At 33.8% G+C, this 115,343-nt stretch carries 97 protein-coding genes and 1 rRNA gene (1 of these 98 running past the window's edge); 56 read left to right on the top strand and 42 right to left on the bottom strand.

Features of this window, described 5'->3' with window-relative positions; all coding sequences use genetic code 11:
* A protein-coding gene (locus AC1Q7L_RS06425; protein ID WP_492304770.1) for a HesA/MoeB/ThiF family protein crosses the window boundary here: on the top strand, positions 1 to 615 show its 3' portion. It extends 96 nt beyond the left edge of the window; 615 of the gene's 711 nt are visible here — the last part of the coding sequence; its start codon lies beyond the left edge, outside the window; its stop codon occupies positions 613 to 615.
* A 142-nt stretch (positions 616 to 757) separates the two neighbouring features.
* Here AC1Q7L_RS06425 and AC1Q7L_RS06420 read toward each other — a convergent pair whose 3' ends face one another.
* Positions 758 to 2,977 carry a TonB-dependent receptor domain-containing protein gene (locus tag AC1Q7L_RS06420; protein ID WP_492304769.1) on the bottom strand — a complete coding sequence of 740 codons (2,220 nt, stop codon included), beginning with the start codon at positions 2,975 to 2,977 and terminating at the stop codon, positions 758 to 760.
* Positions 2,978 to 3,046: 69 nt separating this feature from the next.
* A complete protein-coding gene (locus AC1Q7L_RS06415; protein WP_492304768.1) occupies positions 3,047 to 3,886 on the bottom strand; it encodes a DUF5694 domain-containing protein in 840 nt (279 codons plus the stop codon).
* 180 nt (positions 3,887 to 4,066) lie between these two features.
* On the opposite strand from AC1Q7L_RS06415, the gene AC1Q7L_RS06410 reads away from it, so the two are divergent.
* Positions 4,067 to 5,077, top strand: a complete 1,011-nt coding sequence (locus tag AC1Q7L_RS06410; protein ID WP_492304767.1) for a sensor histidine kinase — start codon at positions 4,067 to 4,069, stop codon at positions 5,075 to 5,077.
* Positions 5,070 to 5,756 (top strand): LytR/AlgR family response regulator transcription factor, encoded by a 687-nt coding sequence (locus AC1Q7L_RS06405; RefSeq protein WP_492304766.1) that lies wholly within the window; start codon positions 5,070 to 5,072, stop codon positions 5,754 to 5,756. Before AC1Q7L_RS06410 ends, AC1Q7L_RS06405 begins: the two co-directional genes overlap by 8 nt.
* A 61-nt stretch (positions 5,757 to 5,817) precedes the next feature.
* On the opposite strand, the gene AC1Q7L_RS06400 is transcribed toward AC1Q7L_RS06405, so the two are convergent.
* Positions 5,818 to 8,043, bottom strand: a complete 2,226-nt coding sequence (locus AC1Q7L_RS06400; RefSeq protein ID WP_492304765.1) for a TonB-dependent receptor domain-containing protein — start codon at positions 8,041 to 8,043, stop codon at positions 5,818 to 5,820.
* Between the two features lie 306 nt (positions 8,044 to 8,349).
* The gene (locus tag AC1Q7L_RS06395) at positions 8,350 to 10,617 is read right to left on the bottom strand and encodes an aconitate hydratase (RefSeq protein WP_492304764.1); all 2,268 of its coding nucleotides are present in this window, start codon (positions 10,615 to 10,617) and stop codon (positions 8,350 to 8,352) included.
* A gap of 424 nt (positions 10,618 to 11,041) precedes the next feature.
* Between AC1Q7L_RS06395 and AC1Q7L_RS06390 the strand changes: the two genes are divergently transcribed.
* Positions 11,042 to 11,887, top strand: coding sequence for a hypothetical protein (locus AC1Q7L_RS06390; protein ID WP_492304763.1), 846 nt, complete (start codon positions 11,042 to 11,044; stop codon positions 11,885 to 11,887).
* Between the two features lie 117 nt (positions 11,888 to 12,004).
* Here AC1Q7L_RS06390 and AC1Q7L_RS06385 read toward each other — a convergent pair whose 3' ends face one another.
* Entirely contained in the window at positions 12,005 to 14,785 is a 2,781-nt protein-coding gene (locus AC1Q7L_RS06385; RefSeq protein ID WP_492304762.1) for a bifunctional aconitate hydratase 2/2-methylisocitrate dehydratase, read from the bottom strand.
* Positions 14,786 to 15,253: 468 nt separating this feature from the next.
* Here AC1Q7L_RS06385 and AC1Q7L_RS06380 point away from each other — a divergent pair, with 468 nt between their 5' ends.
* From AC1Q7L_RS06380 to AC1Q7L_RS06340, 9 genes are all read left to right on the top strand, one after another.
* On the top strand, positions 15,254 to 16,024 hold the full coding sequence (locus tag AC1Q7L_RS06380; protein ID WP_492304761.1) for a WG repeat-containing protein: 771 nt from the start codon (positions 15,254 to 15,256) through the stop codon (positions 16,022 to 16,024).
* A 298-nt stretch (positions 16,025 to 16,322) separates the two neighbouring features.
* Positions 16,323 to 18,428, top strand: a complete 2,106-nt coding sequence (locus tag AC1Q7L_RS06375) for a TonB-dependent receptor (RefSeq protein WP_492304760.1) — start codon at positions 16,323 to 16,325, stop codon at positions 18,426 to 18,428.
* Between the two features lie 152 nt (positions 18,429 to 18,580).
* Entirely contained in the window at positions 18,581 to 19,345 is a 765-nt protein-coding gene (locus AC1Q7L_RS06370; protein ID WP_492304759.1) for an HU domain-containing protein, read from the top strand.
* Positions 19,333 to 19,854 (top strand): acyl-CoA thioesterase, encoded by a 522-nt coding sequence (locus AC1Q7L_RS06365; protein WP_066754471.1) that lies wholly within the window; start codon positions 19,333 to 19,335, stop codon positions 19,852 to 19,854. Before AC1Q7L_RS06370 ends, AC1Q7L_RS06365 begins: the two co-directional genes overlap by 13 nt.
* 168 nt (positions 19,855 to 20,022) lie before the next feature.
* Complete coding sequence (locus AC1Q7L_RS06360) at positions 20,023 to 20,403, top strand: GxxExxY protein (protein ID WP_492305343.1); 381 nt, start codon at positions 20,023 to 20,025, stop codon at positions 20,401 to 20,403.
* A 48-nt stretch (positions 20,404 to 20,451) separates the two neighbouring features.
* Complete coding sequence (locus tag AC1Q7L_RS06355) at positions 20,452 to 21,381, top strand: 2-hydroxyacid dehydrogenase (RefSeq protein ID WP_492304758.1); 930 nt, start codon at positions 20,452 to 20,454, stop codon at positions 21,379 to 21,381.
* 127 nt (positions 21,382 to 21,508) lie between these two features.
* Positions 21,509 to 22,765: a serine hydrolase domain-containing protein gene (locus tag AC1Q7L_RS06350; protein WP_492304757.1), complete on the top strand. Its 1,257-nt coding sequence runs from the start codon at positions 21,509 to 21,511 to the stop codon at positions 22,763 to 22,765.
* Between the two features lie 25 nt (positions 22,766 to 22,790).
* The gene (locus tag AC1Q7L_RS06345) at positions 22,791 to 24,545 is read left to right on the top strand and encodes an Ig-like domain-containing domain (protein ID WP_492304756.1); all 1,755 of its coding nucleotides are present in this window, start codon (positions 22,791 to 22,793) and stop codon (positions 24,543 to 24,545) included.
* A 6-nt stretch (positions 24,546 to 24,551) separates the two neighbouring features.
* Positions 24,552 to 25,010: a heme-binding domain-containing protein gene (locus tag AC1Q7L_RS06340; RefSeq protein WP_492304755.1), complete on the top strand. Its 459-nt coding sequence runs from the start codon at positions 24,552 to 24,554 to the stop codon at positions 25,008 to 25,010.
* A 99-nt stretch (positions 25,011 to 25,109) separates the two neighbouring features.
* On the opposite strand, the gene AC1Q7L_RS06335 is transcribed toward AC1Q7L_RS06340, so the two are convergent.
* The 5 genes from AC1Q7L_RS06335 to AC1Q7L_RS06315 form a co-directional block, all read right to left on the bottom strand.
* Positions 25,110 to 25,625, bottom strand: coding sequence for an NUDIX hydrolase (locus AC1Q7L_RS06335; protein WP_492304754.1), 516 nt, complete (start codon positions 25,623 to 25,625; stop codon positions 25,110 to 25,112).
* A complete protein-coding gene (xerD, locus tag AC1Q7L_RS06330) occupies positions 25,622 to 26,536 on the bottom strand; it encodes a site-specific tyrosine recombinase XerD (protein ID WP_410692058.1) in 915 nt (304 codons plus the stop codon). Before xerD ends, AC1Q7L_RS06335 begins: the two co-directional genes overlap by 4 nt.
* Before the next feature lie 9 nt (positions 26,537 to 26,545).
* Positions 26,546 to 26,968 carry a deoxycytidylate deaminase gene (locus AC1Q7L_RS06325; protein WP_410692059.1) on the bottom strand — a complete coding sequence of 141 codons (423 nt, stop codon included), beginning with the start codon at positions 26,966 to 26,968 and terminating at the stop codon, positions 26,546 to 26,548.
* A gap of 42 nt (positions 26,969 to 27,010) precedes the next feature.
* Positions 27,011 to 27,778 (bottom strand): enoyl-CoA hydratase/isomerase family protein, encoded by a 768-nt coding sequence (locus AC1Q7L_RS06320; RefSeq protein WP_492304753.1) that lies wholly within the window; start codon positions 27,776 to 27,778, stop codon positions 27,011 to 27,013.
* Between the two features lie 106 nt (positions 27,779 to 27,884).
* Positions 27,885 to 29,372: a catalase gene (locus AC1Q7L_RS06315; protein ID WP_492304752.1), complete on the bottom strand. Its 1,488-nt coding sequence runs from the start codon at positions 29,370 to 29,372 to the stop codon at positions 27,885 to 27,887.
* Positions 29,373 to 29,504: 132 nt separating this feature from the next.
* Here AC1Q7L_RS06315 and AC1Q7L_RS06310 point away from each other — a divergent pair, with 132 nt between their 5' ends.
* From AC1Q7L_RS06310 to AC1Q7L_RS06270, 9 genes are all read left to right on the top strand, one after another.
* A complete protein-coding gene (locus AC1Q7L_RS06310) occupies positions 29,505 to 30,455 on the top strand; it encodes a LysR substrate-binding domain-containing protein (protein ID WP_072411265.1) in 951 nt (316 codons plus the stop codon).
* A 241-nt stretch (positions 30,456 to 30,696) separates the two neighbouring features.
* A complete protein-coding gene (gene metK, locus AC1Q7L_RS06305; RefSeq protein WP_066754489.1) occupies positions 30,697 to 31,977 on the top strand; it encodes a methionine adenosyltransferase in 1,281 nt (426 codons plus the stop codon).
* 83 nt (positions 31,978 to 32,060) lie between these two features.
* Positions 32,061 to 32,546: a hypothetical protein gene (locus AC1Q7L_RS06300; protein ID WP_410692062.1), complete on the top strand. Its 486-nt coding sequence runs from the start codon at positions 32,061 to 32,063 to the stop codon at positions 32,544 to 32,546.
* A 198-nt stretch (positions 32,547 to 32,744) separates the two neighbouring features.
* Positions 32,745 to 33,335, top strand: coding sequence for an RNA polymerase sigma factor (locus AC1Q7L_RS06295; RefSeq protein ID WP_066754491.1), 591 nt, complete (start codon positions 32,745 to 32,747; stop codon positions 33,333 to 33,335).
* A 199-nt stretch (positions 33,336 to 33,534) separates the two neighbouring features.
* The gene (locus AC1Q7L_RS06290) at positions 33,535 to 34,230 is read left to right on the top strand and encodes a YjjG family noncanonical pyrimidine nucleotidase (protein ID WP_492304751.1); all 696 of its coding nucleotides are present in this window, start codon (positions 33,535 to 33,537) and stop codon (positions 34,228 to 34,230) included.
* A gap of 86 nt (positions 34,231 to 34,316) precedes the next feature.
* On the top strand, positions 34,317 to 34,766 hold the full coding sequence (locus AC1Q7L_RS06285; protein WP_492304750.1) for a PepSY-like domain-containing protein: 450 nt from the start codon (positions 34,317 to 34,319) through the stop codon (positions 34,764 to 34,766).
* Between the two features lie 37 nt (positions 34,767 to 34,803).
* Complete coding sequence (locus tag AC1Q7L_RS06280; protein WP_492304749.1) at positions 34,804 to 34,992, top strand: hypothetical protein; 189 nt, start codon at positions 34,804 to 34,806, stop codon at positions 34,990 to 34,992.
* An 81-nt stretch (positions 34,993 to 35,073) separates the two neighbouring features.
* Positions 35,074 to 35,745 (top strand): response regulator transcription factor, encoded by a 672-nt coding sequence (locus AC1Q7L_RS06275; protein WP_492304748.1) that lies wholly within the window; start codon positions 35,074 to 35,076, stop codon positions 35,743 to 35,745.
* Positions 35,745 to 37,022, top strand: a complete 1,278-nt coding sequence (locus AC1Q7L_RS06270; protein WP_492304747.1) for a sensor histidine kinase — start codon at positions 35,745 to 35,747, stop codon at positions 37,020 to 37,022. Before AC1Q7L_RS06275 ends, AC1Q7L_RS06270 begins: the two co-directional genes overlap by 1 nt.
* A 61-nt stretch (positions 37,023 to 37,083) precedes the next feature.
* Here the strand turns inward: AC1Q7L_RS06270 and trpS are convergent, their stop codons facing one another.
* From trpS to ileS, 8 genes are all read right to left on the bottom strand, one after another.
* The gene (gene trpS, locus AC1Q7L_RS06265; RefSeq protein WP_492304746.1) at positions 37,084 to 38,052 is read right to left on the bottom strand and encodes a tryptophan--tRNA ligase; all 969 of its coding nucleotides are present in this window, start codon (positions 38,050 to 38,052) and stop codon (positions 37,084 to 37,086) included.
* Between the two features lie 228 nt (positions 38,053 to 38,280).
* Positions 38,281 to 38,925 (bottom strand): SanA/YdcF family protein, encoded by a 645-nt coding sequence (locus tag AC1Q7L_RS06260; protein ID WP_492304745.1) that lies wholly within the window; start codon positions 38,923 to 38,925, stop codon positions 38,281 to 38,283.
* Between the two features lie 15 nt (positions 38,926 to 38,940).
* Complete coding sequence (locus AC1Q7L_RS06255; RefSeq protein WP_410692071.1) at positions 38,941 to 39,579, bottom strand: lipoprotein signal peptidase; 639 nt, start codon at positions 39,577 to 39,579, stop codon at positions 38,941 to 38,943.
* A complete protein-coding gene (locus tag AC1Q7L_RS06250; protein WP_054512790.1) occupies positions 39,579 to 39,767 on the bottom strand; it encodes a DUF2683 family protein in 189 nt (62 codons plus the stop codon). The genes AC1Q7L_RS06255 and AC1Q7L_RS06250 overlap by 1 nt, the downstream gene beginning before the upstream one ends.
* Before the next feature lie 18 nt (positions 39,768 to 39,785).
* Positions 39,786 to 40,031: a DUF6576 domain-containing protein gene (locus AC1Q7L_RS06245; protein WP_492304744.1), complete on the bottom strand. Its 246-nt coding sequence runs from the start codon at positions 40,029 to 40,031 to the stop codon at positions 39,786 to 39,788.
* A gap of 80 nt (positions 40,032 to 40,111) precedes the next feature.
* Complete coding sequence (locus tag AC1Q7L_RS06240) at positions 40,112 to 40,492, bottom strand: TraR/DksA family transcriptional regulator (RefSeq protein ID WP_066754506.1); 381 nt, start codon at positions 40,490 to 40,492, stop codon at positions 40,112 to 40,114.
* A 165-nt stretch (positions 40,493 to 40,657) separates the two neighbouring features.
* Positions 40,658 to 43,111 carry a YCF48-related protein gene (locus AC1Q7L_RS06235; protein ID WP_492304743.1) on the bottom strand — a complete coding sequence of 818 codons (2,454 nt, stop codon included), beginning with the start codon at positions 43,109 to 43,111 and terminating at the stop codon, positions 40,658 to 40,660.
* A gap of 18 nt (positions 43,112 to 43,129) precedes the next feature.
* A complete protein-coding gene (ileS, locus tag AC1Q7L_RS06230; RefSeq protein ID WP_492304742.1) occupies positions 43,130 to 46,516 on the bottom strand; it encodes an isoleucine--tRNA ligase in 3,387 nt (1,128 codons plus the stop codon).
* Positions 46,517 to 46,810: 294 nt separating this feature from the next.
* On the opposite strand from ileS, the gene AC1Q7L_RS06225 reads away from it, so the two are divergent.
* From AC1Q7L_RS06225 to AC1Q7L_RS06210, 4 genes are all read left to right on the top strand, one after another.
* Positions 46,811 to 48,490 carry a M23 family metallopeptidase gene (locus AC1Q7L_RS06225; RefSeq protein ID WP_492304741.1) on the top strand — a complete coding sequence of 560 codons (1,680 nt, stop codon included), beginning with the start codon at positions 46,811 to 46,813 and terminating at the stop codon, positions 48,488 to 48,490.
* 326 nt (positions 48,491 to 48,816) lie between these two features.
* Positions 48,817 to 50,109, top strand: coding sequence for a flexirubin biosynthesis putative acyl-CoA ligase FlxY (gene flxY, locus AC1Q7L_RS06220; protein WP_492304740.1), 1,293 nt, complete (start codon positions 48,817 to 48,819; stop codon positions 50,107 to 50,109).
* Between the two features lie 19 nt (positions 50,110 to 50,128).
* Complete coding sequence (locus tag AC1Q7L_RS06215) at positions 50,129 to 50,728, top strand: hypothetical protein (protein WP_492304739.1); 600 nt, start codon at positions 50,129 to 50,131, stop codon at positions 50,726 to 50,728.
* 58 nt (positions 50,729 to 50,786) lie between these two features.
* The gene (locus tag AC1Q7L_RS06210) at positions 50,787 to 51,401 is read left to right on the top strand and encodes a hypothetical protein (RefSeq protein ID WP_492304738.1); all 615 of its coding nucleotides are present in this window, start codon (positions 50,787 to 50,789) and stop codon (positions 51,399 to 51,401) included.
* Between the two features lie 37 nt (positions 51,402 to 51,438).
* On the opposite strand, the gene AC1Q7L_RS06205 is transcribed toward AC1Q7L_RS06210, so the two are convergent.
* Entirely contained in the window at positions 51,439 to 52,689 is a 1,251-nt protein-coding gene (locus AC1Q7L_RS06205; RefSeq protein ID WP_492304737.1) for an NAD(P)/FAD-dependent oxidoreductase, read from the bottom strand.
* Positions 52,690 to 52,787: 98 nt separating this feature from the next.
* On the opposite strand from AC1Q7L_RS06205, the gene flxA reads away from it, so the two are divergent.
* From flxA to AC1Q7L_RS06155, 10 genes are all read left to right on the top strand, one after another.
* Positions 52,788 to 54,305: a flexirubin biosynthesis tyrosine ammonia-lyase FlxA gene (gene flxA, locus AC1Q7L_RS06200; protein WP_492304736.1), complete on the top strand. Its 1,518-nt coding sequence runs from the start codon at positions 52,788 to 52,790 to the stop codon at positions 54,303 to 54,305.
* A 96-nt stretch (positions 54,306 to 54,401) separates the two neighbouring features.
* Positions 54,402 to 55,133, top strand: coding sequence for a flexirubin biosynthesis SDR family reductase FlxB (gene flxB / locus AC1Q7L_RS06195; RefSeq protein ID WP_492304735.1), 732 nt, complete (start codon positions 54,402 to 54,404; stop codon positions 55,131 to 55,133).
* A gap of 181 nt (positions 55,134 to 55,314) precedes the next feature.
* Positions 55,315 to 56,535: a beta-ketoacyl-[acyl-carrier-protein] synthase family protein gene (locus AC1Q7L_RS06190; RefSeq protein ID WP_492304734.1), complete on the top strand. Its 1,221-nt coding sequence runs from the start codon at positions 55,315 to 55,317 to the stop codon at positions 56,533 to 56,535.
* Positions 56,536 to 56,539: 4 nt separating this feature from the next.
* Entirely contained in the window at positions 56,540 to 56,794 is a 255-nt protein-coding gene (locus AC1Q7L_RS06185) for an acyl carrier protein (RefSeq protein ID WP_066759632.1), read from the top strand.
* 137 nt (positions 56,795 to 56,931) lie between these two features.
* The gene (locus AC1Q7L_RS06180) at positions 56,932 to 57,816 is read left to right on the top strand and encodes a lysophospholipid acyltransferase family protein (protein WP_492304733.1); all 885 of its coding nucleotides are present in this window, start codon (positions 56,932 to 56,934) and stop codon (positions 57,814 to 57,816) included.
* 162 nt (positions 57,817 to 57,978) lie between these two features.
* Positions 57,979 to 59,514, top strand: a complete 1,536-nt coding sequence (locus AC1Q7L_RS06175) for a phytoene desaturase family protein (protein ID WP_492304732.1) — start codon at positions 57,979 to 57,981, stop codon at positions 59,512 to 59,514.
* A gap of 100 nt (positions 59,515 to 59,614) precedes the next feature.
* Complete coding sequence (locus AC1Q7L_RS06170; protein ID WP_492305342.1) at positions 59,615 to 61,270, top strand: C45 family autoproteolytic acyltransferase/hydrolase; 1,656 nt, start codon at positions 59,615 to 59,617, stop codon at positions 61,268 to 61,270.
* Positions 61,267 to 61,632 (top strand): hypothetical protein, encoded by a 366-nt coding sequence (locus AC1Q7L_RS06165; RefSeq protein ID WP_492304731.1) that lies wholly within the window; start codon positions 61,267 to 61,269, stop codon positions 61,630 to 61,632. Before AC1Q7L_RS06170 ends, AC1Q7L_RS06165 begins: the two co-directional genes overlap by 4 nt.
* Positions 61,633 to 61,881: 249 nt before the next feature.
* The gene (locus AC1Q7L_RS06160) at positions 61,882 to 62,982 is read left to right on the top strand and encodes a hypothetical protein (protein ID WP_492329377.1); all 1,101 of its coding nucleotides are present in this window, start codon (positions 61,882 to 61,884) and stop codon (positions 62,980 to 62,982) included.
* A gap of 25 nt (positions 62,983 to 63,007) precedes the next feature.
* Positions 63,008 to 65,020, top strand: a complete 2,013-nt coding sequence (locus AC1Q7L_RS06155) for an FG-GAP-like repeat-containing protein (protein ID WP_492304729.1) — start codon at positions 63,008 to 63,010, stop codon at positions 65,018 to 65,020.
* A 75-nt stretch (positions 65,021 to 65,095) separates the two neighbouring features.
* Here AC1Q7L_RS06155 and AC1Q7L_RS06150 read toward each other — a convergent pair whose 3' ends face one another.
* The 17 genes from AC1Q7L_RS06150 to DarG all read right to left on the bottom strand — a co-directional run bounded on the left by AC1Q7L_RS06150 (position 65,096) and on the right by DarG (position 78,224).
* Positions 65,096 to 66,268: a DUF2062 domain-containing protein gene (locus AC1Q7L_RS06150; RefSeq protein WP_492304728.1), complete on the bottom strand. Its 1,173-nt coding sequence runs from the start codon at positions 66,266 to 66,268 to the stop codon at positions 65,096 to 65,098.
* Between the two features lie 4 nt (positions 66,269 to 66,272).
* On the bottom strand, positions 66,273 to 66,749 hold the full coding sequence (locus tag AC1Q7L_RS06145) for a hypothetical protein (RefSeq protein WP_492304727.1): 477 nt from the start codon (positions 66,747 to 66,749) through the stop codon (positions 66,273 to 66,275).
* Positions 66,746 to 67,126, bottom strand: a complete 381-nt coding sequence (locus tag AC1Q7L_RS06140) for an ApeI family dehydratase (protein WP_492304726.1) — start codon at positions 67,124 to 67,126, stop codon at positions 66,746 to 66,748. Before AC1Q7L_RS06140 ends, AC1Q7L_RS06145 begins: the two co-directional genes overlap by 4 nt.
* A gap of 4 nt (positions 67,127 to 67,130) precedes the next feature.
* Positions 67,131 to 67,739 (bottom strand): porin family protein, encoded by a 609-nt coding sequence (locus AC1Q7L_RS06135; protein ID WP_492304725.1) that lies wholly within the window; start codon positions 67,737 to 67,739, stop codon positions 67,131 to 67,133.
* Between the two features lie 8 nt (positions 67,740 to 67,747).
* Positions 67,748 to 68,383, bottom strand: a complete 636-nt coding sequence (lolB2, locus tag AC1Q7L_RS06130; RefSeq protein WP_492304724.1) for a flexirubin biosynthesis protein LolB2 — start codon at positions 68,381 to 68,383, stop codon at positions 67,748 to 67,750.
* Entirely contained in the window at positions 68,349 to 68,975 is a 627-nt protein-coding gene (gene lolA2 / locus AC1Q7L_RS06125; protein ID WP_492304723.1) for a flexirubin biosynthesis/transport protein LolA2, read from the bottom strand. The genes lolB2 and lolA2 overlap by 35 nt, the downstream gene beginning before the upstream one ends.
* Positions 68,976 to 69,063: 88 nt before the next feature.
* Positions 69,064 to 69,801, bottom strand: a complete 738-nt coding sequence (locus AC1Q7L_RS06120) for a polysaccharide deacetylase family protein (RefSeq protein WP_492304722.1) — start codon at positions 69,799 to 69,801, stop codon at positions 69,064 to 69,066.
* A 151-nt stretch (positions 69,802 to 69,952) separates the two neighbouring features.
* Entirely contained in the window at positions 69,953 to 71,014 is a 1,062-nt protein-coding gene (locus tag AC1Q7L_RS06115; protein ID WP_492304721.1) for a beta-ketoacyl synthase N-terminal-like domain-containing protein, read from the bottom strand.
* Positions 71,011 to 72,210 (bottom strand): beta-ketoacyl-[acyl-carrier-protein] synthase family protein, encoded by a 1,200-nt coding sequence (locus tag AC1Q7L_RS06110; RefSeq protein WP_492304720.1) that lies wholly within the window; start codon positions 72,208 to 72,210, stop codon positions 71,011 to 71,013. Before AC1Q7L_RS06110 ends, AC1Q7L_RS06115 begins: the two co-directional genes overlap by 4 nt.
* Before the next feature lie 87 nt (positions 72,211 to 72,297).
* Entirely contained in the window at positions 72,298 to 72,555 is a 258-nt protein-coding gene (locus AC1Q7L_RS06105; protein ID WP_054512816.1) for a phosphopantetheine-binding protein, read from the bottom strand.
* An 88-nt stretch (positions 72,556 to 72,643) separates the two neighbouring features.
* The gene (locus AC1Q7L_RS06100) at positions 72,644 to 73,183 is read right to left on the bottom strand and encodes a 3-oxoacyl-ACP synthase (RefSeq protein WP_492304719.1); all 540 of its coding nucleotides are present in this window, start codon (positions 73,181 to 73,183) and stop codon (positions 72,644 to 72,646) included.
* Between the two features lie 4 nt (positions 73,184 to 73,187).
* Positions 73,188 to 74,342, bottom strand: a complete 1,155-nt coding sequence (locus AC1Q7L_RS06095; protein ID WP_492304718.1) for a beta-ketoacyl synthase N-terminal-like domain-containing protein — start codon at positions 74,340 to 74,342, stop codon at positions 73,188 to 73,190.
* Complete coding sequence (locus tag AC1Q7L_RS06090; RefSeq protein WP_072411195.1) at positions 74,339 to 74,779, bottom strand: acyl-CoA thioesterase; 441 nt, start codon at positions 74,777 to 74,779, stop codon at positions 74,339 to 74,341. Before AC1Q7L_RS06090 ends, AC1Q7L_RS06095 begins: the two co-directional genes overlap by 4 nt.
* The gene (locus tag AC1Q7L_RS06085) at positions 74,754 to 76,025 is read right to left on the bottom strand and encodes an ABC transporter permease (protein ID WP_492304717.1); all 1,272 of its coding nucleotides are present in this window, start codon (positions 76,023 to 76,025) and stop codon (positions 74,754 to 74,756) included. The genes AC1Q7L_RS06090 and AC1Q7L_RS06085 overlap by 26 nt, the downstream gene beginning before the upstream one ends.
* Positions 76,012 to 76,767 (bottom strand): ABC transporter ATP-binding protein, encoded by a 756-nt coding sequence (locus tag AC1Q7L_RS06080; protein WP_066754571.1) that lies wholly within the window; start codon positions 76,765 to 76,767, stop codon positions 76,012 to 76,014. The genes AC1Q7L_RS06085 and AC1Q7L_RS06080 overlap by 14 nt, the downstream gene beginning before the upstream one ends.
* Position 76,768: 1 nt before the next feature.
* Positions 76,769 to 77,764 (bottom strand): BtrH-related acyltransferase DarH, encoded by a 996-nt coding sequence (gene darH / locus AC1Q7L_RS06075; RefSeq protein ID WP_492304716.1) that lies wholly within the window; start codon positions 77,762 to 77,764, stop codon positions 76,769 to 76,771.
* A gap of 55 nt (positions 77,765 to 77,819) precedes the next feature.
* Positions 77,820 to 78,224 (bottom strand): flexirubin biosynthesis protein DarG, encoded by a 405-nt coding sequence (DarG, locus tag AC1Q7L_RS06070; protein ID WP_492304715.1) that lies wholly within the window; start codon positions 78,222 to 78,224, stop codon positions 77,820 to 77,822.
* A gap of 249 nt (positions 78,225 to 78,473) precedes the next feature.
* Between DarG and AC1Q7L_RS06065 the strand changes: the two genes are divergently transcribed.
* Complete coding sequence (locus tag AC1Q7L_RS06065; RefSeq protein ID WP_492304714.1) at positions 78,474 to 81,386, top strand: M16 family metallopeptidase; 2,913 nt, start codon at positions 78,474 to 78,476, stop codon at positions 81,384 to 81,386.
* A gap of 231 nt (positions 81,387 to 81,617) precedes the next feature.
* Here AC1Q7L_RS06065 and AC1Q7L_RS06060 read toward each other — a convergent pair whose 3' ends face one another.
* Genes AC1Q7L_RS06060 through AC1Q7L_RS06040 form a run of 5 tightly spaced genes read right to left on the bottom strand, consistent with a single transcriptional unit; the run spans position 81,618 to position 88,248 of the window.
* Positions 81,618 to 82,061 carry a hotdog family protein gene (locus AC1Q7L_RS06060; RefSeq protein ID WP_492304713.1) on the bottom strand — a complete coding sequence of 148 codons (444 nt, stop codon included), beginning with the start codon at positions 82,059 to 82,061 and terminating at the stop codon, positions 81,618 to 81,620.
* Positions 82,062 to 82,066: 5 nt separating this feature from the next.
* Positions 82,067 to 82,498, bottom strand: coding sequence for a hotdog family protein (locus AC1Q7L_RS06055; protein ID WP_492304712.1), 432 nt, complete (start codon positions 82,496 to 82,498; stop codon positions 82,067 to 82,069).
* The gene (darB, locus tag AC1Q7L_RS06050) at positions 82,498 to 83,637 is read right to left on the bottom strand and encodes a dialkylresorcinol biosynthesis protein DarB (RefSeq protein WP_410692107.1); all 1,140 of its coding nucleotides are present in this window, start codon (positions 83,635 to 83,637) and stop codon (positions 82,498 to 82,500) included. Before darB ends, AC1Q7L_RS06055 begins: the two co-directional genes overlap by 1 nt.
* Position 83,638: 1 nt before the next feature.
* Positions 83,639 to 84,553, bottom strand: a complete 915-nt coding sequence (locus tag AC1Q7L_RS06045; protein WP_492304711.1) for a dialkylresorcinol condensing enzyme DarA — start codon at positions 84,551 to 84,553, stop codon at positions 83,639 to 83,641.
* Between the two features lie 41 nt (positions 84,554 to 84,594).
* On the bottom strand, positions 84,595 to 88,248 hold the full coding sequence (locus AC1Q7L_RS06040) for an MMPL family transporter (RefSeq protein ID WP_492304710.1): 3,654 nt from the start codon (positions 88,246 to 88,248) through the stop codon (positions 84,595 to 84,597).
* A 218-nt stretch (positions 88,249 to 88,466) separates the two neighbouring features.
* Here AC1Q7L_RS06040 and AC1Q7L_RS06035 point away from each other — a divergent pair, with 218 nt between their 5' ends.
* The 4 genes from AC1Q7L_RS06035 to AC1Q7L_RS06020 all read left to right on the top strand — a co-directional run bounded on the left by AC1Q7L_RS06035 (position 88,467) and on the right by AC1Q7L_RS06020 (position 96,915).
* Entirely contained in the window at positions 88,467 to 89,606 is a 1,140-nt protein-coding gene (locus AC1Q7L_RS06035; protein ID WP_492304709.1) for an EpsG family protein, read from the top strand.
* A 329-nt stretch (positions 89,607 to 89,935) separates the two neighbouring features.
* The gene (locus tag AC1Q7L_RS06030) at positions 89,936 to 93,457 is read left to right on the top strand and encodes a T9SS type A sorting domain-containing protein (RefSeq protein ID WP_492304708.1); all 3,522 of its coding nucleotides are present in this window, start codon (positions 89,936 to 89,938) and stop codon (positions 93,455 to 93,457) included.
* Between the two features lie 291 nt (positions 93,458 to 93,748).
* A complete protein-coding gene (gene topA, locus AC1Q7L_RS06025; RefSeq protein WP_492304707.1) occupies positions 93,749 to 96,334 on the top strand; it encodes a type I DNA topoisomerase in 2,586 nt (861 codons plus the stop codon).
* A 122-nt stretch (positions 96,335 to 96,456) separates the two neighbouring features.
* On the top strand, positions 96,457 to 96,915 hold the full coding sequence (locus AC1Q7L_RS06020; protein WP_492304706.1) for a hypothetical protein: 459 nt from the start codon (positions 96,457 to 96,459) through the stop codon (positions 96,913 to 96,915).
* A 44-nt stretch (positions 96,916 to 96,959) separates the two neighbouring features.
* Here AC1Q7L_RS06020 and AC1Q7L_RS06015 read toward each other — a convergent pair whose 3' ends face one another.
* Positions 96,960 to 97,871, bottom strand: coding sequence for an alpha/beta hydrolase family protein (locus tag AC1Q7L_RS06015; RefSeq protein WP_492304705.1), 912 nt, complete (start codon positions 97,869 to 97,871; stop codon positions 96,960 to 96,962).
* Positions 97,872 to 98,080: 209 nt separating this feature from the next.
* Here AC1Q7L_RS06015 and AC1Q7L_RS06010 point away from each other — a divergent pair, with 209 nt between their 5' ends.
* The 15 genes from AC1Q7L_RS06010 to AC1Q7L_RS05940 form a co-directional block, all read left to right on the top strand.
* Positions 98,081 to 99,169: a glycoside hydrolase family protein gene (locus tag AC1Q7L_RS06010; RefSeq protein ID WP_492304704.1), complete on the top strand. Its 1,089-nt coding sequence runs from the start codon at positions 98,081 to 98,083 to the stop codon at positions 99,167 to 99,169.
* Positions 99,170 to 99,338: 169 nt separating this feature from the next.
* Positions 99,339 to 100,409 (top strand): formimidoylglutamase, encoded by a 1,071-nt coding sequence (locus AC1Q7L_RS06005; RefSeq protein ID WP_410692120.1) that lies wholly within the window; start codon positions 99,339 to 99,341, stop codon positions 100,407 to 100,409.
* A 3-nt stretch (positions 100,410 to 100,412) separates the two neighbouring features.
* The gene (locus AC1Q7L_RS06000) at positions 100,413 to 101,417 is read left to right on the top strand and encodes a glycosyltransferase family 2 protein (protein ID WP_492304703.1); all 1,005 of its coding nucleotides are present in this window, start codon (positions 100,413 to 100,415) and stop codon (positions 101,415 to 101,417) included.
* A gap of 110 nt (positions 101,418 to 101,527) precedes the next feature.
* Positions 101,528 to 102,646 carry a glycosyltransferase family 4 protein gene (locus AC1Q7L_RS05995; RefSeq protein ID WP_492304702.1) on the top strand — a complete coding sequence of 373 codons (1,119 nt, stop codon included), beginning with the start codon at positions 101,528 to 101,530 and terminating at the stop codon, positions 102,644 to 102,646.
* A gap of 36 nt (positions 102,647 to 102,682) precedes the next feature.
* Positions 102,683 to 103,567 carry a polysaccharide biosynthesis/export family protein gene (locus AC1Q7L_RS05990; RefSeq protein ID WP_492304701.1) on the top strand — a complete coding sequence of 295 codons (885 nt, stop codon included), beginning with the start codon at positions 102,683 to 102,685 and terminating at the stop codon, positions 103,565 to 103,567.
* Positions 103,568 to 103,569: 2 nt separating this feature from the next.
* Positions 103,570 to 106,059 carry an exopolysaccharide transport family protein gene (locus AC1Q7L_RS05985; RefSeq protein ID WP_492304700.1) on the top strand — a complete coding sequence of 830 codons (2,490 nt, stop codon included), beginning with the start codon at positions 103,570 to 103,572 and terminating at the stop codon, positions 106,057 to 106,059.
* A gap of 214 nt (positions 106,060 to 106,273) precedes the next feature.
* Complete coding sequence (porG, locus tag AC1Q7L_RS05980) at positions 106,274 to 107,167, top strand: type IX secretion system protein PorG (protein ID WP_410692125.1); 894 nt, start codon at positions 106,274 to 106,276, stop codon at positions 107,165 to 107,167.
* A 6-nt stretch (positions 107,168 to 107,173) separates the two neighbouring features.
* Positions 107,174 to 107,923 (top strand): polyprenyl diphosphate synthase, encoded by a 750-nt coding sequence (gene uppS, locus AC1Q7L_RS05975; protein WP_492304699.1) that lies wholly within the window; start codon positions 107,174 to 107,176, stop codon positions 107,921 to 107,923.
* A 28-nt stretch (positions 107,924 to 107,951) separates the two neighbouring features.
* Positions 107,952 to 110,489, top strand: a complete 2,538-nt coding sequence (gene bamA, locus AC1Q7L_RS05970) for an outer membrane protein assembly factor BamA (protein ID WP_492304698.1) — start codon at positions 107,952 to 107,954, stop codon at positions 110,487 to 110,489.
* Positions 110,490 to 110,497: 8 nt separating this feature from the next.
* The gene (locus AC1Q7L_RS05965; protein ID WP_410692128.1) at positions 110,498 to 111,061 is read left to right on the top strand and encodes an OmpH/Skp family outer membrane protein; all 564 of its coding nucleotides are present in this window, start codon (positions 110,498 to 110,500) and stop codon (positions 111,059 to 111,061) included.
* Between the two features lie 66 nt (positions 111,062 to 111,127).
* The gene (locus AC1Q7L_RS05960) at positions 111,128 to 111,628 is read left to right on the top strand and encodes an OmpH/Skp family outer membrane protein (protein WP_123981167.1); all 501 of its coding nucleotides are present in this window, start codon (positions 111,128 to 111,130) and stop codon (positions 111,626 to 111,628) included.
* Between the two features lie 70 nt (positions 111,629 to 111,698).
* A complete protein-coding gene (locus AC1Q7L_RS05955) occupies positions 111,699 to 112,184 on the top strand; it encodes an acyl-CoA thioesterase (protein WP_410692130.1) in 486 nt (161 codons plus the stop codon).
* Positions 112,185 to 112,187: 3 nt separating this feature from the next.
* Positions 112,188 to 113,048, top strand: a complete 861-nt coding sequence (gene rfbD, locus AC1Q7L_RS05950; protein ID WP_492304697.1) for a dTDP-4-dehydrorhamnose reductase — start codon at positions 112,188 to 112,190, stop codon at positions 113,046 to 113,048.
* A 12-nt stretch (positions 113,049 to 113,060) separates the two neighbouring features.
* Positions 113,061 to 113,747: a hypothetical protein gene (locus tag AC1Q7L_RS05945; protein ID WP_492304696.1), complete on the top strand. Its 687-nt coding sequence runs from the start codon at positions 113,061 to 113,063 to the stop codon at positions 113,745 to 113,747.
* 1,326 nt (positions 113,748 to 115,073) lie between these two features.
* A 16S ribosomal RNA gene (locus tag AC1Q7L_RS05940) occupies positions 115,074 to 115,343 on the top strand; the annotation flags it as partial.

Here is a 115,343-nt window from a genome sequence, read left to right as displayed (position 1 = left end):
CTTGTGATTGGAGCAGGTGGATTAGGAAGTCCTGTTATTCAGTATTTGGCAGCGGCGGGAGTTGGAGTTTTAGGGGTAATGGACTTTGATGAGGTAGAATTACATAATTTAAACCGACAAATCATTCACAATGAAAATTCGGTTGGAATTTCTAAGGTGAAAAGTGCAGAGCAATTTGTGAAAAACCTCAACCGTCATATTCAATTTATAGGAATTGAAAAGAAATTAGACGTTTCCAATGCAGAAGAAATTATATCTCAATTTGATGTTGTCATTGATGGTTCAGATAATTTTAAAACGAGATATTTAGTTAACGATGTTTGTGTAAAGCTTAACAAACCTTTAATTTATGGGAGTATTTTAGGATTTTCAGGGCAGGTGGCTATTTTTAATTATCAGGAAAGTAAAAATTTAAGAGATTTATTTCCTGAACCTCCTTTTGATGAAGATCTTCCGGATTGTGATAGCCTTGGAGTTTTGGGCGCATTGCCGGGAATTGTAGGAAGTATGATGGCCAATTTAACCTTGAAATTAATAACCGATTTACCATTAAATATCAATCAAATCACATTAATTGATACATTGAACTGGAGGTTTCAAACTGTTGATTTTTAATTTTAAAAACAATATTTAATAAGTTTCGGCTAAAGCCAATTTGATTTTTTGCAAAAAAAACGGGCTAAAGCCCGTTCCTATTGATAAAATATTCGTGCTATTCGTGCAAAATATTCGTGCAGATTTGTGTTTAAACAAAAAATTACTGTGCCTGCTGCATCACACCAGCATCTTCTTTTTTCGTCTGATTAAGAATATTGGCGTCTTCTTTTGCCAATTTATTTTTCGTCGGAATTTTATAATTAATGGAAAGCCCGAAATTTCTTGTATCATATTTACTGCTAATGATTACCGGAGTTCCAGACGGTGGATTAGAACGAACCTGCATCACCTGTCCGTTGAAAATATCATTGGCAAAAACAGAAACCGTCAAACGATTATCCATGAATTTTTTCGTTAAAGTAAGATCGAATGAATTGTTGAATGGTTTTTCTGCCGTAAAGTAAAAATACCCTGCTTTTGGCGTTAAATAACTGTAATTTGCCGTCAATTTAATGTCTTTCGGCAAAATAACCTGTGCCATTGCATTTAAAATCCAGAAGCCTTTATTGTTCAGATTATCAATTTCATGCTTTTGATAACCGGCGTATAAATACATGAAATTAATCTTATCAGGATTAAAATTAAACTTCATAATTTCGCTCAACGGTTTACTGAAAACCATAAACGGAATCGGAAGTCCAATATTGAAATTGTGAATTCTCATACTTGAAATATTCACCTGTTCATTAAATAATTTTCTTCCGTCTTTTCTAATGATCTGTGCGACCTGATTACTTGCTGAACTTACGCTGTAACCAATAAATGCATAATCAAAAGCCGAAATTTTTATTTCATAATTATTAAAGATCGTAGGCTGTAAATTTGGATTTCCGGTTACTTCCGTGCTTGGACCAGAGAACGTTACGTTGTTTGGGTTTAAGGCTGATATACTTGGTAAGCTGATTTTTTTGTTATAATTTGCAGCAATATACACCTGATTCATCAAGTTATATTGAACACTCGCATTCGGAAATAATTTGAATTTATTAAATGGAATTAAATCAGCCTGAACAAGATTTCCATTTTTATCAAAAAATCGCGTAATACCGGAAATATCATAATTCTCAGCTCTTGAACCTAAAATGAAATCAAATTTCTTCAATTTAGCCTGAAATTCTAGATAGGTTGAAGCAGTTTGTCTTTGATAATCTAAATTTGTGATTCCAAAGCTTTCTGTATCATAATCCTGTTTTTCATATAAACCTCCAAAACTTACTTTTCCACCATCCAAAAGCTTTATGGGTTGCGAATAATCTACTTTAAAGTTGGCAATATTCATCACAGATTTGTTATTCAGAACATCTTTTTGACCGTTGCTTTCTGTTGTTTGATTGGGGTCAAATGCGAAATAACCATCTTGAGAGAAGTTGTCCTGAGCAAATTTACTGTCCGATCTTGTATATCCAAATTGGAAATCTAATTTTTGAGATTTATCGGCAAAACGTTTTTGATACGTTGCCACCGCTTCCTGTCTTAAATTATCGGTGCGTGCAGCATCTGAAGAGTTATAAAATGCTTCTCTAAGATCTTTTGGATCGTTTTGAAAAGGTAAATCTCCATGTCCCTTACTCAAAGTATAATTGTCATTATTATTGTGGTATATGTCGTAGTTTACCAATAATCTGTCTTGTCCAAGATCAAAAGTCAATCCTGATTTTGCAAAATATCCTCTTGCAATTCGGTCTGTATTACTTGTTAATAGTTCGTCTTGTTGACCGTTCAACATACTTTCACGATAATTCTGACCAACATTCAACTGCCATCCGAAGAGTTTATTTCTTGCATTTAGGTTTAATGAATTCGTTGTTCTGCTTCGGAATTTATCATAATTCGTGAAAGAATAATTCCCTGAATAGGTTGCTGTTAAATATTTATTAGCATTTTTATTCGTAATAATATTCATGATTGCTCCACCTGAAGTTGCAGGGAATTCAGCGCCGGGCTGGGTGATCACTTCAATTCTGTCAACGGAGTTTGCGGGCATTCCTTCAAGGAAAGAATTTAATTCGTTAGAAGTGATATTTAAAGGTCTTCCGTTCAAATAAACATCAAGAATTTTACCTTGATACATCATTCCTGCGATGTCTGTAGAAACAAGACCCGGAAGTTTTTTAATTCCTTCTAAAACGTTTCCGTTATTAAGCTGAGGTTGTTCAGAAAAATCAAAGATCGTACGATCTGCTTTTTGTTCAACGGCTTTTTTAGTTTTGGTGAGTACGACACCTTCAATTTCCTTTTCTTTTATCTGACTATTGGTCTTCTCCTGTGCATAAGTAAACATAGAGCCTAGCACAGACAGAACGAATATAGTTTTTTTCATAATGTTTTTTTTCTACTATTCAGTTAGACGCAGAAAAGGAAATTTTGTTACAAAAAAGCTTTTTCCTATTTATTTAAGACTATTGAATTCTGTATATTCAAATTCAGGAGATGAAGAAAATAGTTGTCTTAATACTGATGCATGACCATTTCCTGCGATAACAAGTATTCTGTCTTCGGTATTGTGAGGAATACTCTGGATATTACGGAACATTCTCAGGTTTCTGTTGTACCAATACAATGAAAGCATATCTGCACCGTCGTGGTCTCTTAGTTTAAAATCTCCTGTAAGATAAGCACCATATTCATATTGATGGAATTCTTTGCTGTTCATATATTTAAAACTTTCCAGAATAGATTTAAAGTTTTTAGGTTCAGTACTTTTGAAGAATGTAGTATATTGATTAGATATCGCATCATCACTCTGAAAATCATAGTCTTGGCTGATCTTATTAAAATAGGCAGAATCTTGTTTCCCAAATTTTTCTTCAAGGTCACCCCAAGCAGATGACGCATCTATGCTGAAAAGTTCATTAAGTTTGAGTTCGTTGGCAATACGCATTGCAAGCTGATAACGTTCGTCTCTTTTTTCTCTGTGTTTTCCTTCGCTGTATTCTTTTAGTTTTTGATTGGCGTTCCATTTTGGCCATGCTTCTATGGCTATTTTTGTAGGCTTAAATTTTTTAATGTACTCAACAAGTTCCGTTACTTCTTTGGCCGTTTTGGGAGCAAGAACATCTACTTGATCACTTTTGTCTGTTTTATGAGCATCAAGATTTGGATAATCGAAATGGAATGATCCAACGATCAAAACTTTGGTTTTAGGATTGCTAAAATACTCCGATGGTTTTTTCTGAGCCGAAACAAAAGTAGAGAAGCATACAAGTAGGCTATAGATAAATGTTTTCATAATTATTTTTTTGTTAGTTATTTTATTTTGATACTCCAAAGGTAGATTTACGGGAAAATCTATGAAATAGCGTTTAGATGAAGCCTTTGTTTATCGCGGTTAAAAGATTTTCGTCGGAGAAAAGCAGCCGTTCATCGGAAATTAGAGCTCATAATTTAACAGATATCCTATTTTTGTTTTATGAAAGCGAACAAACTCATTTATCTGCATATTTTCTTCTGGGGTATTTATGCTATCGGCTCGGTTCTTATTCCCTATTTTGTATTTCATACGGAGAGAATTATCCTTAATATTACGTTCTTCCTCACAAGTTTTATTTGCTTTTATGTGAACTATTTTCTGGTAGCTCCTAATTTTTTTGATGCAAGCAAATGGTATAAATCTGTGATTGCATTTTTATTGAGTGCCTCCTGTTTTGTCCTTGTTCGATATTCTGTTGAAGAGATCTTGCTGCCTGCGACAGTGGGATTAAGGAACTATAGGGAAGGAACCAATTTTGGATTTTACTTTTTTGATAATATTTTCTACAGCAGCACCACTATTTTTATCAGTACCACTTTCTGGTTTTTTAAATACTTTGTTGATGTAGAAAAAGAGAAAGCAGAGTTGATTGAAGCCAGAAAAACCGCAGAACTACAGGCGTTGAAAACACAGATCAATCCACATTTTATTTTTAATTCTTTGAATAATATTTATTCTCTCGTTTACCAAAAATCTGATAAAGCGTTGCCCGCGCTTGAAGAATTAAGTCAGTTGTTGAGGTACAGTACCAAAGATCTGGAAAAAGATGTGATTACTTTAGATAAAGAAATTGGGTATATTGACAGTCTGACGGCTCTTGAAAAATTACGATTAAAACAACCTGAATTATTAACTGTCGAGAAGAATATTAATCATCCCAAATTGAATATTTCACCGATGATTTTAGTTCCGTTTGTAGAAAATGCTTTTAAACATGGAGATTTCCGCGAAAAAGGATTTGACATGAAACTTTCTGATGACAATCAAATCTTACATTTTTATCTTTTAAATTTTAAAAAAGATAGAATGAAAGATTCCACATCAGGAATCGGGATTGATAATGTGAAAAAAAGACTGGAAATTTTATATCCAAAAAAATACGAATTGAATATCAAAGATTCTGAAACAGAATTTATTGTAGATTTAAAAATTGATTTGCGAAATGAATAAAATTAAATGTATTGTTGTAGATGACGAACCATTAGCGATTTCGCTATTAGGAAGTTATGTGCAGAAAATTCCTTTTTTTGAATTGGTTTTCTCTTCTGAAAATCCTATAGAAGCTTTAGATTTTATTCAAAATAATGAAGCTGATCTGGTTTTTCTTGATATTCAAATGCCTGAATTGACGGGAATTAATTTCATGAAAATTGTTGGAGATAAATTAAAATACATCTTAACAACTGCCTATTCTGAGTATGCTTTGGAAGGATACGAACACAATATTGTCGATTATCTTTTAAAGCCGGTTTCTTTTGAACGGTTTTATAAAAGTGCTTTGAAAGCTCAGGAACGGTTTTCTTTTAATGAAGATAAAGCAGATTCCCATTTCTTTGTAAAATCTTCCGGACAGCAGCACAGAATCAATTTTGAGGATATTCTTTATATCGAAAGTATTAAAGATTATGTGAATATTAAAACTGCCAATCAGGAGTATATTGTTTTGGATACTTTAAAATCTCTTGAACAACAGCTTTCTGAGTTTTCCTTTGCCCGTATTCATAAATCGTTTATGATTAATTTAGATCAAATTAAAAGTATTGCCGCGAAAAAAATAATATTGTCATCTGATCATGAAATTCCGATAGGAGACAGTTACAGGACAAATTTTTTAAGCAAACTCAAATAAAAAAGCAACTTCAATTGAAGTTGCTTTTTTTTGATAATTTATGATATGTTTTTGAAAAGCATTATTGAGGACGTTGTATCAGATCTCCATTTTCTTCTTTTTTCATACTGTTCAAGATGTTCGGATCTTCTTTTGCCAGTTTATTTTTTGTAGGAATTTTATAATTAACGGAGATTCCGAATCGTCTGCTGTCACTTGCGCTTTTTATTATTACTTTTTCTCCTCCATTCGGTACATTATAGCTCATAGCCATATTTTGCTGTCCATTGAAAATATCATTTGCAAAAACAGAAACCGTTAAGCGTTTATTCATGAATTTTTTAGAAAGCGTTAGATCAAATGAGTTAGCGAACGGTTTTTCTGCAGTAAGATAGAAAAATCCTCCATTCGGTGTGATATAGGTGTAATTTGCATTAAGCTTTATATCTTTTGGTAAAATGAAATTTCCCGTCACATTAAAAATCCATAGACCTTTATTTTTCAGATTATCAATATCATGTTTTTGATATGATGCAAAGAAGTATAAAATATTGGTTTTATCGGGATTAAAGTCAAATTTCATGACCTCACTCATAGGTTTACTAAAAATGCTGAGAGGTATGGGAAATGATAAATTATAATTATACATTTTCATACTCGGGATATTTATTTGTTCATAGTAAAGATTGTTTCCTTCTCTTCTGATAATTTGCGTTGTTTTATTTTTTGCGATACTTATATTATAACTCGCAGATATGTAATCAAAAGCTGAAAATGATAGTTCGTAATTATCAAAAATAGACGGTTGAAGATCAGGGTTTCCGCCTATCTGAACATTAGGGTTTCCGAGTATGGAATTATTGGGGTTAAGTGCAGATATGCCCGGAAGATTGATTTTTTTATTATAATTCGCTGCAAAATTAATCCTGTCTGTTAGATTATATTGAATACTTGCATTGGGAAAAAGCTTGAATTTGTTGAAAGTTCTTAAATCTCTTTCAACGATAGCATTGTTGTTGTCTAATGTTCGTACAACGCCTGAAATATCATAATTTTCTGCTCGTGTACCTGCAATAAAATCAAACTTTTTCAGACTTGCCTGAAATTGCAGATAAGTAGATGCCGTCTGTCTTTGGTATTCTAAATTGGTAAGACCTCTGCTTTTGGTGTCAAAATTTTGTTTTTCATACAAACCTCCGAAACTCACTTTTCCTCCATCAAAAATTTTGAGAGGTTGAGAATAATCTACCTTAAAGTTGGCAATTCTCATGTTGGAACTGTTGCTTAAAACATCTTTTTGACCGGGATTGTTTATTTCTTCATTGGTTAGGACGAAATAATTCTTTTCAAAATAATTATCCTGAGAAAATTTATTATTTACATCTGAATATCCAAACTGAAAATCCAGTTTTTGCGATTTGTCACTGAAACGTTTTTGATAAGTAACAACCGCTTCCTGCCTCAAATTGTTTGCACGGGCAGCATCCGAAGAATTATAAAATGCTTCTCTCAAATCATTGAAATTATTTTTATAAGGAAGATTTCCATAGCCGTCACTTAAAGTATAGGTATCGTTATTATTATAGTAAATATCGTAGTTTAATAATAATTTATCTTTTCCAAGATCGAAATTTACTCCGGATCTTGCAAAATATCCTCTCGCAAATCTGTTGCTGTTAGTTTTTAATAATTCATCCTGTTCGCTATTCTGTAGACTCTCATTGTAGCTCTCACCAACATTCAATTGCCATCCGAAAATCTTATTTCGGGCATTTAAGTTTAATGAATTATTGGTTTTACTTCTTATTTTATCATTATTGGTAAATGAATAATTTCCGGAGTAGATTGCTGTTAAATATTTATTAGCATTCTTATTTGTGATAATATTCATGATTGCGCCGCCTGAAGTTGCAGGGAATTCTGCGCCGGGCTGGGTAATTACTTCAATTCTGTCGACCGAATTGGCGGGCATTCCTTCAAGGAAAGAAGTCAAATCATTGGATGTGATATTTAAAGGTCTGCCATTAATGTAAACGTCAAGCGCTTTTCCTCGGTACATAATTCCGGAAGCATCAGTAGAAATAAGTCCGGGAAGTTTTTTAATTCCTTCTAAAAGGTTTCCGTTGTTAAGGTATGACTGTTCTGAAAAATCAAATATAGTACGATCTGCTTTTTGTTCTACCGCTTTTTTTGTTTTCGTGATAGTAACTCCTTCTATTTTCTTTTCTTTAATCTGATCATTAGATTTTTCTTGAGCATAAGAAATGATGGAGCTCAAAAAAGAGATGGCAAAAATTGTTTTTTTCATTGTTTGTGTTTTATAACTTTATTCCTTAGTGTTTAACATCCGGTTAGTTTTATAGATGCAAATAGAAATAAAATTCGCTCCACAACAAAAAAAAGGGTATACCATTTATATACTATTTTGGTTTATTGTGTTGGTAATCAGTTTTGTATACTTTGAATTAAGTTTTTGTTATTAATTAAAATTGTAAAAAATAGTATGTAAAAACAAAAAAACCAGAACAAAATTAGCTCTGGTTTAATTATTTATTTTGTCTTTTTTTTAATCTGTATTGATTTTTTAAAGACTATTCATTAAAATTAGTGAAAATTAATTTTCCTGTCTTTTGATTAAGTTCAATGCAGAACCTGCTTTAAACCAATCAATCTGCTGATCGTTATACGTATGATTTGCCATAATAACGTCTTTCGTTCCGTCTGCATGTACAAACTCTAAAGAAAGTTGTTTTCCTGGAGCGAATTGATCTAAATCTAAGAAGTTTACCGTGTCATCTTCCTGAATTTTATCATAATCAACTTCATTAGCGAAAGTTAATCCCAACATCCCTTGTTTTTTAAGGTTGGTCTCATGGATTCTCGCGAAAGATTTTACCAATACTGCTTTTACGCCAAGGTGTCTTGGTTCCATGGCAGCGTGCTCTCTTGAAGAACCTTCACCATAGTTTTGATCTCCAACAACAATCGTAGGAATTCCAGCAGCTTTGTAAGCTCTCTGTACAGCAGGAACTTCGCCGTGTTCACCTGTTAACAGGTTTTTCACATTGTTAGTGTCCATGTTGTAAGCATTTACAGCTCCAATCAACATGTTGTTTGAGATGTTATCTAAATGTCCTCTGTATTTCAACCATGGTCCAGCCATAGAAATGTGGTCGGTTGTACATTTTCCGAAAGCTTTAATTAAAACTTTAGCACCTACAATGTTTTTTCCATCCCAAGCAGGGAATTCTTCTAACAACTGAAGTCTGTCCGAAGTTGGACTTACTTTTACAACAACAGAAGATCCGTCCTCAGATGGAGCTTGGTATCCGTTATCATCTACAGCGAAACCTTTTGCAGGTAATTCAAACCCTTGAGGTTCGTTTAATCTTATCTGTTCTCCAGATTCATTAGTTAATGTATCTGTGATAGGGTTAAAGTCTAATCTTCCAGAAATTGCAATAGCAGCTACCATTTCAGGAGAAGCAACGAATGCGTGAGTATTTGGGTTACCATCAGCTCTTTTCGCAAAGTTTCTGTTGAAAGAGTGAATGATTGAGTTTTTCTCTCCTTTTTCAGAACCTTCTCTATCCCATTGTCCGATACAAGGTCCACAAGCATTAGTAAAAATTCTAGCATTTTCAAATTTTCTGAAAGAATCTAAGAAACCGTCTCTTTCTGCTGTGAATTTCACCTGCTCAGAACCTGGGTTGATTCCTAAGATAGCTTTAGGCTTAACACCTTTAGCAACAGCATCTTCAACGATAGAAGCTGCTCTTGATAAATCTTCGTAAGAAGAGTTCGTACAAGAACCAATCAATGCCCATTCTACTTCGATAGGCCATCCGTTTGCTTCAGCTTTAGCTTTAAATTCAGAAACTGGCGTTGCCAAATCCGGAGTGAAAGGTCCATTTAAATGTGGAGCCAATTCAGAAAGGTTGATCTCGATTACTTGGTCGAAATATTGTTCCGGGTTTGCATAAACTTCTGCATCACCTGTTAAGTGGTCAGCAACTTTGTCAGCAGCGTCTACAACATCCTGTCTTCCTGTAGAAGCCAAATATCTTCTCATAGAATCATCGTATCCGAAAGTAGAAGTTGTAGCTCCAATCTCAGCACCCATATTACAAATTGTCCCTTTTCCTGTTGCAGATAAAGATTGAGCGCCTTCTCCGAAATATTCTACGATACATCCTGTTCCACCTTTTACAGTAAGGATTCCTGCAACTTTTAAAATAACATCTTTTGCGGAAGTCCAACCGGACATTTTTCCTGTTAACTTAACACCAATTAGTTTTGGCATTTTAAGTTCCCAAGCCATTCCAGCCATTACATCAACGGCATCAGCACCTCCAACTCCGATGGCAACCATTCCTAATCCTCCTGCGTTTACCGTGTGAGAATCAGTTCCGATCATCATACCTCCTGGGAATGCATAATTTTCTAATACGACCTGGTGAATAATACCAGCTCCCGGCTTCCAGAAACCGATTCCATATTTATCACAAACAGAACCCAGGAAATTGAAAACTTCTGAATTCTTATTAAGACCTTCCTGTAAATCTGCCTGCGCACCTACTCTCGCCTGAATCAAGTGATCGGCGTGAGCAGTTGAAGGAACAGCCACTTTAGCTTTTCCTGCCTGCATAAATTGTAACAGCGCCATCTGAGCAGTTGCATCCTGCATTGCTACTCTGTCCGGTGCGAAATCTACGTAAGAGTTTCCTCTTTCATGTGCTGATGTAGCATTACCTTCCCATAAGTGGGTATAAAGGATTTTTTCTGAAAGGGTAAGAGGTTTTCCCACGATTTGTCTTGCCGCTGCAATTCTTTCTGGGTAACGCTCGTACACTTTTTTGATCATGTCAATGTCGAAAGTCATATCTGTTTTAATTTTTTCTTTTTCTATAAATTTTCCGGACTTTAATTTAGAATTAAAAGCGGAAATTTTCTTAATATGGACTCATCAAAATCTATTCCTACCATCTATAAAATGGTATAAATAAGATGAATCATTAATATTTTTAATACCTATCAAGTTAAGGAAAAAATAATTTTTGAGTCATTGACATAGGTTAAAATAATATTAACGACTCTTAAATGGAAAGGTTCTAAATAAAAAATGGGAGACTTGAAAAAGAAATCAATCTCATTCTATCTTATTTCTGCTTTGATAATTTTGTTTGTCTATATTTCTTTCAATTTTCCAACATGTTTCTGCAATTTTATTTTCCTTTTATTAAAATGACTAAATAGGTAGAGTATAACAGACAAAAAAATGTAATTTTGGAGTTTTCCAAAAGCTTATGAATGACATTCCAGATAAATTTGACGAACTTTCAAGCGAACATTTTTCAATTAATTTTGTTGATGCATCACCTTCTGAATTAATTCATAATTCTAATGAAAAGTTTATTTCTATTGTGTCTGTACACTTTTTTCATCTTAATAGAAGTAAGTTAAAAAAGATTAGTCAATTTAAGAAGACTAGAGGAATTAAAAGAAAATTACAAACTCAGAAATATATTATAGATTCTGTGGATAATAATTTAGTTAACTTATCAGGAATTTCGAATTGGAATTTAAGAGAAGTGGCATTGAAAAATGGAATACATATTCTAGAATTAGCTAAAATTATTGACAAGGATAAAGATTTTAGCGAGAATATTTTAATAAATAACATTTCAGTTAATTATGGATTATGTATAAGTTTAGGTTGGTATAGTATAGTTTTAGCTATTTTTATGTCACAAATTGGCCAGATTGCAAGAGCTACAAATAAAAAAAATGCAGCAATTCTTTTAGATTTATTACCAGGCGATAATATTTCTAATTTTAGAAATATGAGAATTGTTGAAAACATAATTGATAATTCAATTTTATCTGATTTTCAGACTGATGCTATTCAAAATAATGAATTGGAAACTTTAGGCTTTGGTTATGGACAAAAAAATGGTACTACAAAAGACCTTAAAAATGACTTTGAGTATGTCATTGTTGATTGGATAGTACAATCTTTTCATTCACTTCTTCAATTTGAAAAAAACAATTTGAAAACAAGCAGTGAAGAGTATCAATTATCAGAATTAGCTAGATATTTGCTAAAAAAAGAGAAATTTAAAATAATTGATGCATTTCAAATAATTGATTAAAAATCAAGTGTAAAACATTGCCTTTTCAAAATCTACTAAACAAAAATGGAAGACTTCAAAAAGAAATCTTCCATTTTTAATATTTAAAACAGTCTTTCGACTTATCGTTTAATTCTATTAGTGACCAACTGTAACCAATTCTTTTATTGAAGGGACAAAACTTGTAAGGTCAATGCCTTCTACAGCAGTTTTGTATTCGTCGATATTAGGAATTCTTCCCATAATCGCAGAAAGTACAACAACCGGAGTTGAAGCCAATAAAGATTCTCCTTTTTTACGCTCAGAATCTTCCACAACTCTTCCTTGGAACAGACGAGTAGAAGTAGCTAAAACAGTATCTCCTTTTTCAGCTTTTTCCTGGTTACCCATACAAAGGTTACATCCAGGACGCTCAAGGTACATCATGTTCTGGTATTGTGTACGAGCTTCACCTTTTGGAGTGTTGTCGTTGAATTCGAAACCTGAATATTTTTCTAAAAATTCCCAGTCACCTTCAGCCTTTAATTCGTCAATGATATTGTAAGTAGGCGCAGCTACCACCAATGGAGCTAGGAATTCTACTTTACCATTTTGCTTTTCAAGGTTTCTAAGCATTTGAGAAACGATTTTTAAATCTCCTTTGTGAACCATACAAGATCCAACGAATCCAAGATCTACTTTTTTCTCACCTCCGTAATACGTAAGGTCTCTGATAGTGTCGTGAGTATATCTCTTAGAAACATCATCATTGTTTACATCCGGGTCAGCAATCATTGGTTCAACGATGATATCAAGATCAACAACAACTTCAGCATAATATTTAGCATTAGCATCAGGAGTTAAAGCAGGTTTATCGCCTGATCTGATTTCCTCGATTCTTTTATTAGCTTTATTAATTAATCCTTGAAGAACCTGGTTGTGATTATCCATTCCTTTGTCGATCATAATCTGGATTCTGCTCTTAGCAATTTCCAATGATTCGATCAAAGTATCATCCTCAGAGATATTGATTGAAGCTTTAGCTTTCATTTCTGCCGTCCAGTCTGTAAATGTAAACGCTTGGTCAGCAGGAAGTGTTCCGATGTGAACCTCGATAATTCTACCTTGGAATACGTTTTCCCCATCAAATTGCTTCAACATCTGAGCCTGAGTTGCGTGAACTACATCACGGAAATCCATATGCTCCTTCATATCTCCTTTGAAAGTTACTTTCACAGATTCAGGGATTGGCATAGAAGCTTCACCTGTTGCTAAAGCTAAAGCTACTGTTCCAGAATCAGCTCCGAAAGCAACACCTTTAGACATTCTCGTGTGAGAGTCACCTCCGATGATGATTGCCCATTCGTCAATCGTAATATCGTTAAGAACTTTGTGAATAACGTCTGTCATAGAATGATATTCACCTTTCGGGTCACGTGCTGTGATTACTCCGAAATCGTTCATGAATTTCATTAATTTAGGAATATTCGTCTGCGCTTTTTTATCCCAAACTGAAGCTGTATGACATCCTGACTGATAAGCTCCATCAACGATTGGAGAAATTACAGTCGCAGCCATAGATTCTAATTCCTGAGCAGTCATCAACCCTGTTGTATCCTGAGATCCAACAATGTTTACTTCTACACGAACGTCTGAACCTGCGTGTAATAATTTACCTTCAGTAACACCAACGGCATTTCTGTTGAAGATTTTTTCAACCGCAGTAAGCCCTTGTCCTTCGATAGAAATTTCTTTAGAAGGAGCAAAAACAAGAGGAGTTTCAATTCCTAAAAGTTTTGCTGCAAATGTTTGTAGTTTTTTACCAAATACGATGGCATAAGAACCACCCGCTTTGATGAACTCTAATTTTTGAGGAGTAAATGATTTTGAAATATCTTTCAATTCAACATCTCCGTTATATAATTTCTTTTCTTTAGTATTGATCGTTAAAACTGTTCCTGTGGCAACAGAATAAGCTTCTTCTAAAACGATGTCACCATTTTCGTTACGAACAGGATTTCCGTTTTCGTCTAATTTTTTCACCCAGTTCTGAAGATCGATTCCGATACCTCCTGTTACATCAACTGTAGTAAGGAAAATCGGAGAAATACCGTTTGTTCCTCCAACAATCGGAGCAATATTTACAAATGGAATATATGGGCTTGCTTGTTTACCAGTCCAAAGAGCTACGTTGTTTACTCCCGACATACGAGATGAACCAACACCCATTGTACCTTTTTCAGCAATAAGCATTACGCTTGCATCAGGATGTTGTGCCTGTAAAGCTTTGATTTCTTCCTGAGCCTGAGGAGTGATCATACATTTACCGTGAAGTTCACGGTCTGATCTTGAGTGAGCCTGATTACCCGGAGAAAGTAAATCTGTAGAAATATCACCTTCACCAGCGATAAATGTTACAACCTTAACTTCTTCAGCAACTTCAGGAAGTTTTGTGAAGAATTCAGCTTTTGCGTAGCTTTCAATTAAGTCTTTTGCGATTTCGTTACCGCTATTAAATGCTTCCTTTAGACGGTTAGTGTCCGCATCATAAAGGTAAACTTGAGTTTTAAGAACGTTTGCAGCTTCTTTAGCAATAGAAATATCATTTCCTAAAGCAAGATCAAGCAATACTTCGATTGAAGGGCCACCCTTCATGTGAGATAATAATTCAAAGGCATAAGCCGGAGAAATTTCTTCTACAACCGATTCACCTAGAATGATTTCCTTTAAAAATTGAGCTTTTACACCAGCCGCACTTGTCGTTCCTGGTAATGTGTTATAAATAAAAAATTTAAGAGAGTCTGCCCTGTATTCATTTGCTGTATCTTTAATTTGCGAAATAATTTCGCTTAGTAATTCAGCACCATCAATTGGCTTTGGATGAAGTCCTTGGTCTTTTCTTTCTTCAATCTCTTTAATGTAATCCTTATAAATATTCATATAGAAGTCTTTTCTTTTTTAAAGTAGATTATAAACAGTTGGTATTGCTGCTATTTCTTCTTTATTAGTCTATCTAAAATACAATTAATTTTATCTTAAACTATTGCATTCTTGATAGATAATACCGATTAGAGTAAAATCAACATAATCTACATCTTTGTTTTAAAAATGTGAGATAATATTCAGTGCCAAATGCGAGTATAAAGGACTTCTGTGAAAGTGTAAGTGGCTTACCTGTAATCTGTCTTGCCGCAAAAACCCTCTTTGGGTAACGTTTCTGAAATTTTTTGATCATATCAACATCAAAAGTTATATCTTAAAAACGTTTTAAAATTATCAAACAATTAAAAATGTTCCCAAAATTACGAATTTTTACTATTTTATGAAGATACTATTATTTAGATTCTTTATAAATATGAGTTTTATAATATCTATTTTTGGTCGTATTTTTGCAGGCAAATGACGAATATGAAAAATGTAGTTAATTTTCTGGGTGTATTTATGTCGATTTTCATTTTTTCGCAGACGAAATCTGTGAAGAAAACTCCTGTGAAGAGTGTTTCAAAGACTGTCGTTAAAAAGGCATTTCCGAAACCTAAATCTAATCCAAATCTGGTTGTAATTAATAAAGATATTCCTGTTTTAATTCCACAAAAGAAAGATGGGCAGTTTGGGTATGTTAATCAAAAAGGAAAATTTATTATTCAGCCGGAATATCATATTGCGGTATTTTTTGCTGAAGATTGTAATCTTTTAAACTCTCCAAACGAAAAAGTCAGAAAATTCGGAACAAAAGAATATGCAACGGTTGAAAAAGATTTAATATCATATAGAATTGATAATACGGGGAAAAGAGTCTATCAGTTCAAAGATTCTGATTTAGGACAGTGCAAATTGGGAAGTTATAAGCAACAGTTGTTTCAGGCTTATATTTTAAATGGTTTTTATGGCATAATTGAAAAATCAAAATTTGTAAATGCAGAGGATTACCGAGACTATCAAATTTATCCTCAATATCAATATTTATACATTTTGGAAGGTGATGATGTGTCTGATCCGATGATTATTGCATCTCAAAATGACAGATTCGGAGTGATTGATGTTAATAATAAGGTTATTATTCCTTTTGAATATTCAAATATCAAGAGAAACTTCAGCTGGAAACTGGGGAAAATGTTTGATGTCACAAAAGACAGTGTAAATTACTATTATATCGATACTCATAATAAAGCGTACTAATGCTGGAGGCTTTAGGCAGTAAGCTTGAAGCTTTTTTTAATACTTCAAAATCTGGTTTTCAAAACTTAAAACTCATATATCACATATTTTTTGTAATTTCGCGGCTGAAATAAAGGGGTGCTGTAACAAGCTGAGATTATACCCAATGAACCTAGAACGGATAATGCTGTTTAGGGAAATTAAAAATGAGCAATAAGTAATCGATAATGGGTAATTCTCAAATCATTACTTATTACCAATTACTCATTATCGATCATAATCCGCCCCTTTTATTCATTAAATTTTAAAAATTTATAGAATGAAAGGATTATTTTTTTTAGGGCTTACCGTTGGCTCTTTTGCTTTTATACAAGCACAAAATACAGATTCCTTAAAAATAAAGGAAATTGAAGCAATCAACTTTACCAAAAGACTTCCTGTTGCTAAGGAGATCATTAATGTTCAGAAAGATTTAGACAGTAAAAATCTTGGACAGGATCTTCCAATGTTACTTAAAAATCAAACCTCAATTATTTCGACTTCCGATGCAGGAAATGGGGTTGGCTACACAGGATTTAGAATTCGTGGTGTTGCCGGAAGAGGAATTAATGTCATGATGAATGGCGTTCCGTTCAACGATTCTGAAAGTCAGGGAACATTTTTCGTCAACGTTCCGGATTTAACGAGTTCGGCCTCACAAATTGTCATTCAAAGAGGTGTCGGGACTTCCAATAACGGTGTTTCTGCTTTTGGAGCGAGTATCAATGTGATTTCTAAAGATCCTGAAGAGAAGTTTTATTTTAAAACAGATGACAGTTACGGATCATTCAATACGTACAAATATTCTGCTGAGGTTGGTTCAGGAAAATTCTGGAAAAACCGACTTTCTGTGATGGGAAGATACACGAATATTCACTCTGACGGATATATCGACAGAGCTTCGTCCGATCTTCATTCATACAACTTCACGGCACTTTTTGAAGAAGGAAAAACGAGGATTCGTTTGATGGCTTTCGGAGGAAAAGAAAAAACGTATCAAGCGTGGAATGGAATCGACAGAAAAACCTGGGAGACAGATCCAAAATTCAATGCATCAGGAGCAATTTATGATGCGAATTGGGAGAAAATTGTAGGATTTTACGATAACGAAACAGATAATTACAGACAAAATCATTATCAGTTACTTTGGGAACAGGGAATTAATGATCACTGGAATTTAGAAACAACTTTACATTACACAAAAGGGAAAGGATATTACGAAAATTACAAACAAGGCGATCCTTTTGCGAGATACAACTTGCCGGATTTTAATGGTGAAGAATATTCTGATTTTATCAGAAAAAAATGGTTGAATAATGATTTTTACGGAGTTGTTTCGACACTTTACGGAAAGTATGAAAATTTAGATATAAACTTTGGAGCCGTTGCCAATCAATATTACGGAAGACATTTCGGAAATGTAACGGGTGTATTTTTACCTCAGATCAACGAAAGCGAATATTACAGAAACCGTTCTGTAAAAAGCGAAGTCTCAGGTTTTGCAAAGGCTTTGTTTAAAGTGAATAATTTCGAATTCTTCGGAGATTTACAGCTTAGAAATATCGATTATGATATTAAAATTCTTAAAGATGGAGATGGTGAAGGAGGAAACTTAACCAAAAACTGGTTGTTCTTCAATCCAAAAGCCGGAGTGAATTATAGAATCGGAAACGGAAAGGTCTTTTTATCTTACGCACACGCTCAACGTGAGCCCAACAGAGATGATTTAACGGCCGATAATAATGTAAAAGCAGAAAAACTTCACGATTTTGAAGCCGGATTAGAAAAACAATTCGGGATTTTATCTGTGACGGCCAATTTATATTATATGTATTACGTTAATCAATTGGTCTTAAACGGCGAATTGAATAATGTCGGCGCTTTTATCAGAACAAATTCAGGAGAAAGTTACAGAAGAGGTATTGAAATTGGAGCGTTGGCAAAACTTTCCAAACAATGGGAAATCTCAGGGAATGTAAGTTTAAGTCAGAACAGAAATCAGGATTTTAAAATAGAAAATGAAGCCTTGGTAAGAGATCTTGGAAATACGCAAATCTCTTTTTCACCGGATGTTATCGCTAATTTAGGGTTGAAATTTAATCCAAATAAAAACTTCCAGTTTGCATTGATGAATCAATATGTTGGAAAGCAATATTTAGACAACACTGAAGATAAAAATTTACAGTTGAAAGATTATCTTTTGACAGATTTTAATGCTCAATATCAGTTTAAAATAGCGAACAATGATGTGGCGCTGAAATTATTGGTAAATAATATTTTCAATAAAAAATATGTGAATAATGGAGCGGTTTATGACGGCGAACCTTACTATTTTTCTCAGGCAGGAACTAATTTTATGTTCGGAATAAGCTGGAAAATTCAATAGTAAATACATAAAAATAGAGCATAATTGTTTTCAATAATTCAATAATGATATTCAAACGAGTAATATTAGATTCTAAAGACTGTTTCGGCAGTCTTTTTTATTGTGAATAAATCATCTAAAAAGTCATGGAAAAGTTATAAATTTGCCATCAAATGAATATTTCAGCTTACATTTTAGAATATCTGAAACAATTTGGTTCTGTTACAGTTCCAAGCTTTGGTGTATTTTCTTTAGAAAATTCTAAAGCAATTATCAACTCCGAAAACGGGAGTATTCTTCCGCCTGCGAGTCAGATCACTTTTAGTCCTGATCATGAAATTCAATCTGATGAATTGATCGCTTTTATTGCAGATCAAAAGCAAATGTCTTTTGAAGCCTCAAAAAGTGACTTAAAGATCCAGACCGATTTTTGGAAGAAAAAACTTCAGGCAGAACAAACATTAGAAATTCAGAACCTCGGAACAATCTTTATTGAAGACGGACACACTCATTTTAAAGGAAAAAGAATAGAATCCGGCCATCCCGATTTTTACGGATTGGAAGAGATCAAAATTTCCGATATCAAAGCAAAAGATAAAGCAGTTGTTACTGAAAAATCAGGAAACGATTACAAATTCAGTAAATCGCTTCTTTGGATCTTTTTGATTGTTATTCCAATTTTAGGAATCGCTTATCTGGCTTTTACGAATCAGGAACTCCTTTTTGGAAACGAGTCTTTTAAACACGAAAAAGATTCAATTAAAATTGATGCAAAATTGTCTGTTTTGGTAAGAGATACTGTAAAAGTAGATTCTACCCAGATGAAAATTGCAGATTCTTTGAAAACCTTGAAAAAAGATTCAATTGTAAAACCTGTTGAAAAAGCTGTTCAAGTTCCAACAACCCCAAACAAGACTAAGGCTAAATGGCAAAAATAAAAAAAGCGTCAGAATCTCTGACAATCATGACGAACATTGTTCTCCCCAATGAAACCAATTCTCTAAGAAACCTTTTTGGAGGTGAATTATTGGCAAAGATGGATCGTTGTGCATCGATCTCTGCAGCAAGACATTGCGAAAGAAGAGTGGTTACGGCTTCTGTGAATCACGTTTCTTTTAATCACCCGATTCCGGAAGGTGGAATTGTGATTTTAGAATCTAAAGTTTCAAGAGCATTTTCAACTTCTATGGAGGTTTATGTGGATGTTTGGTTGGATGATCCTATCAGTCAGAAAAAAACGCATACGAACGCAGGAATTTACACCTTCGTTGCTGTGGATGAGTTCAATCGTCCAATTCCAATTCCAGAAATGGTTCCCGAAACAGAGGACGAAAAAGAAAGATTTGCCGCTGCATTCCGTAGAAAAGAATTGTCATTAATTCTGTCAGGAAGAATGAAGCCGTTGGAATCTGTGGAATTGAAGAAGTTATTCCAAGAGCCGAGTTAAAACACAAATAACACAAATATCTTACACAAATTTTCACAAATTAATTCGTGTTATTAGTGAAAATATTAGCGTCATTAGTGTTTAAAAATAAAAAACACAACCAGTAAACATAAACTCCCACAAATGGTTTGTATTTATTTTTAAGATGAAAAAAATATGAGAACAGATATTTCAGAAAATGATATATCACGAATTGTCTATGAAGCGGGCTATCTAGTTCATAAGGTTTTAGGTCCTGGACTTTTAGAAAGTGCATACGAAGAATGTATGTTTTATGAGCTTAATAAGAATGGTCTGTTCGTAGAAAAACAAAAGCCAATGCCTTTGATCTACAACGAAGTGAAGTTGGATGTAGGATATAGATTAGATTTATTAATTGAGAGCAAATTTGTTTTAGAAATAAAATCTATTGAATCTTTGAATGATGTACATTTAGCACAAATCCTTACTTATCTTCGTTTAAGCAATTGTAAACTTGGAATGTTAATAAACTTCAATACTCTACATTTTAAAAATGGAGTAAAAAGAGTGATCAATGGCACATTATAAATTTGTGTCATTTGTGAAAATAATTTGTGTCATTTGTGTTTAAATATTATGAAGATCCTACTTTTAGATAAAAACCATCCTTTAATTACCGAACAGCTTTTAGCAAAAAACTTTATATTGGAAGAAGATTTTACGTCTTCTTACGATGAGATTTGCAATAAAATTGAAAACTACGACGGAGTCATTATCAGAAGCCGAATTCCTTTAGATAAAAACTTTTTAGAGAAAGGTAAAAAGCTGAAACTCATCGCAAGAGTAGGAGCCGGAATGGAAAATATTGATATTCCTGTTGCTGAAAAATTGGGCATCCAATTAATCAATTCTCCTGAAGGAAACAGAGATTCTGTTGCCGAGCATGTTGTCGGAATGTTATTGATTTTAATGAATCGACTTTTTATTGCTTCCCAAGAAGTGAAGAACGGAATTTGGTTGCGTGAAGAAAATCGCGGCGACGAATTATTAGGAAAAACAGTTGGTCTTATCGGTTACGGAAACATGGGAAAAGCAACAGCGAAAAGACTTTCCGGTTTTGGGTGTAAAGTGATTTTCCATGATATTTTACCGGATCTTTCTGATGAATTTGCAACTCAGGTTTCTTTGGCGGAGTTAAAAGAAAAAGCTGAGGTTTTAAGTTTACATATTCCTTTGACGGATTTGTCATATTATTTAATTGACGGACCATTCCTTTCTGATATGAAAAATGATTTCTATTTTGTGAATACAGCGAGAGGAAAAAATATAGAAACTAAAAGCTTAGTCGAAGCCTTGAAGTCAGGAAAGGTAAAAGGTGCCTGTCTCGATGTTCTGGAATATGAAAAATCTTCTTTCGAAAATATTGAAACAGAAAATGAAGATTTGCAATATCTTTTAAACTCTGAAAAAGTAATCGTAACGCCTCATATCGCAGGTTGGACACATCAAAGTAAAGAAAAGCTTGCGCAGGTTATCGTTGATAAGATTGTTGCTCAGTTTGCTTAAATAAACCTCAATTATAAATTTATCGTTTTCATCTTTTTACAGTTTTATGTTAAATAATTCATAATTTACAGCAAGAATTCCATATTTATTTTGAGTTTTATTAAATTGCCGCTCATTTTCGAAACTCATGAAGAAGCGTAACTTTGTACTTATTTTAGCTGTTTTTTTACTTATTTTTTCCTGTAAAAAAAAATCCGACTCTAAAGAATCTATAACTGAAAATACAACCGATCTGCCCAATTATGGAAGCGTAGATCTTAGTAATGTTTTCACAAAAGGGGACGGACAGCTTTCTGACAAAGCTTCACTTGTTCGTTATATCGATCAGTATTACAAAAAAATCTGGGAAGGAAGCGATCTGAGTGGCGGAATATTGGTCGCAAAAGGTGACGATATTTTATACGAAAATTACAGAGGCTTTAGTAGGGAAGGGAACCAGTCGGCGATTGATAAAAATACACCTTTGCACGTTGCTTCAGTTTCAAAAACATTGACAGCAATGGCGATGATGAAATTAATTGAAGCCGGAAAAATAAAATTTACAGATCATCTAACCCAATTTTTTCCGGGATTTCCTTACCCGAATGTAACGGTTCAGACTTTATTGGATCAAAGAAGCGGTCTTCCGAAGTATGAATATTTTATTGCTAAAATTCCACCAACATCTCCTGAACTTGCAAAACCATATATTACCAATCAGGATGTATTAAATATGATCATTAAATACAAACCTGAATTGGCAAGAGATACCGACACTGGTTTCATGTACTGCAACACCAATTTTGCTTTATTGGCTTTGTTAATTGAAAAAGTAACCAAAACTCCTTTTCCTCAGGCGATGAAAGAAATGGTTTTTGATCCTTTGAAAATGAAAAACAGTTACATTTTTCAGGAAAAAGATATTCCTACAGCATCACAATCTTTTTATTATGGAGGTAAATTATATCCTTTAGATAGATTAGATCTTATTTATGGTGATAAAAACGTTTATACAACGCCAAGGGATCTTTATAATTTCTCAAAAGCAATGTTCTCAAAAGATTTCTTAAAACCTGAATTGATGGAAATGGTTTTTTCACCTTACAGCAATGAAAAAGCAGGAATGAACAATTACGGTTTAGGATTTAGAATGAAAATCTTTGATAACGGAGAAAAATTGACTTACCATAACGGCTGGTGGCACGGAACAAATTCTGTGTTTGCTCATTTATTAAAATCAAAAGTAACCATTGTAGCGATCGGAAATAAATATTCAAACAAAGTATATACTGCGCTTGCTCTATCCGGCTTATTTGAAGATTTTCCGGTGCAGAAAGATAAGCTGCACAGTGTGATGAATGACAATAAAGATTCTTTAAATGGCGGGCAGGATGTTACAGAATAATGTTTACTTTTGCTTAAACATATTCATGAAAAGACTTCTTCTCTTATTTATTATAGGTTTTCTTTTGCAATCGTGCGCAAGAGTGGGCTCTCCGGTTGGTGGACCTAAAGATTCTTTGGCTCCAAAATTTTTAAGCTCAAATATTGATACAACAAGGATCAATGTTTCAAGAGATATTCGTGAACTTCGCCTTGATTTTAATGAATATATTACGCTGAAAGACATCAATAAAAACCTGATTATTTCTCCGCCAATTAAAAACATCAAGCGTATTTTACCATCAAATATTGCCAATAAATATGTTTTGATCCAATGGACGGATACTTTACAGGCTAATACAACTTATAATTTCAACTTCGGAAATTCTATTGTTGATAATAATGAAGCGAATATTCTGCGTTACTTCAATTTTGCATTTTCTACGGGAGACAAGTTGGATGATTTGTACATAAGTGGTGAGGTTAAAGATGCCTTAGCAATAAAAAAACAATCTGAAAGTGCTGAAAATAAACTCGTTGTAGGATTGTATCAGGTAAAAGACACTATTAATTATAAGCAAAAGCCTTACTATATCACGAAAGTTGATACAGATGGTTATTACGAACTGAATTATTTATCACCTGGAAAATATAAGATCCTTGCTTTTGAAGATGAAAACGGAAACTCAATGTACGATCCTGGAAAAGAGAAAGTTGGTTTCCAGAAAGATGCTGTAGATGTTGAGAAATCTGTTTCTGGATTAAATTTAAAAGTTTATCCGTCTAAAAAATCTCTGAAATATGGTGAAATGAAAGAAATACCGGGCGGGATTTTAATGACATTCGAAGGAAATCCTACCGATGTTAAAGTTCTTTCAATCAATGATAAGCTTCAGGATATAAAAGTTACTCATCGACCAAAATCAGATTCAATTAATATCTGGTTTGATGCTGTGGCTCAAAAAGTAGGGCAGGGAACAACTGAAAACTTGAAATTCAGTTATGATGTTGATAACAAGAAAGATACAGTTTCTGTTTTTTACAAGCAGAATGCTAAAAATGAAATGCAAATTTCTAATAATGATGGCGGATTGTTACCTCCAAAAACGGATTTCAAGATCACTTCAAATTATATCATTGATAAAATAAATCCTGAAAAATGGGTACTGAAAAGCGACAGTTTAACTACTCAGGAGTTTACGGCTAAAATTTCGGAAACCAATCCGTATCAGATTTTAATTAAATCAGATTTTATTGTAGGAAAAAAATATCAATTAACGGTTCCAAAAACAACGGTTTCATCTTTTTATGCTAAAAATTCAGAATCAAAACGTTTCGATTTTGAAGCTGATAAAGTTGAAAATTACGGTAATCTGACGTTAAAACTTCAAAATGCACCGACTACAAGTTATTGGGTTCAATTATTAGATGCATCAGAGAAAATTGTTTATCAGAAATATACAAAAGGAAATGAAGTGAAATTCGACATCTTAAAACCTGCCGAATACATCGTCCGAATATTGGTTGATAATAACGAAAATAAATATTGGGACGAATCTGATTTCTTAAATGAAACTTTTGCTGAAGATTCCTATGTGTTCTACAAACTTGCTGTCATAAGACCGTTGTGGGAAACCAATGAAACCTGGGATTTAAAAGATACGAGAACGCTGGATAGTCCTAAAACCTCTACGAATAAAACGGCAACACCTTTTCCAAATGCGCAGGAAAAACCTGTAAAGCAAGATGCAAATAACCGTGAGTTGAAATCAGGAGGTGCTGTTTTAACTCCTGTGAAGTAAGAAAATATGAAGACTTTTAAGAAAATTGTGTTTTGGAGTTTGGTGGGCTTTGCTATCATTCAGTTTATTCCGATTGATAGAGTTAATAAACCTGTGAATCGTGCGGTGAATTTTGTGGATGTTAAAAAGACTCCGCAAAAGATAAGAGACTTGATAAAAGGAGCTTGTTATGACTGTCATTCCAATGAAACGGTTTATCCTAAATATGCTTTTATCGCTCCGATCTCATGGTCTCTAAAAAGCCATGTAAATGAAGGAAGAGAGCGTCTTAATTTTTCAATTTGGGGAACTTATAACAAAGAATTGAAAGAAAATATGCTTAGCAGAGCTGCGGAAAGTGTTCAGAACAGGATGATGCCAATGCCGGGATATATTCCTTATCATAAAGAAGCGAATCTTTCTGACGCTGAGCGAAAGCTTATTGGTTCTTACTTTGAGGAAATGCTCAAGAATAAAACATATTAATTTAATTCAAAAAAAACTCTCGCAGATTTTACAAATTTAACTGATAATTATTTTATCATTAATTCATAAAATCTGCGAGAGATGATATATTTTTAAGAATTAAATATTCTTTAAATACCTTTCAAAAAATATTTTCTGAGAATCAAAAGCGATATCATCGAGGTTGATTTCACTTAAAGGAATCCATTGCGTTTCTGAGATTTCAGACAACTCAATATTCACTTCAAATTTCTCCGAAACATTGTATTCATAAAACAAATCGATTGTATTATAATCAATTTCTTTGTACTGATAAACGTTTGGAAGACTCGTTAAATACTTTAAGTTTGAAATATTGATATCAAGCTGAAGTTCCTCAAAAAGCTCCCTTTTACAGGTTTCTTCTGCGCTTTCTCTCGGATCTACAAAACCTCCTGCCAGATCAAGTTTTCCCTTTTTTGGGTCCTGATTTCTTCTGGTAAGATAAATCTCATCTCCACATCTTATGACCACTGCTACTGCACCGGCAACGTTGTTGTAAAGATTAAAGTTACAATTGGGGCAGCTCCATTTTTTTTCGCCATCCCAGTGTAGAGATTCTTTGCCACAGCTTGGGCAATATTTCAATATTTTCATTGAGCAATATTAATATTTCTCGGGTGATAATTCAATATCACATCGCGAAGTTCTTCTGTTTTCAGATGCGTATAGATTTCCGTTGTTGTAATACTGGAATGACCAAGCATTTCTTGTATATAACGAAGATCTGCACCATTTTGTAATAGATGCGTTGCAAAAGAATGTCTGAACGTGTGTGGAGATATTTTTTTGCTTACACCAGCTTTATCTGTAAGCTCTTTTATGATTAAGAATACTATTACTCTGGACATAGAGGTTCCTCTGCTGTTCAGAAATAGTGAATCTTCGTACTTTTTATTGATCTTGCACTTCGAACGAGTGTCTTCGATGTAGCTTTTCAACAAATCTGCAGTAAAATCCGCCAGTGGTACAAAACGGGTTTTATTACCCTTTCCATTCACTTTGATGTAATTTTCTACAAAATTGATGTTTGAAATTTTAAGATCAATAAGTTCCGAAACTCGGAGTCCACATCCGTAAAGTACCTCAATGATACACTGATTTCTCTTTCCAAGATCTGAAGACACTTCTATAGCGCTGATAATCTTATTGATATCAGGAAGGCTTAACGTGTCCGGAAGATATAATCCCAACTTGGGGCCCTCAAGCAAAGATGCAGGATTGTCTTCACGAAACTCATCTTCAAGTAAAAATTTGAAGAAAGCTTTTATAGAAGAAATCCATCTTGCCTGTGATCTTTCGCTGAATTTTTGTTTGGAAAGGTTGAAGATGTACTCTTGCAGGTTATCATACCCTATAGAACCCGGACCGATGTTTTCCAGATCCTCTACTGCGTATTCTTTTAATTTCTTAATGTCTCGTACGTAAGCGTCGAGAGTGTTTTCTGAAAAATTTCTTTCGAATCGAAGAAATATTTCAAAATCCTTAATTTTTTCATCCCAAGTCATTGTTTGTGCTTATTTTTTTAGTTCACAATCCGATATTTGTTCTATTTCAATATTATGGTTCCTCAGGAACGATATCCCATCATCGTCCGAATATTCATTGATATACACTAGCCTGGAAATTCCCGCCTGCAGAATAAGTTTGCTACATTCTTTGCAGGGTGATAACGTTAAATACAACGTTGCTCCTTTTGCAGATTGTGTAGAAGAGGCTAACTTTAATATCGCGTTAGCTTCTGCGTGCAGTACATACCAGTGTGTTTTTCCACCTTCATCTTCACAGCAATTTTCAAATCCCGAAGGAGTGCCGTTGTAACCATCTGAAATAATCATCCTATCTTTTACGATAAGAGCTCCTACTTGTTTTCGTTTGCAGTAGGAAAGTTTTGCCCATTCGAGAGCCATTTTTAGATAAGCTTTATCAAACTTATTCATACAACGTCATTGTTTTTTTTCGAAATAATTGGATTAATTTTCTTAGAAGTTAGGCTTTCTTTTTTCAATAAAAGCAGAAACTCCTTCTTTTTTATCATCAAGTTCAAAAAGTTCTCCGAAATACTTGATCTCAGTTTCAAAACCTTTCTCCGTATCAGATAAATTCACGGCATTTATTGCCTTTGATATTGCCATCGGTGAGTTGCGGGCAATAACGGTTGCTAATTCTTTAGTTTTTGTTAATAAATCTTCGATAGGGTATACTTCATTTACCAATCCGATCTCTTTGGCTCTTTGAGCGGGGATCATTTTGGCAGAGAAGATCATTTCGTTGGCAAGGCCTTTTCCTACAAGCTTCGGTAATCTTTGAGTTCCTCCGTACCCAGGAATTAATCCTAAAGTAACTTCCGGAAGTCCCAATTTTGCATTTTCCGATGCATATCTGATGTGGCATGCCATGGCAAGCTCTAAACCTCCTCCTAGTGCAAAGCCGTTTACTGCGGCAATTACAGGCTTGGATAGGTTTTCTATTTTATTAAAAAGGAAGTTTTGTCCGTTTCTGGCTAATTCTTCCGCTTTTTCTTGTCCGAAATCACTAAATTCTTTAATATCAGCTCCGGCAACGAAAGATTTTTCTCCGCTTCCGGTAAGAATAATTACTCTGCAAGTGGGGTCAGAATCTAATTCTTCTAACGCTGAACTTATCTCCTGAATTGTCTTTGCATTCAACGCATTTAAACTTTCAGGTCTGTTTATTGTGATTATAGATAATTTATCTTCTTTATTTAATAATATATTCTCGTAACTCATTTTTCACTTTAAAATATTATTCTGTGCAAATTATAAATTTTTTACAAAAAAAAGGAAAAAATCTTACTTTTTTTTCCTTTTAATTGAAAATATCATTCAAATATGCTTATTTGGAATGATTCATCATATTTGCATCAATGTTAACATGTAGTTGCGAAGCCACTTTCATGCCAAGTTCTATGTTTGCTCTAAAAAAATGACACAACTGTCTATTTATAATTTCATCTCTCTTCGGACCATCAATTCCTTTCATACTTCCAACAATGTTGTGAATCAGATTTTCTCTGTCTTCCGAATTCATTGCTTTTGTATATAATAAGCCTGGCTGAGTGTAATGATCATCATCATTTTCGTTTCGATTGTAGCTGGCAACGTGATTGTTGTCCAGTTCATATTCGAAATTTTTATAAGTTGAATCTGCCTTAATATCATCGAAACTGTTCGGATGATAATTTGGTTTGTCCTGATATTGACTCGAATCTGCCATAAAACCATCTCTTTGATAATTATTAACGGCAAATGGACAACGATTTACTTCTAATTGATGAGCATTGACTCCAACTCTGTATCTGTGAGCATCGGGATAAGAAAATAATCTTCCCTGAAGCATTTTGTCCGGAGAAAAACTGATTCCGTCAATTAAATTGCTTGGTGAGAAAGTAGATTGTTCTACGTGAGCGAAATAATTAACCGGAATTTCATTTAATTCCATTTCACCAACTTCAATTAATGGAAAATCTCCCTGGAACCAAACTTTAGTGATGTCAAAAGGATTCCATCTGAAATCTTTTGCCTGATCTTCAGTCATTACCTGAATGTACATCGTCCATTTTGGAAAATCTCCGTTGTCGATCGCATTGCAAAGATCTTCCTGAGCAAAATCCGGATTTTCTCCTGCCATTTTTACGGCATCCTCGTTCGTAAAGTTTTTAACGCCCTGTTTTGTTTTAAAATGAAACTTCACCCAAACTCTTTCATTGTTGGCATTGATCATTGAAAAAGTATGAGATCCAAAACCATGCATATGTCTGAATCCGTGAGGAGTTCCTCTGTCTGACATTAAAATTAAAACCTGATGAAGCGATTCCGGATTCAAGCTCCAGAAATCCCACATCATTGTTGCACTTTTTAAGTTCGTTCTTGGAACCCTTTTTTGAGTATGAATAAAATCGGGGAATTTTTTAGCATCTTTAATAAAGAATACAGGTGTGTTGTTTCCAACTAAATCCCAATTTCCGTCTTCTGTGTAAAATTTTAAAGCAAATCCTCGTGGGTCTCTTGCTGTATCTGCGCTTCCTTTTTCGCCCCCAACTGTAGAGAAACGGGCAAACATTTTGCATGAATTCCCAACTTGTGAGAATAATTTGGCTTTCGTATATTTACTAATATCGTGTGTGATGGTTAATTTTCCATAAGCTCCGGTTCCTTTTGCATGAACAATTCTTTCAGGAATTCTCTCTCTTACAAAATGAGCAAGGTTTTCCTGAAGGATAAAATCCTGTAACAATACAGGACCTCTTGGACCAACCGTTTGTGAATCCTGATGCTCATAATACGGGGCACCACTACTTAATGTTAATTTTTTAGAATCCATATAGTTATGATTTGAATGATTGATTTACTATTTATATACCAATATGTAAAGGTAGTAAATATCAAAATTACTTGAAATTTTGATTGCCAATAACAAAAACATCATATCTTTGTAATAGATAATATTAATCAGATGAACATTCAGCAATTGGAATATCTTATCGCCGTAGATAAGTATAAACACTTTGGTAAAGCAGCTCAAGCCTGCTTCATTACACAGCCTACATTGAGTGCAATGATACAGAAATTTGAAGATGAGCTGGATGTAAAGGTTTTCGACAGAACAACTCACCCGATTCGTACAACGGATGTGGGGTTACAGATCATTGATCAGGCGAAAGTGATAATAGAATCTGTAAATGAACTGAAGAATAAAGCAAACCTTTTAAATAATATTTTAGGAGGAACCATTAATTTGGGAATTATTCCTACTGTTTCTTCATTTATTTTACCAACTGAAATCTTTGCATTCTTGGAAGAGAATCCGAAAATTCAGATGAATGTAAAAGAAATGACGACTGATAATATTATTAAAGCTTTAAAAGCCGGAGAATTGGATGCTGGAATTATTTCTACGCCTTATGATACTGCTGATGAGTTTTATCAGGACTTCTTATTTAATGAAGAATTAATGATCTACAGCTCAAATACTGAAGCTAATAAGAAAAATTCTTATGTTGTTCCGGAAGATTTGAATGTTGAAAAAGTTTGGTTGCTTGAAGAAGGAAACTGTCTGAGAAATCAATTCGAAAACATCTGTCATTTAAAAGAAAATACGCTGAAACCTAAGAACTTAGACTTCTTGGCGTCTAATATTCAGACTTTGGTGCATATGGTTGATAAAGTGGGTGGAATCAGTATTTTACCTGAATTAGCTTTAAGCCAACTTTCTGAAGAACAAAAAGGAAATGTGTTCAGATTCAAGAAACCTTTCCCTTTCAGAGAGATAAGTATTATTTATTATAAGCCAACTTTCAAACAAAAGATTATTGATGAATTATCGAATTCTATCAGATTATCTTTAAAAGAAAAACTAAATTACAACGAAAGCCCAAAAGAATTCGTAAGTATAAAACCACAGTAGTTTATTTTTCTTAAAGATTGATAAATCATTAATTTAAAGAAAATTATAATTAGTAAACAAAAGTTTTGAGTATTAAAAAAATAGTACTTAAATTTGCACTGTTTACGAACGAGGAAAAATTTGACCTGATTGCAACCTCTATAAAAAAAAGCTAAAACAGTATTTCTATTTTGAGCTTTTCTGGCAATTTATTCATATTTTTCTTCGTATATTTTTAATCTAAAAAACAAATAGAAGAAATATGTCTTATTTATTTACATCTGAATCAGTTTCAGAAGGGCACCCAGATAAAATTGCCGATCAGATCTCTGACGCATTAATCGATCATTTTTTAGCATACGATAAAAGCTCGAAAGTAGCTTGTGAAACTCTTGTTACGACAGGACAGGTGGTTTTGGCAGGTGAGGTGAAGTCTGACGCTTATTTAGATGTACAGACTATTGCAAGAGAAGTTATCAACGGAATTGGATATACGAAAGGAGAATACATGTTTAATGGTGATTCTTGTGGAGTTATTTCTGCAATTCACGAGCAGTCTCCGGACATCAACCAAGGTGTTGACAGAGCTGTAAATGACGAATCTTTCGAAGCTAAAGCAAACGCTCAAGGTGCAGGTGACCAAGGAATGATGTTTGGTTATGCAACGAACGAAACGGCAAATTACATGCCTTTGGCTCTAGATCTTGCACACACTATTCTTAAGGAACTTTCTGCGATCAGAAGAGAAGATTCTGAAATCAAATATCTTCGTCCAGATGCAAAAAGCCAAGTTACAATCGAATATTCTGACGATCACAAACCGGTAAGAATTGATTCTATCGTAGTTTCTACTCAGCACGATGATTTTGCTGCTGAAGAAGAAATGTTGAACAAAATCCGTGAAGACATCAAAAATATTTTAATTCCTAGAGTTGTAGCTTTACAAACTGAGGAAATTAAGGCATTATTTAATGATCAGATCAAATATCACATCAACCCAACAGGAAAATTCGTAATCGGAGGTCCTCACGGAGATACAGGTCTTACAGGAAGAAAAATCATCGTTGATACATACGGTGGAAAAGGTGCTCACGGTGGTGGTGCATTCTCTGGAAAAGATCCTTCAAAAGTAGACAGAAGTGCTGCTTATGCAACAAGACACATCGCTAAAAACTTAGTAGCTGCAGGAGTTGCTGACGAAGTTTTGGTACAGGTTTCTTATGCTATCGGTGTTGCTGAACCTTGTGGTTTATACATCAATACTTATGGAACTTCAAAAGTTGCTATTAACGACGGTGAAATTGCTAAAAAAGTGTCTACAATCTTTGATTTAAGACCTTACGCAATCGAACAAAACTTAAAATTGAGAAACCCTATTTATCAGGATACAGCTTCTTACGGACACATGGGAAGAGAGCATTATGTAGCTGATAAAACCTTCAATAAAGGTCACAAGAACGAGTTAACTCTTACAGGATTAGAGTTCTTCACTTGGGAAAAACTAGACAAAGTAGACGAAATTAAAGCTTCTTTCGGGATTTAATTTTTTCTCTAACATAATAAAATGACTGCTTTATCTTTCAGGTAAGGCAGTTTTTTTTAATTTTACAATTAAATAATTTAAAGATGATGAATTTTCGATTCGCAATAACCATTCTATCTGTATTCTTCCTAAGCATTTTTACGAAAGCTCAATACACGGTGCATAAGATGCTTACAGTAGGATATACCTACCAAAACCAGAGTTTTGGAGAACTAGGTGGGAAATTGCTTTTCCTGAAAAATGATGACGTTATTTACAGGCTGGGAGCTTCTGCTTTGATGGGCTCTACTCATTCTGAATTTGCTATAATGCCAAAATTACAGGCCGATGTTTTATTAAACTTTCAAAAAGATGTAGATTTCTATCATTCTTACTATTTTTTAATCGGAGCAGAAGGAACAAACAAGTACGTTGCGCCGAAAATTGGGGTCACTCTTTTCGGAATTTTGGATCTTACGGGAGGTTATGCCTTCCCAATTGGCAATTTAAACGGCAAAGAAATGAAAGGTCTGAATGTTAATTTTACACTAAATATCCCTACTGTATTCATTCATGACATGTTTAAGTGATTTTTTTTAGATTTTTCTTGTAAAAATTTAATAATAGCTTAACAGTTATTAAAAAATTATTATATTTACATCAAGAAAAATTGTACCGCCTATTGATTCTACTTTACTCTAGAAAACTGTTTTGTATTTACAGCTAAAACCAGATTAATTATCTGGAAGAAAGTTTGTCTACAAATTTTTTTATTATTGAGAAGAGTTATGAAATCAAAATCGGATAGTTTATTAATTTCCCTTTACCAGGAAGGAGACGAATCGGCATTATCTACGCTTATTCACCGTCACCAAAGAGAGCTTTTTACATTCATTTTTTATAAAATTAATGATGAGGATCTGGCTAATGATGTTTTTCAGGATACTTTCATGAAAATCATTTTAATGCTGAAAGAAGGCCGTTACAACGAAGAAGGAAAATTCATCCTTTGGGCAAAAAGAATTGCCTACAATCTTATTATAGACCATTTCAGATTAAAATCTAAGAACATCAAAGTTTCAGAAACTACTTTTGAGACCGATGAATATTCTATTTTTGATCTTATCAGAGAGCCATCTGAGAATATTGAAGATCAATTGGTTACCAATCAAATTCAGGAAGACTTATTGAGAATGTTACAATTTCTACCTCAAAATCAACAGGAGGTAATCAAATTAAGATTTTTCGACGGATTAAGCTTCAAAGAAATCGCAGATCATACCGATATGAGCATTAATACCACGTTGGGAAGAGTACGTTATGCGTTAATAAACCTGAGAAAAATCATGGATGAGAATAATATCATCCTTACGAGATAATAATTCTTAAAAATTCTCGTTTTAAGGAAAAACATTTATCGCCTATGAGAAAAAATGATTCCTTAAAAGTGAAAGCTTTGAAACCTAAAAAAGAAACAATTGATTTCTTGCTCAATTTTTCTAAAAATATTGATGTAGTTAAAACCAAGAGTAAGAATTATCCGATCTCTAAAAATTAAAAGTATTAATTTTGTGCTGTATGAAAATTCAGCACATTTTTTTTGATCTCGACAATACGCTTTGGGATCACCGTAAGAACGCCTATCTTACCATCAAAACACTTTTTGAAGCACAGGAAATAACTTTAAAGTATAATATAGATTTTGAAGAATTTCATGCTGTTTATCACAATATCAATGAAAAACTTTGGGAAGATATAAGAGACGGACTCATCGGAAAAGAATATTTACGAGAGCACCGTTTTTATGATACTTTCAAACATTTTGGAGTTGAGAATAAAGAGCTTTCCATGTATTTTGAAGAGCATTTTTTAGATAAAATCCTTAATCATAATGAATTGGTAGAAGGGGCAGAGTATGTTTTGGAATATTTAAAATCTAAACATTACACGCTTCATATAATCTCCAACGGCTTCAAAGAAGTAACTGAAAGAAAATGCATTCTGTCGGGGATTGCTCATTATTTCCATACTATTACAAGTGCCGATTCTGTGGGCGTGAGAAAACCTAATCCTGAAATTTTCGAATATTCTTTAGGCTTATCGAATGCTAAAAAAGAAGAAAGTATTTTAATTGGTGACGATTGGATCGCCGATGTTGTAGGATCACAAAACTTTGGTATTGATGTTATTTTCTTTGATGTTTACAAAGAGAATAAGCAGGAAGAAGGTTTAAAATCAATAACACACCTTTTACAGATTAAAGAATATTTATAAAAAACTGCTTTTGTGATTCATTCCTAATTCTTTCCTAAATTAATGTAGAATTTTGCTTCATAATAACGAACAAACAATTTTATATTATGAAAAAATTAAAAAATATCACAGGAGCATTATCTCTTACTTTCTTATTGATGACGGGCTTTGTCTTTGCACAAGACAGAGCAATAAGCCCCAATCAATTACCAAAAACTGCCAAGAATTTTCTTGCCGCTAATTTTAAAGGAATTGCAGCAAGTTCTGTTATTGAAGACAATGAAATTTTTGGAGTTGATGAATATAAAGTTCATCTAACCAACGGAATGAAAGTTGAATTCGACAGCAAAGGAAACTGGAAAGAAGTCGATGGCGAACATCAAAAAATACCTTATGGATTCATTCCTGCAGCAATAAGAAACTATGTTGCTAAGAGTTTTCCCAATACTCATATCATACAAATAGAAAGAAAAAGCTGGTCATACAAAGCCGAACTTTCTAACGGAATAGATCTTGAATTCGATAAAAACGGAAATTTTAAACGAATTGATGATTAATAACGAAAATTATACACTAACAAGTAAAATTAAAGATATGGTAAATTGGAACATAATGACAGGTAAGGCGATTAGAAAAAATATTCTAAGCTATATTACAAGAAATCACTCCGGAAGTTGGGTAGAATCTATTGAGGAAAAGTACAATGCATATAAAATCAATTTGATGAATGGATTGAGCATTATTTTTGATGCAAACGGACGACATATAAAAACAAACTTTTAAACTTATAAAGTAACCTCCTCAATTCAGGAGGTTTTAATTTTATATATTTGATAGAGCTAAAATGTATTTAAAAATGCAGATATGAAGATTTTAATTATAGAAGATGAGCCGGAATTAAGAAACGTAGTACAAAGTTTTCTCGAAGCAGAACATTTTATAGTAGAATATGCTGATGATTATCAATCAGGGTTAGAAAAGATCATTTCTTACGAATATGACTGTATTTTGTTGGATATTATGCTCCCGGACGGAAACGGAATGGATCTTCTGAAAGAAATTAAAAGCATGCACAAAAAAGATCCGGTAATCATTTTATCTGCGAAAGATTCTGTTGATGATAAAGTGAACGGATTGGAAATTGGAGCAGACGACTACCTCGCAAAACCTTTTCACTTGGCGGAATTAATGGCAAGAATTAAGTCTGTCATCAGACGAAAAAATCAGGATGGTGAAAATACGATTAGCTACAAAAACATTTATATTGATCCAGAAAGTAGAATTGTAAAAATCGATGATAATGAATTGATTCTTAACCGTAAAGAATATGATCTTCTCTATTATTTTGTTATAAATCCTGAAAAAACATTGCAAAAAACTATGCTTGCGGAGGCTATTTGGGGAGATTATATTGATCAGGCAGACAGTTTAGATTTTATTTATTCTCAAATTAAAAATCTACGTAAAAAATTAAAAACACTCAATTCAAAAGCTGATTTTCAGGCTGTTTACGGGATTGGGTATAAATTTATTTAATGAAAGTTTCTCTAAAATATTACACCATAAAGTACCTCATCACGATCTTGTTGTTGATCATTGCTGTTTGGGCTGCGTTGTTTTACGCTTATATTTTAGATGAAGTGTATGATAATGTAGATGATGGCTTAAAAAACAGAAAAATACAAATCATTAAAGCGGTCTATCTTGACGAAAATTTATTAAAGAATAATGAATTTGGTTTTAATGAATTTAAGATAAATCCTATTTCTGCGTCAGAATATAAAGACAAAAACAATCTGTATAATAAAATGTATTATATGGAATATGATGACGAAGAACAGCCCTACCGAGTTCTTACAACCGATTTTATAGATCAGTTTGGAAAGCATCAGCAATTGACCGTCAGAACGTCTACGGTAGAAGAGGATGAGTTGGTGTACGACCTTACAACAGCCCTAATTGTTTTATATCTATTATTGGTTATAAGTATTATTGCTGTTAACGGATTTTTGCTTCATAAAGCGATGCGACCGTTTTATTTAATTTTAGATAAGCTTAAAAAATACCAGTTTGGCGTTTCATCTTTTAATGAACCTCAAAATTATTCCATCAAAGAATTCGAGGAGTTAAATATTGAAATTAATGAAATGATTGAGCGCAATGAACTCGTTTTTCATCAGCAGAAACAGTTTATAGAAAATGCTTCTCATGAACTGCAAACGCCATTGGCAATTGTGATTAATAAAATTGATCTCTCGATTCAGAATGGCGAACTGGATAAGAAAAATCTCAACTTTTTGAATGATGTAAAAAATGATCTCAGAAGAATGGCGGGATTGAATAAATCATTGTTAATGCTTTCTAAGATTGAAAATAATCAGTTTAATAAAATATCCTACGTCAATTTTAATGTATTGATCAATGATCTGGTGAAAAGCTATGAAGATTTTATTGAGTATAAAAAGATCGATATCAATGTAGTAGAAAAAGAAGTTTTTGAAGCAACTTTTGATCCAGATCTGGCCAATATTCTTTTATCTAATTTGCTTAAAAACGCAGTAAAATATAATAACCAAAACGGAATTATCAATATTATCATCGAAAAAGAAAAACTGATATTTCAAAATACGGGTTCAGGAATTCCTCTGGATAAATCTCAAATCTTTAATCGTTTTTATAAACAAGGTTCAGATCAGGGATCTACAGGATTGGGACTTTCTATTATTAAGACTATTATAAAGCAATATCCGCTCTGGAATATTGCGTATGAGTTTGATGATGGGATGCATTATTTTATTCTTTCGAAAAATTAAAATTACAAAAAACAAAAGCCTTTCAACATGAAAGGCTTTCTTATATTTAAAAAAGTTTGAATTAAATTCCTAAACTTTCTCTTACTCTTTTGATGGTTTCAGTAGCGATTACTCTTGTTTTTCCTGCACCTTCCTGAAGTTTTGTTTCTAATTCATCAAGATTATTCATGTAGTAAGAGAACAACTCTCTTTCTTTTTCGAATCTCACTAAAATCAAGTCCAGAAGTTCTTTTTTTGCGTGTCCGTAACCAAAGTTTCCAGCTAAATATTTAGCTCTTAATTCTTCGGTTTGTTCAGGCGTTGCAACCAATTGATAAATCGCAAATGTTTTATCTGTTTCCGGATCTTTAGGCTCTTCTAATGATTTTGAATCTGACTCAATGCTCATCACCTGCTTTTTCAATTCCTTTTCAGGTAAGAAAATATTGATGATGTTTCCTCTTGATTTAGACATTTTGTGACCATCAACTCCCGGAACATATTTTGTATCTTCCTGAAGTTCAGATTGAGGTAAAACGAAGACTTCACCCATCTGATTATTAAATCTTGAAGCTACATCACGGGCAATTTCCAAGTGCTGAAGCTGATCTTTTCCTACAGGTACAATCTCTGCATCATACAGTAAAATATCGGCAGCCATCAAAATAGGGTAGGTAAACAAACCTGCGTTTACGTCCTGTAATCTGTCTGCTTTATCTTTAAATGAATGCGCTAAAGTCAATCTCTGATAAGGAAAAAAACATGATAAATGCCAAGATAGTTCACAGGTTTCAGGGATGTCACTCTGTCTGTAAAAGAATGTTTTTTCGGTATCTAGTCCACAAGCAAGCCAAGCCGCAGCTATTTCGTAGGTGTTTTGTTTCAATTCTTTCGCGTCTTTTATCTGCGTTAATGAATGCAGATTTGCGATGAATAAAAATGATTCATTTCCTTCCTGTTTTGATAGCTCAATAGCAGGAATAATTGCACCCAACAAGTTTCCAAGGTGTGGTGTTCCGGTGGCTTGTATGCCGGTAAGAATTCTTGACATTTGTTTAAATTATTTATAAAAATTAATGAATTGCAAATTTATGGATTTCTCCCACAGATTACACAGATCTATACAGATATTTATTTCTAGTGTTGGAAAATATCAATAGGAGCGGACTTTAGTCCGCTTTCATAAACGAATAATCTATTGGCTTTAGCCAAAACTTAAATCTTACGTAAACACAATCATCTGTGAAAATTTATATAATCTGTGGGAAAATAAAGAAAATTAAGGAATCAAAATCTTCTCTCCTCCAAATTTCGGTTCAACTCCAAAAATAAGATCCCAATAGGCTTTTGCTTTAGCCAGATATTCTCTCATATTAGTTTTAAAACCTGCATATTTATTAACATCTTTAGCATTGTAGCCGTAAGCTTCAATTCCATTTTTCTTGGCTAAAAACACAGCTCTTTCGTTGTGAAACTTTTGTGAAATAATAATCAGTTTTGTTTGTCCAAATATTTCTTTAGCCCTAACAACAGAATCCAATGTTCTGAAACCTGCATGATCCAAGAAAATCCTGTCTTGTGGAATTCCGTATTTCATTAAGGTTAATAACATATCTTCTGGCTCGTTGTAATCTTTTGTGCTGTTGTCTCCGCTTACGATGATGTATTTGATTTTTCCGCTTTTATAAAGATCTATTGCAGCTTGTATTCTATTGTAGAAATAAGCGTTGGGAAGTCCGCTGTTTAAATTTTTACTTGTTCCTAAAAGTAAAGCTGTTTTTGTTTCGGGAACATCAGCGATATTATAGGATACGGACGCATCACTTTCTTTTTTGATGCTATAATTCGCCCAAGCGATAAAAATAAATCCTGCAACAATAAGAAGCAGGAATATTTTAAATGTAGTTTTTATTAGTTTTTTCATCGAGTGTAAAATCTTTTAAAATTCCAGACCGTTCGGAAAAGCTTTTTTTCTGAAAACCAGTAATAAAACTGCTCCTACTGTAATGGCTGAATCTGCAACATTGAAAATATATTTGAAAAATTCAAGGTGTTTTCCTCCGATTAGTGGTACACTTTCAGGAACGTTCCAGTCTACCAATGGGAAGTGAAGCATATCAACAACGCAACCTCTCATAAATGTAGAATAACCTTGTCCGATAGGCACTAGCTTAGAAATTCCTCCATAACCAATCCATCGGTCGATGCTTGGATCGTATACAGTTCCGCTGTCGAAAATTAATCCGTAAAACATTCCGTCGATAAGATTTCCTATTGCTCCTGCAAAAATAACTGCCATCGGAATAATAAGATAGTTGGATGCTCCTTGTTGTAACCACTTTTTGAACATATAAACCATTCCTCCAATCAAGAATACTCTTAGGATAACAAGGAAGTATTTACCGATAACTCCACCAAAGTGAAGTCCGTAAGCCATTCCTGGGTTTTCTACAAAAGTAAGTTTGAAGCCAGGTAAAACGGAAACGCTATCATCTAGATTGAAATGCGTTTTTACATAAATTTTCGAAGCCTGATCTATTAATAAAATAAGAAATGTGATAAGCGCAATCTTCTTCATTACAATCCTTTTGGTTTATAAGGTTTTCCTATTTTCTCATTTTTCTTACCAATCACTTTCTTAATCGTCTTAGTGTTGTGATGCATCTTCGTATGGAATTTCTCGAACTCGATGTTCATATCTTTTAAAACACTTTTCAGCGCATTCAATTCCATTGCATTTTTAGTGTGTACTATTATAGACTCCATTTTTCTTAATTTAAATATTTACTTTTTAGACAATTCGTCTAATCTTTTTCTGTCTTTAGCAGACAAATCCTTGACTCCGTTTTTGCCCATTTTGCTTAAAAGGTGGTCAATTTCTTTTTCCCTGTCGCGTTTATTAGAATTAAATTCATCATCAATCGTATAGTTTCTGTGTTTTTCGGGAAAGAAACTGTTTTTGATCCAATCTCTATTAAAAAATCCTAAAACTACAATAAGAATGACCCCTAAAATTAACAATTCGTTCATGGATATAAATTAAAAATTAGGTTTATAAAGTATTTCATGAAATACGATATAAACCCAAATTTATTTTACAAACCTTACGGTTATTTCTGCATATTTTTCGCTTCGATGCTTAAAGTAGCATGAGGAACTGCCAATAATCTTTCTTTAGGAATCAGCTTTCCTGTTACTCGGCAAACACCGTACGTTTTATTCTCAATTCTGATTAAAGCATTCTTAAGATCGCGCACGAATTTTTCTTGTCTTCCTGCTAAAATAGAGTTTTGTTCTTTACTTAATGTCTCGGCTCCTTCTTCAAAAGCTTTGAAAGTTGGCGAAGTATCATCTGTCCCATTATTCTGGTCGTTGATGAAGCTTTCTCTGATCAGCTGTAAATCTCTTTCAGCTTTCTCTATTTTTTCTTTAATGATCGCTTTAAACTCTTGTAAATCAGAATCATTATATCTTACTCTTTCGTCTGACATGTTCTTTTCTCTTTTTTAATAAAATTATGAAATGGAATTTGAAAAACAATAACTATATGTTAATTTTTTTCAACATTTATCTTAAATTTAACCTCATCTATTTCGATTTCGTTAAAATTTGGAAGTGAAGATACAATTTAAATTTTATTTGACAATTCGTGTAAATTAATTTTTAATAAATTTTAAATTTTCTACAGTCTTATTATTTAAATATACTTTAATGAAATAATATCCTTTTAATAAAGATCTAACATTTATTTTATCATTATCGGTAGTTAAAACAAGCCTTCCATCCTGTGAATATATTTCTGAACGAACGATTTTTTCACTACTTACTATATTTAAAATATCACTAACTGGGTTCGGAGCAATTTTCGTGCTAATATTGTCTTTTAGGGAAATATTTTCAGTGGCCAGTGTTGATGTGTTATAGATATAATCATTTGCACAAGCCTTTTCATACTGTAAATTAACAGGTCTTACCTTTATGGTAATGTTTTGCCCCGGAGTTATTTGTGTTAAAGGAATATTTTCAAAAGTATAGCTATTATTTACGGTTTTCCCAAGGTTTATAATAATACCAGAACCGCTTAAGAAACAATATACATTGTAACCGGTTGAGTTAGCAGAAGGAGTCCAATTTACTGACATCTGATAAGCTCCATTATTTTGATTGACAGAAACATTATTTATTTGAGGACACAAAGGTGCTTTTAAATACTCAAAAAGATAAGCGTTGCGTTGTTTCCAACCTAAACCTTCCAAATTATTTTTAAATTTAATCGTTGAGGGACTATAAGTTACTGAAAGATCCTGAACCCAAGTCGTACCACCATTTATAGTGTGATATGTACCTCCCGAAGTTATCCAACCTTCATCTTCATTAACAAATACCAAGTCATTAATTGTATTATTGATATTAATAGATTTATCTATCCAAGTGTTTCCGGCGTCAATAGTTTTGAAAATAGCACCTTTTTCTCCAAATGCCCAACCTATAAGGTCATTTACAAAAAATAAATTTGTAAAATGCTGATTGGTATCATTTGTTATTGCTATGGTATTCCAAGTCTGTCCTCCGTCAGTAGTTTTGTATAAAATATTTTTTCTTCCGACTATGAGACATGAATTTTGGCTAAAAGTCTGAATATCTGAGAAAGGATAACTATCATTATTTTGATCTAATAATATTGTCCACGAAGTACCTTGATTATCGGTTTTATAAATTCTGTTAGCAGAAACACCATACGCAGAATTATCATTATAGAATTGAATATCTAAAAAATAAAGATTGGGAGAAGTAGAGCCTGTAAGATCAAACATTTGAGTATAGTTTTGCAGATCTCCATTATATGTTCTGAACGGTCTGGGGTAGGTTATTTCTACAGTTTTTGAAGGGTTGTATGCAACACTGTGAATCTGATTTGGAAACATCATAATACCTGCAGGTACTGAAATAGGGATATTCGTCTGTTCGGTAATTATTTTATGAGTAGTATTGTTTAATGAAGTTTTCGAATATTTAGCCTCTGCATCAGTTCTTTTTTTTGCTATTTGTAAAAATTCATAAACGCCATTATTCTCCCTTACATTCCCTTTATCTTCGGTTACGGTTGAAAAATCATTATCCATGCCTGTAAGCCTAACTAAATCATTATTCTGAAGTTTAGAAATATTACCGTTGGATCCTGATGTATAAAGATTATTATTAGTTAGATAAACATTACTTATTTTAGCAGTCGTATTTCCAACGTAATCCCATGTTGCTCCGGAGTTACTCGTTTTCAGTAGATAGCCATTTAATGTGGCATATCCTTCCTGTTCACTTACAAATTTTAATGAAGACAGTGCTCCGCTTGTGGTTATTGTAATTTCCTGCCAACTAGTTCCTCCATTACTTGTTTTAAACAATTTTTGACCATTGTAGATATAACCTGTATTTTCATTGATAAAATATAAGCTAAAGTTAGATGTAGTAACAGGATTGGCGATATTTTGCCAATTACTTCCGCCATCTACAGATTTTTTAATAACAAGTGGGCTCAGAGAACTTCCATAGGAAAACATTACATTATTGTTTACATAAAATATATTGCCTTGGTTGGTTGTAAGTTGAGTCCATGTTGTTCCTGCATTAGTTGTTTTACAAAGACTCGTGGGAGTCGAGATAAAACCTAAATTTGAGTTGAAAAACTTGACCTTCGCATTTAAAAGTGAAACAGAAACAGTTCCAGAAGGACTTGTTTCCGCTTCTAAGTTTTTATAATATGTCTGCCATGAATTACCTCCGTCTGATGTTTTAAATACTGCACCATCTGATAAATATCCATTTTGTGACAACCAAATATTGTTTTCATCAATAGTACTATAACTATTTATTTTATCAAAAGAACCTCCTAAAGGTTGCCACTCTGTACCCCCATTTATTGTTTTAAGTAAGGAAAATGTTAATTTTTCTGATTCATAACCGTTAGATACAGCAAAACCAACATTATTATTCACAAACTGAATTTCTGAAATTGGATTTGTGTAAATATAAGGCTGCCAAATTCCAGAAGCATTTTGAGCATATATTGGTTTGGCAATAGCTAATAAAAATAAAATAATTAACCTTCTCATTTTATTGATGTTTTTTGGTTACGTTTTTTCGATATGAACTTTGAATTTTATTTCATCGATTTCAACTTCATTAAATTTAGTGAAATTTGAAGTAATTTCTATTTTATTTGACAAGACCTCCGATGAAATATATTCTTCATTTTTCTTAATATCATTTAAGAAAGGTGAATTTTCTTCCACAAAGATGTTTATTCTGTCTATTAAATCGAAATTTTTATCTTTTCTCAAGTTTTGAATTCTGTTGATAAATTCTCTTGCAATCCCTTCAGATTTTAACTCATCTGTTAGCGTCAAATCTAATGCCACAGTTGTTTTTCCGTCAGAAGTTACTGTCCATCCCGGAATATCTTTTGTTGAAATTTCAACATCAGAAAGGGTAATTTCGTAACCTTGAACGTCTATTTTTCCTTCTTTTTCTAAACCGGAAATTTGTTCAGCAGTTAGATTTGCAATTTCTCCTCCAACTGTTTTCATATCTTTTCCAAGTCTCGAACCTAACGTTTTAAAGTTTGGTTTTATCTGTTTTACAATTAAATGTGATGCTTCTTCGGCATTTATTAACTGTAATTCTTTAACATTTACTTCTTGTTTTATTAACTCTGAAACTGCTAAGATTTGCTCTTCAGTTTTCTTGTCTAACACAGGAATCAATACTTTTTGTAATGGCTGACGAACTTTCATGTTTTCTTTCTTTCTCAAAGAGAAAACCATACTCGTAATATTTTGTGCTAAGTGCGTTTTTTCAACCAAATCCTGATCAATTAAACTTTCATCAGCAACAGGGAAATCTGTTAAGTGAATAGATTCCGCGTTTTCCTTTCCTGTTACTTTATTTAAATCCTGATACAATTGATCCATAAAGAATGGAGCAATTGGTGCGGATAATTTTGCAACAGTTTCCAAACAAGTATATAAAGTTTGGTAAGCCGAGATTTTATCGTCTGAATAATCTCCTTTCCAAAAACGTCTCCTGCATAATCTTACGTACCAGTTACTCAAGTTATCATTTACAAAAGTATTGATGACTCTTGCTACTCTTGTAGGTTCGTAATCTTCGTAGAATGCCTTTACTTCTTTGATTAATAAGTTTAATTCAGACAAAATCCATCTATCGATTTCCGGTCTGTTTTCAACTTCTTTTTCAGAATAATTGAACCCGTCAACATTTGCATACAAGGCAAAGAATGAATACGTATTGTAAAGTGTTCCGAAGAATTTTCTTCTTGTTTCATCAATTCCTTCGATATCGAATTTCAGGTTTTCCCACGGATTCGCATTTGAAACCATGTACCAGCGTGTAGCATCCGGTCCGTAAACTGCTAATGTTTCAAACGGATCAATTCCATTTCCTTTGGATTTTGACATTTTTACCCCGTTTTTATCCAAAACAAGTCCGTTACTCATTACATTTTTATAAGCAACTGAATCAAAAACTGCCGTTCCGATCGCATGAAGAGTGTAGAACCAACCACGAGTTTGGTCAACACCTTCCGCGATGAAATCTGCTGGGAACGCTTTATTATTGTCGATTAATTCTTTGTTTTCGAAAGGATAATGCAACTGCGCATAAGGCATTGATCCTGAATCGAACCAAACGTCGATCAAGTCGCTTTCACGGTTCATTGCTTTTCCTGATTCTGAAACCAAAACAATTTTATCAACGATATTTTTGTGTAGATCAACCAAAGAATAATTTTCTTCAGACATATTTCCGATCACAAAACCTTTGAACGGGTTTTCTATCATGAATCCTGCTTCGATAGATTTTTCGATCTCGTTGTATAATTCTTCTACTGAACCGATGATTATCTCTTCTTTTAGATCTTCAGTTCTCCAGATTGGCAACGGAATTCCCCAATATCTTGAACGGGATAAATTCCAATCGTTTACATTTTCTAACCAATTGCCGAAACGTCCTTCTCCTGTAGATTTTGGTTTCCAATTGATTCCTTTGTTTAAATCTACCAATCTGTCTTTTACAGCAGTCATTTTCACAAACCAAGAATCCAATGGATAATATAAAAGAGGTTCATCTGTTCTCCAACTGTGTGGGTAACTGTGAACATATTTTTCAACTTTAAAAGCTCTATTTTCTTCTTTTAAACGAATTGCTATTTCAACATCAACAGACTTTTCGGGTGCTGTTCCTGCATCGTAATATTCGTTTTTAACATATTTACCTGCAAAATCTCCCATTTGCGAAGTAAATTTCCCTTGTAAATCTACCAAAGGAACCGGATTTCCATTTTCATTTAAAACCAACATTGGCGGAATCTCAGGGGTAGCTTCTTTTGCCACTTTCGCATCATCAGCACCAAAAGTAGGAGCTGTGTGAACGATACCTGTACCATCTTCAGTCGTAACAAAATCTCCTGAAATTACTCTGAAAGCATTTTCCGGGTTTTGATAAGGTAAAGCGTAAGGTAATAATTGCTCATATTTAATTCCGACCAAATCAATACCTTTGAATTCTGCTAAGATTTGATAAGGAATGATTTTACTTTCTGAAGTGTAATTTGCAAAATCTTCATCTGTTCCTTCAGCATATTTTTTTGCAAATTGTTTTCCAACCAAAGCTTTAGCCAAAACAATATTGATTGGTTCAAAAGTATATTGATTGAAAGTTTTTACTAAAACATAATCGATTTTCGGACCTACTGTCAAAGCGGTGTTAGACGGCAACGTCCAAGGAGTTGTCGTCCAAGCTAAGAAATGTACATCTCCAAAACCTTGTAAAAATGAAGGTAATGTCTCAGGAAGTGTCTTGAATTGTGCGACAATTGTTGTATCAGACACGTCACGATAAGCTCCGGGCTGATTAACTTCATGGGAAGAAAGTCCAGTTCCTGCTTTCGGAGAATAAGGCTGAATTGTGTAACCTTTGTACAATAAATCTTTGTTGTACAACTGCTTTAACAACCACCAAACCGTCTCCATATATTTTGACTTATACGTGATATACGGATCTTCAAGGTCTACCCAATATCCAATTTTCTCGGTAAGGTTATTCCAGACATCGGTGTAGCGCATTACCGCTTCACGACAAGCTTTGTTGTAATCTTCAATAGAAATTTTTGAGCCAATATCTTCTTTAGTAATTCCTAATTCTTTTTCTACGCCTAGCTCCACAGGAAGTCCGTGTGTATCCCAACCCGCCTTACGGAAAACCTGTTTCCCGTTTTGGGTTTGATAACGACAGAAAATATCCTTTAACGCTCTAGCCATAACGTGGTGAATTCCGGGCATACCATTTGCTGAAGGCGGACCTTCATAAAAAACAAACTCAGGTTTCCCTTCACGAATCTCAACACTCTTATTGAAGGTTTTATTTTGTTTCCAAAATTCCGCTACATTCTCTGCTACGTCAATAAGGTTGAGGTTTTTGTATTCTTTAAATTGGCTCATTGTAATATCTCAATATCGTTGATTAATTAAGTTGGCAAATTTACTAAAATTTGTCGGTTTATAATATATGTTTTATTTTGATAGTTTCGATTAAAAAGTTCTGTTTCAGAAATATAAATGTTTGAATTATTTTCTCCCACAGATTTCACGGATTTTCATAGATGATTGTGCATATTATTAAGCACAAAAGTTTAATTATATTTTAAACGAAAACATCTGTGAAAATCCAAAAATAAATCGTGGGAAATAAAAACAAATTTTCGTAATTTTAAAATACCACTTAAAACCATTTGTATGAAAGCCTTTTCCAGATTGATATTTATTGTTTGTTTTCTTGTCGGCATGATGACTCAAGCTCAGAATAACTACCCTCAAAATTATTTTCGGAATCCTTTAAATATTTCCATCAATTTGGCTGCTAATTTCGGAGCCGTTCGCTCTAATCATTTTCATATGGGATTGGATATTCGAACTAATAGCCAGGAAAATTTATCTGTGGTTGCGGCGGCAGACGGTTATATAAGTCGAATAAAAGTTGAACGATATGGTTTCGGAAATGCCGTTTATGTAACTCATCCGAATGGTTATACAACGGTTTACGCTCACTTGAATAAATATTTTGACAGGCTAGATGAATTTGTAAAAGAAAAACAATACAAAGACGAAAAATGGGAACAGGATATCAGTTTTTCTCCCAATCAGTTTCCTGTTACGAAAGGACAATTGATTGCTTTGAGTGGAAATACAGGAGGTTCGGCAGGTCCGCATTTACATTTTGAAATCAGAGATACAAAAACGGAAGAGTGCATCAATCCTTTGCTTTTCGGTTTTAATATTCCTGATGGAATTGCACCAATCATAAGCGGTTTGTATTGGTATGATCGTCGTTTCAGTACTTACGAACCCGGAGCTAATGGAGTTGCTGTTAAAAAAGCTGGAAATGTTTACACTTCGAATATCATTCAGGTTAATTCTCCTCAAATAAGTTTTGCAATAAAAGCGTTGGACAAAGCTAATCAGGGGTTTAATCTTGGAATTTATGATGCAGAGTTATTGATGGATGGAAAATCAGTTTACAGTTTTAAAATCGACAAAATACATTACAATGACACCCGTTATATCAATGGTTGTGTAGATTACACAAAATTTGTCAAAGATAAAATGAGTATTCAGCATTTGTCAAATTTATCGGGAATGAAGCTGCCAAATTACAGTTTTGAATCAGATGGGATTATCAATCTTCAGGATAATGAAATTCACGATATTGAAATAATTTTCAAAGATGTCAACGGAAATACGAGTCGATTAACAACAACAGTTCAGTTCAGTAATCCGTCAGAAAAAGTTTTATCAAATAATAAAACAATTGTTCCCAATGAATCAAAAACAATTAAAACAGAAAATGCAGAAATCAATTTGAGTAAAAATGCAGTTTATGATGCTGTAAATTTCAATATGTATGAAAAACAAGATGTAGAAGCGGTTTCAAATTTAATCGTTTTAAATAGTCCATACATTCCAGTTCATGATTATTTTACATTAAAAATTAAACCCAACAGAAAATTAACCAACGAAGAAAAAGAAAAAACCGTCTTAGAACTCAATTACGGAAGCGATAAAAATATCATCAAAGCAAAATGGAATGGTGATTGGGCAGAAGGGCAATTCAATAGATTAGGAATAGCCAGATTGTTAGTAGATCAGTCTTTGCCTTCAATTTCTCCAAACTGGAAAGATGGAGCAATCATAAATGTTGGTTCTTTAAGATTGAAAGGAACAACAAAAATTGGTGACATTGAATTTTTCCGAGCTGAACTGGATGGAAAATGGCTCAGTTTTGCAAGAATGAAAGATGATTTTGTTTATGTTTTTGATGAAAAATGCCCGAAAGGTTCTGGTTCTCATAAATTAAAACTAACAACAATCAATACAGCAGGAAATACAAATACGCAGAGTTTTACTTTTTCGAGATAATTAGCTTTGTGATATTTTTTTCAACGCAAAGTTTTTAATTTGGATTACAAATAGTTTTAAGTGAGCAAAGATGAATCAACAAGTTGATTTGATGAAGCTGTATTTTCAAGCTTCGCGAAGCAAATTTATTTGCCTTTGCTTTCTAAAATCACAAGTTTAAAAATAAAATCTTTGCGTTTAAATTCAAACACAAATGTTTTCACGAATAGACACAAATGTTAAAGCACAATCATCTGTGAAAATTTGTGCAAATCTGTGGTTAAAATTTAAGATCAAGCAATCTTTTAATTTTAATTAAATAAATTTGTCACTTAAAATAAAAACCATTGGAATTCTATCCATCAATCGAAAAATCAGACATTCAGGAAATAAAAAAGTTTCAGGAGCAAAAACTTCAGGAACTTTTGACTTATCTTGAAAACAACTCACCTTTTTATCAAAAATTGTTCAAAGAAAATAATATCAATATTTCGGATATCAACACGTTGGAAGATTTACAGAAAATCCCGACGACAACGAAAAACGATATTCAGCAGAATAACGATGATTTTTTCTGCATCACGCCCGATAAAATTGTGGATTACAGCACAACTTCAGGGACGTTGGGTGATCCCGTAACTTTCGGGTTATCAGACAATGATTTAGAAAGATTGGCTTATAATGAAGCTATTTCTTTCGTTTGTGCTGGAATCCAAAAAGGTGATGTTGTACAGATGATTACAACAATTGATAAAAGATTCATGGCTGGTCTTGCCTATTTTTTAGGATTAAGAAAAATGGGAGCAAGCGTTGTCAGAATGGGACCCGGAATTCCTGAGCTTCAATGGGATTCAATTTTTAGATATAAACCAAAATATTTAATCACTGTTCCTTCATTTCTATTAAAAATGATAGATTATGCCGAAAAACATGGAATCGATTATAAAAATTCCAGTGTTTACGGTGCGGTTTGTATCGGAGAAAGCATCAAAAATCAGGATTTTACAGATAATATTCTTTCACAAAAGATCAAAGAAAAGTGGAATGTTAAGTTATTTTCCACCTATGCTTCTACAGAAATGAGCACGGCCTTTACTGAATGTGAGCATCAAATCGGAGGACATCAGCATCCTGAATTAATCATCACAGAAATTCTTGATGACGACGGAAATGTAGTTCAGGAGGGAGAAAGCGGAGAATTAACGATCACAACTTTAGGCGTAGAAGCGCTACCGTTGTTGAGGTTTAAAACCGGAGATATTGTAAAAGCACACTACGAACCTTGCCAATGTGGACGAAATACGATGAGACTCGGTCCTGTTGTTGGAAGAAAACAGCAGATGATCAAATATAAAGGAACAACGTTGTATCCGCCTGCGATGAATGATATTTTGAATGATTTTAATACTATTTTGTGTTATCAGATCGTTATTCAGTCGAATGAAATTGGCTTGGATGAAATTATCATTAAAATAAGCACAAACAGTGACTCCGAAAACTTTGTAAACGAAGTGAGAGATCATTTCCGTGCAAAATTGAGGGTAAGTCCGAAAATCGAGATGATAGATTTTGATGTTTTGTCTAAAACAGTTTTTAATCCAAACAGCAGAAAGCCGATTACGTTTATAGATTTAAGATAAAAGCTAAGTAAAATTAACCATGAAAAAAACGTTATTTCTATTCCTGATAACTCTTTCCGCTTGTTTAATGGCTCAGAGGGTTAAGGTTATTTCCGGAGATTATAATTTTTTAAAAGATCAAAAATTTGTCAAAGTTGTTTTCAAATATGATAATGTAAAGTTTGAGAAAAATAATTTAACAGAAGAAGAGTTTTTAACCAAGAGAATTTCTGAAATTGAAAAATCAAATGGAAGGGAAGAAGCTGAAAAATGGAAAGCAGATTGGGAACACAGTAAAGAACAGGCTTTTCGGGATAAATTTATGAGGTCATGGAATAATAATTCATCAATTCTACTTTCTAATACATTTGCTCAAACCAAATACACATTGATTGTTGAGCCAACTTGGATGCATGTTGGGTTATTTATTCCTTTGTTAAGCGACAAGGCTTTAGTTTCAAGTAAAATGACTTTCGTGGAAACACAAAATCCAAATAATATTTTGATGGTCGTGGAAGCAATAAGAGCAACCGGAGGTAACGGTTTTGGGGTTCCAAATAATAACGACCGAATTGCCGAATGCTTTGCGAAAACCTCTAAAATGCTCGCTTTAAAAGTTGAACATTACACTAAAAAATAACAATAAGTTATTAAGTGAAATTCTATATTTGCAAACTTTAAATTAAAAATAATAAATTATGAAAAAATTATTCTTGCTGTTGTTTATGGCAATTGCAACGACAACTTTTGCTCAAACTGAGAATCAGCTGATTTTCCAACAAGGAAATTTAGATTTTCTAAAGGATCAGACTGAGGTAAATGTTCAAATTAAATTTGATAATACGCTTTATCAGGTGGAAAATTTCACAGAAGCTCAATACCTTGAAAAAAGAAAAGAAGATGTCTTAATAAAACATAAAAAGACTGAGCAGGATTGGCATAAATGGAATGATGCCTGGGACAAATTTAAAGCCACAGATTATTTAGATTATTTTTTAAAGGGAATCAATGGTAAATCGAGAAAGGTTCTTTTCAGAAAAGATGTAAATTCAAAGTATACTGTAATCATTGACGCGAAATGGATTTATGCAGGATGGCATGGCGGAATGATCGGGCAGGAAGCAAAATTAACTTCCGATATTACTTTTGTAGAAACAGATAACCCTTCAAAAATCGTAGCGAAAATAAAAGGTGATAAAATATTAGGTAAGCCACAAAACAAAGATTTTGTTATGGAATACGGAAGAATTGCCGGAGCATACGAAGCAACGGGAAAAGTGCTTGGAAAAGCTATCAAAAATGCTTTAAAATAAAAACAAAAAGCGGTCTGAAAATTTTCAGACCGCGTTTTTATGATTGCTCTTGTTGTTTCTCCATCTTGATGAGGTTCGCAAGATTTTTTATTACTGTATCGTGTTTTTTCACGAAAGGATTTTCTTTATTCCAAACATATCCTGCTAAAACTGCACAAATTTTCTTCTTAACATCAGGATTTTCCGGTTGATGGAAGAATAATTCCTGAAGATTTCCGGTGTACCATTCTTTCACATAAGTAGTGAAGACATCAACACCATATAAAATATAATCTGCGAATTCTGTTTGCCAATCAACTTTTTCGCCGTTCAGTTGTCTTATTGCCAGTTTTGCGGCAGTCATTCCCCCTTCCGTTGCAAAGGCCATTCCTGATGAGAAAACGGGATCAAGGAATTCTGAAGCATTTCCAGTCAAAGCAAATCCGTCTCCGAATAATTTTTTCACCGAACAAGAATAGTCTTTCAAATGTCTTGGTTCAAAAAGAAAATCTACATTTCCGAAACGTTTTACATAATAATCCGAAAGAGAAATTGCTTTTCTTAATGCTTCTGCAGCGTCTCCGTTTTCGGATAATTTGTCAATATATTCAGTTGGACCAACAATTCCTACACTCGTATTTCCATTTGAGAAAGGAATTACCCAAAGCCAAACTTCGGTTTCAATAATATCAAAAGAAATCAATGTTCCTTCCGTCCCTTCTTCTCTGTTAATGTCTTCTACATGAGCAAAAATTGCAGAATGCGGAGATAATTTTGAAGGTTTTTCTAAATCTAAAAGTTTCGGTAAAACTCTTCCGTAACCGCTGGAGTCGATCACAAATTTCGCATGGATTTCCTTTGTTTCTCCGTCTTTATTTTTAACGGTTGTGATAGAATCTGTTCCGTTAAATTCTATTCCGATAACTTCAGTTTCAAATTCAAGGTCGATTCCTTTATTGATGACTTCTTGGGCTAAAGTATTATCAAAATCAGCTCTCGGAACCTGCCAAGTCCAGTCCCAGCCCTCTCCGAACTTATCACTGAAATCAAAGATGCAAACTTCGTCACCTCTCAAAAAGCGCGCTCCCAATTTTTTCTCGAAGCCCATTTTATCCAAGGCAGGAAAAAGTCCCGCTTCATCAAAATGATCCATCACTCTCGGAATTAAGCTTTCGCCAACAACCAATCTCGGAAATTTTGTTTTTTCGACAACTTTTACGTTGATATTGTTCTTCTTTAAGTATGAAGAAGATACGCATCCGGATGGTCCAGCACCGATTACGAGAACATCAACAAATTCTTTGCTCATCTTTGATTTTTTATTTTAATAATAACTTATATCTTTGCCGCAAAATTAGTGACAATTAATTAATATTTTATAAAATTATCTATTATTACTTTTAATTGATGAAAATAAATAACTTTTTAGAACTGAAAGATTTTCAGAATATCGTCGTAAATAATGAAAAAATAGAACTGGATGATACACTTTTAGCCAGAGTGGATGCGAGTTTTCAGTTTTTGAAAGAATTTTCTAGGAATAAAGTGATATACGGTGTTAATACTGGTTTTGGGCCAATGGCTCAATTTAAAATCAGTGATGAAGATACTCACCAGCTACAATATAACTTAATAAGAAGCCATTCTTCAGGTATTGGAAATGCTCTTCCGCCACAGGAAGTGAAAGCTTGCATGTTGGCAAGATTAAATACTTTATCACTTGGAAATTCTGGTGTTCATCATTCGGTAGTTAATTTACTTAAAGAATTAATAAACAGAGATATTACACCATTGATTTTCGAACATGGCGGAGTAGGGGCAAGTGGCGATTTAGTCCAGTTGGCGCACTTGGCTTTGGTTTTAATCGGTGAAGGTGAAGTTTTCTATAAAGGCGAAAGAAAATCCACAAAAGAAGTTTTTGAAATTGAAGGTTTAGAGCCGATAAAAGTTGAGATCCGTGAAGGTCTTGCTTTAATGAATGGAACTTCCGTGATGTCAGGAATTGGTATTGTGAATGCATACAAAGCCAATCAATTAACTGAAATTTCTATTAAATTATCTTGTGCGATCAACGAAATCGTTCAGGCTTATGATGATCATTTATCCGAAGCTTTAAATGGAACAAAACTTCACGCAGGTCAGCAAAAAATTGCAGAAAGAATGCGTACGCATTTGTCTGACAGTAAATTAATTAGAAAAAGAGAAGATCACTTATATACTCATTTCGAAGAGCAGGAAAAGGTTTTCAAGGAAAAAGTTCAGGAATATTATTCGTTAAGATGTGTTCCGCAGATTTTAGGACCTGTTTTAGATACATTGGAATACACGGAAAAAGTTCTTGAAAATGAGATCAATTCAGCAAATGATAATCCAATTATAGACGTTGAAGGTCAGCATGTTTATCACGGTGGAAATTTCCATGGAGATTATATTTCTTTGGAAATGGATAAGCTTAAAATTGTGGTAACAAAACTGACAATGCTAGCTGAAAGACAATTAAATTATCTTTTAAACTCAAAAATCAACGAAATTTTGCCTCCTTTTGTAAATTTAGGTAAATTAGGGTTTAATTTCGGGATGCAGGGGGTTCAGTTTACGGCAACTTCCACAACGGCAGAAAGTCAGATGCTGTCGAATCCGATGTATGTTCACAGTATTCCGAATAATAATGACAATCAGGATATTGTAAGCATGGGAACAAATGCAGCGGTAATTTGCAGAAAAGTGATTGAAAATGCTTTCGAAGTATTGGCGATTGAAGCAATCACAATCATTCAGGCGATTGAATATCTTGATTTTAAAGATAAAGTGTCATCATCAACAAAAGAGCTGTACGATGAAATAAGAAAGATCATTCCTGCGTTCTCAGATGATATGGTGATGTATCCATATTTGGAGAAAGTGAAACAATATTTAAAAAAATAAACAGTTTAAGGAGAACCCGAAGGGTTCAACAATAATAGCCGTAGGTAAAACCTATGGAAATATAAAACCATAATCTGGTAAAAAAACAACAAACCCATGAAATGTGCAATTGTAACAGGAGGCTCTAGAGGAATAGGAAGAGCAATCTGTATAAAACTGGCAGAAGAAAAAAACTATCATATCTTAATCAACTACACTTCAAACGAAGCTGCAGCAATGGAAACTTTAGCTAAAGTTGAAGAATTGGGATCTACAGGAGAAATTTTAAAATTCGATGTAGGAAATGCGGAAGAAACTTTAAAAGTTTTGGGAGAATGGCAGGAAAAAAATGCAGATTCAATAGTTGAGGTAATTGTAAATAACGCCGGAATCACAAGAGATGGATTATTCATGTGGATGCAGAGTGAAGACTGGAACGCTGTGATTAACACAAGTTTAAATGGTTTTTTCAACGTCACAAATTTCTTTATTCAAAAATTGTTGCGTAATAAATACGGCAGAATTATCAATATGGTTTCTGTTTCCGGAGTAAAAGGAACGGCAGGTCAGACGAATTATTCTGCAGCAAAAGGAGCTGTTGTCGGAGCTACAAAAGCTCTTGCACAGGAAGTTGCGAAAAGAAATATCACTGTAAATGCAGTCGCTCCAGGGTTTATCAGAACAGATATGACACAGGATTTTAATGAAGATGAATTGAAAGCCATGATTCCTGCCAACCGATTTGGTGAAGCTGAGGAAGTTGCAGATCTCGTTGCATTCTTAGCTTCGAGAAAATCTTCGTACATTACAGGAGAAGTGATCAATATTAATGGTGGAATTTACTCATAATCAATCTTATACTAATTTAATTTTAAATAAAGTTTCAACTTTTAAAACTTTGCTGAGTGAAATCGAAGATTCGACATAGTCAAACGCCTTTATGAACTTAAAAAAACAGCATTAATTTTAAAATATCTTTGCGAACTTTGCGATTAAAATAAATAGCAGCAAAAATTGTTATAAAACTAAAATGGAAAATAGGGTTGTAATTACCGGAATGGGAATTTATTCTTGCATCGGAACTTCTCTGGAAGAAGTGAAAGATTCCCTGTATCAAGGAAAATCCGGTATTGTTTTAGTGGAGGAAAGGAAAGAATTTGGTTTCAGATCAGGTCTTACGGGCGTGGTTCCAAAGCCGGATTTGAAAAGTCTTTTAAACAGACGTCAGCGTATAAGCATGGGCGAAGAAAGTGAGTACGCTTATGTAGCCACACTTAATGCGTTACAGCAGGCAGGCATAGATCAGGACTTTTTAGATAATAATGAAGTCGGGATTTTATACGGAAATGACAGTGTTTCTCAGGCAGTTGTGGAATCAATCGACATTGCGAGAGAGAAAAAAGATACTACTTTAATGGGTTCAGGAGCGATATTCAAATCAATGAATTCTACGGTGACCATGAACCTTTCCACAATATTTAAATTAAGAGGAATCAATTTAACGATCAGTGCAGCTTGTGCCAGCGGATCTCATTCGTTGGGATTAGCTTACATGATGATTAAGAGCGGAATGCAGGATATGATCGTTTGTGGAGGTGCTCAGGAAACCAATAAATATTCAATGGCGAGTTTTGATGGGTTGGGTGTTTTTTCGGTAAGAGAAAATGAGCCTACAAAAGCATCAAGACCTTTTGATAAAGATAGAGACGGCTTAATTCCAAGTGGTGGAGCAGCTTCTTTAATTGTTGAAAGTTTAGAATCAGCACAAAAAAGAGGCGCAAATATTCTGGCTGAAATCGTTGGTTACGGTTTTTCTTCAAATGGAGGACACATCTCAACTCCAAATGTTGACGGCCCGGCTTTAGCAATGAATAGAGCTTTGCAACAATCTGGTTTACAAGTAAAAGACATTGATTATATTAATGCTCATGCGACTTCTACACCAATCGGAGACGCGAATGAAGCAAAAGCGATCTATGAAATTTTCGGAAGTGAAGTTCCTGTAAGTTCTACAAAATCCATGACGGGACATGAATGTTGGATGGCAGGTGCAAGTGAAGTTATTTACTCAATTCTGATGATGCAAAATGATTTCGTAGCACCAAATATCAACTTGGAAAACCCTGATGATGAGGCAAAAAAGATAAATTTGATCGCCGAAACAAAAAGTCAAAAAATTGACGTATTTTTGTCGAATTCTTTTGGATTTGGGGGAACAAATTCGGCACTAATTGTTAAAAAATTTGAATAAAAACATGGAAAGGGAAAAAATTGTTGCGATCGTCAACGACTTTTTGGTTAATGAATTCGAGGTAGACGGCGATGAAATCAGCAATGAAGCAAACTTAAAAACAACTTTAGGCTTAGACAGCTTAGATTATATTGATATGGTTGTAGTGATTGAATCTAATTTCGGAGTGAAGTTAGGGGAAGCAGACTTCAAGAAAATGGTCACTTTTGACGATTTTTATTCGACTATTCAAAACAAAATCACTGAAAAAAACGCTTAATTATCGATTAAACTTTATTTTCTATAAATTTTAACGGAATAATTGTCTTTGCTGAGTGAAACCCCTTTGCGAACTTAAAAACAGCATTATATTAAAAAAAATCTTTGCGAACTTTGCGTTAAGAACAAGAATAAATTATGAACAAATGGAAAGGTAAATCTAAAGGCACAATTCTGGGCTACAGAATTTTCGTCTGGTGTATTAGAAATATCGGGATCAGAAGTTCATATTTTGTACTCTATTTTGTTGCTTTATACTATTTTTTGTTCGAAAAAAACAGCAACAAATATTTCACTTATTACTTTCAAAAAAGACTGAATTACGGATTTTGGAAAACTAAAATTTCATTATTTAAAAGTTATTTCACTTTTGGAACAGTTTTGATTGATAAAACAGCTATTTCAGCAGGATTAAGAGAAAAATACACCTACGAATTCGACGGTGTTGAAAACCTCAAAAACCTTTTGGCAGAAAAAAAAGGCGGAGTTTTAATCAGTGCTCACATCGGAAATTTTGAAATTGCAGAACACTTTTTCGCTGATATTGATTTTGATTGTCAGATTAATTTAGTCACAACAGATCAGGAAGTTACAGTAATAAAAGAATATCTTGAAAGCGTTACTGTTAAAAAAAGCAATATCAAATTCATTTATGTAAAAGAAGATATGTCGCATATTTTCGACATCAATGAAGCCTTGTCTAAAAATGAGTTGATCTGTTTTACAGGCGACCGTTATTTCGAAGGTTCAAAATTCCTTGAGGGAGATCTTCTTGGAAAAAGCGCGAAATTTCCGGCAGGTCCTTTCCTTATTGCTTCTCGATTAGGCGTTCCCGTTGTGTACGTGTATGTGATGAAGGATAAAAATCTTCATTATCATTTGTATGCGAGGGTCGCTCAGCAAGTTAAAAAACGAGATGCGCAAGGACTTTTAAACTCTTATACTCAAAATTTGGAGTCGATGATCAAAAAATATCCGCTTCAATGGTTCAATTACTTTGATTTTTGGGATGATATTGATTAATTTTCAATATTTTTAGGGTAGCTTTTCCGCCTTCCGCTCCCAATCTTTTTTTGCCAAAGCAAAAAAAGGATTTCCGCTCAAGTCGGGCTGCAAACAATTCAACGTTAAAAAAGCCTTGTCAAGGTTCAAAACCTTGACAAGGCTGATGAAAAATTAATCTCCTTGAAAAAAACATACGACATATTGATTATCGGTAGCGGATTGGGAGGTCTTGTTTCGGCTCTAATTTTGGCGAAAGAAGGTCTGAAAGTCTGTGTCTTGGAGAAAAATAACCAATACGGAGGAAACTTACAGACATTTTCCCGTGACAAACTGATTTTCGATACGGGAGTTCATTATCTTGGCGGACTATCAAAAGGGCAAAATCTTCATCAATTCTTTTCTTATTTGGGAATTATGGATGATCTTGAGCTTCAGAAAATGGATGAAGACGGATACGATAAAATCACTTTCGGTGATGACGAAATCGAATATCCTCATGCCCAGGGTTATGAAAATTTTGTTGAGCAATTATCTCAATATTTTCCGCATGAAAAAGAGAACTTGGAGAACTATTGTGAAGAAATTCAGCGGGTTTGTAATCAGTTTCCGAGATATAATGTTGTCGGAAGCAATAATTATAATGAAGAAATTCTCCATTTAAATACAAAAAGATTCATCGAATCGATTACTTCAGATAAAAAATTACAGTCAGTTTTATTGGGTTCAAATTTTCTCTACGCAGGAGATTCGGAGAACGTTCCGTTTTACGTTCATGCTTTGACGGTGAATTCTTACATTCAAAGTGCTTACAAATGCGTGAAAGGAGGAAGCCAGATCTCAAAATTATTAATTAAAAAATTAAGAGAATATGGCGCGGAAGTTCACAAACATTCCGAAGTTTCTGTAATGACTTTCAATGAAAATGGAATTTTAAATGGCGTAAAAACCAAAGAAGGAAAAGAATATTTTGCGAAACAAATTATTTCAAATATTGAAATTCGTTCAACTATTAAACTGATAGGTGAAGAAAGGTTGAAAAAATCCTTTTTAAACAGAGTTTTGAGCTGGGAGCCGGTTTCTTCATGTTTCAGTGTTTATTTAGTCTTAAAACCGCATTCAATTCCAAATTTTAACTATAATTTGTACCATTATTCTTCGGAAGATCTGGTTTGGAATGCCTATCAATATAAAAAAGAAAATTGGCCGGAAACGTATATGCTTTCTTCAACGCCATCAAAACATCATTCTGAATTTGCTGAAAGTTTAACGGCAATTTCCTACATGGATTTTGATGAAGTTAAAAATTGGCAAAATACTTTCAATACCGTTGCTGATGAAGAGGAGAGAGGACAGCAGTATGAAAAATTTAAGCTTGAAAAAGCAGAAAAAATGATTGATGCATTGGAAAAGAAAATTCCAGATTTGCGACAGTTTATTAAAAAAGTGTACACATCTTCTCCTTTATCTTACCGTGATTACATCGGAAGTTTCGAAGGAAATATGTACGGATATATAAAAAGCTCGGAAAACCCTTTAAAAACAATGGTTTCCCCGAGAACAAAAATTAATAATCTCTTTCTTACAGGGCAATCTGTCAACATGCACGGAATTTTGGGCTGCACAATTGGAGCTTTCAATACGTGTGCTGAAATTTTAGGAAAAGAGCTTATTGATGAGCGTTTGACACAAATGATTAATAAGAATAAAAGTGAATAAAAGTAACAGGCAGTCTGTCATTCAGAACGAAACAAAGTGGAGTGAAGAATCTAAACAATTTGGAATAGATTTCTCCTTCCGTCGAAATGACAGAGTTTTAATCTTATTGTTTTTCAGCTTCAGCCTTATCCTCAATCTCACATCTTGCGGTGTCAGAAAATCAATAAAACACGTTCCTGATGTAAAACAATATTCATTAGAAATTCCGAAAGTCAATAAAATTAATGACTCAACTTTTAATTTTAATCAAAATTATTTAACCAAAAATAAACAACAGCTTTGGGAATTATATATTAAAGGAAACCCTTTACAGTTAGGCTATAACAATGGAGCATTGACTCAAAATTTAATGCAAAAACAGGAAGAAATTTTCTTTTCAAAGGTAGAAGGTTTTGTTCCGTCGAAGTTTAAGCAAAAATTATTAAGAGGTTTTCTAAAATGGTACAACCGAAAAATGTACTTGAATGTAAGAGAAGATTATCAGGCAGAATTATTTGGGTTATCTCAATATGCATCAGATAAATACAACTTTATTGCACCTAAATATCTGAGAAGTTTATACTTACACGGTGCTCACGATATTGGTCATGCGATGCAGGATTTGATGGTTGTTGGCTGTACTTCTCTCGCAGTTTGGAACGAAAATACAGAAGATGGAGATCTGTTGATTGGAAGAAATTTCGATTTTTATGTTGGAGATGATTTTGCTAAAAATAAATTGATTGAATTCGTAGAACCTGAACAAGGAATTCCTTACATGTCAGTAAGTTGGCCAGGAATGATTGGCGTTGTTTCGGGGATGAATAAAGAGGGGATTACGGTGACGATCAATGCCGGAAAATCTAAAATTCCCTTGACTGCAAAAACTCCAATTTCTTTGGTGACACGAGAGATTTTACAATATGCAAAAAACATCGATGAAGCTATTGCCATTACAAAAAAGAGGAAGGTTTTCGTTTCAGAATCTATTTTGGTTGGAAGCGCAAATGATAAAAATGCTGTGATTATTGAGGTTTCACCGGATAATTTCGGAGTTTATAAAGTAGAAAATACAAGTCGAGTTTTTTGTACAAATCATTTTCAATCAGAAGCTTATAAAAATGATAAAAGAAACCAGAAACATATTCTGGAAAGCCATTCTGAATACCGTTACGAAAAACTTCAGGAACTTTTAGAGGAAAATAAAAAACTGAATCCTGAAAAAATGGCTTCTATTTTAAGAGATAAATCGGGTTTGAAAGGTGAAAAAATTGGATACGGAAATGAAAAGGCAATCAATCAATTATTGGCGCATCATGCCGTGATTTTTTCGCCTCAGAAAAAATTGGTTTGGGTTTCTGCGAATCCTTATCAGCTGGGAGAATTTGTATGTTATGATTTAAATGAAATTTTTTCAGATAAAAGATTAAAAAGCGGTGAATTTGCAAAGTCAAATTTAAATATTGCTAAAGATCCTTTTATTCATTCTCAAGAGTACAAAAATTACGAAGAATATAAAAAATTAAGTTCTCAGATCGAAGATGCGATTGATGATAAAAAGAAAATTCTTTCTGATGAATTCATCAATAATTACCAATCTTTAAACCCTGATTTTTGGTTCTTATATTATCAGGCAGGAAAGTATTATTTCAATAAAAAAGAATATTCTAAAGCAAAAATTCAATTTGAAAAAGCGTTGACAAAAGAAATTACAACCGTTCCAGATAAAGAAAATGTTGAAGGATATTTGAAGAAAACACTAAAAAAACTAAAATGATTCCCAAAAGTATACGGTATTTATTTTCCATCCCTTTTATTATAATTGTTTGTTATTCTGTGTATTTGGGGAGCAAGTACAATTCAATTCCGGAAATTATTCCTATTCAAGGTTACGGAAAAACGACAGGCGGATCTGGAAGCAAATTATTTCTTTTTTCTCCGATTATATTAAATCTTATCATTTTATTGTTCATTTGGCGAATCATCAAAGATCCGGGCAAAATCAATTTTACCTTTGAGAATAAAGATGAAAATCACAAGAAAGAAACTTTTACAGTACAGTTGGTTTTGGTGATTATTGCTATATTTATTACTGTTTTTACAACACTTTTGTTGTTCTCTGATGTTGTTTATAAATAATTTTAATTCCTGAAATTTTTATAGAATTCTTATTAGTAATAATAGAACATAGCCATATCTCTTTTGTTTAATTTTTATTTATTATTTAATAAATATTATTTGTGTTTTATAAGTGTTTATGATGTTTTTATTGAATAATAAATCTTTAATTGTTTATTTTGTTTTATTATTTTAATTGATTTTGCTTTTTTAATGTAAAAACATTTGGTATGTAGTTAGTTTATTATTTATATTCGTTTCCTTAAAACCATGAAACGAATGAGAAAAAACTATTTTTTATCTCTTATATTTTTATTGATGCTATTTTCTTGTAAAGATGAGAAGATGGAAGGTGTAGAGGTAGAGAGTTCTTTTGTTAATTTTGAAATCAATGCGGTTCCTTACGCTAAATTATCAACCTATGCTTTTTTTACGGGTGAATTAAAAAATATGACGCCATCAAGCAAGGTAATTCCTTATGAACCTGCAAGTTCGCTGTTTACCGATTATGCTCTTAAAAAGAGATTTATCTGGATGCCACAAGGTGTAAAAGCGAATTTTGATGCAGATGATAAAACACTCAATTTCCCTGTAGGAACTGTTTTAATAAAAAGCTTTTATTACAATACAGTACAGCCTAATAATACCACCAAAATACTGGAAACCCGATTAATGATAAGAAAATCAACTGGTTGGATTTTTGCAGAATATATGTGGAATGATGACCAGACAGAAGCTAATCTGGTTACCGGAACAGATTTTACAAGTGGAAGTTCTAAAAACCTAACTTTCAAAAAAGAGAATAATGAAGTCATGAATATTGATTACAGAATTCCTTCAGAATCAGAATGCTATGCCTGTCATAAATTAGACAACAAACCGGTTCCCATCGGTGTAAAACCTCAAAACCTTAATACAACATACGGCTACGAAGGAGGAGTGAAAAATCAATTACAAAAATTGGTGGATGAAGGTTATCTTTTAAGTTACCCTTCAAATATTGTTTCTACAGTTAATTATAAAGATGCCAGCAAGCCTGTAGATATACGATTGCGGTCTTATTTAGACATCAACTGTGCGCATTGCCATCAACAGAATGCTCGTTGTGATTATCGTGCTATACGCCTGAGTTTTAGCCAAACAACAAATCTTACCAATATGGGAGTCTGTGTGTTGGCAGATGAACCACAAGGTCCTTCATTAGAGAAGATTATAACACCGGGAAATCATAATAAATCGGTAATGAGCTTTAGACTTAATTCTGTAGATGAGAGCAACAGAATGCCTTTGTTGGGAAGAACGATCGTACACGATGAAGGTGTAGAACTCTTAAAGCAATGGATTAATTCTCTTAACCAAAACTGTCCTTAAAAACGAATAACCAAACTGAAAGAATATGAGAAAAAAATTATCCTTTTTTGTTTTATTATCTAATATAACATGGGGAATAGCACAACTTACTTGTGCTTCTGCAGTAAATCTTACGGTAGGAACATATACAGCACCTGCAGTTACAGGAACGCCACCATCTACAGTTTGTAATTTGGGAACTCTCGGATCAGCAGCGGTATGGTACAAATACACAGCTACTGCCAATAAGACTGTTACTGTTTCTTCGGTAGTAGCAGGGCAAAATGTAGACACAAGAGTGATGATATATTCAGGAAGTTGTGGAGCATTAGCGTGCGTGGCAGCAAATGATGACTCTTCCGGGACTTCTTCACAGGTAAGCTTTGGAGCAGTTGCAGGAAATACCTATTATGTGGTATTCGACAACAGGTGGTCTAGTTTAGGGTTTAATTTTAATGTAATTGAATCAGCACCAGTTGTCAATCGACTTTCATTTGTTTCTCAGCCGGTTACAGCAGCGGGGAGTTACAATAACTGTGTGGTAGATATGAACGGAGATTATTTAGATGATATCGTTTCTGTCGTAAACAATACTCAAATCGTTATCTCTTATCAACAGCAGGGAGGTGGGTTCAATAATGTTACGTATACAATTCCTAGCTCTATTATATTGCCTTCATGGAGCATTGCTGCCGGAGATTATGATAATAACGGTTTTAATGATTTAGTGTACGGATCGGGAAGCGGGATTGCTTTTGTAAAAGCTAATGGTGACGGAACAGGTTTTACTACCGATAGAAAACCACAATCTTTTTTAGTTCAAAGAACTAATTTTATAGATATCAATAATGATGGAAAATTGGATGCTTTCATTTGTGATGATAACGCTCCGAACAGGTATTATATGAATGACGGAACAAATATGAACCATAATCAGGGAGGAATGGGAGATTTCCCGTCTGGCGGAAATTATGGTTCTATCTGGATTGATTATGATAACGATGGTGACATGGACTTATACATCGCAAAATGTAGCGGAGGCGGTTCCGGCCCTGGAGGAAATATAGATGAACTTCACAGAAACAACGGAAACGGAACTTTCACCAACGTTGCTCTTGCGGCGAATATGGCGAATCCTACCCAGACATGGTCTGCAGCTTGGGGAGATTTTAATAATGACGGTTGGATGGATGCTTTGATAGGAATCAATTCAACAACCAATGGTCTGAGTAAAGTGATGAAGAATAATGGAGACGGTACATTTACCGATAAATCTACAGGTTCCGGTTATGACATCGTAAATACTTTAAGTAGAGAATATATTTCATATGATTTTGATAATGATGGATTTCTGGATGTCTTAGGCGCAGGAAATACAATCATGTTTGGAAATGGTGATTTTACTTTTACCCCGAACGCCAGTACTTATAATGTAAATGCAACGAAACGTCCGATTGGCGACTTGAATAATGATGGATTTCTTGATATTCAGAATGGAAATACCATCCTAATGAATGCCGGAAATACCAATAAATGGCTAAAAGTAACATTAAAAGGAACTCAAAGTAACAGAAACGGAATCGGTGCAAGAGTTGAAATTTATGGAGCTTGGGGAAAACAGATCCGAGATGTACAGAGCGGAACAGGATTCGGAAATATGAGTACACTGAATGCTCATTTCGGAATCGGTCAGGCAACGGCAATTACAAAAGTGATCATAAAATGGCCTTCAGGTATTGTTGATACGATTTATAATGTAACACCAAACACGACATTAAATGTTGTGGAAGGATCATTCTTGAATACCAGAGAAGTTCAGAATACTCAGGAAATATTGACTATTTATCCAAATCCGAGTGATGATATTATCAATTTTAAATCTAAAAATGATTTTACTCCAACCGAAGCAAAAGTATATGAAATGACAGGTAGACTAGTTCTACAAACAAAGGTTGAAAGAAACTCAATATCTATCAAACAATTAAATTCAGGAATTTATATGCTTGTTTTGACAGATAAAAATGGAAAAACATATTCTCAGAAACTAACAAAAAAATAAAACATAATTTATTTTATTCTTCATAACTCACTGCAAGGTCGAAAGGCTTTGCAGTTTTTATTTAAAAAGATTGAATTAATTATTATCAGGACTCACTTTATTCAAGAATAGAAAAGTGCCTATTCCTAGAATCATCGACATTGTAGTGGCCAAAATGGTGCTTCCGATAACGTATTGAAGAAGATTATTTTTAATCAATTCAAAATTAAGTTCACTGCTTAAAATATTACTGTCGCCATGCACAAAAGGAGACCCTAAAAATAAGGAAGCAGCAATAATAAAAGGAATAAACGGCGGCAAACTCACGTTGGAAGCTACAAAAGCCAAGACTTTATTCAGTTTAAAAAGAACTGCCAAGGAAATGGTTAATAAAGTGTGAAATCCCCACAACGGAGAAAATCCTATAAAAACCCCAAGCGCAATGGAAAAAGCCTTTGTACGGTTGCTTCCGTCACTTTCTAAAACGTCTTCTTTAATGAATCTTTTAAAGCTTTTCTTCCTAAAATTATTAATAAAGTTTCTCGGAATAATATAAAGCAAGGTAATCGTTACCAAAATGGTATTCAGAATACTGATTCTTGTAAAATCTTTGAACGGTCTGAAATGCGAAACCCTTTCCGCAGGATCATACAACACTTTTATAGGAACATTTTTTACAGGAACGTGTCTCCAGGCTGTTCTTACAATAATTTCAATTTCGAACTCAAATTTTGGAGTGAAATATTTTTTCGGAATTTTATGTAAAGGATATAAACGATAACCGGATTGGGTGTCTTCAAGCTTAATTCCTGTTTCAAACCAGAACCAAAAATTAGAAAAACGATTTCCGAAACTGCTTTTTTTTGGAATTCCGTCTTGCGACATATTTCGGTTCCCGATGAGTAAAACATCTTGATCTTCATTCAATAAAGCTTCCACAAAAACCGGAAGGTCATCGGGATAATGCTGTCCGTCAGAATCAATCGTTATTGCATAGTCGTAACCTAATTCTTTTGCCTTTCTGAAACCTATTTTAAGTCCATTTCCTTTCCCTTTATTCTCAGGCAGAGAAACGGTTGTAATTTGAGGATATTGACCGAGAATGTGAGGTGTGGAGTCCGTAGAACCATCATTGATCACAATGATACTTTCGGTATAATCTAAAACACCATCAATCACCCTTTTCAGAGTTTTCTCGTTGTTGTAAGTAGGTATTAAAATGCAGATCTTCTTTTCAAAAATTGCATTTTGTACTTCAGGAAGGGTCATTGTTTTATTTTAATGATGCTTTTTCAGTATCAGACATGGTTTTAGATTGTGCAGCAAACTTTTTAATATAACTTTTCATAGCTGCATTTTGCTTTCCGTAGTTGCTTAAAATGAATGCTTTATCATCTTTTAAACCACCTCTGTATCCTACAATTTTCGGGATATTTTCCTGAACGCTTAATCTTATCAGCCTTAATTCAATATTGTTAGGATTGGATTTAATAATGCTTTCAAGACTTACTGCTCCGGTCTTTACGAGAGATTTTCTGTTTTGCTTAGCAATTTTTGCTTCCATGATTTTCGCTGCAGCTTTATATCCGCTGGTTACAGCATCCGAACCCGTCTGTTTTTCGGCAGTATTAATAAACGCCTGTGTATTTTCGTTGGATTGATTGGCTTTTGCATAGCTATTTCTTAATGCCTCCAAATCTGATTGAAAGAATAAAATAAAAGCGGTAATGAATGAGAAAATCAATTTCATGATGTCAATTTTTTATAGTTTACTGACATTTTTAATGCAATAGTCTCGCCAAAAGAAGTGGTATTCTTTACTTTAACTTCATCTTCTGTTTCAGTAATATCTAATTGTAAACTTAGATCAGGTGTTTCAAACGGGTTGATGATCGCCATGAATTTTACATTCGAAGCAGATTTTAAAAATAATTGTGCGCCTGTAAATTCTTCAGTCAGTTCCTTTACGATCTGCATCATGCAAACTCCTGGAGTTACAGGATTTCCCGGAAAATGTCCATTGAAAATATCATGATCTTTATTTAAATTGATATTCGCAATGAAGCGTCCGTTTTCTTCTTTTTCGGATGATTGTAAAGTGTAAAAGTCTGTAAGAATAGTTTGCATAAAATTATTTTTTCATGTTAAATGTATAGTAAACGCCCGCCTGGAAAAGTAGATTTGTATGATCTTCACTTGTTGTCTTTATCTGGGAAATCATTCCTTTTTTAAATCTTGCTTCGATACCGAAATTCTTAGTAATGTCGTAACCTGCACCAACTAAAATTCCAAGGTCGGTAGTTTTTTTATTATAAGGATCAAAATTTTTGTCACTAATCAAAAGATCGATACTTAGTCCGGCATGTAAGTTAAATTTCTTCAAATAAAATTTATTTACTGCCTGAAGTGAAATATAAGAAAGTTCAGATTTTACTTCCTGAGTGCTTGTCTTCATTATTGTTCCCTGTCTGGAATAATTGATCTCAGGCTGCAAAGCATAGAGTTTAGAAAATCTTATAGTACCGAATGCGCCTACATAAAAATCTGTAATGTACTGAGTTTGTACTTTTTCTTCACCTGCCCAATAATCATCACTTGCTTCAAACCAATTGTAAATACCACCGTCAGTTTCTGTGAATTTTGCAAAATTTACTCCACCTCTTACTCCGGGAGTAAATGTGATCTGTGCAAAAGACAAGCTTGATATGAGAAAAATAAACAGAAAAGGTAATTTTTTCATGTTAAAAGTTATTCGGTTTCGGTTATTTGAAATAGTTTTATATTGATCTTGAAATCTTTATGTTGAAGATTCAAACTATCCGCGAAGATATGTTTTTTTGCTTCAAAAGTGAAATCGATTTTTTCCTTATTGTTTTTCGTATAAACGATCTGATTTAACAACCCATTTTCTTTATTGAAGAACAAAAAATATTGTTTCTTATCCATTTTTGAGAGGTAAATTTTCGATTTTTCATTCTCAAAACTTTCAGTAACATGATATTTCTGCCTTAACAATTGCTGAAAATCATTCTTTAAAAAATTAATGACAATCTTTTTATCTAAGTCTGCTAAAACATAGTTGAGCTTAAAATTATCTCCTGAAATCTCAAAATCAATTAATTTATTTCCAAAATCGGAAGTTAATACGACACGGTGTGTCGCGTCATTCAATTTTTTAATAATTAAAATTCCGCTTACATGGTTTTTATAAATATCCATCTGACATTTATAAACATAATCTTCATTCGAAGAAAAGTATAAATTTTCAACTGTTTTCTCAGAATTTGTTACAGATTTTACGTCTGTCAGCTGATACGTTTTACACGAAACAAACAGGAGGGAAATCAGACTATAAAGAAAACTCTGAAGCAGAAATCGGCGCATTGATCTTCGTATTTTTAAAAACAATATTCGTTGTATCTCCTGAAGCTTCCGTCATATTCACTTGAGAAACTGTTGATTGACCTTTAGGAAAACTCAATTCAATTTGCTTAATGTATTTCAATAGTTGAGTGGATTTCGGAGTAAATTTTGCGATGTTGTAATTTGCATTTTTCAAATAAGCTACTGAAAATTCAGGATCATTAAACATCTGTCCGTTTGAACTTCCTACAATCAGTTTATTGATTTTTTCGAAGGTTTTACTTTTTGCATCAACAGAAGATTTTTTACCCTGATCATTGATGAAAATTTTATTGTCCTTAAAAATAATGCTGTATTGATAAGGCTTTGTATATTTCCAGCTTAAAATGTTGGGTGTTTTTAAAGACATTCTTCCATACGTTACAATGTTTTTATCCAAAAAATCCATCTTTTTGGTTTGGGTAAAGTCACTTTGTAATGTTTTGATTTCTTTTGTTTCAGAAGAAATTTTGGTCACAAAAGCTTTTGCTTCAGCGCCTGTCATTGCTGTATTTTGAGCAAAAAAGAAGCTTGAAACTAATAAAAATGCTCCGAAAGCAATATTTTTAATCATTTATAAATTCGGTTTTATTTTGTTTTTGTTTACATTGGATTGCATCCAATGCTTTGTTGAGTCGTCCCTTCGGGACTCCCAATCAATATTATTTTTCGTTATCAACCGTAAAAGTTGAATATTTTTTATCCTTCAAAAATAGCAATAAATCTTTCAACACATTGTACGTCTTTTCCGAAGTATCGTGAAGGAGAATGATGCTTCCTTTCTTTAGATTTTTTGTAACTCGTTTATAAATTGTCTTTTCGTTGTCTGTAATCGTATCTAAAGAACGGACATTCCAGCCGATGTTTTTTTTGTGAGTTTGTTTGATCGCTTTAGCAATATTCGGATTGGTAACGCCAAAAGGAGGACGGTATAAATTAGTTTTAATATTTCCGAGTTTAGAAATAATCTCATCACACTTTTCAATCTCTTCAATCATTTTTGAGGTAGATAAAAATCCTGTGTTATTGGAGTGAGATAAGGTGTGATTTCCAATCGTGTGACCTTCTGCAATAATTCTTTGGAAAGTTTCGGGATATTTTTCAATCTGTTTTCCGATGCAGAAAAAGGTTGCTTTTATCTGATTTTCTTTTAATAGATCTAAAAATTTTGGGGTAAACTCGGTCGGACCATCATCAAAAGTCAAAGCAACTTCCTTGATTTTCGTTCTTTTATGAGTCAAACTATTGACAAAATATTCTAATTCAATATCAAAAGATCCCCAAACGACCACCGCCGAAAAAAGTAAGAAACAAAACAGATACACCCAAAAAGTCCCGTGAAATGCATAAATAAATACATTCCAGAAAAGATAAAATAGGATAAATAGGTAGTGTTTCATCTTTTTATTATTTTGAGTTTTTGGTTTAAAATTTTCTTGGTGTCATTGCGAGGAATGAAATGACGAAGCAATCCCAAATGCTTAATAGATTCCACGCCCCACTTCGTTTCGCTCTGAATGACAAACAGATTGTCTTAATTCTACGTTAAAACTAAGCTCTTTCCAACAAAACCAAACTATGATCACTTCCTCCCAAATGATTATACAAAAGAATGTTTTTAATACTTTCTTTTTTCACATCATTAATCATCATCACTTCCGGAATCTGCTGATCTTTCAAAATATGACAAGCCATAAATGTTGAGAAACCACTTGCAGTATTGAATTCTCCACTTAGATGCTTGTAATATAATAATGCTGAATTTGGAAATAAATCCATTGCTTTAGTATAATAAACATCAGATGTAGAATCTCCACTGAAACCTAAAATTACAGCATCAATTTCTTCAAAGGTAAGATTGTTTTTTGTTAGAAAGTCTCCGATAAAGCTTTGAATTTCATCTTGTTCTAATCTATTGTTGATTTTGATATCTCTAAGCTGAGCGTAAGAACTTTCTGTCTTTCCTTTTCCTAAAATAAAAAAGCTTGAACCTTCTCCCCAAATAACTCCTTCTGTTGTTGAGCTTAAATAATCAACGGGAAGATTTTCTTCTTTTTTAATGGTATTGTTTAATTTATACAATTCCATTGTTCTGTCGGTTTGTTCATCCGTTGAACCTACCAGAACATGATCAGCCTCACCATCATTAATTTGAAGTTTGGCGTCTAGCATGGAGAATTCTAAAGACGAAGAAGTATTCACATACGTGAAATTGTAAGCGTGGCATTGTAATGCTAAAGCAATTTGCCCGGCAACCGTATTGTGAGTGGATTGAATAAAATAAGTAGGAGTTAGAAACTCTTCATTATTATCAATCACATTTTTTAAAAACTTTTCAGAATCTTGGGAACATCCCATTCCTGTTCCGACAATAATTGCATCAGGGTTTTCAATTCCGGCTTCTTTTAAAGCGTATTTTGAAGCTACGGAACTCATTTTTACTGTTTTAGACATTCTTCTGCTCATTGCTGGCGGAATGAATTCTTTGTAATTAGGTTCAATAGCTTTTACGATCTGAACTGAATTTTCAGGTGTAAGATTTTGGATGAAATTTTCATTTAAAGTGTCCTGAACTGAGATGCAGGCTGCACTGTTGATATACACTGCACTCATGATTTTGAGAAAATTAGGGTTGAACAATTTCCTCCAAACCCAAATGAGTTAGAAAGTACATGATCGATAGTCTTCTCTTTTAATTCGGTAACGGGAGTTAAATCAAATTCTTCCATCTTCGTTTTAAAATTAAGAGTTGGAAAAATGATATTATTTTGAATCGCCAATAATGAATAGATGGCTTCAATTCCTGCAGCAGCGGCTAAAGTATGACCTGTAAACGCTTTTGTAGAACTGAATTCCGGCACGTTGTTTTCACCAAAGAGTCTGATCATCGCAATTCCTTCTGATAAATCATTATTGGGAGTTGCGGTTCCATGAGCGTTGATATAATCGATGTTTTCTTTCTCTAAACCTGAAACTTTCAATGCTTTTTCCATCGCTAAATAAGCGCCTTGTCCGTTTTCCGAAGAAGCGGTTTGATGGTGGGCATCGTTGGCATTTCCATAGCCGGAAAGATACCCGAGTACTTTTTTATTTTCTTTTTTAACAACTTCATCAGATTCCAATACCAGAAAAGCAGCTGCTTCTCCAAGGTTTAATCCTTTTCTGTCATTGTCGAAAGGCGTATTATAAGAATCGGTAAGAATCATTAGGGTACTGAATCCATTCAAAGTAAATTTTGAAAGAGAATCTGTTCCACCAACAACAACGCGGTCTAAAACTCCATTTTTAATAAGCTTCGCGCCCATCATAATCGCGTTGGCTGCAGACGAACAAGCCGTACTGATGGTAGAAACCATACCTTTCAGACCTAAATAATCTGTTATAGCTAATGATGAATTTCCTGCATCATGAGAGTCGATATATTTTTGCTTTTCAGGAAAGTCTTCGTAAGTGTAGAAATACTTTTCGGTGATATCCATTCCGCCAACGCTTGTTGAAGAAATTAACCCCGTTTTGTAGCCGTTAATATCTGATATTCCGGCATTTTCTACCGCTTCTTTTGCAGCAACCATGCCTAATAAAGCAGTTCTTGTTACCTTATTATCTTCATTAAGCTGAAGTTTTTGTACCAATTCTTCATTAGATAGTTTTATCTCGCCGGTTTTAATATTTCCGGTGTGGCGGGTTTCAAACAATTGTATGTCTGAAATTCCGTGTTTTCCGGTTTTTAACGAAATGAAATTTTCTTCCACATTGTTTCCGATGGAAGAAATGATGCCCATTCCTGTTATGGCAATTTTTTGACTCATTTTATCTTATAATGTAACAGTGTATCAATTTAACCGTTTACCAATATTGTTACATTGTTAAACTGATACATTGCTAGATTCAATAATTTATTTTGTTCTGTTTTCTTCGATGAATTTTGCCATCGTATCGATAGATTGAAAAATTTCCTTTCCTTTTTTAGGATCGGCTAATTTTATTCCATAATCTTTGTCAAGAAGAACGATCAACTCTAAAGCATCGATAGAATCTAATCCTAAACCTCCTCCGAATAACGGATCAGTATCTTTGATTTCTTCTATAGAAACGTCTTCAAGGTTAAGTACTTCAATAATTTTGTGCTTCAATTCAGTTTGTAAGTTTTCCATAAAAATTATTTTAATGTATCAATTTAGCAGTGTACCAATGGATGACTGCAAATTATTGCTACATTGTTATATTGTTTAAATTATTATATTAGTTCGTTAGCAAATATACAAAAGCTTTGTAATTTTCCTGATATAGTTCTACCCAACCACAGAGTACCTTTTCTGCCTTTCCTGACTCTAAGATCTGTTCTGAGTAATCATTTAAAAATTTTTCATCAAATTCATCCAAAACAAAAAAAGCATTCTCTGTCTGCATTTTATGTCTGATGCTGATTTCACCAACGCAGATGTTGGGCAACGTGTACACAAAAACAGCAGGGCTCGGGAAGAAATTTTCCTGAGAGTTGATGCTTTCCTGATATTTAAAATCAGTATCTAAACTTGATGATTTGTTCGCTAAAACTATTGCCGTTTTGCTATGATCTCCGTCTTTTAAAATCATTTCGGAAGCCAGAAAAGCGAGTTTACTCAAGTTATCCATTTTATGAAACTTAGGATAATTTAATTCTAAACTTTTATAAGCTTCTTTGGCAAATTCTGAGAATGTTCCAGATTGACTTTCGAAAATAACTTGTTCGTTGACGGTTATTTTTGAGTTTTCTATGGTGCAAATGTCTGTTTTCTTCATCGTGTTAACATTTTTCTAAAACAATTGCTGCATTACACCCACCAAAACCTGAAGCCGTTTTCAAAATATATTTGATTTCTGCAGGTTGGTTTTCTTTAATAATATGTAAAGGCTGGGAAACTCCCATTTCTTCAAAGTTTTTAGATGAAATTAAGGTATTGTGAAGGGCACTTTCCATAGAAATAATACTTTCCAGTAAACCTGATGCTCCTAAACAGTGCCCGTAAAAACCTTTCATGCTGTTGAGAGGAACATTTTGTAATTCCATTCTGTTGAAAGCGATGGCTTCCATTTCGTCGTTGTATATTGTCGCTGTTCCGTGAGCAGATATAAAATTGATTTGTTCTGCTGAAACTTGAGCTTCTGTCATTGCATTTTTGATGCTTGCATACAATCCGTCACCTGTTCTTGATGGTCCGGAAATGTGATTCGCATCGTTGATGGCTGAGTCTCCTAAAATTTTAAAACTAAACTTTTCGTTTGAGATTGCTTGGTCACTTCGTTCCTCGCAATGACCTGTAATAAAAGCTGACGCTGTAGCTTCACCAATATTGATTCCGCTGCGGTTTTTATCATAAGGTTTACAAGGCTCGTTTCCAATGGCCTGAAAAGAATTAAATCCTGAAATCACAAATTCTGAAATTTCATCTCCAGCCACGACAAATGCATCTTTATATCTTCCTGCCTGGATCATATTTTTAGCAACAGCAATCGCCATTACCCCTGAAACACATGCATTAGAAACTACAATGGGTTTAGTTTTAAATGCGAAAAAGTCAGCGATTTTTTGTGCTAAACTTGAAAGATATGCACCTTCCGGTATAGTCACTTTATTTTTTAGTAAGCTGATATTTCCTTTTGTGGTTGATAAAATAAAAGCCGTTTCTTCTGTAATGTTATGTCTTTCCACCAAAGGTTTTAAGCTTAACAAAAACATTTTTTCCAGTCTTGTGAAATCTTTATTGTCGAAGTTTTTATTAAATTCTTCTTCCAACTTTTCAGAATCAATGATAGAAGCATAAAAAGCTTCCTGATTTTCAATCACTTTATGTTTGGCGACTCCTGATTTTCCTTGTAGTAGAGCATTCCAATTGGAAGCAACATCAAATCCTAAGGGAGTGACGCAGTTGTAATCTGTGATGTAAACTTCTTTTCTCATAATCCCATTTTATCTTTCCAAGCTTGAAAAAACTCGGGATTATACAAACATAAATTATTATCAGAATCTAAGAAAACCTGAATGGTCTCTCCACTGCAAACCAATTTATTGTCTTGATTAAAAAGTTCATATTTATAAATCAATTTCGCAGCAGTAGTGTTTACAAAAGTTGTTACGATATTGAATGTTTCTCCATATTTTAAGGGAAGGAAATGTTCACAAGTGCTTTTTACGATAGGCGTTACAAATCCTGCTTTTTGAATGTCAAGATAAGTCAAACCATGCTGTCTTCCAAAAGCTTCTCTTCCGTCCTCAAAATACACAATGTAATGACCATGCCAAACAATTCCTAACGGATCTGTCTCATTGAATCGTACTCGTACTTCTTCAGTACACTGGATTGGTTTTTCGTTAGACTGCATTTTGTTTCCTTTCATAAAAAATTGAAATAGTGACCATGGCAATATAAAATAAAAATAATAAAGCCAATTCTTTTGCTATACCAGCGATTCCGCTGTTTCTTAGAATAATATCGTAATAGGCATTCAGTCCCCAGTTCATGGGTGAGAACTTAGCGACGGTTTGCATAAATTCAGGCATTAAGAATACGGGAACCCATATTCCTCCAACGGCTGCCAATACAACCACAGAAGTCGCTCCAAACGGTGCAGACTGTTCCTGAGTATCGGCCAGAGTTCCTAATAAAACACCGAAGCCAATAGCTGCTAATCCTGCAAAAATGGTAACAATAATGAGATGGAACATTTTTCCAGTCACATCAAACTGAGGTAAGTTCATATAAGGGAAAAGGTAAACTCCCACCGCTACCATCAATAAAAACTGAATGATACAGATGATTAAATAGGTACACGTTTTTCCTAAAATATGAATATAATAAGGAGTTGGGCTTACTCTTACTCTGACACTGGTTCCCTGACTTTTTTCCTTCACTAAATTAATAGAAAGCGGAACTACGATGAAAAATATTGCAAAAAGCGCCCAAGCCGGAACATTATGCTGAACAGAATTCGGTACAATGTCCATTTTCCCTTTTGTAGGCGTAATTTCTTTGAAGCTGATTAAATTTTTATTTTCATCCAGATTTTCAGTCGTTCCCAATTGATCCTGGAATGCTTTGTAAATCTTTTTGTTTTCGATCTCAAAAACCATTTTATTAACGGCATTCATTACATTGTTTTTGAAACCGATATTGGTTGCCGGATCAAAATACAAGTGAATGTCTTTGGCTTTTATGTCAACATTCTTTTTTGCAGAAGCAGAATCTGCCTCAATTCCAAATGAGCTTACAATGGTTTGAACCTTAGAATCAATATTTGCATTTAGATCTTTCGTTAAATTTTCAGGAATGACGATGGCCATCTGATAATCCCCCGAAAAAACAGCGTCTTGAGCTGATTTTTCATTGTAATTGATTACTAACTCGAATGTTTTACCATTTTCGAGCTCGTGTTTTATATTTTTTGAAATTTCGGATTTGTCGTTATCAATAAAAATAATCGGAATTTTTGAACCTTCCAGATTTTTAAAAGTAGAATCCTGAATTAAAGTGATCGTGATGATTAACAATAAAGGCATCACAAAAATAATGACGATTCCTCCGATATCTCTTTTCAGTAAAAGGATTTCTTTAACGAAACTTCTCCACAATTTATACAACAACATCTCTTAATTCTTTTCCGGTTAATGAAATGAAAACATCTTCTAAGTTTTCGGCACTGGCAACTCTGTTCACCAATTCTTCGGGAGTTCCAACAGCGTGGATTTTCCCATGATCAATGATTGCAATTTTTGTACAGAATTCTTCTGCCTCAGAAAGGTGATGTGAGGTATAAATGATGCACGTTCCTTTTTTATTTAAATCTAAAAGATAATCAATAATTGCTTTTTTAGACTGAACATCAACGCCAACGGTTGGTTCATCAAGAAACAACACTTTAGGATTATGAAGGGTTCCTGCAATAAGGTTGCAACGACGCTTCATTCCTCCGGAGAATTGTTCTACTTTTTTATCAGCGAATTTTGACAACCCCATAAGTTCTAAAGATTCGTCAATCGCAATTTTTAATTTTTTATGTGGTAAACCATACAGGCTTCCGAAGAACATTAAGTTTTCTTTTGCCGTAAGCGTAGGGTACAGTGCATATTCCTGAGGAACAATCCCGATGATCTGTCTTAATTTAAAACCATCTTTTTGAGGAGATAGTCCGTTGATCTTAAAAGTTCCTGAAGTAGGTTTTATCAACCCCGAAAGCATAGAAATTAATGTTGTTTTTCCGGCTCCGTTGGGTCCCAGAATTCCGTAGATTTCGTTTTGATTAATATTCAACGAGATATCATTTACAGAAAACTCTTCTGCATGCTTGTATTTTTTATACAGGTTTTTTATTTCAATGATGTTCTCCACGTTAAATTGCTTTTCTCAGTTTTTTATAGAAAGCTTCTTCCAGATCAGCAATATGAAGCATTGATTTTGAAAGTTCATTATAAATATTGCTTTTTGAGTTTCTGTTTTTGTAAACTCTTGCAATATCCACCGCAAAATCTCTCCAAAGATCACCAATTGCGGTAATTTCTTTAGATAGTTCTTTTAATTCATCATTTTTAAGAATTACGGCAGCCTCTTGTAAAAAAGCTCCATAAATAAATCTGAAACCGCCACCGCCAGTTCCGATTTCCTCTTGCATTCTGATCAATTGACCCAGATAATGATTGGTCACTTTTGTACCTTTTTTATCAGCCCATTTCGGGATACTTTTCGCTACCCATCTCATCGCTTTTACGCCAATAAGTGGAACGGGAGCTAACATATTTTTACAAGTATCTTTAATTCCTTTTTTGATGGCTTCTTCCAGATTTACATTTTCCGGAATGTAAGTAGGGTAGTACATATGACCTTTAGGAGGAAGTGCTCCTTTGGCATATCTTACTTTTTCCAGTTCGGCTTCGGAAAGGGAAGTTGTGTAATCCATCACAGGATCACTGATCAAAAATCGTCCGTCTTCTTTTCCATAAACGACCAAATTGTGAGCGTTGAAATGGAATTTATATTCTTCAGGAAAATAAGTAAGGTTAAAAACCCCAACCTGTAAACCTGTCGGTACATTGTTTTCTAAGTTTTTTTCTAAAGCTAATTGAGCGTCTTTAGGATTCGAGAATTTTTCTCTTTTAATTTTAATTCCCAGTCTTTTTGCGGCTTTGCTGAAAATAGCGCCTGGCATTGGCCTGTAGCTAAAACCTGGGGCGAAATTTACTTTTAAAAAAGGTAAATACACGAAAAATAACCCAGAGCCGATCCCAAAAATCATAGGTTCGCTGAGTTTTAGCCCTTTGTTTATTAGTAAATTAGAGGCAACACCGTTTTCGCAATGCGCGGTTTGATGGTGTTCAAAATTAATTTTCATTCGTTGCTTGATTTTACCAAACCTTCAAGATTTTCAAAACCTTGAAGGTTTCTATTTATTTACCGTTGAAATTTTTTAATTCATCCACTGAAATTCCGAATGCATCGGCATATTTTTTCAGTACGGATTCGCTTAGTGTCTTAAATACTTTTGGTTTTGCGTGTCTTTTTACCCTCCATTGCCACATTCCGGCGTAGGAAGCAAGAACCTGTAAATCCATTTTGTTCAGTTCCATGAAATAAACAATAGGACTCGCAATATTATTGACAACATCTTGTCTGGCTTCTTCTATTCTCTCATTAATCAACGCTAAAGATTCATCTAAAGCCGCTTTTTTAATATCCCAACCAATGCTGTTTGCCGTTGTATAATTGTTATTTTCATCAGTCACGTACAAAACCTCGGTCATATTTGCCGATTTCAAATTGCTTTCGTCTTGAGGAAGGTCTTGTTTTTTCATCTAAATATTTTTAAGTTTTAGATTACAGATGAAAAAAATTCACCTGTTTTGTGATTAACTTTATCAATCGGCTAAAATAGTGAAAATAGATTATATGTAAATCATATTATTCTGTGATGATGTAATGTGAGTTTTAATAAGAAAAGCATTGCAAAATAATCATATTTGAAGATGAATGATATGTAACAAGTATAGGATAAATTCAGACTAATATATTTTAGAAAGAAATTTGATTAAATAAATAATACTATGAAGAAATTTTTTATTTCGGTCTCGCTCTTTTGTATGTTGAGTGCGATGGCTCAGAAATTTGACACTCAAAAAATAACTGATAGCCAAGGCTATACGTATGAAACTGTGAAAAACGATCTGTCTGGTGTAAGAGTTTATACATTAAAGAACGGATTGAAAGTGTATCTGGCGAAAAACGAGGACGCACCAAGAATTCAAACCTATATTCCTGTAAGAACGGGATCAAACAATGATCCGAGCGATAATACAGGATTGGCTCACTATCTTGAGCACATGGTTTTCAAAGGAACTTCGCATTTGGGAACTCAGGATTGGGCGAAAGAAAAAGTGTTGCTTCAACAAATCTCAGATCTTTACGAACAACATAAAGCAGAAAAAGATCCTGAAAAGAAGAAAGCACTTTATAAAAAAATTGATGAGGTTTCTCAGGAAGCGTCTAAATATGCTATTGCTAATGAATATGACAAAGCAATTTCGTCTTTGGGAGCAACAGGAACCAACGCTCACACTTGGTTGGATGAAACGGTTTATAAAAATAATATTCCGGCCAACGAGCTTGAAAAATGGCTTAAAGTAGAAAAAGAACGTTTTTCTGAATTGGTTTTAAGACTTTTTCATACAGAATTGGAGGCGGTTTACGAAGAATACAACAGAGCTCAGGATAACGACGGTCGTTTGGTAAATTATGCTTTAATGGAAGCGCTTTTCCCGAAACATCCAAACGGGCAGCAGACTACGATCGGAACTTCAGAACACTTGAAAAGCCCATCAATGGTCGCGATTCATAAATATTTTGATACGTATTATGTTCCTAATAATATGGCGGTTGTTTTGGTTGGTGATCTGGACTATGATAAAACGATAAAATTAGTTGATGAGTATTTCGGAACTTTCAAATACAAAGAATTACCAATGAAAAAAATGGTAACGGAAGCTCCAATGACTTCAATCGTTACCAGAACAGTGAAAAGTCCTTCAACGCCGAGAATGACAATGGCTTGGAGAACCGATTCTTACGGAACTCAGGAAGCGAGATTGGCTGATGTTGTTGCTGAAATTTTAAGTAACAGAGGAGATGCAGGTTTGATTGATCTTAATATTAATCAAAAACAAAAAACATTAGGCGCAGGAGCTTACGAATCTCCATTTAAAATGTATGGTTCTTTTGCATTGACGGTAACTCCGAAAGACGGTCAAAGTTTTGATGAAGCTAAAAAATTATTATTAGATCAATTAGATTTAGTTAAAAAAGGTCAATTCCCTGATTGGATGCTGAAAGCGATCGTGAACGACAAAAAAGTTCAGAGAATGAAAACTTTGGAAACTGCAGACGGTTTGGCAACCAATCTTTATGATGTTTATATCAACGGAAGAACCTGGCAGCAGGAATTGGATGAAATTAATGAATATGAAAAAATTTCAAAATCTGATGTTGTAAAATTTGCGAATGAATTTTTCAAGGATAATTATGTGGTTGTTTACAAGGAAAAAGGAGTTAATGACAAACTGGTTCGTGTACAAAACCCGGGAATCACTCCGATTAAACTGAACAGAGATGCGCAATCGCCTTTCTTAAAAGAAGTTTTAGCAATAAAACCAACTGAAATTAAGCCTGAATTTATCGATTATAAAACAGCGATCCAAACATCTCAGATTAAAGATAAGAAAGTAAGTTTCGTTAAAAATAAATACAACGAAATTGCTCAGGTGAATTATATTTTCCCTTTCGGAACAGATAATGACAAAGAAATATCTCTTGCGATCACGGCTTTGGAATATTTAGGAACAGATAAATATACGCCGGAACAACTGAAAGAGGAATTCTACAAACTTGGAATTTCAAACAGTTTCAGAACTTCAAATGACCAAACGGTAATCACGTTGAGCGGACTTGAAAGCAATATGCAAAAAGGAGTTGAATTGATGAATCATTGGCTGACCAACGTAAAAGCAGATAAAGCAATTTATGATCAGACCGTAAAAACGATCTTAGAATCAAGAGAAGTTGCGAAGAAAGATAAAACGAGAATCATGAACGCATTGAGCAATTACGCGAAATACGGGAAAGATTCAAGAATGACGGATATCGTTTCCAAAGAACGCATGCAAAACATCAATGTTGATGATTTAATGAAAAAAATCAAGACGATCAATCAATATCCTTACGAAGTTTTCCTTTACGGAGAAGATCAGAAAGGGTTGGAAAAAGCGGTAAAACCTTATATCGCCAACACAACTTTACAGCCTGCAAAAGCAAAGGTTTATGCTGAACCTGCGACTGAAGGAAAAGTATATTTCACCAACTACGACATGGTACAAATGGAAATGTCTAAAATTGCAAAAGGCAGCAACGTAAATCTTGGAAACTTCGGAAAAGCCAATGTTTTCAACGAATATTTCGGACGTGGATTGTCTTCTATCGTTTTCCAGGAGATCAGAGAAAGTAAGTCGTTGGCTTATTCTGCGTATGTTTCTTATGCAAATGCAACTGAAAGCAATCATCCAAACTACGTTACAAACTACATCGGAACGCAGGCAAATAAATTACCTCTAGCAGTAAGTGCAATGAACGATTTGATGGCTCAATTACCACAAATTCCGGCTCAGTTTGAAAATTCTAAAGGTTCTGCTTTGAAACAAATTGCATCCAACAGAATCAACAGAACAAGCATTTTCTTTAATCAATTAGCGCTGAAAAAATTAGGTGTTGATTATGATATTAGAAAAGATGTTTATGCTGAAATTCAGGGATTGAGCTTACCTCAATTGACGAGTTTCTATGATACTGATATCAAACCATTGAAATATAATACAGCCATTATCGGGAAAAAAGAAAACCTGAATATGGAATCTATTAATAAAATGGGAGAATTTAAAGAGGTAACTCTTGAGGAGATCTTTGGATACTAATTTTTAGATTAAAAATAATATTGAAAGTGGGGTAGAATTGCCTCACTTTTTTTATTTCTTTTTTGTTTGAACCACAGATTTACACGAATTTTCACAGATGATTGAGAATAATATAAAATGTATAAAATAAAAACGCAAACATCTGTGAAAATTCGTGTAAATCTGTGGTTCAAACAAACAACAAAAAAGCCGCACAAAAAGTACAGCTTTTATATATTTAAAGTAAATTTTCTATGATTTCACTTCCTGAATAAACAAATTGATTTCAGCTCTAATTAATAATTCATCATTACTAAATGTCTCACAAAAAATATTACAGATATTTTCATATTGCGAAATCAACGATGCTTTTGAAATAATTTTGTCACCAACTTTAGGCAAAGCAAAAACCTCAATTTTCTTAATATTGGTAATAAAACCGATCACTTTAGTATCAGCTTCAGGATTTTCGAAGAAACTTTGTCCGAGAATTGATGAACAGGTTTGGGCAAGATTTTCAATTAAACCAGCTTCAACAAACTCATTATTGTGAACAAAAATATTGTCTTCCAGAATTTCAAACGAAGTCACGACTTTTTCTTTGGTCAATTCCAAAATATAATCCGCCATCAGCATTGGATCGCGATGAGGTAAGAATTGATGAATATTGATGATGTCGTTTTCCTTGATTTCCATTAAAATTATTTTACAACAGTTTTCATTTGAGAGTTGGCGATCACAACATCATTAAGTTTCGTAATAATATTGACAAGCGTAACCCCCATTACTTCATTAAGAATGGTAACTTCCGATTTCAGATGATCTCCGACTTTAGGTAATGCTTCAGCTTCAAAAGACTTGATTGCACCGATATATCCTGTTGGAGCATCTTTTCCTAGCAGATAATATTTGTATCCGGTGTGTAAAGCAACGCTTTGAGCCTGATGTTCAATTAATCCTGATGCCTGGAAAATCCCGTTCTGAACAAAAATATTTTCTTCTTTTATTTCAAAACCTGAGAACAGGTGGTTTTCAGAATATTCTGCAAGTTCATTCACCATTACAAAAGGAGATCGTTGCGGGATTAAGCTTTCCACAAAATTTTGATCAGATGTTGGTAATTTGTTTTCCATTAGCAAACGGTTAACAAGGCACAAGAATACGCGAATCTTCCACTTTCAGGAACGCAAAGAAGTATTTTTTCTCCTTTTTTCAATTTTCCTGAATTCATAAGTTGTTCTAAAGCAACGAAGATAGAACCTGCACCGATATTTCCTATTTCAGAAAGGTTGTAGTACCATTTTTCCCAAGGGAAATCCAATCCTACTTTAGCAAACTCGTCTTTAAGTCCTTCTTTAAAGTAACCTGAAGAAATATGAGCTAAAACATGATCAATAGAATCTGGGTCTAAAGTATGTTTATCGAAAGATGATCTTAAACTTTCGGCACCTTTCACCAAAATATATTTATCTAAAATTTTAGTGTCTTGTTTTAATGCAAAAATAGATTGCTTCAACCATTCGTCAGATGGATAATCTGCCCAAGATTTCAGGGTTCCGTCTTCCTGCTTTTCGCAACCTGCATACATACAGGCTTCGATTTCGTGAGCATAAGAATAGAAATCAATCCATTCTACTTTCAAATTGGTTTCATTTTCTCTTGGCTTGTTTTCCAATAAAAATGCACCTGCTCCGTCAGAAAGCATCCATCTAAGGAATTCTCTTTTGAAAGCGATGATGGGTCTTTCTTCTAATAAGACTAAATTTTCTGCTTCATGGTTGAATTTATCGGCCGTCATCCAAGCGGACATTCTCTCGGAACCTGCACAAACTGCGGCTTCCTGAACGCCTGCTTTTACAGAAAGAAAACCGTAGTTCAGCGCATTCATTCCTGAGTTGCAAAGACCTGTTGCTGTATTTATTTCGATAGATTTTCCAATGTTTAATTCACCATGAACCATAGAAGCGTGTGACGGCTGAATCTGGTCTGGTGAAGTTGTTCCTACAGACAGTAATTTCATGTCTTCTTTTTTGAAATTTTCATCAAAAAGACCTTCAATTGCTTTTGCTGTGATCTGAGCATTGGTATGTGTAGGATTTCCTTCTTTATCTAAAGCGTAATATCTTGTTGTGATTTTATTGTTTCTTAAAATCAATGACTTAGCTTTTGATTTGGCGTCATTTATATACCCTAGATACGTTTCCATTTCATCATTAGAAACCGGCTCATTCGGTAAATATGTTGAGGCTTTTGTTATAAATACGTCGTACATTCTATTTTAAATTAATTCCTTGTAAATATTTTTTTTGTTTTTGTCTTTTAACCCAAAATATAGGGGTCGTCAACAGGTGTAAAACTAAAACTACGGGTGAAATTACCCAGATTGCTGCCATCAAATATACCTTAAAGAATTTTATCAGCAATGGTCGTTTTTCTTTTTTCTTGATAATCAGGTTAGACCAAACAGTGAAGATCTTGTTTCCTACCTTTTCTACTCTTACTAAAAAAGGACGGATTTCTACGGCTCCGTTATTGATCAGACCAGGTTGAAGATTGTTCAGATCATTGTTTTTTAAATGTCTTTCAATAACCTCGCCATATTTTACAGAACCTGTGATTTCTTCGTCTGAAACTCCTGCCGCAGGAAGCAATCCTGATTTTTCTTTTTGTCCGGTTGTCAGCCAGCGCAAAATGGTTAATACACTTGTATAATTATCGTGTCTGTCTACCAAAGCAATGTTTCCTACAAGCTGGGCTTTCATGTCTTTTAAATAAACCTTCAACTTTTCCTGAGAAAGCATCCACATGTTTCTTGTTGCAGAAATGGTGACAACAGGCGTATTTTTCAATATATTTTCTGCGTAACCACTTTTCAGAAATGAAATAATAGGAATGGACGGCGTTAAATACCAAACCTGATATCCAAAAATAATGAGGTCATACTTTTTATTCAGAATATTTTCCGAAGGCGGATGTATCTCGCTCGGAATCTGTAAATAAGACTCCGGAAATGTATTGAAAAATACATCACTCGACCAAGGAAAAGCAAAATCTTCCTTTAACTGAATATTATAATATGTAACGTTATATTCCTCTTTATTATTTTCAAACGGTTGGGCGACATTCTTTACAATGTCCTCCAATTGTCCGGTTTGTGAATAATAGATTACAAGTATATTTTTTTGCATTAGTTTTTTTATCGGTTACAAAAATATGCTTTTCATATTTATTATTTATGTCTAAATACTTTTATTGATTCAGAACTGAATTCAAGCTCGTAATTATCATTTTCAAATGAAGAGTTTTTAATATTCATTAAAATAATAGTTTCCGGAAGCTTGGTAATATCTTTTAGATTAAAATTTTCGTCAGAAATTAAAAGTACGTTTGCTTTTTTATTCATTTCTGAAATATTGTTGATATAATTAATCTTTCTTCTCTTTACAATATAATTCTGTTTTGCAATTTCACGTTTTTCGTGATTATTAATTAAACTGAATACTTTTCTGCTTGCTTGTTGCAGAGTCAATAAAACATCTTTTTGTCCGAAATCATCAGCAATATGTAGAATTACTGCATCTTTTGGAATGTGTTTATTCAATTCAAAATAAACGGATTTATTGGTTTTGAAGTCCTTTTTCAGTTCATCTACAACTTCTGTTTCTTTATATAAAAAGCTTAAAAATAATTTCTTTTTAAAATAATTTTCATCTTCAATTTCATTTCTCAGTTTTGCAAATTCATATCTGAAATAAGCATTTATTTTTTTCGTTCTTTCCGAATAATTTTTACCAAAGCTAAGATCATCATTGTGGATTCTGTCACCAACTTTTACGGTAATGCTTCCGTCATAAATAATGAAGTCGCCTTTTGGTAAAACCTCAGAATTTCCGTGGATGTAAACAGGAACGACATCTAATCCAAATTCTTCAGCAATGTAAAATGCTCCTTTGTGAAATCTTTTTACATCGTTCGTGTAAGAACGTTCGGCTTCAGGAAATACCATTAAAGAATAGCCTTCATTTATTTTTTCTCGAAGTTGCTCCATTCCATTCTCGATGCCTTGAGAAACGGGGAAGAAACCTAAAGCTTTTACTAATTTTCCAAAAACGGGAGATTCGTACACCCAATCATTCACTAAATAAACAATTTTGTGCGTCGCCATTGCAAGCGCCAAAGTATCTAGGAAAGAAGTATGATTCGCAATAATAACAGAAGGTTTGCTGAAATCTTCAAGCGGATTTTTAATTACCGTTTTCTTGACAAACGGACTAAGATGTAAAACCGATTTTAAAAATAAAGCAATAGATTTTTTAATGGTACTCAACGCTTTTCCTTTTGCTTTTCTCACGAAGAAATGTCCGAAGAAAGAAAAGAAAAGTCCGCCTAAACCGTAATAAAAGAACGAGATCACTGAACGTAAAAACAATCTGAAAGTAATTGGCGAAAGTCCTTTTTTTTGTCTGTTTGTGATTAATAATCTGAACCAAAACGGATATAATGTTGAGGTGATGATGATTACGGAGAACATTCCGATCAGCGCAACCAATGCTAAAGAATGTAAAGCCGGATGTTTTGCGAAAATCAAAGATCCGATGGATAAAATCGTTGTGAAAACGGCCAGAATAATTGAAATTCTGTACGTTGGAAGTTCATTTTTTCCTGTCGTATGCTCTTTTTGCATTGCTTTCGTAAGGAAAATACTAAAATCATCCCCAACTCCAAAAACTAAGGTACAAACAACGGTGCTGAAAATATTTAATTCTAATCCTAAGAAATAGAGAATTCCTGCGGTCACAACTCCTGTTAAAACAATTGGGAACATCGTAAGAACCGTTAATTCAAAGTTTCTAAAGAAAACAATGATTGTTAAGACGATGGCTAATAATGAATAATTAATCAACGTGTTGAAATCTCTTTTCAGTAAACCTAAAAAGTTCTCATTCATCTGCTGACGGTCGATTGCTAATGCTTCGTGCTTCTTTTCAACATCTTTGATGAATGCATCTCTTTTGGTTTCATCTACTTTCACTACATTAGAAACAGTGTAGAAGCCATTTTCATTACTTAAAAACTCGGAAATTTGTAAAGCCTTTATTTTTTCGTAGTCTTTTAAGCTTAAAGTAGAGTAGTTCTTATTTAAATTTTCATTGAACTGATCAAATGCAGAGCTGTTGAAGCCAAATTTGTTTCCATTATCAATTAATTCAGAAATAGTTTGATCTTTTTTATGACTGTCCCAGAATTTTTTCCAGGTTTCAATTTTCTTTTGTTGATCTTTTTCAGATAAAACAACATTTCCAATGGAGTTGTAGCTTAAAATTTTTCCGTCTTTCTTTTCTTTTTCAAGGAATTGAGAGAGTTGAGAATTTCTTGCTAAAGCTTCATCTTCAGAATCTCCATAAGAAATGGTGTAAATTGATTTTGAAGTGATGTCGGAAAGTTTCTCCAACTTTGCTTCACTTATTTTTAAATCTTTTGGAATGTAATTCAAGTCTCCAATATCTTCATTAAAACCAACATGTCTGAAACCAAAGATACAGGCAATAATAATGATGGAACAGCCAATAATTAAAGGCTTATTCTTCTCATACGGATATGAACCGATTCTATCAATGAAATTCACACTGACTTTTTCGTCCTTTTCTTTAGGTTTGTAAAGTTGAGGTACAATAATTAATGCTGTAATTGAAGACAAAATAACGGTAATCGCAGCGAAAAGTCCGAGATCTTTCAATGCTTCGGAACGTACAAAAACCAAACATAGAAATGAAACAGCAGTTGTTGCGCTACTTAATATAATTGGTTGAGTGATTTCTTTGTAAAGCTCTTCAATATTGTTATTATGCTTATAATGTGTCAAGATATGTAACGCATAATCTATCGTAATTCCTATCAAAATGGCACCGACACTTAATGAAATTGCTGAAATTTTGTCTTTAGTAAAATATAAAATCAACAAAGCCAATAAAACAGAAAATACAGTCGGAAGAAAAACGATAATCGGCGTAAAGAAATTCCTGAAATAATAAATCAGCAAGATCAAAAGCACCGTCATAGAAATCATGACCGTATTTTGAATATCTTTTTTGATCTGTTGAGCATTGGCAACGGCAATTACTGGCGAACCAAAATAACTAAGCTCAGTTTTTCCTTTGAACTGTTTGTTGAGGTTGTCTTTTATTTCATTTAATTGATTGACAAATGTTTCGTTATTTTTAGTATCGTTACTTTTATTTTTAGGTTCAATAAAAAGCAAAAGATTTTTCCCGTCTTTGGTGACGATGTAATTGTCTTCAAGCTTGAAATCTTTGCTGATATTTAATGCATTCAGTTTTTTGATTCCTAAAAATGTGATTCCAAGCGGATCTTTTTTAATAAAATCTTTAGTCACCAAACTTGTCGGGGACACCAGTGACACATAATTATTTTCTACCTGTTTTGCGATACTGTCCTTTTGGAGTTTTCTATCAATTTCCTTGTAATCGTTTTCATTTAAGAATAAAGGAAGATTTTGATTGACGAAATCAAAGGTTTCTGAAATTTCATTATCGTTTACTTTTCCCTGAACCGAGCCAATATATTTTTGTAAAGGTTCAATTTTAGTTAAAAAAGTATCGGCAGTCTCGGAAAGCTGAAAATTATCTTCTTTAGACGTATTTTCAATGATGACAATGATTTTGTCTGAAAAATTAAGTTGTTTAAGAACTTTTGCGGTAAGATCAGATTTTTCGTTTTTCGGGATTATCTGATTGATATCTTCCTCAAAATTTATTTTTGAAGCGAAAAATCCACATATCACGGCAATGCTTAAAGCAATAAATACTGAAAGCGCTTTGTTCCTGGAAATGAGATAATATAAAAATATAAAAAAACGATGCATTGCATTATGAAATCAAGTTTGCAAATTTAAATTTTTAAGTATAAGTTCAAAAGATTTAATATATAAAGTTTTAACTTACAATGAATAAATATTCTTGACGAAATAAAAAAAAAATCTACTTTTGCAGAAGTTCCCAATTGATGAAAAAAAATATAATAAAAACTTTTAAGTAAAAACTTGGTTTTTTATATGTTTTAACACACACATAGATTAAAATAATGAGTTTATTACACCCGTATTTTCTTATAGCAATTATTCTCCTGATGATATTCAGTTACCAAGAAGTGTTTCGCGGTAAAGTAGAGAGTAAATATCTTTATTTTTTAGGAGGTTTTTTGGTTCTTGTTGCAGGATTGCGTAATGAAGTTGGTCCGGATTACGGTAGTTACAGAGGGATTTATGTGTATTCTGATACTGTTGATTATATCAGTATTATTTTTAAAGGTCTGCATTTGGATAGTCCGCAACCGATTGTCGTTGAGTGGCTGTATGTTCTTATTAATAAGTTTCTTCTGAATATTTTTAATGCGCCTTATTACATGCTTACGCTTTTAATAGCAACTCTGGCAGTTTTCTTTAAAATGCGCTATGTAGAAGATAATACCTTTTATCCTTTCACTTATATCCTATTCATGTTTATTCCTGGTTTTTTTGTTGGAGAATGTGGGCAGATAAGGCAGAATTTGGGTGTTTTTGTTGTATATTTTGCTGTAAGATTTATAAAAGAGAAAAAGCTATTTTACTATCTTTTGTGTATTTACTTGGCGGGAGGAATTCATAATATATGTTACGCTTTTTTACCTATGTATTGGATTGCTCGTATTCCTGTAAATAAAGGGATTATGCTTGGAGTTATTTTAATCTCTATAATAATGTCTCCGTTTGAGGTGTATAGGGTTTTCGGTAGCTTTTTGGATGGTCTGGCTTCTGATAGTGTGGTTGTCGGAGGTTTTAATGCGTACATGGAAGAAACTGCTGAAAGACTTAATGGAGGAATTGGTATCCCTGAGGTGATGACGGCAATTCTAACTTTCTTCCTCTTTTTCTTTGATACTAAAATGGTTGAAAAGTATCCATATTATGAGTATCACAGGAATTATGCGCTTGTTGGAATATGCTTCTACTTTATATTCAGGAATAATCCGGTTTTCTCGTCCAGATTGGTTGGAGCCTTTACCGGTTTTGGATTTTTAATTATTCCAAACGCGATGTATGTGGTTTCTAAAAGTACAAAAACAATGATATATGCTTTTATTATAGCATTGGTGATTTTTAATCTCTTGGTCTTCTCAAGTTTTAGAAATATTACCGCAGGTAGATTCACAATAGATCTTTATAAAAATTTCCTTCTTCCTTAAAATTCTAATCAAATTATTATAAAAAAGGGAGACAATATGTAAAAATATTGTCTCCCTTTTTATTTTCCAAACTGTAAATCAAATATTAATAATCAATTTATTGTTATTAATATTTGTTCAAAATTGATTATTTATTAAATATTTTAATCAAAATTATCATATTTTTGCATTGCTCAAGTTGAGAATGCTATATTTTCATTCATAATTCAGTAATATTATCTTATTTATGATTCAAATCATAAAATTGTTTTATTATTTATAAAATAAATGAATTATGATTGAGAAAGGCTTAAAAGTTGTACTTTTGTTGCGACACAAAAGTTAAGAATATGAAAAAGTCAATTAAGAATGTAACGACAATATTTTGTTTATTGTCAATGAGCACCTATTCTGCAAGTAATATAGGTGTAAAAGGTGATTTGTTCTCTCAGAACTCAAAAGACTTGTATCAGGCAAAAACGGATACAATAATTAAGGTTTCAGAGCATCAAATAAATAAAGAAGGAAATGGTATTAATAGAAAACCTATTAATTCAAATACAAGTAATGGAAGTGCGTCTCGTGTGAAATCTGTTGTTGTTCCATTGGACTGGACAAAAGCTCCCAACAGTTACATTTTTGATCCCGGTCAAAGTAGTGATGGTTTATATGTGCCTGTAAAAAAGGCTTATGTAATGTGGGAAAAAGATAAATATATTGGCGGCGGTAGTATTCCCGCAGGAGCAGTTACTGCTGATGTATTGTGGGAAGATGTTCATGGCTTGATAAAAACAGGGGCAGGATATTCTCTTGAAATCCAGGATTCAGGGCCTAGTGCAAAAATTAAAGTTCCCATTAATAAATCTAAAAAAGGGAATGCAGTAATCGCTTTTAGAATTAATGGCGAGATTTTCTGGTCTTGGCACATTTGGGTTACTGATGATCCTACGAATGGTCCTGCTTATAAAAGTTTCGCTAACATCAGACGTGAAAGAAGTGATGGTACAGTAGAGTCAATTCCGGATTCCGACTGGAAATGGATGGATCGAAATTTAGGTGCTGTCAGTAATTCAATGACAAATAAGGATTGGAGTAGAAGTGGCGGATTGCTTTATCAGTGGGGAAGAAAAGATCCGATACCGCCACTGGTAACTAAAGTAGACGATTTTTATGAAGCAAGCGGTTCTATTGGAAGAGTAAGACATAGAGGGGCAAAAAACTTCACCAATGCTATTAAAATAGATGATCTTACTAAATATGTTTTACTGTCAGGTGCTGAGGTAAGCAATAACATCAAGCTTTCAATAAAATATCCTTTAAGTCTTATCTATATTAATAAAGATGATAATTCAGGGCCTGCATATTACAATAACAATACAAATCTGCCGATCAACTGGTTTGGAAAAACTGCAAGCTTAACAGACAGCCAGCTTGGAGAGCTTAATTTATGGTCAGACAATGCTCAGGGTAAAATTGATGCTGTTTATAATAGTGACGATAGCGCTAAACCTTACAGAGATAAATCTTCCTTTGATCCCTGCCCAAACGGCTGGCGAGTTCCGTCTGCTTTAGTTGCGAATTTGGGTTCTGCAACATATGCTGATGATATCAGAATTGATTTTTCTCCTTTTGGAGTAAAAACTAATATGGGAAAAGACCTTTTTGAAACCAATAAATACCATATTATAAAACCTACAGACAATGGTGTTCCAAGTTTTATGACGGGTTTTAAAGTATATTCTAATTATGGATATGATTTATCAAACGTAGCAGGCAATAATATGGGAGTTTTCCCTGGAAGTGGACAAATCATTCAGCTGGCTCACCAAGGTCAGTACAGTGATGAGCATCATACGGGTTTATGGACAGCAACCATGCCGAGACATTTTGATGCTTCTCCCGCTGTCAGCGCCAGAATGTTATTTATGGTTCCGGATAAAGATCAGCCTGATATCCCTGATGCCGGGCTTCCAAATGTGAAAGGAAGATATTTTTATATGCCTTTAATGGCGGGTAAAACATCCGATGCCAACGGTTGTAGATGTATAAAAGATCCACTATATCTTGCAAACAGCTACGATTTTCCTACGGAATATATAACACAGCAACAAGAATATAGAGAAGGTCTGAATAATCCTAATACATATCAAATTGTTAAAAATACGACGATTTCTACGATTGAAATTCCTGTTAGTAAAGCTTTTTCAGTTCAAAGTCAGCTTTTAAATAATCCGGATATTCTTAATTCGTCTAATTTTAATAATTTAAAGGCTAATCTTCTTTGGACTACCAATTCAGGTTTGGTGAATAAAATTACGGTTGTTAATCCTTCTCCGGGTAGTGTTTCGTCTATTTCGCTGTCTAAGATTTTGGTTGATATTAATCCTAATCAAAGCGGAAATGCCGTGGTAACTTTACATAACGGAAGTATTACCAATCCCGTTTATTGGAGCTGGCATATTTGGGTGACGGATACACCTATTCAATCCAATAATTATACAACAGAACTTCCGATGAATAATGTTACAAATTATGTAAATTATGTTCTTAAGGCCAGATCTGTTCTCGAAACAGAGTTTATGGATAGAAATTTAGGGGCTACAGATGCATTTCCGGTTGTGGCGAATCCTCTTACGCCTACAGCAGCAGAGCTTGCGGTAATAAAAGCGTCTACAGGCTTGCATTATCAGTGGGGAAGAAAAGATCCGCTTCCTGTTTTTCAGCATGCTGATAACAGAGCTTCTTACGGAGTGTTTTTGGGAACCGTTACCGCGAGCGGGACGTTAACTTATACATCTCTGCCTTATGCAACCTATAATAATTTGTCAGGAGCATATATTATTCCATTTAATACCTATTCTAATGCTTCGAATGCCAATGTTTTAGCTACAGATAAGGTTTCAGATAAAGTTTCTAAAGTTTTATCATATTCTGTTAAAAATCCTTTGGTTTATATGATTCCGAGTTCTTTTGCTCCTTTTAATAGTGCAAATCCTCTTTACACCAATGGTACAGACTGGTTGTCAACAGAGCCAAACTTAGCTGCTGACAGATGGGGGAGAGGTGGCAAAAAATCACCTTTTGATCCTTGTCCCGAAGGTTGGAGGATTCCGGATATCATGAATAGTGCATTTAGCTCCAATCAGGATTTTGGAATCACGCCTTGGTATAAAAAAGATAAAAATGTAGGAACAGCGTACAGTGTGCTTACAGATTATTCAGGGGTAAGAGTTAGAAATAGTACATCAACTACGATAGGATATACCTTTAATGATCCTACTTATAAAATAGGGAATTATCCGAACTCCGGTTCCAGAGGTTTTAGAAGTGTAATAGCCAATCAAACATCAACAGGAACTTTTAATATGGTTAATTTTCAATATCCTGGAGTATGGACAGCCGCGTTAAACTCAAATTATATTGGAAGACCAATTAATATCTTGTTTGATGCTGCATCTACAGCCAATCGTCTGACGGTTTTTCATGATAATAATGATCCTTATTTTGCAATGAGCTGTCGTTGTGTAAAAATAAAATACGATGCCAATGGAAATGAGCAAGGCGCTCTTCCAAAGCTTCAGATTACTTCATTACCGGCTGCAAAAGCTTCTCTTCCTTTAGCAAAAAGTGAAGTTATTGAAAAGGTTAGGAAAAACAAGATCACCTTATTTCCAAATCCGGTTAAAGATGTTCTTTATATTGATGCAACTGAGAACGGAAAATATTTCTACCAGATTTATAATATGTCTGGTCAGCTAGCACAATCCGGACAGTTTATAAATGATGAAGCCTATGTTTCTTCATTGCCATCAGGAGTTTATCTAGTAAGAATCAATAATTCTGAAATTGTGGTTAAAATTATTAAAGAGTAATATCTAAATAAGTAATAGTAAAGGGAGCGGAGGTGTATTCTTCGTTCCCTTTTTTATTTGGATTAAAATGCCATATTTTTTACATCTATTACGGTTGATGAAAAATTCTATATCATTTTATTTTAAACAATATTATTCTTCATTATTTAAGAGTAAACTACCTTGAATAAAGGAATGAATTGCTTAAAATTCTTTTTACTAAGTCTTAATTAAATTCTGTTAGTTGCCAAATTAAAATTGGATAACAAAAAGTATATAATAAAAAAGCTTTACTTTTGCAAAAATTTTAGAATGTCGAAAAATTTAGTAATTGTAGAGTCTCCGGCGAAAGCAAAAACTATTCAGAAATATTTAGGGAAAGATTTCGAAGTAAAATCCAGCTTTGGACACATTAGGGATTTACCTAAAAAAGGGATGGGTATCGACCTTGAGACCTTCAATCCGGATTATGAAGTTTCGGCAGATAAAAAGAAACTGGTAACAGAATTAAAATCCGCAGTGAAGAAAGCCGAAATGGTTTGGCTGGCTTCCGATGAGGACCGCGAGGGTGAGGCTATTGCATGGCATTTAGCAGATGAATTAAAACTGAAACCGGAAAACAGAAAAAGAATCGTTTTTCACGAGATTACTAAAAACGCTATTCTAAAAGCAATCGAAAACCCAAGAGATATAGACCAGAATTTGGTAAACGCTCAACAGGCAAGAAGAATTTTAGACAGAATCGTAGGTTTTGAAATGTCTCCGGTTCTTTGGAAAAAAGTAAAACCGGGATTGTCAGCAGGAAGGGTTCAGTCTGTTGCTGTAAGATTAATCGTTGAAAGAGAAAAAGAAATCCGTCTGTTTAAGCCAAAAGCTAGTTTCAAACTGGATGGGATTTTCGTAAATAATACAGAGCAGGATATCGCTGCTAAACTTAAAAAAGACTTCGAAAAAGAAGAAGACGCCGAAAAATTCCTTGAGCAGGCAAGAACAACAGAATTTAAAGTTCTGAATGTTGAAACCAAACCGGGAATGCGTTCTGCATCTGCACCTTTTACAACGTCTACATTACAGCAAGAGGCTTCTTCAAGATTAGGATATAACGTAACCAACACGATGCGTATCGCACAAAGACTGTACGAAGAAGGTTACATTACTTATATGAGAACGGATTCAGTAAATCTTTCTCAGGAAGCTATTGAAGGCGCCAAAAAACAAATCACATCAGAGTACGGATCAGAATATTCTTCTCCAAGAAATTATACGACAAAATCTGCATCTGCGCAGGAAGCTCACGAGGCGATTCGTCCGACGGATTTTTCAGTACAAAGTATTGGTGATGCTCAATTAAGCAAATTATATCAATTAATTTACAGAAGAACATTAGCTTCTCAGATGGCAAATGCTAAAATTGAGAAAACTGTTATTGAGATCGGAAACGCAAAATTGGCACAACATTTTGAAGCTCAGGGAGAGGTTATCATTTTTGATGGTTTCTTAAAAGCTTACGGAATCGTTAAGGCTGAAGATGATGATGACGAAAGCAATGATAAATTACTTCCGAAAGTTACTGTTGGTGAAGTTTTGGAATACAAAACCATCACCGCTACAGAAAAGTATACAAGACCAAGTGCAAGATATACGGAAGCAGGATTAATCAAGAAACTGGAGGAATTAGGAATTGGCCGTCCGTCAACGTACGCACCGACGATCCAAACCATTCAGAATCGTGAATATGTAGACAAAAGAGAAATCGAACCACAAATGAGAGAAGTGGTAAAGATTTCTTTAGCAAAAGATAAAATTAAAAAAGTAATCCTTGACGAAAAATTCGGAGGGGATAAAAATAAATTCGTTCCTACAGATATTGGTGAAGTTGTAAGTGATTTCTTAACAGATAACTTTAAAGAAATCTTAGATTACGGTTTTACGGCAAGAGTAGAAGAAAGTTTTGACGAAATTGCAAACGGTGGACAAAAATGGAAAGAAATGATGACCGATTTCTATTCTAAATTCCACCCTAGAATTGCAGATGTTGAAGAAAATGCAGATCGTGCCAACGGAGACAGGCTTTTAGGAGTTGATCCGAAAACTGGTAAAAACGTTCACGCAAGAATCGGAAGATTTGGAGCAATGATACAGATCGGAGAAACGGAGGATGAAGAAAAACCAACTTTCGCATCATTAATGACAGGTCAGAACATCGCAACCATTACTTTCGAAGAAGCGATGGAATTATTCAAACTACCTTTTGAATTAAATAGCTTTGAAGATCAGCCGGTTTCAGTGGGAGTTGGAAGATTCGGTCCTTATGTTAAGTGGGGCGAAACGTACATCAGCATCCCGAAAGGAGAAGATCCGTTGTCTGTCAATCAGGAAAGAGCGGAAGAAATCATCCACGAAAAGAAAATAGCAGATGCTCCGATCGCAACATATAAAGGCGAGGGCGTAACAAAAGGAACGGGAAGATTCGGACCTTTCATCAAATATAAAAGCATTTTCGTAAACGTTCCTAAGAAGTATGATTTCGATAATCTTTCTCAAAGCGATATCAATGAATTAATTGATGCTAAGCTTGAAAAAGAGGCCAACAGATACATTCAACAGTGGGAAAAAGAGAAAATCTCCGTTGAAAATGGAAGATGGGGACCGTTCGTAAAATTCGGGAAAGCAGTGTTCAAAATTCCGAAGAAAAGCGATGATACTAAATATGAAGCAGACGAACTGAAAGATGTTTCGTTAGATGAGGTTAAAAAATGGATCACAGATCAGGATCCTAAAGCTTTTGCAGAGAAAAAGAAACCTGCCGCTAAGAAAGCAACTACAAAAACTGCAGCTGCGAAAAAGACGACAACAGCGAAGAAAGCTCCGGCTAAAAAACCTGCCGCTAAGAAATAAGTAAAATTTTTACAGATAATCAAACCACTAATACAATTGTTAGTGGTTTTTTTATTTCGAGAATTCCTATTTTAGCATTGATAGAAAATACATGAATAAATAATTCTTGAAATTTGATAGATATGAGATATTTAAGATTTATTATATTATTTATTGTTTTTATAGGAATGGTAATGTATTTAAATAAGACTGGAGAAGAAGAAAGCATTCGAATTAATAAAGCTTTAAATAATAATGTAAAGTTTGAAGGTTCTATAGTAGATATTAAACAATCGCGTAATCACGCGTTTGGTATCATTCGTTTGGAATTGACAGAAAGTAGTGCAGGGGAGTTTGATAAAAAAATAAATGATACTTTCAAAAATGGAATCTATCCATATAGAATTAAAGGAACTCAGGCTGAACTATACACGGTAATTCCTGATGGTATAGATGAAGAAGATATTATGAAATTAAAATCCAATGAAAAAAATTATCATTATTATAATGTAAAAACAAAACAAAATTTAGAAGGAAATATATGGATGATCACAAATGATACTGATATAGACTTTGTAAAAGAGAATACAATTTTTAAATAAAATGGTAATTCATTCTAAAACCGTTCACTTTCGTTTTTTGGAGTTTATTTTATATTTTTCATCCATTTAACAGCCTCTTTCATTGGCTCTTCAGATTTTGAGAAAGCCGTATTGTGTCCTAATGTTGGAAATAATTTATATTCATAGCGTTTGCCTTTGGATTTTAGTGTATTAAGATGTTCAATTGATAGATTCACGGGTACCTGAATATCTTTACCTCCAAAAATCCATATTCCCGGAATTGATAATTTGGAAAGAACATCTACTGGGTCTGTATCTATAAACTCGTATTTATCGGGATCAGTCATGGTGTGTTTACAGGCATCTTCTTCTGTATGCGTATCCCAAAAATTTGAATTTCCGTTGGTGTAAAACTGAAACCTAAGTTGTTCTTTTACCGTTATCAATGCTCCACTAAATATAGTCATAAATTTGACTTTCTTATTTTTCTCCGCAGCCAAAGGAATAATCCATCCAGCTTGGCTTCCACCAATCAAACCTATCGCTATCTGATCATTTGATAAATATGTAGACAATATATTCACGGCAGCACTCGCATCCAGAGATAAAAGATTAAGATTTGAGGCGTCTACATTATTAGTTCCTACTTCAGGTCCGGCATATGTGCCGGCAGATTCTCCTACACCACGTTTGTCATAAGTCAAAACAGCAATACCATTTTTAGCTAATAATGTTGCAAATTCTGTCATCCTTTTTTCCTGTCCGGATCCATGAACAATGACAACAGCCGCAGAAATATGATCAGGCTTAAAAATTGTTCCCGCAAGCGAATCTCCCTCACTTAGAAATTTAATATTCTTAGTTGTAAAATTTGGAGTAATAGCTGACAAGTGATTAATAGTACTAAAAAGAAATAATATCAGAAGAAAATTCCTGCAAAATTGTTTTGTATTTAGAATGTTTTTTAAAACAGTCAATTTATTTATAGTTTTCATTTTAGTTTATTAGTCCTTTATTATTGTAGTAAAGTCTCATGCTCGTGGTTGTGACATTGTAGGCAACTTGTTTATAAGCGAAACTTAATCAACCAAATGTAATCATTTTTCCAATCGTTACAAATTGCTGATTAATCATTAAATCAACCCCCAAACCACAGGACACTTCATTACGATGATTCTTCTAAATTAGCTGAAAATCATAAGATATGAGCACTCCCAAAAACTTTACCCGAAAAGATTTTTTACAAACTTCAGCTTTAGGAATCGCAGCGATAGTTTTTGGTTCATCGTTTACAAGTTTGTTATCTTCAGAAGAAAAACCCTATTTCAATTTAAAACCAATCGGGCGACAATTTTCCTTGGAAGGTTACTACATCTGGTGCAGTTCTCCGATTTGGGGCGAAGACGGAAAAGTTCATCTCTTCTATTCTCGATGGAAAAAAGAAAAGGGAATGGGCGGCTGGCTCAATGGTTCAGAAATTTGTAGAGCAGAAGCAAATTCTCCTTTTGACGAATTTCAACATAAACAAGTTATTCTCACTCCCAGAGGTGGCGAATTTTGGGATGCAACAACCTGTCATAATCCTTTAATCAAAAAAGTGGACGATCAATATTATTTATTTTTCATGGGAAATTCTAATGGAAAAACAAATACAAAAAGAATCGGATTGGCGACTTCAAAAAGCATTGATGGAGATTGGGTCAGACCAGAACAACCTCTACTTCTTCCAGGAAAAGAAGGTTCTTGGGACGATCATTGCACCACAAATCCGGCTTTTGTAAAAGGAAACGACGGAAAATACTGGCTGTTTTATAAATCCTGGAACACCCATGAGTATGAAACCCAAAAAGGTCCCATCCGAGGAAACCGAAAATATGGACTCGCAAAAGCTGATTCTCCAATGGGGCCTTACAAAAAAGTATCCGAACATCCGGTCATTGATTTCTCATCGTTGCCCAACAATGCCCAATTAGAAGACGCTTTTGTCTGGAAACAAAACGGAAAATTTCATATGATAGCCCGTGATATGGGATTTTTTAATCACGAATATGGCCTACATTTAACCACAAAAGATGGTCTTCACTGGACAAAACCGGAAATCGCTTATCTTAATATGAAACATTACATTCAGGAACCGACTCCTCCGAAAAATTTAAACCGATTCGGAAGATTGGAACGCCCAATGATTTTATTCGATAAAGACGGAAAAACACCTAAATTTTTAGTTGGCGCAACACAAGGAGGAAAATTTGATACTTCTACAACTTTTATTTTTGAGATTTTAAAATCCTAAGATTTAAAACCGAGTCAGCAGAACCTTGTCAAAGTTCTAAAACTTTGACAAGGTTGATAAATACGAAGTCGTTAACAATTTGTTGACGGTTTTTTATTGACAAAAAGCGTGACATGATTTCAATTTGATGAGGTTTTTTGTATGTTTGTGAAAATAATGAAGATTATAAATGAATTTTGAAGATTTTATCATTTCACCAAGAAATTTCAAAACTGAAAGCTGGCAGATCGGAAATCAGATCACGAAAAATATAAAGGAAGACAGTATTGTTCTTTTATTCGTTTCGGATTACAGAGGTTCGAACGGTGATGCAGAAGTACAGGATTTTACAGCAATAAGAAAGGAGTTTTATAAACTTTCACAACTTGATTTCGAAATCCCGTTGGTAGATTTGGGTGATTTGGTTTCAGGGAAATCTGTTCAGGATTCTCATTATATTTTGCAGGAGGTTTTATCTGCATGTCATTATAAAAGGGCGATTCCGATTATTATTGGAGGGTCGAATGACTTTGCTTTTTCGCTTTTTTCCGCATTAAATTTTCATAAGAAAAATATTAATTATACGCAGATCAGCAATGTTATTTCCCTAAAACAAGGTGAAAATATTAATGAACATACTTTTTTAAGTAAAATGTTCGGAACTAAGGATTTTTCAATTAAAAATTATCACCATTTAGGATATCAAAAACACTTAAATGAAGTTGATTCTGTAAGATTGATTAAAGAAGTGGAATTTGATATTATCCGTTTAGCCGAAATGATGAATTCTACCGAGAAAACAGAACCTTTTTTCAGAAAAGCAGATCTTGTGACGGTAAATTGTGATGCGATTGAAAGTTTTGGAGAACCTTTTTCTATGAATCCACAGGTGAATGGATTGAACCGGAGAGAAATTTGCGCTTACATGAAAGAAATCGGTTTGAGCGAAAACCTGAAATCTGTAGGGATTTTTAATTATAATATTTACTCCGATAATCAATTAAATCACCAGCTTTTAGCACAAATGATCTGGTATTTGATTGAAGGAATTAATATACAACATTCACATCCAAAGGAAAGGCATTACGAAATTTTCTATGTTTTGATTGATGACAGGCAATATGCTTTCAAGCGCGATACTTTCAGTAATTTGTGGTATTTTGGTGATGATGAAAATATAGAAAACTGCATTCCGTGTTCAAGGAAGGATTTTGATGAAGCCAAAAAAGGCTGGCTGAACGCAAGACTGACGAAAATATAAGGTATGATAAAACTTGTTCCCCAAAAAGTTTCCATAATTGTTCCCGTTTATAATGTTGAAAATTACTTGGCAAAATGCCTAGATTCTTTAGTTGACCAAACGCTTCAAAATATTGAGGTTTTGGTTATAAATGACGGAAGTAAGGACAATTCTGAGAAAATTATTAAACAATACGCTGAAAAATATCCCGAAAAAATAAAACCTTTCTCCAAAGAAAACGGAGGTCTTAGTGACGCTCGAAATTTCGGACTTGAAAAAGCTACGGGCGACTTTATCGGTTTCGTAGACAGTGACGATTACGTTACGGAAACTATGTTCGAAGAAATGCTGAATCTAGCAGAAAAGCATCAGTCAAAAATGGTGATCTGCAATATTCAAAAAGTAGATCAACACGGAAACGTGACTCAAAAATTGACGCAAATTCCCAATATGCCGGAAAATATTGATCTTGAAAACAATTTTTCTGTTTTCTCTGATCTAAGTTATTTTGCGTGTAATAAATTATTCAAAAAAGAACTTTTTAATGATAAAAGATTTAAAAAAGGGGTTCATTTTGAAGATATTCAGCTTATTCCGCAGCTTCTACTGGAGTGTAAAAATATAGCCCAGACTCAAAACTTTCATTATCAATATTTAGAAAGAACAGATTCTATCACTAAAACTCACACCGAAAAAGGACTTGATATTTTAAAAGCCGTGGAAGATGTTGAGGCTGTTTTTAAACAATCTCAATACGCTCAAAAGAAGCTGGAATTAAAAAACTTTCAGATTTTTGAGGGAGTTTATTCGTTTTTGGCGTATCTCGCTTTTGTGAAAAATGATAACGTTTTTTACGATATGGCCAATAAATTAGAGCTTTTCATGAAAGAAAGAGATATAAAAATAAAAGATATATTAAACTATAGTCGTTTTGATAAAAATTATCTTTTATCTTTGCCACTGAAAAAAAAGATTTTTTATCTCTTATTTTTTGCTGGACAGAAGAAATTGATAAGAAAATTAATGTAAACACAAATGTTAGTACAATTGTTTCGATTGGTAGAAACTTTTTATAAATCCCAATATAAAAGCTTCTCTAAAAGTTATAAGGAAACACATGTACTTGATTAGAAAAAAAAATGAAGAATTTTGAATTGTTCTTAACCGAAACCGGAATTTCTATTTTCTACGTGAAGATAGGGTTAGGTTTTTTGTTCTCTTTTTTAATCACCTATTTTTCAGTACCTACCATTATCAAGATCTCCAGAAGGAAGAACTTGATGGATGAACCGGGCGTTAGAAGTTCTCACATGAGAAAAATCCCGAATTTAGGAGGAATCGCTATTTTCTATTCAATAGGAATTTGCACTTCTATCTTTGCGTATGAGCTTTTTGATCTCTACAAATTTCTATTTGCGTCGCTGGTCATTCTTTTATATATCGGGGTAATGGATGATATTGTGGTGATGAGAGCGTATAAAAAGCTAGTTGCTCAGATCGTTGTTTCGGCATTGATTGTTATAGGTTCTGATATCCGAATAAGAAGTTTATTCGGGATATGTGGTGTTTATGAGCTTAGTTATTTCGTAAGCATTGTATTTAGTATTATTACTTTCATTATTCTTATTAATGCTTTTAATTTGATAGATGGTATAGATGGTTTAGCTGGAAGCTATTCGTTGATATGCTGTGCTCTTTTTGGTGTAAGTTATTATAGATTAGGAGAATATAATTATCCATTGGTGGTTCTTTCCGGGATAATTATCGGAGCCGTTTTGGCATTTCTGTATTATAATTTGTCGAATTACCGAACCAATAAAATCTTTATGGGAGACACAGGTTCCATGTTATTGGGATTCTTACTTGCATTCACAGCTATTTGTTTTATAGATATTTTTATAGATAAAGATCTTCCGAATGTACCAAGGTATCATTTGCAGTCTGCACCCGTAATTGCGGTTGCGATATTAATCCTTCCTATTGTAGATACATTAAATGTTATTGTGATAAGGCTTTGTAATAAAAAATCGCCTTTTGATGCAGATAAAAACCATATACACCATAAATTATTAAAGCTTAATCTTACCCACAGAAGATCTACTTTTTATATCATTGTGTATTATCTTTTTATTGTAACTGCTGCTTATTGTTTAAGACACACCAATATAAATTTATTATTATTAATCATATTGGCTTTAGGCTTTTTGGGAGCTTATTTGCCTGATTTTATATATGTTTTAAGAAATAATAAAAAGTAACAATTAAATCTTTATTTTTGCAAACAACTTGAAAATATGATGAAGAATTTTAAATATTTATTCCTTTTGCTATTACCTTTTCTCCTTACATCATGCGTTACTACGAAAGATGTAAGATATATGCAACCTAGTGAAAGCCTCGTAATAAACGAAGAAGGTTTGATTCCGTATAATGTTCCCGTTTACAGAATCACTAAAAATGATATGTTGAACCTTAATATTGTGACTACACCTAAAGGTGATGCTGCACAGTTTTATTCTTCTTTGAATGGTAGCGGAGCAAATGGCGCAGTGAGTACTAATAATCCGGTTTCAGGCGCTGGTGCTGGCGGAATTGCTACTGGTGGTGGAAGCGGAAGCGGTTCAGGAGGAAACATTAACTTTTATTTTAATGGTTTAAAAGTTGATTCTAATGGTGATATTAATATTTTTGGTATTGGTTATATTAAAGCTGAAGGAAGAACTATTGAAGATCTTACAAAAGAGATTCAAGATAAAGTAAATGAGAATTTCCAGGAAGGAAAATCTGAAGTTAGATTGAACACCAACGGAATCACTTATTATATCTTAGGAGATGTTGAAACAACGGGTCTTACAGGAGAAAAAGTAGTTCATAAAAATATACTTACGATAACTGAAGCCTTAGCTATTAATGGCGGGATGAACAGAACTATCGACAGGAAAAATATTGTAATTCACAGAAAATTACCGGAAGGAATCAAGGTTGCCAAAATAGACCTTACCCGTGAAGATATTATGAATTCACCTTACTATTATGTTCAAAATGGTGATGAGATCTATCTTAACACAAGAGCGAAGAGCTTGAACGGATTTGGAAAAGATCCTATACAGACTCTAACGACTGGAGTTGGTGTATTTACTACGGCATTGTCAATTTTTCTACTTATAAAAAACCTTTAATCATGATTCCAGGAAAAGACGCTACTGTAGAGAAAAATGATTCTCAAAAGGAAAAATACGGTTCTTTCTCATTATTTGATATAGAACATTTTTTAAGAAGAATATTAAAGAATTGGTATTGGTTTGTATTCATGCTGCTTATTGGCTATGTGATCTCATGGGTCTATAGTAAATATTATGCGCAAAATGTGTATTCTTCAAATTTATCATTAAGTATTTCAAGTAATACATCTAGTTATTTTACTCCAAATCAGTCTATTAATTTCATATATGGACAAAGTGGAAATCAGGATGGAATTTATTTGAAAAAAATGCTTTTATCAAGGTCTCATAATGAATTTCTTGTAAAAGGATTGGATCTTTTTGTGGATTATTCTACAAAAGGATCTATAAAGTCTACTTATTTAGACAAAGATGACTCTCCTGTTTTCTTACAAATAGATAAAAAACATGTACAGCAAATTAATTATGCCATTACTTTGATGCCTAAAAGTAATGATACATATGAAGTTATTTTGCCTGAAGAAGGTCAATCCACAAATTTATATAACTATGAAATTGAAGGTTTTCAAAGTATTAATGCATACGAAAGACCTGCTAATAAAGTTATAAAAATTGGAGAATGGTACACGTCTCCAAATTTGAGATTTAGATTAATTAAGAATCCTATAAGGTCTAAAATTGTTTTAGATAAGATTATTGTTAATCTAACTTCTGTTAATCAGGCTGTTAATCAGATTGTGTCTTCAATAACAGTAGATTTTGATAAAGAGATTAACAGTATTATGATTATCGGTAAAACGGGGTATAACCTTAACAGTACCGTAAGTTTTCTAAATAAATCCGTAGCCGAATTACAGAAAAAAAGATTTGCAGATAAAAATACAGTAGATAAAAATACAGAGTCTTATTTGCAAAATAATCTTGATGGAATAAGAAAAAGACTAGATTCTAGTGCTGCAGTTTTAAACTATTTAAAAACATCGGAAAAACTGTATGATATCAAAGACAGAGACGAAAAATCTCTTACTAAAATAAAAGATCTTGAAGCTAAAAAAGCAGATTTAGAAAGTAAATTAAGCTCTCTGAATACAATAAGACGTACCCTGGAAACTCAGAATTTTGATAAGATGATCAGTACCAATGCTGCTGGTTTCGAAGATGGTCTCTTCACTGCTTCTGTTTCTGAATTGAAGGCTCTTTATCTTAAAAAAAGAGAAATGGCTTCTATTTATAAGCCTAATTCTGAACCAATGTTGGAGATTAATAGGTTGATTAATGATGCTAAATTAAGTTCTACTAATTCATTAAGAAATTATTATACAGGATATTATACGGAGATTAATAAAATTAATCAACAGGTTAATGATGCTAATTCCGATTTGCTTAGTTATCCTGAGAAACAACGAAAATATCTGGATGCTGAGAGAGGGTATAGTATGATCGAAGCAACGTATAATAGCTTATTAGGTAGACAGAACGAAACTCAAATGAGAATGGCTACCAATCAGTCTGATATCACAGTTATTGACCCTGCTAAGAATCTTGGACAAGGCCCAATTGGTCCGAATGTGAAAGGAACCAAGGCTATGATTATGGGAGGTTTGCTAATTCTTCCATTGTTATTTATTTTGATAGGTACCGTACTTGACAACAGAATAAGAAATATTAAAGAATTGTTGAATGCCACAAGAATTCCATTGCTTGGAGTTATTGGGAATAACAGTAATGAAAATATGCTTACTGTTCTTGAACAGCCTAAATCTTCTGTATCTGAAGCGTTTAGAGGTATAAGAGCGAACATGAGATTCTTATCAGTTGAAAATGGTAAAAGTAAAACAATATTGGTTACATCATCTATTGGAGGTGAGGGTAAAACATACGTTTCGATCAATTTAGCTTCCGTTTTAGGATTAAGCGATAAGAAAACGATCCTTTTGGGGATGGATTTAAGAAAGCCAAAGATCTTTGGAGATTTTAAAATCGATAATAAATACGGGATTTCCAATTATCTTACTGGGGAAGTTTCAATAGATCAGATTATTAATAAAACTAATATTCCTAATCTTGATGTTGCTACTTCGGGGCCAATTCCGCCAAATCCTTCAGAGCTTTTAATGAGTGATAAAAATATTAAGTTCCTTGAAGAGCTTAAAAACATATACGATTTCATTATTATTGACTCTCCACCGGTAGGTTTGGTTGCAGATTCTTATGAATTGATGAAATATTCAGATGCAAACATTTATGTTGTTCGTCACGAATACACAGAAAAGTATATGCTGAAGATGATTACTGAGAAATATCATAACAATGAGATTGAGCATTTAGGCTTAGTTTATAATGATTATGACGTAAAACAGGGTTATGGATACGGTTATGGTTACGGATATGGCTATGGTTACGGATATTTCGATGAAGATAAAAACTATAAAGAGCCTCTGTTAATAAGAATAAGAAACAGAGTCAGAACGATCTTTAATAAAAAATAGTGTTTTTAAACCCTCATTTAATGGGGGTTTATTATGTATTCAGGAATTTTAAATCTATTAAAAAAAGAATATTTTTGCTACTTTGTCGTTTACTTTATAACAAATTATGTTTTTTTGTTTATTTTTAACTAAACATTAAGATTATCATTAATATAAAAATGTTTTATATTTGCAAAAATTAAATTTTAAAATAACCATAAATCCATATTCTTTTATGAATAAAAAATTATTATTTAGCTTCCTTGCCGTTTTGGGAACTGTGGTAAGTATTAAAGCTCAAAGAAACGAATTGGGGGTTCGTCTAGGGATGAGTAACCTAGTTGGTGATATAGGAAGAACGAATTATATTTTACAAAAGCCGTTGGATTTAAATAAGGCGTCGGATTGGGGCATCCCATTTTATGGAGGTATTTTATACAGGTTTAATTTTAACCCACACCAAACTGTAAGATTAGATCTAGGATATAATCAGATCCAGTTCAGTGATAAGGCGGCTAAAGAAGAATATAGACAAAATAGAAATGCAGGAGGAAAAAACAATGTTTACGAGGCTAGTTTAATGTTTGAATACAATTTCTTCCCGGTAAACAATGAGCAGAAAGGTATGCTGAGCCCATATATTTTTGGTGGGGTTGGAGCTTTGATGTTTGATGCACCAAAGGCAAACATGGTAAATGACTTCAGAAGAGATGCAGATGGGGTAGCGCAGGCTCCTATCAATGAATTAGATTTTACCACTACAGCTGTCTATACAACAGGGAAAAAAACAACAATGCATATTCCTTTTGGAGTAGGTTTAAAATATAAATTTAACTATAGCTGGGCAATATTTGCAGAAGCTACATTTAGATATACATTAACGGATCAGTTGGATCATAGTAAGGTTCTTGATAAAGACGTTACTAGTAGTTATAATGGTGATATTTTAAGTCCTTCTACAGGTGGGTCTTTACTTCAGACGGGTGCTTATTATGTAGTATCTAAAGAAAGAGAGGCGAAACTTATTGGAGAAAGAAATATTGGAGATTTAAAGTCTAAAGATTGGATGAATACAGTAAGCTTAGGTCTTACTTATTCTTTCGGAAGACCACCATGTTATTGTGATTAATTAATTATGTCGTTGATTAAAGATAAAATAGATTCTGAGAATTTACCACAACACGTTGCTATCATCATGGATGGTAATGGAAGATGGGCAAAATCTCGAGGCGAAGAAAGGACCTTTGGTCATAAAAATGCCATCGATGCAGTAAGAAATGCTATTAATGCATGTAATGAGATACACATTCCATACTTAACGCTATACACGTTTTCTTCGGAAAACTGGAAACGTCCTACGGATGAAGTAGATACTTTAATGAATCTGCTTGCAGAAACTTTATTGCTGGAAGCCGAAGAAATTTTCACGAAAGGGTTAAGAATGCATGTTATTGGTAATTTGGAAAAATTGCCGCTACTAGTGAAGGATCAGTTACTTCGCGTGGTAGAGCTTACAAAAGAAAACACAAAAGGTAATTTAGTATTAGCGATAAGCTACGGCTCACAAAATGAGATACTGAATGCCGTTAAGAATATTAGTGCTGATGTAAAGGAAGGTAAGGTAGATGTTGAAAATATTGATGAAAAATTATTCGAAAACTATCTCTATACTAAAGATTTCCCACCTGTAGACTTATTAATAAGAACAAGTGGCGAAACTAGAATAAGTAATTTCCTCCTCTGGCAGATCGCCTATGCAGAACTGCAGTTTTTAAATGTTCTGTGGCCGGATTTTTCTAAAGATATTTTCTTTCAGTGCATTGTAGATTATCAAAGCAAAGAAAGGAGATACGGCCTAACTGGTGAACAAATAAAGATTCAGTAAAATTTAAGAAAAGAAAGACTACGATAAAATGAAGTTTAGACTATTACCCATCATTATGTTTGTTGCTTCTGCACATTTTTATGGACAGGTAACGCCACAGGACAGCACCAAAGTGAATAATCCTGTGCATGCAGACAGCCAAATTGGCTCTTACATGCTTAAAGACATCGTTGTAGATGGGGTTAAAAAATACACACCTGCACAGATCTTAAGATTTACAGGATTGTCAAAAGGAGAAAATGTAGATATCCCCGGGCAAAAAATCAGCAATGCTATCAAAAAGCTTTGGGATACTCAATCTTTTTCGGAAGTAGAGGTCTATGTACAAAGTATTGAAGGCGAAACTGTAGTTTTGAAATTCTATTTACAGGACTTAAAGGAACTTGGAGAAGTTAAATTTAAGGGTAAAGGAATCGGGAAATCGAAAAACGAAAAACTGGCAAAAGACAACAATCTGAAGCCGGGAACGAAAATTACCCAGAATTTAGTTTCAAGCCTTAAAACGAATATTCCTAAAGATTACATCAAAAAAGGATTTGCAGATGCTAAGATCACAATCGAGGATAAAGTAAATGCGAACGATCCTGCTTTGGTAGATTGGACTATTAACGTAGACAAAGGCAAGAAAGTAAAGATCAATCACATCGAATTCGAAGGAAATGAGACTGTGACAGATTCTAAACTTAGAAACAAAGCTTTCAAAGAAACTAAACAAAGAAGATTTAGTATTGGAGGTATTTTGAAGCCTTCAAAATTCATTGAAGAAAAATATCAGGAAGATAAACAAAGCCTTGTTAGTTATTATAACTCTTTAGGATATAGAGACGCAGCTATCGTTTCTGATTCTGTATGGAGAGGTAAGAACAATAACTACGAGATCAACGTAAAGCTTAAAGAGGGTAAACAATATTACATTGGTGATATTACATTTACCGGAAATACAGTGTATCCTACAGATTATTTACAGAGACTTCTAGGATATAAGAAAGGTGATATTTACGATGCAGTAGGATTCAACAAAAAAGTTGGAGAAGACGGAGGTAAAGAAGATGACTCTGATATTAAGTCAGTTTACATGAACAATGGTTACCTTTTCTCTAACGTTACACCTGTTGAAAAATCGGTTGATGGAGACAAGATTAATCTTGAGATCCGTATCAACGAAGGTGAAAAAGCAACTTGGAATAAAGTTACTTGGCAAGGGAATACAACAACGCATGACCACGTTATTCTTCGTGCTTTAAGAACAAAGCCGGGAAATCTTTTTGCTAAAAGTGATATTAAAAGAACATATTTTGATTTAGCGGGAATGTCATTCTTTGATCCACAGCAGGTAGGTCAGGACATCCAGCCAAATCAACAGGATAACACAGTAGACATCAACTGGAAATTGGTTGAAAAAGGTTCTTCTCAGGTTCAGTTACAGGCAGGTTACGGTGGTAACAGCTTTATTGGAACTTTAGGATTAACGTTCAACAACTTCTCTTTGAAGAACTTCCTTAAGTTTAAAGACTTTAGACCAGTTCCTCAAGGTGATGGACAAACATTATCTATTCAGGCACAGGCAGGACAATATTTCCAAAACTACGGGGTATCTTTCACAGAGCCTTGGTTATTCGGAACAAGACCAACTGCACTTTCTGTAAGTTTGAATACTTCAAGAGTAAAATATTCTGATGCTTCGGGTAATGCTCAGAAGTTAAATATATTCTCTGCTTCAGTAGGTCTAAACAGATTATTGAAGTGGCCGGATGATTACTTCTCATTATACACAGGTATTCAGTATCAGAAATATGACTTTAGTAACTATCCATTTGAATTCGGTGATACTACTGAATATTATGGAACAGCAAATAACTTAAGTCTAAATATAGGATTAAGCAGAAACTCTGCGGGTATTGACCCAATTTTCCCGACAACGGGTTCTAATATTGAACTTACCGGAAAATTCACTTTACCATATTCATTGTTTAGCAATAAAGACTATTCAACAATGAGTCCTACTGAAAAGTATAAGTGGATGGAATTCTATAAAATCAAGTTCAAAGCTGACGTTTATAACGAAATTGCAGGAAAACTGGTTTTAAGATCTTCTGCTGAAATGGGATTCATGGACGGATACAACAAACAATTGGGAGCTCCGCCATTTGAAAGATTCTATGTAGGAGGAACAGGACTTTTCGGAGGTAGATATGACGGTAGAGAACTAATTCCTTTAAGAGGTTACGAAAATGCTTCTACTTATGGTGGAACATCAGAAGATATTACTCAAAAAGGAGGAGGTACAATCTATAACAGATTTACTTTAGAACTAAGATATCCAATTTCAATGAGCCAGACTGCTAAGATTTATGCATTAACATTTGCTGAAGGTGGTAACGTATGGAACTCATGGGGTAGCTATAATCCATTCCAGTTAAAAAGATCAGTTGGTGTTGGGGTAAGAGTTTACATGGGTGCATTTGGATTGATCGGGTTTGATTTTGCTTACGGATTTGATAAAACAGTTACTGGAACTGAGCCTTCAGGATGGAAGACACACTTCTTGATGAACCAATCATTATAATTCGCAATATGAAAAATTTTAAATTTGCTTTCACATTTGTATTATTCTTGCTTTTCGGATTAAGCAATGCGCAGAAGGTAGGTGTAGTAGATACAGAATATATTTTGGATAAATTACCTCAATATAAAGAAGCGGAAGCCAGATTAAATTCACAAATTGATACTTGGCAATCAGAACTTCAGACCTTACAGTCTGAGTTTGAAAAGAAAAGATCAGCTTTTGAGAACGAAAAAGTATTATTAGTTGGAGACCAATTAAAACTTAGAGAAAAAGAGGTGATGGATTTGGATAAAAACATCAAAACTACTACTAGTTTAAGGTTTGGAGCTAATGGTGAGATCACTAAACTAAGAACAAGTTTGGTTGTACCGTTCCAGGATCAGATCTGGAATGCCATCAAAACCATGTCTGAGAAGAATGGCTTGGGCATAGTTCTTGATAAAGCCAATAACGTTAATGTTATTTTCCTTCAAAAAAGATTCGATTATACTGACAAAGTATTGGATGTTTTATTAAAAGGTTCATCTGGATCTGATAAAAAGGAAAAAACAAGTACGAAAGGTAAAAAGTAATTATCATAATTAACTTTTACCTATATTTAAAATCTAAAAACAAATTAAATTATTTATTTACCAATTATGAAAAAATTAAGTGTATTATTTGCAGCAGTAATGATGGTTGTATCTGTAGGTATGGCAAAAGCTCAAAAAATTGCTACTTTAGATGTTATGGGTGTTCTTGAAGCAATGCCTGAAAAGAAAAAAGCAGATGCTGACTTAAAAACTTTCTTAGATGCTAAACAAGCTGAAATCAAAAAGAAAGCTGACGCTGGACAAGCTAAATTAAAGCAATATACTGAAGAAGCTCCTAAGAAAACTGCTGAGGAAAACAAAGCAAGAGAAGCTGAATTATCTAAAATGAATGACGAGATCAACCAAATGCAAGATAAAGCTCAAAAAGATTTCGTTGCTAAAAGAGATGCAGCTTACGAGCCGGTTGAAAAGAAATTAAACGATGTTGTAACTAAAGTTTCTAAAGCTAACGGTTATGATTACGTAATGGATGCTAACTCTTCTGCGTTTGTTTACAAAGCAGGTGTTGATGCTACTCCAGCTGTAAAAAAAGAATTAGGTCTTTAATTGTAAGAAATTAACAAAGATTTATAAAACTAACCATCTCTTTTAGAGGTGGTTTTTTTATTTTTGCCAAATGGAAAAAGAAGTATCAACTACGGTTAAAGTTAGATTTAGTGATTGTGATCCGATCGGGCATTTAAATAATGTGAAATATCTGGATTATATGTTTAATGCAAGAGAAGATCATGTAGAGACATTCTACGGTTTTACTTATGAAGAATACACTAAAAAGACGGGCTGTACTTGGATAGCGATTCAAAACGAAATAGCATATTTAAAAGAAGTAAGATATAATACGCAGGTTGTCATCAGCAGCAAAACGATCGAGATACAGGATAGAACTGCAAAAGTGGAGATTTTAATGAAAAGTTTGGACGAGAAAACAGTTCATGCCGTTTTATGGGTTACAATAATATATTTTAATATTAAAACCAGAAAATCGGAAGTTCACCCGGAAGATATCAAAGATACATTTCATAAATTCTACGTAGATTTAGACCAGAAAGATTTCCAGTCGAGAGTTAAATTTTTAAGATCACAAAACGCGAAAAATTCATAATAAATGAAAAAAATAATAGTAATAGGAAGCAACGGTCAATTGGGAAACTGCATAAGAAAAATTGCTCCCGATTTTGAACTTGATTATGAATTTGTTTTCACAGACTCACAGACCCTGGATATTACAGACGAAACTCAGGTAAACACATTTTTTAATAATGAAAAACCGGATTTCTGTATCAATGCATCGGCTTACACGGCGGTAGATCTTGCCGAAAAAGAAAGTGAAAAAGCCTTTGCTGTAAATGCAGACGGTGTAGCACATCTTGCTCAGGCTTGTCTGGATAATAAAACAATATTAATTCATGTTTCCACAGATTACGTTTTTGATGGAGAAACAAATCTTGATTATTCTGAAGACGATTTCACAAATCCGATCGGCGTTTATGGAGAATCAAAATTAAAAGGAGAAGAATTGGCTTTAGAAATTAATCCTAAAACTATTATCCTAAGAACATCTTGGTTATATTCAGAGTTCAACAAAAACTTTGTGAAAACGATGTTGAACCTATTTTCGCAAAAAGACGAACTTGGAATTGTTGCAGATCAATATGGTCAGCCTACAAATGCAAATGATCTAGCCGAAGCGATCATGAATATCATTGATGCTCCAACGAAAACTTTCGGTGTCTTCCATTTTTCAAATTACCCCGAAACAACTTGGTTTGAATTTGCTAAAAAAATCGCTGAATTTTCAAAATCTTCAGTAAAATTAAATGCGTTAACAACCGAACAATATCCAACTCCGGCAAAACGTCCAAAGAGAAGTACAATGTGTTTAGACAAAATTGAAGAGACGTATAAAGTCGAACCAAAACATTGGGAAAATAGTCTTGAAGAATGCGTCGAAATCCTTTCACAATAATATAATAGATAGATGAAAAATTTAGGAATTATCATTTTTGTTTTTTTTGTTCAGTTTTTCAGTGCTCAGAATGTTTATTTAACCAAGGTTGAAAAAACACACGAGAACACAGATAAATTTTTATACAAAATAGGCGAAGAAGTAAAACAGGCCGAACTATTGGGCGAAGTAGAAGTTCAGGGGTTCTCAAAAAATGATGCTGAAGTTTTTTCTTTAATATATAAGAAAGCAAAAGAAATTGGCGCCAACTCTTTTTCGTTAAAACCATTTGAAAATATTGATGGCTCTTCACAGACTTTCAATCCTTCAAATTATAAACTCGCTTTATATTATATCTCAAAGGAGAAATTTTTAAACCAAAAAGGGAATATCTATTTATTTGCTTCATCAGAAAAAGATCAAAAAATAAGCATAAATAAAAAAGACTATACCTTGTCTCCACGATCATATACAATAATTAAGACCGTGCCGGGAGAAGTTTATGCAATTTCTACAAAGAAACTATTAGGTTCAACAATAAAACTGCAACATAAAGCCGAAGAAGGAAACCAATATTTTCAGATCTCCGCCACAAAAATAAAATCCGACCAAACAGGAGTTGGAGGATTAAATTTAAAATCCGGCGATATCATAGGCTTAGAGAAATCTTACGCAGAATTTCTAAGCGCCATATATAATAAAGAAAAGCAGAGTCATTAAACTCTGCTTTTTTCTTTCCCAAATTGTCATTGTGAGAAGCAAAGCGACGAAGCAATCTCCTTCTCAAATACTCTCATACCCTCCAATTCTCAAACCCATCCCCCCCAACTCAAAATTTTTCAGGAGCTTCATCCGGCTTTCCGCTGTATCTTTTTGTTGACGGCCTTCGCTTCGCTCCGGCCGCCCCCAAAAAGGATGCCGCTGCAATCCGGGCTAGGGTAGCACACGTTCCTATTATATTTTCTCGTAGTAAAATTACCTAGGCATAATTTCATTGAACGCTAATCTTTTCCATGGCTGCAAAAGCGACCTAGGAAGTTGCAGCGTTAAGAAAATGAATTCTGCGAACGTTAAAAAAATTCTACTGTTTGAAGCGCGAGACCAATCCTGAATCGAATAACCAATTCTGAATTCGCGCAAGTTTTAGAATTTTTAGAGAACAGAATTTATTTTTAGCTTGCAGCTTCCAGTCTTGAATTTTTGGTCCGTTTGCTTCAAGGCAAAAGGACATTATAATATATAAGCCTCAATGCGATTTCTCCAACCCTAATTTTAAGATCTGTGTAAATCTGCGAAAATCTGTGGGAGATAAAAAAGCATCCTCAAGCGTAGTTTCTCACGAATTCAAACCTCATAGGTTTTGAAAACCTATGAGGTTTAATTAGAACATACCTTATATATAGTATACCTATTATATAATAAGGATATCTTTTTCAATTCCCATTACAAGCTCCAAAACCCTCCGAACGCTCATTCCCAGATCTTTTTACAAAGCAATCGAATACTGTGGATAAGTACCACTATCTATACAAACTAAAGTATATCAATAAATTACATTTGAAACTTCTCCACAATACGAGTTTTACATAAACATTATGTTAAATAGATTTGGAATGGTAGGGTATAATGGAGTACTTTTGCCCCACTGAAAAACGAGAGTGGATTGGTAGCGCAGAAGGAGGTAATAGAGTATAAAGACTACGAAACAGATTACAACAAACATTAAAATTTTTATTAAATAAAAGTTGTTAAAGTTAAAATAATTTGTATCTTTGCAGTCCGGTAAAACGGGAGCAGAGAAGTAGAAGATCAGGATACGAAAGAGGCGATTTAGGGTTAGTTAAAAAACTTTAAATTAAGTCAAAAATCTTTTGGTCAATTAGAAATAAATAATTACTTTTGCACACGCAAATCTATACTGAAAACGACAGAAAATTAGGTATAGTAAAAAGCGGAAGATACAAGAAGATCATTGAAAAATAGATATAACAACCAAGTAAGGAAAAGACTAGAACGTTAATAACTTTGAGTGAGTCAGACAAACATACAATGGAGAGTTTGATCCTGGCTCAGGATGAACGCTAGCGGGAGGCCTAACACATGCAAGCCGAGCGGTAGAGATCTTTCGGGATCTTGAGAGCGGCGTACGGGTGCGGAACACGTGTGCAACCTGCCTTTATCTGGGGGATAGCCTTTCGAAAGGAAGATTAATACCCCATAATATATTGATTGGCATCAATTGATATTGAAAACTCCGGTGGATAGAGATGGGCACGCGCAAGATTAGATAGTTGGTGAGGTAACGGCTCACCAAGT

The sequence above is a fragment of the Chryseobacterium sp. GW823-FHT05E08 genome (assembly GCF_058795655.1).
This window is presented reverse-complemented; position numbering and strand designations above follow the sequence as displayed.

Excerpts from the sequence above, each read along its gene's own strand:
- AC1Q7L_RS06420 (WP_492304769.1), bottom strand. The coding sequence starts at position 2,977 with ATGAAAAAAACTATATTCGTTCTGTCTGTGCTAGGCTCTATGTTTACT.
- AC1Q7L_RS06415 (WP_492304768.1), bottom strand. The coding sequence starts at position 3,886 with ATGAAAACATTTATCTATAGCCTACTTGTATGCTTCTCTACTTTTGTT.
- AC1Q7L_RS06410 (WP_492304767.1), top strand. The coding sequence starts at position 4,067 with ATGAAAGCGAACAAACTCATTTATCTGCATATTTTCTTCTGGGGTATT.
- AC1Q7L_RS06405 (WP_492304766.1), top strand. The coding sequence starts at position 5,070 with ATGAATAAAATTAAATGTATTGTTGTAGATGACGAACCATTAGCGATT.
- AC1Q7L_RS06400 (WP_492304765.1), bottom strand. The coding sequence starts at position 8,043 with ATGAAAAAAACAATTTTTGCCATCTCTTTTTTGAGCTCCATCATTTCT.
- AC1Q7L_RS06395 (WP_492304764.1), bottom strand. The coding sequence starts at position 10,617 with ATGACTTTCGACATTGACATGATCAAAAAAGTGTACGAGCGTTACCCA.
- AC1Q7L_RS06390 (WP_492304763.1), top strand. The coding sequence starts at position 11,042 with ATGAATGACATTCCAGATAAATTTGACGAACTTTCAAGCGAACATTTT.
- AC1Q7L_RS06385 (WP_492304762.1), bottom strand. The coding sequence starts at position 14,785 with ATGAATATTTATAAGGATTACATTAAAGAGATTGAAGAAAGAAAAGAC.
- AC1Q7L_RS06380 (WP_492304761.1), top strand. The coding sequence starts at position 15,254 with ATGAAAAATGTAGTTAATTTTCTGGGTGTATTTATGTCGATTTTCATT.
- AC1Q7L_RS06375 (WP_492304760.1), top strand. The coding sequence starts at position 16,323 with ATGAAAGGATTATTTTTTTTAGGGCTTACCGTTGGCTCTTTTGCTTTT.
- AC1Q7L_RS06370 (WP_492304759.1), top strand. The coding sequence starts at position 18,581 with ATGAATATTTCAGCTTACATTTTAGAATATCTGAAACAATTTGGTTCT.
- AC1Q7L_RS06365 (WP_066754471.1), top strand. The coding sequence starts at position 19,333 with ATGGCAAAAATAAAAAAAGCGTCAGAATCTCTGACAATCATGACGAAC.
- AC1Q7L_RS06355 (WP_492304758.1), top strand. The coding sequence starts at position 20,452 with ATGAAGATCCTACTTTTAGATAAAAACCATCCTTTAATTACCGAACAG.
- AC1Q7L_RS06350 (WP_492304757.1), top strand. The coding sequence starts at position 21,509 with ATGAAGAAGCGTAACTTTGTACTTATTTTAGCTGTTTTTTTACTTATT.
- AC1Q7L_RS06345 (WP_492304756.1), top strand. The coding sequence starts at position 22,791 with ATGAAAAGACTTCTTCTCTTATTTATTATAGGTTTTCTTTTGCAATCG.
- AC1Q7L_RS06340 (WP_492304755.1), top strand. The coding sequence starts at position 24,552 with ATGAAGACTTTTAAGAAAATTGTGTTTTGGAGTTTGGTGGGCTTTGCT.
- AC1Q7L_RS06335 (WP_492304754.1), bottom strand. The coding sequence starts at position 25,625 with ATGAAAATATTGAAATATTGCCCAAGCTGTGGCAAAGAATCTCTACAC.
- xerD (WP_410692058.1), bottom strand. The coding sequence starts at position 26,536 with ATGACTTGGGATGAAAAAATTAAGGATTTTGAAATATTTCTTCGATTC.
- AC1Q7L_RS06325 (WP_410692059.1), bottom strand. The coding sequence starts at position 26,968 with ATGAATAAGTTTGATAAAGCTTATCTAAAAATGGCTCTCGAATGGGCA.
- AC1Q7L_RS06320 (WP_492304753.1), bottom strand. The coding sequence starts at position 27,778 with ATGAGTTACGAGAATATATTATTAAATAAAGAAGATAAATTATCTATA.
- AC1Q7L_RS06315 (WP_492304752.1), bottom strand. The coding sequence starts at position 29,372 with ATGGATTCTAAAAAATTAACATTAAGTAGTGGTGCCCCGTATTATGAG.
- AC1Q7L_RS06310 (WP_072411265.1), top strand. The coding sequence starts at position 29,505 with ATGAACATTCAGCAATTGGAATATCTTATCGCCGTAGATAAGTATAAA.
- metK (WP_066754489.1), top strand. The coding sequence starts at position 30,697 with ATGTCTTATTTATTTACATCTGAATCAGTTTCAGAAGGGCACCCAGAT.
- AC1Q7L_RS06300 (WP_410692062.1), top strand. The coding sequence starts at position 32,061 with ATGATGAATTTTCGATTCGCAATAACCATTCTATCTGTATTCTTCCTA.
- AC1Q7L_RS06295 (WP_066754491.1), top strand. The coding sequence starts at position 32,745 with ATGAAATCAAAATCGGATAGTTTATTAATTTCCCTTTACCAGGAAGGA.
- AC1Q7L_RS06290 (WP_492304751.1), top strand. The coding sequence starts at position 33,535 with ATGAAAATTCAGCACATTTTTTTTGATCTCGACAATACGCTTTGGGAT.
- AC1Q7L_RS06285 (WP_492304750.1), top strand. The coding sequence starts at position 34,317 with ATGAAAAAATTAAAAAATATCACAGGAGCATTATCTCTTACTTTCTTA.
- AC1Q7L_RS06280 (WP_492304749.1), top strand. The coding sequence starts at position 34,804 with ATGGTAAATTGGAACATAATGACAGGTAAGGCGATTAGAAAAAATATT.
- AC1Q7L_RS06275 (WP_492304748.1), top strand. The coding sequence starts at position 35,074 with ATGAAGATTTTAATTATAGAAGATGAGCCGGAATTAAGAAACGTAGTA.
- AC1Q7L_RS06270 (WP_492304747.1), top strand. The coding sequence starts at position 35,745 with ATGAAAGTTTCTCTAAAATATTACACCATAAAGTACCTCATCACGATC.
- trpS (WP_492304746.1), bottom strand. The coding sequence starts at position 38,052 with ATGTCAAGAATTCTTACCGGCATACAAGCCACCGGAACACCACACCTT.
- AC1Q7L_RS06260 (WP_492304745.1), bottom strand. The coding sequence starts at position 38,925 with ATGAAAAAACTAATAAAAACTACATTTAAAATATTCCTGCTTCTTATT.
- AC1Q7L_RS06255 (WP_410692071.1), bottom strand. The coding sequence starts at position 39,579 with ATGAAGAAGATTGCGCTTATCACATTTCTTATTTTATTAATAGATCAG.
- AC1Q7L_RS06250 (WP_054512790.1), bottom strand. The coding sequence starts at position 39,767 with ATGGAGTCTATAATAGTACACACTAAAAATGCAATGGAATTGAATGCG.
- AC1Q7L_RS06245 (WP_492304744.1), bottom strand. The coding sequence starts at position 40,031 with ATGAACGAATTGTTAATTTTAGGGGTCATTCTTATTGTAGTTTTAGGA.
- AC1Q7L_RS06240 (WP_066754506.1), bottom strand. The coding sequence starts at position 40,492 with ATGTCAGACGAAAGAGTAAGATATAATGATTCTGATTTACAAGAGTTT.
- AC1Q7L_RS06235 (WP_492304743.1), bottom strand. The coding sequence starts at position 43,111 with ATGAGAAGGTTAATTATTTTATTTTTATTAGCTATTGCCAAACCAATA.
- ileS (WP_492304742.1), bottom strand. The coding sequence starts at position 46,516 with ATGAGCCAATTTAAAGAATACAAAAACCTCAACCTTATTGACGTAGCA.
- AC1Q7L_RS06225 (WP_492304741.1), top strand. The coding sequence starts at position 46,811 with ATGAAAGCCTTTTCCAGATTGATATTTATTGTTTGTTTTCTTGTCGGC.
- AC1Q7L_RS06215 (WP_492304739.1), top strand. The coding sequence starts at position 50,129 with ATGAAAAAAACGTTATTTCTATTCCTGATAACTCTTTCCGCTTGTTTA.
- AC1Q7L_RS06210 (WP_492304738.1), top strand. The coding sequence starts at position 50,787 with ATGAAAAAATTATTCTTGCTGTTGTTTATGGCAATTGCAACGACAACT.
- AC1Q7L_RS06205 (WP_492304737.1), bottom strand. The coding sequence starts at position 52,689 with ATGAGCAAAGAATTTGTTGATGTTCTCGTAATCGGTGCTGGACCATCC.
- flxA (WP_492304736.1), top strand. The coding sequence starts at position 52,788 with ATGAAAATAAATAACTTTTTAGAACTGAAAGATTTTCAGAATATCGTC.
- flxB (WP_492304735.1), top strand. The coding sequence starts at position 54,402 with ATGAAATGTGCAATTGTAACAGGAGGCTCTAGAGGAATAGGAAGAGCA.
- AC1Q7L_RS06190 (WP_492304734.1), top strand. The coding sequence starts at position 55,315 with ATGGAAAATAGGGTTGTAATTACCGGAATGGGAATTTATTCTTGCATC.
- AC1Q7L_RS06185 (WP_066759632.1), top strand. The coding sequence starts at position 56,540 with ATGGAAAGGGAAAAAATTGTTGCGATCGTCAACGACTTTTTGGTTAAT.
- AC1Q7L_RS06180 (WP_492304733.1), top strand. The coding sequence starts at position 56,932 with ATGAACAAATGGAAAGGTAAATCTAAAGGCACAATTCTGGGCTACAGA.
- AC1Q7L_RS06165 (WP_492304731.1), top strand. The coding sequence starts at position 61,267 with ATGATTCCCAAAAGTATACGGTATTTATTTTCCATCCCTTTTATTATA.
- AC1Q7L_RS06160 (WP_492329377.1), top strand. The coding sequence starts at position 61,882 with ATGAAACGAATGAGAAAAAACTATTTTTTATCTCTTATATTTTTATTG.
- AC1Q7L_RS06155 (WP_492304729.1), top strand. The coding sequence starts at position 63,008 with ATGAGAAAAAAATTATCCTTTTTTGTTTTATTATCTAATATAACATGG.
- AC1Q7L_RS06150 (WP_492304728.1), bottom strand. The coding sequence starts at position 66,268 with ATGACCCTTCCTGAAGTACAAAATGCAATTTTTGAAAAGAAGATCTGC.
- AC1Q7L_RS06145 (WP_492304727.1), bottom strand. The coding sequence starts at position 66,749 with ATGAAATTGATTTTCTCATTCATTACCGCTTTTATTTTATTCTTTCAA.
- AC1Q7L_RS06140 (WP_492304726.1), bottom strand. The coding sequence starts at position 67,126 with ATGCAAACTATTCTTACAGACTTTTACACTTTACAATCATCCGAAAAA.
- AC1Q7L_RS06135 (WP_492304725.1), bottom strand. The coding sequence starts at position 67,739 with ATGAAAAAATTACCTTTTCTGTTTATTTTTCTCATATCAAGCTTGTCT.
- lolB2 (WP_492304724.1), bottom strand. The coding sequence starts at position 68,383 with ATGCGCCGATTTCTGCTTCAGAGTTTTCTTTATAGTCTGATTTCCCTC.
- lolA2 (WP_492304723.1), bottom strand. The coding sequence starts at position 68,975 with ATGATTAAAAATATTGCTTTCGGAGCATTTTTATTAGTTTCAAGCTTC.
- AC1Q7L_RS06120 (WP_492304722.1), bottom strand. The coding sequence starts at position 69,801 with ATGAAACACTACCTATTTATCCTATTTTATCTTTTCTGGAATGTATTT.
- AC1Q7L_RS06115 (WP_492304721.1), bottom strand. The coding sequence starts at position 71,014 with ATGAGTGCAGTGTATATCAACAGTGCAGCCTGCATCTCAGTTCAGGAC.
- AC1Q7L_RS06110 (WP_492304720.1), bottom strand. The coding sequence starts at position 72,210 with ATGAGTCAAAAAATTGCCATAACAGGAATGGGCATCATTTCTTCCATC.
- AC1Q7L_RS06105 (WP_054512816.1), bottom strand. The coding sequence starts at position 72,555 with ATGGAAAACTTACAAACTGAATTGAAGCACAAAATTATTGAAGTACTT.
- AC1Q7L_RS06100 (WP_492304719.1), bottom strand. The coding sequence starts at position 73,183 with ATGAAGAAAACAGACATTTGCACCATAGAAAACTCAAAAATAACCGTC.
- AC1Q7L_RS06095 (WP_492304718.1), bottom strand. The coding sequence starts at position 74,342 with ATGAGAAAAGAAGTTTACATCACAGATTACAACTGCGTCACTCCCTTA.
- AC1Q7L_RS06090 (WP_072411195.1), bottom strand. The coding sequence starts at position 74,779 with ATGAAAGGAAACAAAATGCAGTCTAACGAAAAACCAATCCAGTGTACT.
- AC1Q7L_RS06085 (WP_492304717.1), bottom strand. The coding sequence starts at position 76,025 with ATGTTGTTGTATAAATTGTGGAGAAGTTTCGTTAAAGAAATCCTTTTA.
- darH (WP_492304716.1), bottom strand. The coding sequence starts at position 77,764 with ATGAAAATTAATTTTGAACACCATCAAACCGCGCATTGCGAAAACGGT.
- DarG (WP_492304715.1), bottom strand. The coding sequence starts at position 78,224 with ATGAAAAAACAAGACCTTCCTCAAGACGAAAGCAATTTGAAATCGGCA.
- AC1Q7L_RS06065 (WP_492304714.1), top strand. The coding sequence starts at position 78,474 with ATGAAGAAATTTTTTATTTCGGTCTCGCTCTTTTGTATGTTGAGTGCG.
- AC1Q7L_RS06060 (WP_492304713.1), bottom strand. The coding sequence starts at position 82,061 with ATGGAAATCAAGGAAAACGACATCATCAATATTCATCAATTCTTACCT.
- AC1Q7L_RS06055 (WP_492304712.1), bottom strand. The coding sequence starts at position 82,498 with ATGGAAAACAAATTACCAACATCTGATCAAAATTTTGTGGAAAGCTTA.
- darB (WP_410692107.1), bottom strand. The coding sequence starts at position 83,637 with ATGTACGACGTATTTATAACAAAAGCCTCAACATATTTACCGAATGAG.
- AC1Q7L_RS06045 (WP_492304711.1), bottom strand. The coding sequence starts at position 84,553 with ATGCAAAAAAATATACTTGTAATCTATTATTCACAAACCGGACAATTG.
- AC1Q7L_RS06040 (WP_492304710.1), bottom strand. The coding sequence starts at position 88,248 with ATGCATCGTTTTTTTATATTTTTATATTATCTCATTTCCAGGAACAAA.
- AC1Q7L_RS06035 (WP_492304709.1), top strand. The coding sequence starts at position 88,467 with ATGAGTTTATTACACCCGTATTTTCTTATAGCAATTATTCTCCTGATG.
- AC1Q7L_RS06030 (WP_492304708.1), top strand. The coding sequence starts at position 89,936 with ATGAAAAAGTCAATTAAGAATGTAACGACAATATTTTGTTTATTGTCA.
- topA (WP_492304707.1), top strand. The coding sequence starts at position 93,749 with ATGTCGAAAAATTTAGTAATTGTAGAGTCTCCGGCGAAAGCAAAAACT.
- AC1Q7L_RS06020 (WP_492304706.1), top strand. The coding sequence starts at position 96,457 with ATGAGATATTTAAGATTTATTATATTATTTATTGTTTTTATAGGAATG.
- AC1Q7L_RS06015 (WP_492304705.1), bottom strand. The coding sequence starts at position 97,871 with ATGAAAACTATAAATAAATTGACTGTTTTAAAAAACATTCTAAATACA.
- AC1Q7L_RS06010 (WP_492304704.1), top strand. The coding sequence starts at position 98,081 with ATGAGCACTCCCAAAAACTTTACCCGAAAAGATTTTTTACAAACTTCA.
- AC1Q7L_RS06005 (WP_410692120.1), top strand. The coding sequence starts at position 99,339 with ATGAATTTTGAAGATTTTATCATTTCACCAAGAAATTTCAAAACTGAA.
- AC1Q7L_RS06000 (WP_492304703.1), top strand. The coding sequence starts at position 100,413 with ATGATAAAACTTGTTCCCCAAAAAGTTTCCATAATTGTTCCCGTTTAT.
- AC1Q7L_RS05995 (WP_492304702.1), top strand. The coding sequence starts at position 101,528 with ATGAAGAATTTTGAATTGTTCTTAACCGAAACCGGAATTTCTATTTTC.
- AC1Q7L_RS05990 (WP_492304701.1), top strand. The coding sequence starts at position 102,683 with ATGATGAAGAATTTTAAATATTTATTCCTTTTGCTATTACCTTTTCTC.
- AC1Q7L_RS05985 (WP_492304700.1), top strand. The coding sequence starts at position 103,570 with ATGATTCCAGGAAAAGACGCTACTGTAGAGAAAAATGATTCTCAAAAG.
- porG (WP_410692125.1), top strand. The coding sequence starts at position 106,274 with ATGAATAAAAAATTATTATTTAGCTTCCTTGCCGTTTTGGGAACTGTG.
- uppS (WP_492304699.1), top strand. The coding sequence starts at position 107,174 with ATGTCGTTGATTAAAGATAAAATAGATTCTGAGAATTTACCACAACAC.
- bamA (WP_492304698.1), top strand. The coding sequence starts at position 107,952 with ATGAAGTTTAGACTATTACCCATCATTATGTTTGTTGCTTCTGCACAT.
- AC1Q7L_RS05965 (WP_410692128.1), top strand. The coding sequence starts at position 110,498 with ATGAAAAATTTTAAATTTGCTTTCACATTTGTATTATTCTTGCTTTTC.
- AC1Q7L_RS05960 (WP_123981167.1), top strand. The coding sequence starts at position 111,128 with ATGAAAAAATTAAGTGTATTATTTGCAGCAGTAATGATGGTTGTATCT.
- AC1Q7L_RS05955 (WP_410692130.1), top strand. The coding sequence starts at position 111,699 with ATGGAAAAAGAAGTATCAACTACGGTTAAAGTTAGATTTAGTGATTGT.
- rfbD (WP_492304697.1), top strand. The coding sequence starts at position 112,188 with ATGAAAAAAATAATAGTAATAGGAAGCAACGGTCAATTGGGAAACTGC.
- AC1Q7L_RS05945 (WP_492304696.1), top strand. The coding sequence starts at position 113,061 with ATGAAAAATTTAGGAATTATCATTTTTGTTTTTTTTGTTCAGTTTTTC.